The sequence below is a fragment of the Bradyrhizobium australiense genome (assembly GCF_013114825.1).
In the GTDB taxonomy this organism is placed as follows: Bacteria; Pseudomonadota; Alphaproteobacteria; order Rhizobiales; family Xanthobacteraceae; genus Bradyrhizobium; species Bradyrhizobium australiense.
This window is the reverse complement of the sequence record NZ_JAAVLX010000015.1, coordinates 1-111,663: the sequence shown is the minus strand read 5'-3', so window position 1 is coordinate 111,663 and position 111,663 is coordinate 1. Positions and strand designations below refer to the sequence as shown.

Annotated in this window: 110 protein-coding genes, 2 tRNA genes, 1 pseudogene and 2 riboswitches (1 of these 115 only partly in view); of the genes and pseudogenes, 53 read left to right on the top strand and 60 right to left on the bottom strand. The window is 62.8% G+C overall.

Annotation, left to right across the window (positions count from 1 at the left end):
- A protein-coding gene (locus HCN58_RS33015) for a GatB/YqeY domain-containing protein (protein ID WP_171583524.1) crosses the window boundary here: on the bottom strand, positions 1-88 show its 5' end (the start). Its footprint begins 368 nt before the window's first position; the window shows 88 of its 456 coding nt (coding positions 1-88); its start codon is at positions 86-88; its stop codon lies off the left edge, out of view.
- Positions 89-384: 296 nt separating this feature from the next.
- Here HCN58_RS33015 and carA point away from each other — a divergent pair, with 296 nt between their 5' ends.
- The 3 genes from carA (at position 385) to HCN58_RS33000 (ending at position 4,062) form a co-directional block, all read left to right on the top strand.
- Positions 385-1,575: a glutamine-hydrolyzing carbamoyl-phosphate synthase small subunit gene (carA, locus tag HCN58_RS33010; RefSeq protein ID WP_171583523.1), complete on the top strand. Its 1,191-nt coding sequence runs from the start codon at positions 385-387 to the stop codon at positions 1,573-1,575.
- A gap of 440 nt (positions 1,576-2,015) precedes the next feature.
- Positions 2,016-2,543, top strand: a complete 528-nt coding sequence (locus HCN58_RS33005; RefSeq protein ID WP_171583522.1) for a cupin domain-containing protein — start codon at positions 2,016-2,018, stop codon at positions 2,541-2,543.
- Between the two features lie 157 nt (positions 2,544-2,700).
- Positions 2,701-4,062, top strand: coding sequence for an MFS transporter (locus HCN58_RS33000; protein WP_171583521.1), 1,362 nt, complete (start codon positions 2,701-2,703; stop codon positions 4,060-4,062).
- Between the two features lie 39 nt (positions 4,063-4,101).
- Here HCN58_RS33000 and HCN58_RS32995 read toward each other — a convergent pair whose 3' ends face one another.
- Complete coding sequence (locus HCN58_RS32995; RefSeq protein ID WP_311966928.1) at positions 4,102-4,635, bottom strand: ferritin-like domain-containing protein; 534 nt, start codon at positions 4,633-4,635, stop codon at positions 4,102-4,104.
- 121 nt (positions 4,636-4,756) lie between these two features.
- Here HCN58_RS32995 and HCN58_RS32990 point away from each other — a divergent pair, with 121 nt between their 5' ends.
- The 5 genes from HCN58_RS32990 (at position 4,757) to HCN58_RS32970 (ending at position 10,917) form a co-directional block, all read left to right on the top strand.
- Positions 4,757-5,503 carry a class I SAM-dependent methyltransferase gene (locus HCN58_RS32990; RefSeq protein WP_171583551.1) on the top strand — a complete coding sequence of 249 codons (747 nt, stop codon included), beginning with the start codon at positions 4,757-4,759 and terminating at the stop codon, positions 5,501-5,503.
- A 38-nt stretch (positions 5,504-5,541) separates the two neighbouring features.
- A tRNA-OTHER gene (locus tag HCN58_RS32985) sits at positions 5,542-5,614 on the top strand.
- 263 nt (positions 5,615-5,877) lie between these two features.
- Positions 5,878-9,342 (top strand): carbamoyl-phosphate synthase large subunit, encoded by a 3,465-nt coding sequence (carB, locus tag HCN58_RS32980; RefSeq protein ID WP_171583519.1) that lies wholly within the window; start codon positions 5,878-5,880, stop codon positions 9,340-9,342.
- 218 nt (positions 9,343-9,560) lie between these two features.
- Positions 9,561-10,034 carry a transcription elongation factor GreA gene (gene greA, locus HCN58_RS32975; protein WP_171583518.1) on the top strand — a complete coding sequence of 158 codons (474 nt, stop codon included), beginning with the start codon at positions 9,561-9,563 and terminating at the stop codon, positions 10,032-10,034.
- A 472-nt stretch (positions 10,035-10,506) separates the two neighbouring features.
- Positions 10,507-10,917: a DoxX family protein gene (locus tag HCN58_RS32970; RefSeq protein ID WP_171583517.1), complete on the top strand. Its 411-nt coding sequence runs from the start codon at positions 10,507-10,509 to the stop codon at positions 10,915-10,917.
- A gap of 99 nt (positions 10,918-11,016) precedes the next feature.
- Here the strand turns inward: HCN58_RS32970 and HCN58_RS32965 are convergent, their stop codons facing one another.
- Positions 11,017-11,499, bottom strand: a complete 483-nt coding sequence (locus HCN58_RS32965) for an Lrp/AsnC family transcriptional regulator (RefSeq protein WP_171583516.1) — start codon at positions 11,497-11,499, stop codon at positions 11,017-11,019.
- A 281-nt stretch (positions 11,500-11,780) separates the two neighbouring features.
- On the opposite strand from HCN58_RS32965, the gene trxB reads away from it, so the two are divergent.
- The 3 genes from trxB (at position 11,781) to dapA (ending at position 15,093) form a co-directional block, all read left to right on the top strand.
- The gene (gene trxB / locus HCN58_RS32960; RefSeq protein ID WP_171583515.1) at positions 11,781-12,746 is read left to right on the top strand and encodes a thioredoxin-disulfide reductase; all 966 of its coding nucleotides are present in this window, start codon (positions 11,781-11,783) and stop codon (positions 12,744-12,746) included.
- Between the two features lie 2 nt (positions 12,747-12,748).
- Positions 12,749-13,669, top strand: coding sequence for a LysR family transcriptional regulator (locus tag HCN58_RS32955; RefSeq protein WP_028350191.1), 921 nt, complete (start codon positions 12,749-12,751; stop codon positions 13,667-13,669).
- Positions 13,670-14,160: 491 nt separating this feature from the next.
- Positions 14,161-15,093: a 4-hydroxy-tetrahydrodipicolinate synthase gene (dapA, locus tag HCN58_RS32950; RefSeq protein ID WP_171583514.1), complete on the top strand. Its 933-nt coding sequence runs from the start codon at positions 14,161-14,163 to the stop codon at positions 15,091-15,093.
- 49 nt (positions 15,094-15,142) lie between these two features.
- Here dapA and HCN58_RS32945 read toward each other — a convergent pair whose 3' ends face one another.
- Positions 15,143-15,283, bottom strand: coding sequence for a hypothetical protein (locus HCN58_RS32945; protein WP_171583513.1), 141 nt, complete (start codon positions 15,281-15,283; stop codon positions 15,143-15,145).
- A 231-nt stretch (positions 15,284-15,514) separates the two neighbouring features.
- On the opposite strand from HCN58_RS32945, the gene HCN58_RS36880 reads away from it, so the two are divergent.
- On the top strand, positions 15,515-15,646 hold the full coding sequence (locus HCN58_RS36880) for a hypothetical protein (protein WP_256470245.1): 132 nt from the start codon (positions 15,515-15,517) through the stop codon (positions 15,644-15,646).
- Positions 15,647-15,837: 191 nt separating this feature from the next.
- Here the strand turns inward: HCN58_RS36880 and HCN58_RS32940 are convergent, their stop codons facing one another.
- The 6 genes from HCN58_RS32940 to HCN58_RS32915 form a co-directional block, all read right to left on the bottom strand.
- Positions 15,838-16,518, bottom strand: coding sequence for an AAA family ATPase (locus HCN58_RS32940; RefSeq protein WP_171583512.1), 681 nt, complete (start codon positions 16,516-16,518; stop codon positions 15,838-15,840).
- Positions 16,519-16,693: 175 nt separating this feature from the next.
- Positions 16,694-17,023 carry a hypothetical protein gene (locus HCN58_RS32935; RefSeq protein WP_171583511.1) on the bottom strand — a complete coding sequence of 110 codons (330 nt, stop codon included), beginning with the start codon at positions 17,021-17,023 and terminating at the stop codon, positions 16,694-16,696.
- 95 nt (positions 17,024-17,118) lie between these two features.
- Positions 17,119-17,475 carry a hypothetical protein gene (locus HCN58_RS32930; RefSeq protein ID WP_171583510.1) on the bottom strand — a complete coding sequence of 119 codons (357 nt, stop codon included), beginning with the start codon at positions 17,473-17,475 and terminating at the stop codon, positions 17,119-17,121.
- Positions 17,476-17,602: 127 nt separating this feature from the next.
- Positions 17,603-17,679 (bottom strand) — tRNA-His (locus tag HCN58_RS32925).
- 213 nt (positions 17,680-17,892) lie between these two features.
- Positions 17,893-18,327: a phasin gene (locus HCN58_RS32920; RefSeq protein WP_171583509.1), complete on the bottom strand. Its 435-nt coding sequence runs from the start codon at positions 18,325-18,327 to the stop codon at positions 17,893-17,895.
- Positions 18,328-18,583: 256 nt separating this feature from the next.
- Positions 18,584-18,967 (bottom strand): phasin family protein, encoded by a 384-nt coding sequence (locus HCN58_RS32915; protein WP_171583508.1) that lies wholly within the window; start codon positions 18,965-18,967, stop codon positions 18,584-18,586.
- A 301-nt stretch (positions 18,968-19,268) separates the two neighbouring features.
- Between HCN58_RS32915 and HCN58_RS32910 the strand changes: the two genes are divergently transcribed.
- Positions 19,269-22,289 carry a sensor histidine kinase gene (locus HCN58_RS32910; protein ID WP_171583507.1) on the top strand — a complete coding sequence of 1,007 codons (3,021 nt, stop codon included), beginning with the start codon at positions 19,269-19,271 and terminating at the stop codon, positions 22,287-22,289.
- A gap of 117 nt (positions 22,290-22,406) precedes the next feature.
- On the opposite strand, the gene HCN58_RS32905 is transcribed toward HCN58_RS32910, so the two are convergent.
- Positions 22,407-23,123, bottom strand: coding sequence for a glutathione S-transferase family protein (locus HCN58_RS32905; protein WP_210266266.1), 717 nt, complete (start codon positions 23,121-23,123; stop codon positions 22,407-22,409).
- Between the two features lie 100 nt (positions 23,124-23,223).
- Between HCN58_RS32905 and HCN58_RS32900 the strand changes: the two genes are divergently transcribed.
- The 5 genes from HCN58_RS32900 to HCN58_RS32880 all read left to right on the top strand — a co-directional run bounded on the left by HCN58_RS32900 (position 23,224) and on the right by HCN58_RS32880 (position 28,047).
- Positions 23,224-23,868, top strand: coding sequence for a TetR/AcrR family transcriptional regulator (locus tag HCN58_RS32900; protein WP_171583506.1), 645 nt, complete (start codon positions 23,224-23,226; stop codon positions 23,866-23,868).
- Positions 23,869-23,986: 118 nt separating this feature from the next.
- Positions 23,987-24,955, top strand: a complete 969-nt coding sequence (locus HCN58_RS32895) for a Bug family tripartite tricarboxylate transporter substrate binding protein (protein WP_171583505.1) — start codon at positions 23,987-23,989, stop codon at positions 24,953-24,955.
- Positions 24,952-25,437, top strand: a complete 486-nt coding sequence (locus HCN58_RS32890) for a tripartite tricarboxylate transporter TctB family protein (protein ID WP_171583504.1) — start codon at positions 24,952-24,954, stop codon at positions 25,435-25,437. Before HCN58_RS32895 ends, HCN58_RS32890 begins: the two co-directional genes overlap by 4 nt.
- The gene (locus tag HCN58_RS32885; RefSeq protein ID WP_171583503.1) at positions 25,437-26,936 is read left to right on the top strand and encodes a tripartite tricarboxylate transporter permease; all 1,500 of its coding nucleotides are present in this window, start codon (positions 25,437-25,439) and stop codon (positions 26,934-26,936) included. Before HCN58_RS32890 ends, HCN58_RS32885 begins: the two co-directional genes overlap by 1 nt.
- A gap of 283 nt (positions 26,937-27,219) precedes the next feature.
- Complete coding sequence (locus HCN58_RS32880; RefSeq protein WP_171583502.1) at positions 27,220-28,047, top strand: metallophosphoesterase family protein; 828 nt, start codon at positions 27,220-27,222, stop codon at positions 28,045-28,047.
- Here the strand turns inward: HCN58_RS32880 and HCN58_RS32875 are convergent.
- Both HCN58_RS32875 and HCN58_RS32870 read right to left on the bottom strand, forming a co-directional pair.
- Positions 27,986-28,471, bottom strand: a complete 486-nt coding sequence (locus HCN58_RS32875; protein ID WP_171583501.1) for a Crp/Fnr family transcriptional regulator — start codon at positions 28,469-28,471, stop codon at positions 27,986-27,988. The genes HCN58_RS32880 and HCN58_RS32875 overlap by 62 nt on opposite strands.
- Before the next feature lie 133 nt (positions 28,472-28,604).
- Complete coding sequence (locus tag HCN58_RS32870) at positions 28,605-28,922, bottom strand: ArsR/SmtB family transcription factor (RefSeq protein WP_171583500.1); 318 nt, start codon at positions 28,920-28,922, stop codon at positions 28,605-28,607.
- Between the two features lie 56 nt (positions 28,923-28,978).
- On the opposite strand from HCN58_RS32870, the gene HCN58_RS32865 reads away from it, so the two are divergent.
- From HCN58_RS32865 to HCN58_RS32855, 3 genes are all read left to right on the top strand, one after another.
- Positions 28,979-29,944 (top strand): threonine/serine dehydratase, encoded by a 966-nt coding sequence (locus HCN58_RS32865; RefSeq protein ID WP_171583499.1) that lies wholly within the window; start codon positions 28,979-28,981, stop codon positions 29,942-29,944.
- A 176-nt stretch (positions 29,945-30,120) separates the two neighbouring features.
- Positions 30,121-31,146 (top strand): Fe(3+) ABC transporter substrate-binding protein, encoded by a 1,026-nt coding sequence (locus HCN58_RS32860; protein ID WP_171583498.1) that lies wholly within the window; start codon positions 30,121-30,123, stop codon positions 31,144-31,146.
- A 213-nt stretch (positions 31,147-31,359) separates the two neighbouring features.
- Complete coding sequence (locus HCN58_RS32855; protein WP_171583497.1) at positions 31,360-33,006, top strand: ABC transporter permease; 1,647 nt, start codon at positions 31,360-31,362, stop codon at positions 33,004-33,006.
- A 155-nt stretch (positions 33,007-33,161) separates the two neighbouring features.
- Here the strand turns inward: HCN58_RS32855 and HCN58_RS32850 are convergent, their stop codons facing one another.
- From HCN58_RS32850 to HCN58_RS32830, 5 genes are all read right to left on the bottom strand, one after another.
- A complete protein-coding gene (locus HCN58_RS32850) occupies positions 33,162-33,809 on the bottom strand; it encodes a GNAT family N-acetyltransferase (protein WP_171583496.1) in 648 nt (215 codons plus the stop codon).
- 2 nt (positions 33,810-33,811) lie between these two features.
- A complete protein-coding gene (locus HCN58_RS32845) occupies positions 33,812-34,462 on the bottom strand; it encodes a CoA transferase subunit B (protein ID WP_171583495.1) in 651 nt (216 codons plus the stop codon).
- On the bottom strand, positions 34,462-35,199 hold the full coding sequence (locus HCN58_RS32840; protein WP_171583494.1) for a CoA transferase subunit A: 738 nt from the start codon (positions 35,197-35,199) through the stop codon (positions 34,462-34,464). Before HCN58_RS32840 ends, HCN58_RS32845 begins: the two co-directional genes overlap by 1 nt.
- Before the next feature lie 84 nt (positions 35,200-35,283).
- Complete coding sequence (locus HCN58_RS32835; RefSeq protein ID WP_171583493.1) at positions 35,284-35,523, bottom strand: hypothetical protein; 240 nt, start codon at positions 35,521-35,523, stop codon at positions 35,284-35,286.
- Entirely contained in the window at positions 35,490-35,681 is a 192-nt protein-coding gene (locus HCN58_RS32830) for a hypothetical protein (protein ID WP_171583492.1), read from the bottom strand. Before HCN58_RS32830 ends, HCN58_RS32835 begins: the two co-directional genes overlap by 34 nt.
- Before the next feature lie 221 nt (positions 35,682-35,902).
- Here HCN58_RS32830 and HCN58_RS32825 point away from each other — a divergent pair, with 221 nt between their 5' ends.
- Complete coding sequence (locus tag HCN58_RS32825; protein WP_171583491.1) at positions 35,903-37,828, top strand: AsmA family protein; 1,926 nt, start codon at positions 35,903-35,905, stop codon at positions 37,826-37,828.
- A 64-nt stretch (positions 37,829-37,892) separates the two neighbouring features.
- On the opposite strand, the gene HCN58_RS32820 is transcribed toward HCN58_RS32825, so the two are convergent.
- The 3 genes from HCN58_RS32820 to HCN58_RS32810 all read right to left on the bottom strand — a co-directional run bounded on the left by HCN58_RS32820 (position 37,893) and on the right by HCN58_RS32810 (position 39,115).
- Entirely contained in the window at positions 37,893-38,378 is a 486-nt protein-coding gene (locus HCN58_RS32820; RefSeq protein ID WP_171583490.1) for a hypothetical protein, read from the bottom strand.
- A 250-nt stretch (positions 38,379-38,628) separates the two neighbouring features.
- Positions 38,629-38,841: a hypothetical protein gene (locus tag HCN58_RS32815; protein WP_171583489.1), complete on the bottom strand. Its 213-nt coding sequence runs from the start codon at positions 38,839-38,841 to the stop codon at positions 38,629-38,631.
- Positions 38,831-39,115 carry a hypothetical protein gene (locus HCN58_RS32810; protein ID WP_171583488.1) on the bottom strand — a complete coding sequence of 95 codons (285 nt, stop codon included), beginning with the start codon at positions 39,113-39,115 and terminating at the stop codon, positions 38,831-38,833. Before HCN58_RS32810 ends, HCN58_RS32815 begins: the two co-directional genes overlap by 11 nt.
- Before the next feature lie 97 nt (positions 39,116-39,212).
- On the opposite strand from HCN58_RS32810, the gene HCN58_RS32805 reads away from it, so the two are divergent.
- From HCN58_RS32805 to HCN58_RS32775, 7 genes are all read left to right on the top strand, one after another.
- Complete coding sequence (locus HCN58_RS32805) at positions 39,213-39,392, top strand: DUF3072 domain-containing protein (RefSeq protein WP_235984094.1); 180 nt, start codon at positions 39,213-39,215, stop codon at positions 39,390-39,392.
- 314 nt (positions 39,393-39,706) lie between these two features.
- Positions 39,707-39,868 (top strand): DUF2934 domain-containing protein, encoded by a 162-nt coding sequence (locus HCN58_RS32800; protein ID WP_171583487.1) that lies wholly within the window; start codon positions 39,707-39,709, stop codon positions 39,866-39,868.
- A 123-nt stretch (positions 39,869-39,991) separates the two neighbouring features.
- Positions 39,992-41,266 (top strand): SDR family oxidoreductase, encoded by a 1,275-nt coding sequence (locus HCN58_RS32795; RefSeq protein ID WP_171583486.1) that lies wholly within the window; start codon positions 39,992-39,994, stop codon positions 41,264-41,266.
- On the top strand, positions 41,266-41,742 hold the full coding sequence (locus HCN58_RS32790) for a DUF2269 family protein (RefSeq protein WP_171583485.1): 477 nt from the start codon (positions 41,266-41,268) through the stop codon (positions 41,740-41,742). The genes HCN58_RS32795 and HCN58_RS32790 overlap by 1 nt, the downstream gene beginning before the upstream one ends.
- A gap of 369 nt (positions 41,743-42,111) precedes the next feature.
- Positions 42,112-43,491, top strand: coding sequence for an ABC transporter substrate-binding protein (locus HCN58_RS32785; protein WP_171583484.1), 1,380 nt, complete (start codon positions 42,112-42,114; stop codon positions 43,489-43,491).
- A 213-nt stretch (positions 43,492-43,704) separates the two neighbouring features.
- The gene (locus tag HCN58_RS32780; RefSeq protein ID WP_171583483.1) at positions 43,705-44,577 is read left to right on the top strand and encodes a carbohydrate ABC transporter permease; all 873 of its coding nucleotides are present in this window, start codon (positions 43,705-43,707) and stop codon (positions 44,575-44,577) included.
- Entirely contained in the window at positions 44,574-45,425 is an 852-nt protein-coding gene (locus HCN58_RS32775; protein ID WP_171583482.1) for a carbohydrate ABC transporter permease, read from the top strand. The genes HCN58_RS32780 and HCN58_RS32775 overlap by 4 nt, the downstream gene beginning before the upstream one ends.
- A 30-nt stretch (positions 45,426-45,455) precedes the next feature.
- Here HCN58_RS32775 and HCN58_RS32770 read toward each other — a convergent pair whose 3' ends face one another.
- Genes HCN58_RS32770 through HCN58_RS32760 form a run of 3 tightly spaced genes read right to left on the bottom strand, consistent with a single transcriptional unit; the run spans position 45,456 to position 48,282 of the window.
- The gene (locus tag HCN58_RS32770; RefSeq protein ID WP_171583481.1) at positions 45,456-46,271 is read right to left on the bottom strand and encodes an ABC transporter permease; all 816 of its coding nucleotides are present in this window, start codon (positions 46,269-46,271) and stop codon (positions 45,456-45,458) included.
- Complete coding sequence (locus HCN58_RS32765; RefSeq protein ID WP_171583480.1) at positions 46,271-47,185, bottom strand: ABC transporter permease; 915 nt, start codon at positions 47,183-47,185, stop codon at positions 46,271-46,273. The genes HCN58_RS32770 and HCN58_RS32765 overlap by 1 nt, the downstream gene beginning before the upstream one ends.
- Positions 47,182-48,282, bottom strand: a complete 1,101-nt coding sequence (locus tag HCN58_RS32760; RefSeq protein ID WP_376701249.1) for an ABC transporter ATP-binding protein — start codon at positions 48,280-48,282, stop codon at positions 47,182-47,184. Before HCN58_RS32760 ends, HCN58_RS32765 begins: the two co-directional genes overlap by 4 nt.
- A 247-nt stretch (positions 48,283-48,529) precedes the next feature.
- Here HCN58_RS32760 and HCN58_RS32755 point away from each other — a divergent pair, with 247 nt between their 5' ends.
- Positions 48,530-49,030 (top strand): GlcG/HbpS family heme-binding protein, encoded by a 501-nt coding sequence (locus HCN58_RS32755; RefSeq protein WP_171583478.1) that lies wholly within the window; start codon positions 48,530-48,532, stop codon positions 49,028-49,030.
- A 37-nt stretch (positions 49,031-49,067) separates the two neighbouring features.
- Positions 49,068-50,372: a tetratricopeptide repeat protein gene (locus HCN58_RS32750; protein WP_235984093.1), complete on the top strand. Its 1,305-nt coding sequence runs from the start codon at positions 49,068-49,070 to the stop codon at positions 50,370-50,372.
- Positions 50,373-50,400: 28 nt separating this feature from the next.
- Here HCN58_RS32750 and HCN58_RS32745 read toward each other — a convergent pair whose 3' ends face one another.
- The 3 genes from HCN58_RS32745 to HCN58_RS32735 all read right to left on the bottom strand — a co-directional run bounded on the left by HCN58_RS32745 (position 50,401) and on the right by HCN58_RS32735 (position 55,675).
- Positions 50,401-51,417, bottom strand: coding sequence for an adenylate/guanylate cyclase domain-containing protein (locus HCN58_RS32745; RefSeq protein WP_171583477.1), 1,017 nt, complete (start codon positions 51,415-51,417; stop codon positions 50,401-50,403).
- A 14-nt stretch (positions 51,418-51,431) separates the two neighbouring features.
- Entirely contained in the window at positions 51,432-52,892 is a 1,461-nt protein-coding gene (locus HCN58_RS32740) for a glycerol-3-phosphate dehydrogenase (protein ID WP_171583476.1), read from the bottom strand.
- 77 nt (positions 52,893-52,969) lie between these two features.
- Complete coding sequence (locus HCN58_RS32735) at positions 52,970-55,675, bottom strand: sensor domain-containing protein (protein WP_171583475.1); 2,706 nt, start codon at positions 55,673-55,675, stop codon at positions 52,970-52,972.
- A 258-nt stretch (positions 55,676-55,933) separates the two neighbouring features.
- Here HCN58_RS32735 and HCN58_RS32730 point away from each other — a divergent pair, with 258 nt between their 5' ends.
- A complete protein-coding gene (locus HCN58_RS32730; RefSeq protein WP_171583474.1) occupies positions 55,934-57,037 on the top strand; it encodes an NAD(P)/FAD-dependent oxidoreductase in 1,104 nt (367 codons plus the stop codon).
- Positions 57,038-57,120: 83 nt separating this feature from the next.
- Here the strand turns inward: HCN58_RS32730 and HCN58_RS32725 are convergent, their stop codons facing one another.
- Positions 57,121-57,306 (bottom strand): YdcH family protein, encoded by a 186-nt coding sequence (locus HCN58_RS32725; protein WP_171583473.1) that lies wholly within the window; start codon positions 57,304-57,306, stop codon positions 57,121-57,123.
- Positions 57,307-57,547: 241 nt separating this feature from the next.
- Between HCN58_RS32725 and HCN58_RS32720 the strand changes: the two genes are divergently transcribed.
- The 3 genes from HCN58_RS32720 to HCN58_RS32710 all read left to right on the top strand — a co-directional run bounded on the left by HCN58_RS32720 (position 57,548) and on the right by HCN58_RS32710 (position 58,446).
- Positions 57,548-57,754, top strand: coding sequence for a YdcH family protein (locus tag HCN58_RS32720; protein ID WP_057851906.1), 207 nt, complete (start codon positions 57,548-57,550; stop codon positions 57,752-57,754).
- Positions 57,755-57,959: 205 nt separating this feature from the next.
- Complete coding sequence (locus HCN58_RS32715) at positions 57,960-58,166, top strand: hypothetical protein (protein ID WP_171583472.1); 207 nt, start codon at positions 57,960-57,962, stop codon at positions 58,164-58,166.
- A gap of 28 nt (positions 58,167-58,194) precedes the next feature.
- A complete protein-coding gene (locus HCN58_RS32710) occupies positions 58,195-58,446 on the top strand; it encodes a hypothetical protein (RefSeq protein WP_171583471.1) in 252 nt (83 codons plus the stop codon).
- Positions 58,447-58,571: 125 nt separating this feature from the next.
- On the opposite strand, the gene HCN58_RS32705 is transcribed toward HCN58_RS32710, so the two are convergent.
- Entirely contained in the window at positions 58,572-59,255 is a 684-nt protein-coding gene (locus HCN58_RS32705; RefSeq protein WP_171583470.1) for a GGDEF domain-containing protein, read from the bottom strand.
- Between the two features lie 151 nt (positions 59,256-59,406).
- Between HCN58_RS32705 and purE the strand changes: the two genes are divergently transcribed.
- Entirely contained in the window at positions 59,407-59,895 is a 489-nt protein-coding gene (gene purE / locus HCN58_RS32700; protein ID WP_171583469.1) for a 5-(carboxyamino)imidazole ribonucleotide mutase, read from the top strand.
- Entirely contained in the window at positions 59,892-60,995 is a 1,104-nt protein-coding gene (locus HCN58_RS32695) for a 5-(carboxyamino)imidazole ribonucleotide synthase (protein ID WP_171583468.1), read from the top strand. The genes purE and HCN58_RS32695 overlap by 4 nt, the downstream gene beginning before the upstream one ends.
- 118 nt (positions 60,996-61,113) lie before the next feature.
- Here the strand turns inward: HCN58_RS32695 and aqpZ are convergent, their stop codons facing one another.
- On the bottom strand, positions 61,114-61,836 hold the full coding sequence (gene aqpZ, locus HCN58_RS32690; RefSeq protein WP_171583467.1) for an aquaporin Z: 723 nt from the start codon (positions 61,834-61,836) through the stop codon (positions 61,114-61,116).
- 253 nt (positions 61,837-62,089) lie between these two features.
- Between aqpZ and rpsU the strand changes: the two genes are divergently transcribed.
- Entirely contained in the window at positions 62,090-62,392 is a 303-nt protein-coding gene (rpsU, locus tag HCN58_RS32685; RefSeq protein WP_028350145.1) for a 30S ribosomal protein S21, read from the top strand.
- 263 nt (positions 62,393-62,655) lie between these two features.
- Positions 62,656-63,303, top strand: a complete 648-nt coding sequence (locus HCN58_RS32680; RefSeq protein ID WP_171583466.1) for a tetratricopeptide repeat protein — start codon at positions 62,656-62,658, stop codon at positions 63,301-63,303.
- A gap of 120 nt (positions 63,304-63,423) precedes the next feature.
- Here the strand turns inward: HCN58_RS32680 and HCN58_RS32675 are convergent, their stop codons facing one another.
- The 10 genes from HCN58_RS32675 to HCN58_RS32630 form a co-directional block, all read right to left on the bottom strand.
- Positions 63,424-64,500, bottom strand: a complete 1,077-nt coding sequence (locus HCN58_RS32675) for a hypothetical protein (protein WP_171583465.1) — start codon at positions 64,498-64,500, stop codon at positions 63,424-63,426.
- Positions 64,501-64,709: 209 nt separating this feature from the next.
- On the bottom strand, positions 64,710-64,994 hold the full coding sequence (locus HCN58_RS32670; RefSeq protein ID WP_171583464.1) for a cupin domain-containing protein: 285 nt from the start codon (positions 64,992-64,994) through the stop codon (positions 64,710-64,712).
- A gap of 15 nt (positions 64,995-65,009) precedes the next feature.
- Positions 65,010-66,104: a calcium:cation antiporter gene (locus tag HCN58_RS32665; RefSeq protein ID WP_171583463.1), complete on the bottom strand. Its 1,095-nt coding sequence runs from the start codon at positions 66,102-66,104 to the stop codon at positions 65,010-65,012.
- Between the two features lie 4 nt (positions 66,105-66,108).
- Positions 66,109-66,966 (bottom strand): alpha/beta hydrolase, encoded by an 858-nt coding sequence (locus HCN58_RS32660; RefSeq protein ID WP_171583462.1) that lies wholly within the window; start codon positions 66,964-66,966, stop codon positions 66,109-66,111.
- A gap of 18 nt (positions 66,967-66,984) precedes the next feature.
- Entirely contained in the window at positions 66,985-68,382 is a 1,398-nt protein-coding gene (locus tag HCN58_RS32655; protein WP_171583461.1) for an NAD(P)(+) transhydrogenase (Re/Si-specific) subunit beta, read from the bottom strand.
- Between the two features lie 43 nt (positions 68,383-68,425).
- Entirely contained in the window at positions 68,426-68,743 is a 318-nt protein-coding gene (locus HCN58_RS32650) for a proton-translocating transhydrogenase family protein (protein ID WP_171583460.1), read from the bottom strand.
- 11 nt (positions 68,744-68,754) lie between these two features.
- A complete protein-coding gene (locus tag HCN58_RS32645) occupies positions 68,755-69,882 on the bottom strand; it encodes a Re/Si-specific NAD(P)(+) transhydrogenase subunit alpha (protein WP_171583459.1) in 1,128 nt (375 codons plus the stop codon).
- A 134-nt stretch (positions 69,883-70,016) separates the two neighbouring features.
- Positions 70,017-70,169 (bottom strand): aa3-type cytochrome c oxidase subunit IV, encoded by a 153-nt coding sequence (locus HCN58_RS32640; RefSeq protein WP_057858656.1) that lies wholly within the window; start codon positions 70,167-70,169, stop codon positions 70,017-70,019.
- A gap of 83 nt (positions 70,170-70,252) precedes the next feature.
- Complete coding sequence (locus HCN58_RS32635; protein ID WP_171583458.1) at positions 70,253-70,639, bottom strand: type II toxin-antitoxin system death-on-curing family toxin; 387 nt, start codon at positions 70,637-70,639, stop codon at positions 70,253-70,255.
- The gene (locus tag HCN58_RS32630; RefSeq protein WP_171583548.1) at positions 70,636-70,896 is read right to left on the bottom strand and encodes an AbrB/MazE/SpoVT family DNA-binding domain-containing protein; all 261 of its coding nucleotides are present in this window, start codon (positions 70,894-70,896) and stop codon (positions 70,636-70,638) included. The genes HCN58_RS32635 and HCN58_RS32630 overlap by 4 nt, the downstream gene beginning before the upstream one ends.
- Positions 70,897-71,029: 133 nt before the next feature.
- Between HCN58_RS32630 and HCN58_RS32625 the strand changes: the two genes are divergently transcribed.
- On the top strand, positions 71,030-71,179 hold the full coding sequence (locus HCN58_RS32625; protein WP_171583457.1) for a hypothetical protein: 150 nt from the start codon (positions 71,030-71,032) through the stop codon (positions 71,177-71,179).
- Between the two features lie 66 nt (positions 71,180-71,245).
- Here HCN58_RS32625 and HCN58_RS32620 read toward each other — a convergent pair whose 3' ends face one another.
- From HCN58_RS32620 to HCN58_RS32610, 3 genes are read right to left on the bottom strand one after another with little or no spacing between them, the layout of a single operon-like run.
- Positions 71,246-73,108: a M3 family oligoendopeptidase gene (locus HCN58_RS32620; RefSeq protein WP_171583456.1), complete on the bottom strand. Its 1,863-nt coding sequence runs from the start codon at positions 73,106-73,108 to the stop codon at positions 71,246-71,248.
- A 45-nt stretch (positions 73,109-73,153) separates the two neighbouring features.
- Positions 73,154-73,591 carry a hypothetical protein gene (locus tag HCN58_RS32615; protein ID WP_171583455.1) on the bottom strand — a complete coding sequence of 146 codons (438 nt, stop codon included), beginning with the start codon at positions 73,589-73,591 and terminating at the stop codon, positions 73,154-73,156.
- 2 nt (positions 73,592-73,593) lie between these two features.
- Positions 73,594-73,926 carry a helix-turn-helix domain-containing protein gene (locus HCN58_RS32610; RefSeq protein ID WP_171583454.1) on the bottom strand — a complete coding sequence of 111 codons (333 nt, stop codon included), beginning with the start codon at positions 73,924-73,926 and terminating at the stop codon, positions 73,594-73,596.
- Positions 73,927-74,004: 78 nt separating this feature from the next.
- Between HCN58_RS32610 and HCN58_RS32605 the strand changes: the two genes are divergently transcribed.
- The 5 genes from HCN58_RS32605 to HCN58_RS32585 all read left to right on the top strand — a co-directional run bounded on the left by HCN58_RS32605 (position 74,005) and on the right by HCN58_RS32585 (position 81,078).
- On the top strand, positions 74,005-74,346 hold the full coding sequence (locus HCN58_RS32605) for a hypothetical protein (RefSeq protein ID WP_171583453.1): 342 nt from the start codon (positions 74,005-74,007) through the stop codon (positions 74,344-74,346).
- 116 nt (positions 74,347-74,462) lie between these two features.
- Positions 74,463-75,107: a TerC family protein gene (locus HCN58_RS32600; protein WP_171583452.1), complete on the top strand. Its 645-nt coding sequence runs from the start codon at positions 74,463-74,465 to the stop codon at positions 75,105-75,107.
- A gap of 87 nt (positions 75,108-75,194) precedes the next feature.
- Complete coding sequence (locus tag HCN58_RS32595; RefSeq protein WP_171583451.1) at positions 75,195-76,694, top strand: sigma-54-dependent transcriptional regulator; 1,500 nt, start codon at positions 75,195-75,197, stop codon at positions 76,692-76,694.
- Positions 76,695-77,061: 367 nt separating this feature from the next.
- Positions 77,062-79,194, top strand: coding sequence for a L,D-transpeptidase family protein (locus HCN58_RS32590; protein ID WP_171583450.1), 2,133 nt, complete (start codon positions 77,062-77,064; stop codon positions 79,192-79,194).
- A 252-nt stretch (positions 79,195-79,446) separates the two neighbouring features.
- Positions 79,447-81,078 (top strand): peptidoglycan L,D-endopeptidase MepK, encoded by a 1,632-nt coding sequence (locus tag HCN58_RS32585; protein ID WP_171583449.1) that lies wholly within the window; start codon positions 79,447-79,449, stop codon positions 81,076-81,078.
- A gap of 156 nt (positions 81,079-81,234) precedes the next feature.
- Here the strand turns inward: HCN58_RS32585 and HCN58_RS32580 are convergent, their stop codons facing one another.
- Positions 81,235-81,507, bottom strand: a complete 273-nt coding sequence (locus HCN58_RS32580; RefSeq protein ID WP_057847308.1) for a DUF2312 domain-containing protein — start codon at positions 81,505-81,507, stop codon at positions 81,235-81,237.
- 321 nt (positions 81,508-81,828) lie between these two features.
- On the bottom strand, positions 81,829-82,131 hold the full coding sequence (locus tag HCN58_RS32575; protein ID WP_171583448.1) for a DUF1244 domain-containing protein: 303 nt from the start codon (positions 82,129-82,131) through the stop codon (positions 81,829-81,831).
- A 200-nt stretch (positions 82,132-82,331) separates the two neighbouring features.
- Between HCN58_RS32575 and HCN58_RS32570 the strand changes: the two genes are divergently transcribed.
- Both HCN58_RS32570 and pyk read left to right on the top strand, forming a co-directional pair.
- Complete coding sequence (locus HCN58_RS32570) at positions 82,332-82,916, top strand: DUF1036 domain-containing protein (RefSeq protein WP_376701247.1); 585 nt, start codon at positions 82,332-82,334, stop codon at positions 82,914-82,916.
- Positions 82,913-84,349 (top strand): pyruvate kinase, encoded by a 1,437-nt coding sequence (gene pyk, locus HCN58_RS32565; RefSeq protein ID WP_171583447.1) that lies wholly within the window; start codon positions 82,913-82,915, stop codon positions 84,347-84,349. The genes HCN58_RS32570 and pyk overlap by 4 nt, the downstream gene beginning before the upstream one ends.
- A 116-nt stretch (positions 84,350-84,465) precedes the next feature.
- Here pyk and HCN58_RS32560 read toward each other — a convergent pair whose 3' ends face one another.
- Positions 84,466-84,891 (bottom strand): OsmC family protein, encoded by a 426-nt coding sequence (locus tag HCN58_RS32560; protein WP_171583446.1) that lies wholly within the window; start codon positions 84,889-84,891, stop codon positions 84,466-84,468.
- A gap of 86 nt (positions 84,892-84,977) precedes the next feature.
- On the bottom strand, positions 84,978-85,652 hold the full coding sequence (locus HCN58_RS32555; RefSeq protein WP_065743132.1) for a TetR/AcrR family transcriptional regulator: 675 nt from the start codon (positions 85,650-85,652) through the stop codon (positions 84,978-84,980).
- Between the two features lie 348 nt (positions 85,653-86,000).
- On the opposite strand from HCN58_RS32555, the gene HCN58_RS32550 reads away from it, so the two are divergent.
- Positions 86,001-86,813: a sialate O-acetylesterase gene (locus HCN58_RS32550; RefSeq protein WP_171583445.1), complete on the top strand. Its 813-nt coding sequence runs from the start codon at positions 86,001-86,003 to the stop codon at positions 86,811-86,813.
- 54 nt (positions 86,814-86,867) lie between these two features.
- On the opposite strand, the gene HCN58_RS32545 is transcribed toward HCN58_RS32550, so the two are convergent.
- The 3 genes from HCN58_RS32545 to HCN58_RS32535 all read right to left on the bottom strand — a co-directional run bounded on the left by HCN58_RS32545 (position 86,868) and on the right by HCN58_RS32535 (position 92,402).
- Positions 86,868-88,091: a glycosyltransferase family 87 protein gene (locus tag HCN58_RS32545; protein WP_235984092.1), complete on the bottom strand. Its 1,224-nt coding sequence runs from the start codon at positions 88,089-88,091 to the stop codon at positions 86,868-86,870.
- Between the two features lie 249 nt (positions 88,092-88,340).
- Positions 88,341-89,471, bottom strand: coding sequence for a ribonucleotide-diphosphate reductase subunit beta (locus HCN58_RS32540; RefSeq protein WP_171583443.1), 1,131 nt, complete (start codon positions 89,469-89,471; stop codon positions 88,341-88,343).
- A gap of 24 nt (positions 89,472-89,495) precedes the next feature.
- Positions 89,496-92,402: a ribonucleoside-diphosphate reductase subunit alpha gene (locus HCN58_RS32535; protein ID WP_171583442.1), complete on the bottom strand. Its 2,907-nt coding sequence runs from the start codon at positions 92,400-92,402 to the stop codon at positions 89,496-89,498.
- A gap of 113 nt (positions 92,403-92,515) precedes the next feature.
- A riboswitch (cobalamin riboswitch) is annotated at positions 92,516-92,735 on the bottom strand.
- 214 nt (positions 92,736-92,949) lie between these two features.
- A riboswitch (cobalamin riboswitch) is annotated at positions 92,950-93,164 on the top strand.
- A 113-nt stretch (positions 93,165-93,277) separates the two neighbouring features.
- Between HCN58_RS32535 and HCN58_RS37590 the strand changes: the two are divergent.
- The 3 genes and pseudogenes from HCN58_RS37590 to HCN58_RS32525 form a co-directional block, all read left to right on the top strand.
- Positions 93,278-93,427 (top strand): annotated as a pseudogene (locus HCN58_RS37590) (hypothetical protein); the annotation flags it as partial.
- Entirely contained in the window at positions 93,408-95,636 is a 2,229-nt protein-coding gene (metE, locus tag HCN58_RS32530) for a 5-methyltetrahydropteroyltriglutamate--homocysteine S-methyltransferase (protein ID WP_376701248.1), read from the top strand. The pseudogene HCN58_RS37590 and the gene metE, both read left to right, overlap by 20 nt.
- Before the next feature lie 44 nt (positions 95,637-95,680).
- Positions 95,681-95,881, top strand: a complete 201-nt coding sequence (locus tag HCN58_RS32525) for a hypothetical protein (RefSeq protein WP_171583441.1) — start codon at positions 95,681-95,683, stop codon at positions 95,879-95,881.
- 213 nt (positions 95,882-96,094) lie between these two features.
- Here the strand turns inward: HCN58_RS32525 and ftsH are convergent, their stop codons facing one another.
- A complete protein-coding gene (ftsH, locus tag HCN58_RS32520) occupies positions 96,095-98,011 on the bottom strand; it encodes an ATP-dependent zinc metalloprotease FtsH (RefSeq protein WP_171583440.1) in 1,917 nt (638 codons plus the stop codon).
- Between the two features lie 265 nt (positions 98,012-98,276).
- Positions 98,277-99,311 carry a tRNA lysidine(34) synthetase TilS gene (gene tilS / locus HCN58_RS32515; RefSeq protein WP_171583439.1) on the bottom strand — a complete coding sequence of 345 codons (1,035 nt, stop codon included), beginning with the start codon at positions 99,309-99,311 and terminating at the stop codon, positions 98,277-98,279.
- A 213-nt stretch (positions 99,312-99,524) separates the two neighbouring features.
- Here tilS and HCN58_RS32510 point away from each other — a divergent pair, with 213 nt between their 5' ends.
- Positions 99,525-100,790, top strand: a complete 1,266-nt coding sequence (locus HCN58_RS32510; protein ID WP_171583438.1) for a DUF892 family protein — start codon at positions 99,525-99,527, stop codon at positions 100,788-100,790.
- A 58-nt stretch (positions 100,791-100,848) separates the two neighbouring features.
- Here HCN58_RS32510 and ybgF read toward each other — a convergent pair whose 3' ends face one another.
- Complete coding sequence (ybgF, locus tag HCN58_RS32505; protein ID WP_171583437.1) at positions 100,849-101,991, bottom strand: tol-pal system protein YbgF; 1,143 nt, start codon at positions 101,989-101,991, stop codon at positions 100,849-100,851.
- A 203-nt stretch (positions 101,992-102,194) separates the two neighbouring features.
- Here ybgF and HCN58_RS32500 point away from each other — a divergent pair, with 203 nt between their 5' ends.
- The gene (locus HCN58_RS32500) at positions 102,195-103,049 is read left to right on the top strand and encodes an alpha/beta fold hydrolase (RefSeq protein ID WP_210266264.1); all 855 of its coding nucleotides are present in this window, start codon (positions 102,195-102,197) and stop codon (positions 103,047-103,049) included.
- A gap of 45 nt (positions 103,050-103,094) precedes the next feature.
- Here the strand turns inward: HCN58_RS32500 and pal are convergent, their stop codons facing one another.
- The 7 genes from pal to tolQ all read right to left on the bottom strand — a co-directional run bounded on the left by pal (position 103,095) and on the right by tolQ (position 110,909).
- Positions 103,095-103,586 (bottom strand): peptidoglycan-associated lipoprotein Pal, encoded by a 492-nt coding sequence (pal, locus tag HCN58_RS32495; RefSeq protein WP_057838504.1) that lies wholly within the window; start codon positions 103,584-103,586, stop codon positions 103,095-103,097.
- A 261-nt stretch (positions 103,587-103,847) separates the two neighbouring features.
- Positions 103,848-104,621: an N-acyl amino acid synthase FeeM domain-containing protein gene (locus tag HCN58_RS32490; RefSeq protein ID WP_171583435.1), complete on the bottom strand. Its 774-nt coding sequence runs from the start codon at positions 104,619-104,621 to the stop codon at positions 103,848-103,850.
- 164 nt (positions 104,622-104,785) lie between these two features.
- Entirely contained in the window at positions 104,786-107,116 is a 2,331-nt protein-coding gene (locus HCN58_RS32485; protein ID WP_171583434.1) for a putative bifunctional diguanylate cyclase/phosphodiesterase, read from the bottom strand.
- 181 nt (positions 107,117-107,297) lie between these two features.
- A complete protein-coding gene (gene tolB / locus HCN58_RS32480) occupies positions 107,298-108,629 on the bottom strand; it encodes a Tol-Pal system beta propeller repeat protein TolB (protein WP_171583546.1) in 1,332 nt (443 codons plus the stop codon).
- A gap of 71 nt (positions 108,630-108,700) precedes the next feature.
- Positions 108,701-109,627: a cell envelope integrity protein TolA gene (gene tolA / locus HCN58_RS32475; RefSeq protein ID WP_171583545.1), complete on the bottom strand. Its 927-nt coding sequence runs from the start codon at positions 109,625-109,627 to the stop codon at positions 108,701-108,703.
- 53 nt (positions 109,628-109,680) lie between these two features.
- Positions 109,681-110,157, bottom strand: coding sequence for a biopolymer transporter ExbD (locus HCN58_RS32470; protein ID WP_171583433.1), 477 nt, complete (start codon positions 110,155-110,157; stop codon positions 109,681-109,683).
- A 38-nt stretch (positions 110,158-110,195) separates the two neighbouring features.
- A complete protein-coding gene (tolQ, locus tag HCN58_RS32465) occupies positions 110,196-110,909 on the bottom strand; it encodes a protein TolQ (RefSeq protein WP_171583432.1) in 714 nt (237 codons plus the stop codon).
- Positions 110,910-111,663: the final 754 nt, after the last annotated feature.

Here is a 111,663-nt window from a genome sequence, read left to right as displayed (position 1 = left end):
AATTGACCATGCGCAGCGTGGAGAGCTTGCGCTCGTCCTTCGCCCTCATGGCGTCCTTGACCGCGTTGTTGATGTCGTCGCGCAGCATGGTTGCCTCACTGAGAATGGTGCCGCCGGAAGGCCCTTGGTCTATCGGAAGATTCCGCGTCTATATAGGGGCTGCGCGGCCCACGCTATTGGCCTTCCGGTGCGATCCGCCAGGGGCCGACGAGGCAGAACGGGGAGTCTCGGCACCGAACTGTCCTCCCGTTTCGGCCGGATTTGGCCGAAAACCGCAGAACCAGCGGATATGGCTGTCAAATATGCGTAAATGATGTGAATCTCCGGCTTTCTTGGCCTTCCGGCTTTGACGCGCGGGGGCGCTTGCGACTATGAAGTGCGCTCATGACAACATCTGATAACGCCTCAGCCTGGCCGGACCATAAACCGACCGCGCTCCTCGTGCTTGCCGATGGTACCGTGCTGGAGGGCTTTGGCCTCGGCGCGGAAGGCCATGCCGTCGGCGAGGTCTGCTTCAACACCGCAATGACCGGATATGAGGAGATCCTCACCGATCCCTCCTATGCCGGGCAGCTCATCACCTTCACCTTCCCGCATATCGGCAATGTCGGCACCAACGAGGAAGACATCGAGACGGTGAACATGGCGGCAACGCCCGGCGCGCGCGGCGTGATCCTGCGCTCGGCGATTACCGATCCCTCGAACTACCGCGCCACCAAGCATCTCGACCGTTGGCTGCGCGCCCGCGGCATCATCGGGCTGTCCGGCATCGATACCCGCGCACTGACGGCGCTGATCCGCTCAAAGGGCATGCCGAACGCGGTAATTGCGCATGCCAAGAACGGCGAGTTCGACCTGCATGGCCTGAAGGAAGAGGCGCGTGAATGGCCCGGCCTCGAAGGCATGGATTTGGTGCCGATGGTGACCTCGGGCCAGCGCTTCACCTGGGACGAGACGCCGTGGACCTGGCAGCAGGGTTTTGGCCGGCAGAACGGGCCTGAATTCAACGTGGTCGCGATCGACTACGGCATCAAGCGCAACATCCTGCGCCTGCTCGCCGGCGAAGGCTGCAAGGTCACCGTGGTGCCGGCGACGACCTCGGCCGAAGACATTCTGGCGATGAAGCCGGACGGCGTGTTTCTTTCCAACGGCCCAGGCGATCCGGCCGCGACCGGCAAATACGCCGTGCCCGTGATCCAGCAGGTGATTGAATCGGGCACGCCGACCTTCGGCATCTGCTTGGGTCACCAGATGCTGGGGCTCGCCGTCGGCGCCAAGACCAAGAAGATGCATCAGGGCCATCACGGCGCCAACCATCCGGTCAAGGACGAGACCACCGGCAAGGTGGAGATCACCTCCATGAACCACGGCTTTGCGGTGGACCAGGACACGCTGCCCGAGGGCGCGACGCAGACCCACATCTCGCTGTTCGACGGCTCCAATTGCGGCATCGAACTCAAGGGCAAGCCGGTATTCTCCGTGCAGTATCACCCCGAAGCCTCCCCGGGCCCGCGCGACTCGCACTATCTGTTCAAGCGGTTTGCGGATCTGATGCGGGCGAACAAGCGGGCGTAGTAGAATTCTCGTGCCCCCGATGCTGCGCAGCGCCGTAAGCGCGTTTACGCGCGTCTTCGACGCGCTATGGCGGTGCGCTGCTAATCCAGGGCCCAAGTTCTCCATCCCGGAAAATAGGTCCCGGCTCTGCGGAGCAGCGTTGCCGGACGATGCTTCGCATCGCCTGGGCTGCACCGCGTCCGGGACACGACGCGGGCGTCGGCGCCACGGGCCGGCTGCTCGCGCATGCGACGGCGACGTGTCCGGTTTTCGAGATTTCAAAGGGAACGTGACGCGCTGAACGCGGTTTGAAGGTGTAAATTGTCAGACCTCATCCCTGAGAAGCCGCGTAGCGGCGTCTCGAAGGATGAAGCCACCAGCCGGGCCTCATGGTTCGAGGCGCGCTACGCGCTCCTCACCATGAGGGTCTGGCGGTTGCTGCCCTTTGCGGAGAGCAAGCCATGCCCGTCGTCAGCGCTGATATCGAGCCGCTCACTTTCGTCTTCGAGGACGATGGCCTCGTTCCCAACAATCCCCTGCCGTTCCTGGTCTACAAAGGGGCGGTCGACGTCGCCAACGATCACCCGGAAAAGACCATCGAGGGGCTGTTCGGCGCCAATGGCTGGGGCGCGATGTGGCGCAACGGCGTCTACGACTACGTGCACTACCACGCTACGGTGCATGAGGCGCTCGGCGTCGCCCGCGGCCGCGCGCGGGTTCGCTTCGGCGGCAACCGCGGCAAGGAACTCGAGATCACGCCCGGCGATGTGGCCATCCTGCCCGCGGGCACCGGGCATCAATGCGTGTTCGCGAGCCCCGATTTCTGCGTGATCGGCGCCTATCCGCCGGGACCGCCGATGCAGATCACGCGGCCGACGCCGGAGAACCATGCCAAGGCCTTGAAGACGATCCCGGAAGTGAAGCTGCCGAAGAGCGATCCGGTGCGGGGCGAAGATGGACCGCTGGTGAGATTGTGGCAGCGCCGTTGATACGGTGCATTGACGAAACGCCAGTGCGTTCGCGCATTACCAACATTTAATCGGATCGAGCCAGAACCCGCCGTAACCAATCACGCGCGTTCGAGTTTCCTCACAAATAATATTTGATTGTTTCGGCGCCTAAAAGCGCCGCGGCCGGAGGTTGGCCATGACCGATACCACGATCCCCGCAAACCAGCTCTCTCCTTCCGAGCATCTCGTCCAGCTTCGTCGCGCCGTTCTCGCGTCCACGATCGGCACGGCAATCGAGTGGTACGACTTCTTTCTCTACAGCACCGTCACGGGGCTGGTTTTCGCGAAACTCTTCTTTCCGCAATCGGATGCATGGGTCGGCACGCTTGAAGCCTTCGCAATCTATGCCGTTGGCTTCGTGGCGCGGCCGGTTGGCGCGGCGATCTTCGGGCATTACGGCGACCGCATCGGCCGCAAGTCGACGCTGATTGCGACCCTGCTGCTGATGGGGCTGGCCACCTTCGCCGTGGCGCTGGTTCCGACTTACGAGAAGATCGGAATTTGGGGCGCCGTGCTGCTGACGATCCTCCGTTTCATCCAGGGCGTCGGCGTCGGCGGGGAATGGGGCGGCTCGGTATTGATGTCCATGGAATGGGCGCGCAGCGACAGGTCGCGCGGCTTCATCGCCTCCTGGCCGCAATTCGGCGTGCCGTGTGGACTGTTTCTCGCCAACCTGGCGGTCCTGGCCTTCAGTCAAATGTCCGGCGACCAGTTCCTCAGTTGGGGCTGGCGGGTGCCATTCCTGCTGAGTCTGATTCTAGTGGGCGTAGGACTGTATATCCGGCTCGGCATTCTGGAGACGCCGATATTCGCCAAGCTCGTGGCCGAGCAACGGGTTGAGAAGACGCCCATTTTGGAAGTCATCAGGCGCCAGCCGAAGGAGATATTATTGTCTGCCTTCGCGCGGATGGCCGAACAAGCCCCCTTCTACATCTTCACCGCCTTCATCTTCTCGTACGGGACCGGCACGCTGCACGTGTCCCGCGACTTCCTCTTGACCGCGGTGCTGTCGGCCTCGGTGGTCTCGTTCTTCTCGATCCCGTATTTCGGGCATCTCTCCGACCGGATCGGCCGCAAGAACATGTATATGATCGGCGCCGTCGTGACCGGCATATTCGGCTTCATCTATTTCGGCATGGTCAACACCGGCGTCACGGCCATCATCTTTCTGGCCATCGTGCTGTCGCTCATTCCCCACGACATGATGTATGGGCCGCAGGCTGCGTTGATCGCCGAAAGTTTTACGGGCCGCCTGCGCTACAGCGGCGCCTCGCTCGGATACCAGCTTGCGTCCGTGATCGCCGGCGGCCCCGCTCCCCTGATCGCTGCCTGGCTGTTCGGGACCTACCACACGTCCTACGCCATCGCGGGCTACATCGCGGCCTGCGCGGTGATCTCCCTGATTGCGACCGCCCTCATGACTGATCGCACCGGCGCGAGCATTACACGCGAATATGACGAGACTGGTGCAACAGACGGGCAGCGGCTCGCCCACTGAGCCGCTGCCCATTCGCCAATCCAATCCGACGACGGCCACTCACGCTACGTTGGCGCTTTCCTGGCGGCTGGCCTCGAACAGGAACCAGGTGCGACGCTCGGTCTCGTCGATGAAGGTCTCGAGCAGGCCCGCCGTGCCGGAATCCTCGTGCTCGTCGGCGAGCTTGTGTGCCTTGCGCATCGCCGCCGCCACATGCTTGTTGTCTTCCATCAGTTCGCGCAGCATTTCGCGGGGCGGCACGTAGGCCTCGTTATTGTCCTTGATGGTCTGCAGCTTGGCGACCTGCCCGATCGAGCGCAGCGTGGTACCGCCAAGCTTGCGCACCCGTTCAGCGAGTTGGTCAGTGGTGGCGAAGATCGCTTCCGACTGCTCATCCAGCATAAGGTGATAGTCGTGGAAATGCCGGCCGCTGACGTGCCAGTGGAAGTTCTTGGTCTTCAGATAGAGCGCAAACGCGTCCGCCAGCAGCGTATTGAGCGAGGCCGAGATCTTGTCCACGGCGGCCGGCGGCAGGTCGGTCGGCGTATCGAGGTCGGGAGATACCTTATCGGATTTTTGGCTGGTTTTGCTCACGTTGAACCTTCCTGTTAGGAATTGGGCAGACGGCATTGGCAGGGAGCGCCGAGCCGTCTAACGCCCCACCTACGTACCGGTTCCGTTGCCGGAACCCCCAGTTTTGCCGGACCTGACTGCGATGGACGAATGGATCGACTATTACGATTCCACGCATACGATTTATGCGAGCAAGCTGCATCGCGACCTGCATTTTCAGATCATCGCGCGCGATATCATCGGCTATATCGCTTCGACCGACTCGGTCGTGCTGGACTATGCCTGCGGCGAGGCGCTCTCGGCCGCCAAGGTGGCAGATGCCTGCGCAAAACTCTATCTGGCCGAACCGGCGCCCGGCGTTCGCGGCCGGCTGATCGCGCGCTTTGCGCCGAACACCAAGATCCGGGTCCGCTCGCTCGAGGATCTCACGCGAATGCCGGAGAATTCGGTCGATCTCGTCGTCATGAATTCGGTCGCGCAATACATGACGCCGAATGAACTGGATTCGGCGCTTGCCGTCATTCGCCGGCTGTTGAAAAACAATGGCCACCTCGTGCTGGGCGACATCCTGCGGCCGGAAGTCGGCATGGCCAGAGACGTGTTGGCGCTCTTGAAATTCGCAAGCGCTCACGGTTTCCTCAAAGACGCGCTGTACGGCCTCGCGAGCACGGCGCTGTCGGACTACAGGCAACTGCGCACCCGCGTCGGGCTGCAGCGCTACAGCGAAGACGAGATGATCGAAAAACTCGCCGCCGCGGGCTTCACTGCCTCGCGCGCGCATCAGAATATCGGGCATAACCAGTGGCGGATGACGTTTGTGGCGCGGCACGCATTCCAATTGCCCTTGAGTGCGACGCGCGTTGAGGTTGTTAACCCTAAAACGCGGTAAGGATGGTTCACCACGCCGTGATGGGCGATGATTGCCGCGGCCCGGTGGCGGAAGCGACGCGGGAGCAGTGCAATGCTCTTTATCCTGGTTCAAATCCAGGCCGGGCCTCCAGCCGTCGCTGCTAACGCAGCTTCGGCTCGGCAAGCCCTGTCGTAGCGAAGGCTGCCGCGGCGTAGCCCGAAGGGCGAAGCCGGGCCTCGGCAAACAACTCTGATTTCCTCCAACTTCACCGTTGATGGCCTGTTTTTGGGGGTTTCGCGGGTGCGGAATCTGGTCTAAAGACCACCCGCGCGCGAGGGTGACCCGCGCTCTTGGCTTAGGGGACGCGCGGCTGCGCGCCCTTTTTTTGTGCCCAAAATCCAGTCTGAGAGCTGATGCCCAAAAGAACAGATATCTCTACCATCCTGATCATCGGCGCCGGTCCAATCGTGATCGGCCAGGCCTGCGAATTCGATTATTCCGGCACCCAGGCGGTGAAGACGTTGAAGGAAGAGGGCTACCGGATCGTCCTCGTCAATTCCAATCCGGCCACCATCATGACCGATCCGGAACTGGCTGATGCCACCTATATCGAGCCGATCACCCCCGAAATCGTCGCCAAGATCATCGAGAAGGAACGCTATGTCATCCCCGGCGGCTTTGCGCTATTGCCGACCATGGGCGGCCAGACCGCGTTGAACTGTGCACTGTCGCTGCGCCGCCAGGGTACGCTCGACAAATTCGACGTCGAGATGATCGGCGCCACCGCCGACGCCATCGACAAGGCCGAAGACCGCCAGCTCTTCCGCAACGCCATGGAGAAGATCGGCCTGCAGACGCCGAAATCGCGGCTCGCCAATGCCTCGGCGCTGAAGAAGTCCTATCGCGACAAATACCTCGCCGAACGCGAGAAACTATCCGGCGACGCGCTGGATGAGCTCGAGCGGCAATGGACGCTCGGCGAGAACGAGCGCCGCAAGCGCTACCAGGAGCATGCGCTCGGCGAGGCGCTGATGGCGCTATCCGAAATCGGTCTGCCCGCGATCATCCGCCCCTCCTTCACCATGGGCGGTACCGGCGGCGGCATCGCCTACAACAAGGAAGAGTTCCTCGACATCATCGAACGCGGCCTCGACGCCTCCCCGACCAATGAAGTGCTGATCGAGGAATCCGTGCTCGGCTGGAAAGAGTTCGAGATGGAGGTGGTGCGCGACAAGAAGGACAATTGCATCATCGTCTGCTCGATCGAGAACCTCGATCCGATGGGCGTGCACACCGGCGATTCCATCACCGTGGCGCCGGCGCTGACGCTGACCGATAAGGAATACCAGATCATGCGCGACGCCTCGATCGCGGTGCTGCGCGAGATCGGGGTGGAGACCGGCGGCTCCAACGTGCAGTTCGGCGTCAACCCCGACGACGGCCGCATGGTGGTGATTGAGATGAACCCACGCGTGTCGCGTTCCTCGGCGCTGGCATCGAAAGCCACGGGCTTTCCGATCGCAAAAGTCGCCGCCAAGCTCGCGGTCGGCTACACGCTCGATGAAATCGCCAACGACATCACCGGCGGCGCGACGCCGGCCTCGTTCGAGCCGACCATCGACTATGTCGTGACGAAGGTTCCGCGCTTTGCGTTCGAGAAATTTCCGGGCGCCTCGACCACGCTGACGACCTCGATGAAATCGGTCGGCGAAGTCATGGCGATCGGTCGCACTTTCCAGGAAAGCCTGCAGAAAGCGTTGCGCGGGCTTGAGACCGGACTGACCGGGCTCGACGAGATCGAGATCGAGGGGTTGGGCCGCGGCGACGACAAGAACGCGATCCGTGCCGCGTTGGGCACGCCGACGCCCAACCGCATCCTGCAGGTGGCGCAGGCGATGCGGCTCGGCTGGTCGAACGAGGACATCTTCAATTCCTGCAAGATCGATCCCTGGTTCCTCGCCGAGATGCGCGGTATCATCGACATGGAAACGAAGATCAGGACGCACGGCCTGCCGCCGAACGGCTATGGCATGCGCATGCTGAAGGCGATGGGATTTTCCGACGCACGGCTTGCCGTGCTGTCCGAGTCCACCGAAGCCGAGATCACCGCGAAGCGTCACGCGCTTGGCGTACGCCCCGTTTTCAAGCGCATCGACACCTGCGCCGCCGAATTCGCCTCCCCCACCGCCTATATGTATTCGAGCTATGAAGCGCCGTTTGCGGGCTCGCTCGCCGACGAAAGCGCGCCATCCGACCGCAAGAAGGTGATCATTCTCGGCGGCGGCCCGAACCGGATCGGCCAGGGCATCGAATTCGACTATTGCTGTTGCCACGCCTGCTTCGCGCTCGACGATGCCGGGTATGAGACCATCATGATCAACTGCAATCCGGAGACGGTGTCGACCGACTACGACACCGCCGACCGGCTGTATTTCGAACCGCTCACGGCCGAGGACGTGCTGGAAATCGTCGACACCGAGCGGCAAAACGGCACCCTGCATGGCGTGATCGTGCAGTTCGGCGGCCAGACCCCGCTAAAACTCGCACGCGCGCTGGAAGCGGCCGAGGTGCCGATCCTCGGCACTTCGCCCGACGCCATCGACCTCGCCGAGGACCGCGACCGCTTCAAGCGCGTCCTCGACAAATTGCGCCTGAAGCAGCCGAAGAACGGCATCGCCTATTCGGTCGAGCAGGCGCGGCTGGTATCGGCCGATCTCGGACTGCCGCTGGTGGTGCGCCCGTCCTACGTACTGGGCGGCCGCGCGATGCAGATCATCCGCGAGGAAACCCAGCTCGACGATTACCTGCTCGGGACACTACCCGAGCTGGTGCCGGCCGACGTCAAGGCGCGCTACCCGAACGACAAGACCGGGCAGATCAACACCGTGCTCGGCAAGAACCCGCTGCTCTTTGACCGTTATCTGTCCGACGCCACCGAGATCGACGTTGATTGCCTCTGTGACGGCAGGGACACCTTCATCGTCGGCATCATGGAGCATATCGAGGAAGCCGGCATTCACTCCGGCGATTCCGCCTGTTCGCTGCCGCCGCATTCGCTGGATGCGAAGATGATCGAGGAGCTCGAGCGGCAAACCCGCGAGCTCGCGCTCGGCCTCGACGTGGTCGGGCTGATGAACGTGCAATATGCGATCAAGGACGGCGAGATCTATGTGCTCGAGGTCAATCCGCGGGCGTCGCGCACCGTGCCGTTCGTCGCCAAGGTGGTCGGCACGCCAGTGGCGAAGATCGCGGCGCGGATCATGGCCGGCGAGAAGCTCGCCGACTTCAAGCTGAAGAAGAAACAGCTCGGCCATGTCGGCGTGAAAGAGTCCGTCTTCCCCTTCGCGCGCTTCCCCGGCGTCGATACCGTGCTCGGCCCGGAGATGCGCTCGACCGGCGAGGTAATGGGCATCGACCGCTCGTTCGAGGTGGCGTTCGCAAAAAGCCAACTCGGCGGCGGCACCCGCGTGCCGCGCAAGGGCACGGTGTTCGTCTCGGTCCGCGAGATCGACAAGAACCGCATCGCCGAAGCGGTCCGGCTCTTGCACTCGCTCGGCTTCAAGGTGATGGGCACCTCGGGTACCCAGCGCTTCCTCACCGACAAGGGCATTCCGACCGAGAAGGTCAACAAGGTGCTGGAAGGACGGCCGCACATCGTCGACGCCATCACCAATGGCGACATTCAGCTCGTTTTCAACACTACCGAAGGGCCGCAGGCGCTGGCCGACAGCCGTTCGCTGCGGCGGGCTGCCCTCTTGCATAAAGTGCCGTATTACACCACTCTTTCGGGTGCTGTAGCGGCCGCCCAGGGCATCCGCGCCTATCTGGGCGGGGATCTTGAGGTCCGCACGCTACAGAGCTATTTTTCCGAAAACTGATCGTTCGGCGGGCGAAAATGCCCGCGAAACGATCGGCAACAAAGCCGGCATGGCTGGAACCCACCGCCCGTTTGGATGTTGTAAGGCCCCTGACGGGGCCTAAAATCAATAGGCGGGCGGGTTCGCATGTCGAGTTCAAGGGCCTGATCGAAATCGAAAGCGTGGCTCGTGCGCGCAATTTTCTGGCGGCTCGCGCGAGGGAAGGACGGAAAGAGATGATGGAAAAGGTTCCGATGACTGCTAGCGGGTATGCCGCCCTGGAGGTCGAATTGAAGCAGCGCCAGTCGGTGGAGCGTCCGCGCATCATCGAGCATATCGCCGAGGCGCGCTCGCATGGCGACCTCTCCGAGAACGCGGAATATCACGCGGCCAAGGAAGAGCAGTCCCACAACGAAGGCCGCATTGCCGAGCTCGAGGACAAGCTCGCGCGCGCCGACATCATCGACATCTCGAAGCTGTCGGGCGACACTGTCAAGTTCGGCGCGACCGTCACGCTGGTCGACGAGGATACTGAGAAGAAGGCGGTGTGGCAGATCGTGGGCGAGCCGGAAGCCGACGCCAAGAAGGGCCGCATCTCGATCACCTCGCCGCTGGCCCGCGCGCTGATCGGCAAAAAGAAGGGCTCGACCGTGGAAGTCGTGGCTCCCGGCGGCGCCAAGGCCTACGAGATCACCAAGGTCGAGTGGCGCTAGAGCCCGATGACTTTTCTTCGCATCGTCATCCCGCTCTATCCCTTATTGAGCATGATCTCTTCGGAAAACCGGTATCCACTTTTCCGGATCATGCGCTAGTCACCTGCAAGTTACTGTTGCGACAAAGCCGCGTGTCCCACGCGGCTTTTTTGTTGGCGCGGTACTGACAGGATTGTGAGTGGTGGTGCGGCGGATTTCAGAATATCCGAATCCGGGACTATGCTTATAGATTATAACTAACTGAATCGGCGCCGGCGCGGCGAAATCTCGTTGTTCGCGACGATAGACTGCAGGCTGCCGTCTGCCGGAGCGGCATCTTGTTGCGCTGCAATCGCGACAATGTCGCGAAGCGGCGACTTGAAGGGGAATGATTCAATTTCAGAGGTGTTGTGTCGGCATCACACGTGATCCGACAACACCGTGTAATCTCATGACGCTAAGTTCTAGCGTGCCAAAAAAGGGGGACTATGACATGGACCAATTCGACAAGATGCTCGCGAAATGGCAGCCGATGGCGCTGAGCCTGTTTCGCTTCATCACCGGGCTATTGCTGTTTCAGTACGGCGTCGCCAAGATTCTCGGTTTTCCGGCTGTACCTATGTTCGCCAAGATACCGCCGTTGATCGTGGTCGCGGGCTCGATCGAGCTTGTGCTTGGCGCGCTCTTGATGATCGGCCTGTTCACGCGCATCAGCGCTTTCATCCTGTCCGGTGAAATGGCCGCGGCCTATTTCCTCGGCCACATGTTCAAGGATCCCGCCAAGCCGGTGTTCCTGCCGCTGCTCAATGGCGGCACGGCCGCGATCCTGTTCTGCTTCGCCTGTCTGTATCTGGCGACCGCGGGCGGCGGGCCGATCAGCGTCGACGAGATGCGGAAGAAGTAAGCTGCCCACGAACACTGTCATTCCGGGATGGTGGTTAAGCACCAGACCCGGAATCTCGAGATTCCGGGTTTGCGTCTTCGACGCGTCCCGGAATGACTCTCAACCTCCCACAACCTTCACATCGAGCGGCACCGCCGCTTCATATTTCGAATTGTGCAGCACCAGCGACGTCCTGACGTTGCGCACATGCGGCGCGGCGGTCAGGTGCGTGACGAAATCCTGGAACGTCGCCATATCGGGCGCGACGCATTTGAGGATGAAGTCGACCTCGCCCGACAGCATCCAGCATTCCCGCACCAGCGGCTCGGCGCGGACGAAATCCTCGAACGCGCGCAAATCCGCATCCGCTTGGCTGGACAGATGGACGGAAGCGAACACGGTGACGTCGAAGCCTAACCGACGCGGATCCAATAGCCCGCGATAGCCCTGGATGTAGCCTTCTTCCTCCAACGTGCGGACCCGGCGCAGGCAAGGCGGCGGCGAAATACCGACGCGTTTGGCCAGTTCCACGTTGGTGATTCGGCCATCGGCCTGGATTTCGGCAAGAATTCGGAGGTCGATTTCGTCAAGATTCTTCGACACGCGCGTCGGGTTCCCTGATTCTGGCCGCGCTGGGCCGGCCTTACTGGCAACTCTCTTAGCGCAGGCTGTGCGGCTTGCGCAATTTTATTGCGCGTGCAACGCCATATTTCGCGATTGTTACTTCAGTTCCGGGGAAAATTCGCTGGGATGAATTGCAATTCTTGCATAGCTACCCAGATATCATAGACTTGGATTTGACACTTTTGGCGCCGCCGCGCTGCCGGCCCGGGCGCTTTCCGCACAAGTCCTCATCAAAATCCTCCAAAGAGAGGGAATCGCCGATGCCCGCGCCTATCCATGCCAAGGTCGTCATTATCGGGTCCGGCCCCGCCGGTTACACCGCGGCGATCTACGCGGCGCGCGCGATGCTGGAGCCGGTGCTGATCCAGGGCATCCAACCCGGCGGACAACTCACCATCACCACCGACGTGGAAAATTATCCGGGCTTTGCCGACGTCATCCAGGGCCCCTGGCTGATGGAGCAGATGGAGAAGCAGGCGGCCCATGTCGGCACCAAGATCGTCACCGACCTCGTCAACAAGCTCGAACTGGCGCAGCGGCCGTTCCGCCTGACCTGCGATAGCGGCGACGTCTATCTGGCCGAAACCGTGGTCCTCGCCACCGGCGCGCAGGCGCGCTGGCTCGGCATTCCCTCGGAAGAAAGGTTCAAGGGTTTTGGCGTCTCGGCCTGCGCGACCTGCGACGGCTTCTTCTACCGCGGCAAGGAAGTGATCGTGGTCGGCGGCGGCAACACCGCGGTTGAGGAAGCGCTGTTCCTGACCAATTTTGCATCGACCGTGACGATCGTGCATCGCCGCGATCATTTCCGCGCCGAGCGCATCCTGCAGGACCGCCTGTTCAAGAATCCGAAGATCAAGGTGGTGTGGGACTCGGCGATCGACGAGATCTGCGGCGCCGAGAACCCAAGCAAGGTCACCCATGTGCGCCTCAAGAACGTCAAGACCGGCGCCCTCAGGGACATTGCGGCCGACGGCGTCTTCATCGCCATCGGGCATGCGCCGGCAACCGACCTCGTCAAAGGCCAGATCAAGCTGAGATCATCAGGCTATGTCGAGGTGGCGCCGAACTCGACCGCGACCTCGATCCCCGGCCTGTTCGCCGCCGGCGACGTCGCCGACGAAACCTATCGCCAGGCGGTCACGGCTGCCGGCCTCGGCTGCATGGCGGCGCTTGAGGCCGAACGCTTCCTGGCTTTGCGCGCGAGCGATCGCGCGGCGGCTGAATAGTCATGCCTAGAACACGAGACGGATTTGACATGGACTGGGACAAGCTGAAGGTGTTTCACGCGGCGGCGGAAGCGGGAAGCTTTACCCACGCCGGCGAGCAATTAGGGCTCTCGCAGTCCGCGGTATCGCGGCAGGTCAGCGCGCTGGAGCAGGAGCTCGCGGTCTCGCTGTTCCACCGCCACGCGCGCGGACTCATCCTCACCGAGCAGGGCGATCTGCTGTTTCGAACCGCGCATGACGTGTTCATGCAGTTGCAGGCGGCGCGCGCCAAGCTCACGGACAGCCGCGAGCGGCCGAGCGGCGACCTCAAGATCACGACGCCGCCAGCGCTCGGCATCAACTGGCTGATCCCGCGGCTCGACGAATTCACCGCGCTCTATCCGGACATCCGCATTTCGCTGATCGTCACCGACGAGGATCTCGACCTCTCGATGCGCGAGGCCGACGTCGCGATCCGGACTCGCAAGCCGACCCAGCCCGACCTGATCCAGCGCAAGCTGTTCTCGATCGGCTTCCACGCCTATTGCTCGCCCGAATATATCAAGCGCTTCGGTACGCCGCGGACGCTGGACGACCTCGACTCGCACCGCATCATCATGCTCGGCGACGCGCAGGTGCCGCCGCATCTGCAGAACCGGAGCTGGCTGATCGACGCCGGCCGCAACGGCTCAGGTCCGCGTGAAGCCTACTTCAAGGTCAACAACATCTTAGGGCTGGTCCGCGCCTGCCAGCAGGGGCTCGGCATCGCCGCCCTGCCCGACTATCTGGTCGAGGAGAACAATCGCCTGGTGCAGTTGTTCGGCGAAACCGATTCGATCGCGGTGGACACGTACTTCGTTTACCCAGAGGAACTGAAGACGGTCGCACGCGTGCAGGTGTTCCGCGACTTCGTAGTGAGCAAGGCGCAGCGCTGGCCCTCCTAGCGGTGGCGCTCCGTCTCCCGCGTCTGGATTAGCCTATTTTATAGAGGGCCCGCTCTCCGCATGACTGACATGCGGCTCGGACGGTTGCTGCAAGGCGCTGATGAGGATCATAGTGCTCAAACGCTGAGCGGTCGCGTCGCGCATATGTCCCCCTCCTCCAGTGACGCGGCGGTTCAGTAATCCCTCTTGGAAGGTGATTGTGTCGGCCTCACGTGGCCAATACCTCAAGCCGGGCTCTTTTGGGCCCGGCTTTTTTTCATCGGCACGTCATGTTCCCGCGCAGATTGACATTGAGGTTCTCGCCCTCCATCATCGGCACATGATCACGAGTTCGTGCGCAGCCCTGTCGTCGAAAAAAGGTCTCCATCCGGGGACCCGAGATCGACGCGCGCGCTAGACTGCCGCAACTTAGCGATCCCGAAAGCCCCGCCGTCAGGACGGGGTTTTTTATTTGGTCCCGTCTCCGGCTCACCCCAAGAGGAGATGGAACGATGACTGCCCCTTCGACTAACGACCTGACAAGCCGGCTGCACGGCCTGTGGCTGCCGCTGATCACGCCGTTTCGCGACGGCGAACTCGACGAGGCGTCGTTACGACGGCTCGTCCGGCACTATTCGGCCGGCCCAATCGACGGCTTCATTCTGGCGGCGACGTCGGGCGAAGGCATGTCGCTCCGCGCGGGCGAACTCGAGCGGCTGGTGACACTGACGCACAGCGAGCTCTCCGCCAGCCGGCGCCACCTGCCGATCCTGTTGGGCCTGTCCGGCGCCTCCACCGCGAAGATGCTCGATGCGCTGGATGAGACCGCGACCTGGCCGATCGACGGCTATCTGATCGCGAGCCCCTATTACATCCGGCCGTCGCAGCGCGGGCTCGTGCAGCACTTCACCGCGCTCGCCAATCACGCCTCGTGGCCGATCGTGCTCTACAACATTCCCTACCGGACGGGAGTCAGCCTCACCAATGAGACGCTGCTGCAGCTCGCCTTGCATCCAAACATCGTCGGCATGAAGGATTGCGGCGCCGACCGCGCGCAGTCGATCGACTTTCTGGCGAGACGGCCATCGGGCTTTCGCGTGCTGACCGGCGAAGACGCGGAGTATCATGACGCGCTCGCTGACGGCGCCGATGGCGCAATCCTGTTGTCGGCGCATCTGGAGACCGAGACCTTCGCATCGCTGCGGACGCTGCTCGCGCAGGGCGACCGCGACGGCGCGCGGGCGTGCTGGAAGGAGCTCTCCCGGCTGGCCCGGTTGTTGTTTGCCGAGCCGAGCCCGGCGCCCGCAAAATACTGCCTGGCGCGCAACGGACTGATCGACAGCGCCGAGGTTCGCCTGCCGATGGTCGAGATAAGCGCGGAGTTGGCGGCGTTGCTCGACGAGGAGGTCGAGCAGCGCAGGCCACAGCTTTTGCGGCAGGCTTAAGGATGGCATCGGCTCCCTCTCGCGCCGATGGCGGGAGGGAGAAATCGAATCAGCTCACCAGCAGGCGATAGGTCATCACGGGCGCGAAGCCGAGCAGCATCGCCCAGACGGCGAATGACGACACCAGAAGAACGTCGTGCATGCTCTGGGCGTACTCGCCGATCGGCAATTTCTTGTCGTGAACGCTCATCGCTATCCCCGTCGTTTTTCTTGGAAGGATATCCATACGCGTAAAATTCTAATGTTGCGGGCGAGGCTTCGCTCGACTTTGACGCCGTGCGGTCACGGAATGTTAACCAGGCGCGACGGTGGTTAATCGGCGGTAGCAGGTGCGGTCAAATGCAAGCGAAATCGCAACCGGGTTTTTAAAACCGTTCGCGTATCAAGATCCCCGTACAACAGAAAAACGTTGGGGCGCGTCGTGCATTTCGAGAACAACAACATTCCTGAACAGGGCTTTTCGACCGAGGACATTCTGTGGGCTGTCGGCATCTGGTCGGTGATCCTGACGCTGTCGCCGGTCGTCGTGTTCTACGTGCTGATGGTGGCGTAAGGCGGCTATCGCCGCTCTGTCCGTCATTGCGAGCGAAGCGAAGCAATCCATCTCTCCGCTCGGGGATAGATGGATTGCTTCGTCGCTGCGCTCCTCGCAATGACGGGGAACCAATTCTGCACGCCCATAAAAAGAAAAACGCGCGGAGCCCGCGCGCTCTTTATCAGTCCGGCAGATCGAAAGCGGCGTTGTTACGCCGCCTGCTTGTGCATGGCGCCCGATGCCGACGCCGTTCCGCGGATCGCCTTGATCGAACGTTCGATCGCGCCCCACAGCCTGGTGATCTCCGCAGCCGCCCGGCCTTCGGCGTAATATTCGCGGGCGCCTTCGCCCTGGCTCAGCGCCATGATCAGATCGGCGCGGTTGGTGATCTGGCCGCTCCACACCGGCGCACGGAATTTCGCCAGCGCTTCACGCGCGATGCTGACGATGCGGCTCTCGGCGCCGTCGCGTTCGGCAGGCGCGCCGTTGATCACGACCGCGTAGGGCTTGCGCGCCGAGCGGCAGGTCTGAATGGTTTCCTGCACCGCATTGACGTCGAACACGCCGGGCCGCGCCGGAATGATCACCATGGTAGCGTTACGAATCGCGTCGTCGACGACGGCCGACAAGTTCGGCGGCGTGTCGATGAACACCCATTCGATGCCGTCGCGCTTGGCGGCAGCGACGATGCCGCTGACGGAATTCACTGCGGCCTTGATCGGCGGCTCGTTGGTGCCGCGCAATTTGTGCCAGAGCGTAAGCGAGCCCTGCGGATCGGCATCGACGAGCAGGATGGGCTTCGTTGCCTTGTGAACATGGGCAGCGAGGTGAGCAGCCAGGGTACTCTTTCCCGAGCCCCCCTTACGTGATGCGAAAACAATTACGTTCATACCTTGGCCTCCAGTTGACCCCAGAAGCCGAAAATGAATCAGCACGCTGATTCGTGAAAGAAAAATTTATCGGCCGCCGCGATGAAGCCACTTAATTGCCGATAAGGCTGGTTTTTGAGTCACACCGTGCAACCGGTGACCCCAAAAGGAATCGGAAAAGTCCGCCTGGCCTGGCTCATTGCGCGCTTTTTGCGCGCTCGCGTTCGAGTTTTGCGCGCTGACGTTCGAGCCATTTGCGCTCAATCCATCCAAGCCCCAGCGCCAACGGCTTCTGCAGCGGCGGCACGTCCTGCGCGAACAAAAGGAGTCCGAGCGGCAGCATCCAGAGTCCGAGCACCGGCAGGAAGCTGAGAAAGCCGCCGGCGATCAGCAGTATGGCAAGCGGTACTCGGACGTAGATCGACGACGGTTTGCGCACCCAGCCGACGAACCTCGCCGGCCCCGGCGGCAGCTTCTTCTCGAACCAGGCAAAATGCCGGTCGAGCTCTTTCTGGTGCTTACTCAACGAACCCTCTCCTCTTCCGAGGAGATGTTCATTGGAGGGACTGCTGACAAGCCTCAGTCTATCGCGAGAAGAGCTCTTGAAATGATGCGCGGCCGTCAGGTCGCGGGCTTTTTCGCCTTTTTGGCCTTGCGCGGCTTGGCGGCAGCCGATTTGCGCGGGGCTGCCGGTCGGATGTCCGTCGGCCGGCCCACCGGCCTCGCCACAACCTCTTCGGGTTCGGGACGGAAGTGCGCCCGGCAGGCCGGCGAGAGCTGCGACTTGTTGCGGACCATGCAGGCGGTGACGCGGCCGATGTCGGGAATTTCCGAACTGCAGAGCCGGAAGGCGTCGCCAGTGCAGGCCTGCTCCTGTTCGGGGCTGTAGGTCTGACTGGCGGCTGGCGCGATCGAAACCGCAAGTGCGGTGGCCAGCATCAAACCAAGCTGAAAGCTTCTTGCTCGAAAAATCGTCATAAATCCCCCAGCCCAATGATTTGCCGAAATAGTGGGTGAACAGGTGGGGATTCGCAAGCAGCGGTGGACAACGCGCCACAGCGCAAGTGTCGCGGCAGTTCGCGAGATAATTCTGCGGAGTGAAGGCTGGTACAGTTGGGTGGGCTCGAACCACCGACCTCCTGTTCCACAGACAGGCGCTCTAACCAACTGAGCTACAACTGCATCCTGCGCGAGCCCTCAATACGGGGTCGCGAATGGGCCGGAAACTAGGTGCAACGCCTGCCTTTGGCAAGGCCGGGAAGCGTCAGATTATGGTCGTTTTCGACCCGTGTTGCGTTCAAGCGCGGGTCGCGCCGGAGCCCGGCAAAATGGTCTCCGTGACAGCAAAAAGCCCGGGCCGCTTCGCCCGGGCTTTTCTTTGGCGATAGGGCCCGATCAGGCGGCGGGCTTGTAGAATTTCGAGGCGGAGGCCTTGATCGGCTCGACGGTCTCGGTCGCAACCTTCTGGCCGAGCTCGGCGAGCTCCTTGGCCTGGGCGGTGAAGGTCTCGTACTGCTTCTTGGCCTGCGAAGTCCACAGCTCCAGCGCCGCCGCCGGGGTCTTCACGCCGAGCAGCTCCTGCGCGAAATCGAGCGAGGACGAGGTGTTGGCCTTAAAGAACTCGATCAGCTTGGCGTTGTACTCGCTGGCGCCCTTGCTGGCCGAGGTGAACACGGCCTCGATGGTGCCGTTGTGGGTTTCGGCGGCATCCTTGAACTTGGCGTAGCTGTCGCGGGCCTGCGAGACGCCCTTTTCAGCGAGCGCGCGCATCTGTTCGGGAACTTCGAAGGGAATGATGGCGGCGGAGAACGGATCGGTGGAGCTGGTCACGGCTTGCATCCTTCACAATGGGTTTAAACGATGTTCCCCCTTGCGGACGCCTGGCGGGAAAAGCGGCCGGAACGCCGAAGGGATCACGTACACACACATTCACGGAAGTGCCCATCCACGGGCTCGCCTAATCAGCACCCTTATCATGTCAAATTTGTGCAACGCACTGCAATTTCTGGTGCGACGCCGCATGGGCAACCCGCACCGGATGAACCGGCCGGCCTCCCCAGGTCGCCCTCTACTAACGGACGGCAGGTCAGGCTTTCGGCTTCGCAACGTCCCGGGCGGCCTTGGTAACGATCTGGCCCATCTCGCTCGCCTGCTCCGCCAGCGACCGCATCAAGCCTTGCACATATTCGCTGTGCAGGCGCGTCACTTCGGCCACGTCCTTGGCTTTCAGCAGCGATTGCGCGTGGTCGAGGGAGGTCTGCACGTTCTTTTCGGCATGGGCGATCGCCTTGCTACTGATGTCCTTGGCGCCGGCGCGAACAGTCGCATTGCGCTCCTCGATCGAGCCTGCGGCGGATCTCGCCGAGGCGACGAACTTCTCGAACGTCTTGCGAGCCTGCTCGACACTTGCCTCGGCCATCGCGCGCATTTCCTTGGGTATCTCGAAACGGTCTCGCACTTCATCGCTCATGGTGCGCTCCTTTGTATGGGCAGGGATTGCGTCCGGATCCCGCCAGGGGTCGCAGGGCTCGCGGCCGGACAGATGCGGCGCCCCGGGAGGTTCCTCATGGTGAACCCCTGGCGGCCGCTTGCAACCACCCAACGCGGCTGGCGGCCCAAGAGTTCAGCCGGGTTAAGGTTATCCGCCGCTTAAACCAGCCCCGGCCCGCCGGGCCGTGGACCTGCCGCCGCCGGCTTGCGATAGTAACGATCCCTTAACGCGTTCGGCATCCTGGCTGCCGATCTCGACGCCGGACGGTCATGTAGTTGCGATGAAGGACGCTGAATTTCAGTGGCGGGCGCAGAGCGATCCGCGATTGGCGGCCTACGCGGCGAGCCGCCTGCCCGCATGGCTGTGGACGGCCGACGGCAGGCGGATCCTGTGGGCCAATCCGGCCGGCGCCCGCATGTTCGGCGCCGCCAGCGCCGAAGCCCTTACTGAGAAGACCTTCGGACCGGCCGACCGGCACCGGCGGCAGATCGCGCGGCTCGCAGGACGGCTGCTCGCCAACGGCGCCATCCGCCTGGAGCGGTTACAGGGATTTGGCGCGGCGCCCGGTATGCTTGCGACCTGCGGCTGTTCGCGGTTCGACTTTGCCGACGGCAGCCACGGTGTCCTGATCGCCGCCGGCGATATCGCGTTGATCGCGCCGCGGCCGGCGCAGGCGTATGAGCCTCCTGAAAACGAGATGCAGCAAGACACCACAGCGGCGTCAACGCCAGCCCCGCGGCCGAGCGCGCCCGCCATGGAGCAAGCGGTCGCGCGGCAGCCGGCTCCCGATTATGAACAGCCGGCGCAATCGGGCGAAGCGCTCGCCGAGCTTGCATTGTTCGATGCGTTTGCCGAGCCGGCCGCCGCGGAGGAGCCGGCCGCGACGGACGCCGCTCCACGCACGCCATCGCCTGCGCTCGAAGCATTTGCCGGCCAGCCGACGCGCCGCCTGCCGCTGCGCTTCACCTGGCAGATGGATCGGGAAGGCCGCTTCACGCTCGGCACGGACGAATTCACCGGCCTGATCGGCCCGCGCACCACGGCCGGCTTCGGCCGGCCATGGCGCGAGATCGCCGAGAAATTTGCGCTCGATCCCAACGGCCGCGTGATGAAGGCGTTCGCCACATGCGCGACCTGGAACGGCATCGTGCTGAACTGGCCGGTCGATGGCGGCGGCACTCTCCCGGTTGAACTGTCCGGCTTGCCGATCTTCGACGGGCAGCGGAATTTCGTCGGCTATCGCGGCTTTGGCGTCTGTCGCGATTTCGACGCCCTCGCCCGGCTCGCCGCCCTGCGCCTGGCAGAATTGTCCGGCGAAATGGCAATGCCGCAAGAACCGCCCGCCCCGGAATTTCCCGACCCGACAGGCGTTGCACCGCCTTTGGTCGACGAATTGCCCGAACCGATTGCTGCCGCAACTTCACATCCAAACGATTTGGAAACGACCGTGGAACCTCCCAAGGAAACCGCCAACGACAGCGCCAATGGAGCCTTGAAGGACACCGTGACGGAATTGCCTGCGGACGCTCCCAACGTCGTGCCTTTCCGCACCCCCGGCGAGGCAAAACCGCTGTCGCTGACGCCTGTCGAAAACAGCGCCTTCGACGAACTCGCGCGGCAATTGTCGGCGCGGCTCGACACCGAGAATGGCAACGAGGCGGTGCCGAACGTCACCGGCGAAACGATCTTCGAACCAACCATCGCATCGTTCGCGCGCGAGCCGGCCGGTGAGCCGCCGGAATGGCTGGCGCCGCCCGAACCACCCGCGCGTGGCGAAATCGCGCGTGACAAGGCGCTGCTCGATCTCTTACCCGTCGGCATCCTGATCTACCGGCTCGACCGCCTGCTATATGCCAACCCCGCCTTCCTGACGCAGATGGGCTATGCCAGCCTGCATGCGCTGGAAGATGCCGGCGGCCTCGACGCGCTCTATGTCGAACCCGGCACGTCGAATGCGTCCTCGACGTCGGATACCGGCAGGCCAGTGACGATTTCCGCAAGCGGACCTGCGGACGCCGACGCGCCACCATCGGCCGCTGAGGCCCGGCTCTACACGATTTCGTGGGACGGCGATTCGGCGCTGGCCCTGATCTTCTCGACCACGCGCCACGAAGGCACGGCGATCGCGGCCGCGATCTCGCGAGCCGAGCCGGTAGCGGAGCTGGACATCTCCGAACCGTCCGATGTCGGCCATGCCAATGCCGAAGAACTCGCCGCCATCCTCGACACCACGGCCGAAGGCGTCCTGATGTTCGATGCCGAGGGCAACATCAACGCGGCGAACCGCAGCGCCGAAGCGTTGTTCGGCCATGACGGCGACGAACTCGTCCAACGTAATCTTGCCGACCTCTTTGCGCCGGAAAGCCAGCACGGCGTGTTCGAATATCTCGCCGCCATCAAGGCTTCCGGCGTCGAGAGCCTGCTCGATCACGGCCGCGAGGTGCTGGGCCGCGAAAGCAAGGGCGGCATCATCCCGCTGTCGATGACCATCGGCCGCACCCGCCCCGACGGCCCGAATTTCTTCGCGGTGTTCCGCGATCTGTCGCAAGCCGAGAAGACCGAGAGCGAATTGCGCGAGGCGCGGCGGCTGGCGGAACGCGCCGCCAACGCCAAGGCCGACGTGCTGGCCCGGATCAGCCACGAGGTGCGCACGCCGCTGAATGCCATCATAGGCTTTGCCGAAGTGATGATAGGCGAGCGTTTCGGCGCACTCGGCAACGAGCGTTACCGCGAATACATGAAGGACATCCGCGCCGCCGGCGAACACGTGATCGCGATCGTCGACGACCTGCTCGACCTCTCGCGGATCGAAACCGGCAAACTCGATCTCGCGTTCACCAATCAGAATCTCAACGAGCTGGTCGAGAGCTGCGTAGCGGTGATGCAGCCGCAGGCCAATCGCGAGCGCATCATCATCCGCACGTCGCTCGCGCACACGCTGCCGCCCGTGATCGCGGACGCGCGGGCGTTGCGCCAGATCACGCTAAACCTGATCGGCAATTCGATCCATCTCGCCAACGCCGGCGGCCAGGTCATCGTCTCGACTGCGCTGTCCGATTTCGGGGAGGTGATGCTGCGGGTCCGCGACACCGGCCACGGCCTCAATGACAACGAGGTTGCCGCAGCTCTCGAGCCGTTCCGCACGCGGGCGCCGTCGGATCAGGCCGAGAGTGCGGCCGTCAGCCTGTCGCTGACAAAGGCGCTGGTCGAAGCCAACCGCGCCAAATTCCAGATCAAGACCGGCGGCCGCTCCGGCACGCTGATCGAGATCGTGTTTCCGCACGTGGTAGCACGGGCTTAATCTTACTGCGTCATTGCTGCTCGAAGTATGTAGGCCACAGACGGGGGCCTCATGGTTTGAGACGCGCTTCGCGCTCCTCACCATGAGGGCTACAGGCATGCGCACCGGCAGCGTTGATCACGTCGCTTTTGGGGAAAGAAACGCTGGTACGCTGAGGCCTTGGCTGCGCAAGTAATCCGCCATAGGCCCGGCGACCTTGATGACGGCCGGTCTTGCCGTCATACGCTGCCGCCATTGCAAGAGTCTCGGCGTTTCGCCGGTCATGTCGGCACCCATGCGGGCGCCGAAGAGCTGGGCCATATAGAACGCGATATCGGCAAAGGAATAGGCGCCGCCGAGATGCTCGCGGTCGCCTAACACGCTCTCCATTGTTCGATAGTAGGCGGCAGCGCTCTCGCGCGCGAGCTCCGCGGCGGGATCGCGCGGCGTCTTCCAGAGCTGCATCAATTTAATGATATCAGGGAAATAGACCTCGTCCGATTCATGCTCGAGCCGGCGACACCAGGCTCGCGCTGCAGGAGCAGCGGGCCACAGCGCAGGATCCGGTTTGATGTCCTCCAAATACTCGAAGATTTGTGTGGAATCGAAAATCTCGAGATCACCGTCGATCAGCACCGGGACCTGGCGCTTCGGATTGATGCGCAGGACCGGATGCTTTGGCGCGTAACCCTCCTTCATGGTGAAGGAGACCATGACTAGTTCGAAATCGATGTTCTTCTCGTGCAGAGCGATCTGAACCTTTGCGCCGAACATGCTCAGGGGACCGGAGAACAGCCACATTTTGCGGTCGCTGCTTCGAGCCGGTTCTCGATCGGATTGAGCGTCTTCGTGCATCGCTTCTTGCCCTCGATTGTCACAACAAAACAAACAGGTTGTCCTGTTTTTGTCAATCCGATAGAACCTCGCGGTGCCGGCCCACCGCGGGAGTCGTTTCATGATCAAAAAGCCAGCCAACGGCCGAACGCGAACGAACGATCCCGCCGGCGTCAGAAAACGCATCCTCGATGCAGCGGCGGCCGCCTTCCAGAAGCGTGGCTATCATTCGACCAGCACGCACGACATTATTCGAGCGGCCGGCGTGACGGCGGGCGCCCTCCACCATCATTTCTCGACCAAGAAAGTCCTTGCGCTCAGCGTCATCCAGGAGCGCGTTGCGCAAGCGGTCGAGAAGCAGTGGCTCGAGCCGGTCAGGTCAGCACGCGGCGCGGAGGAAGGAATAGGCACGGCATTCGAGCAGATCGCGTCGACCCTGGACCGCTCCAAGATCATTCTGGGATGCCCGCTCAACAATCTCGCGCTCGAGCTTTGCGCTGCAGATTCCGAATTTCGAGAGGCGATCGAAAAGATCTATGATCGTTGGCGCAAGGTCATCGCGGACAAATTGCGAGCGGATTTGGCCGGCGCTTTCGACCCTGAGGCCTTGGCTACCTTCGTCATCGCATCTTATTCAGGCGCGGTAGCCCAGGCCAAGGCGACGCAAAGCACGGCTCCGCTTCGGTTGTGTGCCGAGCAATTGGCACTTCACTTTCGATCAAGACAAATGCCGAAGGCCAAGGGCGCGCGCGCTGCAAAGCCGTAGCGCAATCTCAAAGATCCGGTCCGGGCACGCAAAGGTCCTTCTGGACAGCGGCGGGTTTTCCGGCTGATATGCGACCAATTGACACACAGCGGCTCCGCGTGAGCCTGGAGGAAATCCCATGATGCCGTTTCATACGCGCCTGTTCGGCGCGGTCGTCGCGTTGACGCTTGCAGCCACAGCACCTGCCCTCTCGCAGCAGCTCGAGCTCAAGATCATGGCGCCCGCGGCCCCCGGCGGCGGATGGGATCAGACCGCCCGCGCGATGCAGCAGGCGCTCGTCGCCGCCAAGATCGCCCGCAGCATCCAGGTCACCAACGTGGCTGGCGCCGGCGGCAGCGTCGGCATCGCGCAGTTCGTCAACGGCGCCAAGGGCGATGGCAACCAGATGATGGTGAACGGCTTCGTCATGGTCGGCGCGCTGGCCATGAACAAGTCGCCCGTGACGCTCGAACAGGTGACGCCGATCGCGCGCCTCACCGAGGAAATCCAGGTGATCGTGGTGCCGGCAAATTCACCGCTGAAGACGGCGCAGGATCTGGCCGCTGCCGTGAAAGCCGACATCGCCAAGGTGACCTTTGCCGGCGGCTCGGCCGGCGGCGTCGACCACGTGATGGCGGCGTTGTTTGCCGGAACGATCGGCGCCGATGCCAAGAAGATCAACTACATTCCGTTCTCCGGCGGCGGTGAGTCGCTGGCGGCCATCCTTGGCGGCAAAGTCACCGCAGGCATTTCGGGCATGAGCGAATACGAAGGACAGATCAAATCCGGCAAATTGCGCGCGCTTGGCGTGACCTCGGAGAAGCGCATTCCGGGCGTCGATATTCCGACCTTCAAGGAACAAGGGATTGATCTCGTGCTCGCCAACTGGCGCTCGGTGGTCGCGCCTCCCGGCATCACGCCGGAACAGCGCAAGACGTTGAGCGACGCGGTCGAGAAGATGGTCAAGTCCGACGCCTGGAAGGATATCCTCAAGCAGAAGGGCTGGGATGACGCCTATCTTTCCGGCGATGCGTTCGCCGATTTCCTGAAGAAGGAAACGATACGCGTCACCGACGTGCTGAAGTCCGTCGGCCTCGTCAAATCATGACGGACCTTCCGCAGGGTGAAGCGTCGCGGCGCATCGATCGCGCTGGCCTGGTCATTGCCGCGGCGCTTGCGGTGCTGGCTGGCGTGCTGGTGTGGGACGCAAGGCAACTCGCAACCACCACGATGTACGGCATGGGGCCGGAGGCGATGCCGGTCGTCGTCGCGGTCGGGCTCGGCATTCTCGCGATCGCCAACCTGATCGATGCCTTGCGCGGCAACCTGCCGCCGCGCGAGAGCGCCGATCCCAGGGCGGTGCTTTTAATCCTCGGCGGACTTGTGCTGCTGATCGCCATCATCGGCCTCGGCGGCGGCTTCATCCTTGCGACGTCGGCGCTGTTCGTCACCACCTCCGCAGCGTTTGGACGCCGCGCCATTCTCGCCGACTCCGCCATCGCACTCGTGATGAGCACCCTGATCTATCTCGCTTTCGATCGGCTGCTGACGTTGAGCCTCCCGACCGGGCCTCTGGAAAGACTGCTGTAATGGAAACCTTCGCTGCGCTTGCGCATGGCATGGCCGTCGCCGTCCAGCCGATGAACCTGCTGTATGCGCTGATCGGCGTATTTCTCGGCACCGCCGTGGGCGTGCTGCCCGGCATCGGGCCTGCACTCACGGTCGCATTGCTGCTGCCCGTGACCTACAAGCTCGATCCCGGCGGCTCGCTGATCATGTTCGCCGGAATCTATTACGGCGGCATGTATGGCGGATCGACCACCGCCATTCTTATCAACACACCCGGCGAGAGCGCGTCCATGGCGACCGCGCTCGAGGGCAACAAGATGGCCAAGGCCGGTCGCGGCGGTCCGGCGCTGGCGACCTCGGCGATCGGCTCATTCGTTGCGGGCACGATTGCCACGATCGGCCTGGCTTTTCTCGCACCGTGGCTGGTGGATTTTGCGGTGCGCTTTGGGCCTGAGGATTACTTCGCGCTGATGTGCGTGGCTTTCGTCACGGTGTCCGCGACCTTCGGCGATTCGCCGATCCGCGGGCTGACCAGCCTGTTTGTCGGGCTGACGCTCGGGCTAATCGGCATCGACAAGCTCACCGGTCAGGCCCGTCTCGCGTTCGGCATTCCCGAACTGCTCGACGGCGTCGAAGTGACGACGCTGGCGGTCGGTCTGTTCGCCCTGGGCGAAGCGCTCTACGTCGCCTCGCGCCGCCATCACGCCGAGGAGAAGATCGAGCCGGTGCGCGGCTCGCTGTGGATGACGAAAGAGGACTGGAAGCGGTCATGGAAACCGTGGCTGCGCGGGACGATGTTCGGCTTTCCAATCGGCGCGCTGCCGGCCGGCGGCGCGGAAATTCCGACATTCCTGTCCTATTCCACCGAGAAGCGGCTGACCAAACATCCCGAGGAATTCGGCAAGGGCGCGATCGAAGGCGTTGCCGGGCCGGAAGCCGCCAACAACGCTTCCGCCGCCGGCACGCTCGTGCCTCTGCTGACGCTGGGCCTGCCTACCTCGGCAACGGCTGCGATGATGCTGGCGGGCTTTCAGCAATACGGGCTGAACCCGGGACCGCTGCTGTTTGCCGAGCGGCCCGATCTCGTATGGGGCCTGATCGCCAGCCTGTTCATCGCCAACGTCATGCTGCTGGTGCTAAACCTGCCACTGGTCGGGCTGTGGGTAAAACTGCTCGCGATCCCGCAGCCATGGCTGTACGCCGGGATTCTCGTCTTCGCGACGATGGGCACCATCGCGGCAAAGCCCTCGGTGGTCGAGCTGTCGATGCTGGCGGGTTTTGGCGTGCTGGGCTTTCTGATGCGCCGGTTCGATTTTCCGATCGCGCCTGTCGTCGTCGGTCTCATCCTCGGGCCGATCGCCGAAAGCCAGTTGCGCCGCGCGCTCGCCATCAGCCTCGGCGATCCTCTGGTGCTGCTGCAAAGTTCGATGTCGGCTACGCTGCTCGGCATTGCCCTGATCGCGCTATTGGCGCCGTTCGTGCTGAAGGGACTCGGCCGGTTCAAGGCGAGCGAGGACTAACCCTTCTGCGTCATAAGCCCCTCATGGTGAGGCGCGCCAACGGGTCCGCGCGTAGCAGGCTCTGCGCGTCTCGAACCATGCGGCCCGTCTGTGGCCTACATCCTTCGAGACGCCGCTACGCGGCTCCTCAGGATAAGCTGTGCGAGCGGCTATGACGCAGTAGAACTACCCCGGAATACCGCTTTAACGATCACGACCGGCACAATTCTTGCTCGAATTCTGTCTGCCTGAACACATCCCCCGGCGCGCGCCTGTTCCTTCGCATTTTGGACTTTGATTTTTTATGCGCTGTCTTGTCGTTGCCGATTTGCATTATTCGTTGCCGCAGTTCGACTGGCTGCTCGCGGCAGCTCCTGAGTTCGACGTCGTCATTTTCGCCGGCGATGCGCTCGACATCGGATCATCAGTCGATTTCCGCGCGCAGATCCTGGTGGTGAAAAAATACCTGTCGCGGCTGTCAGGCATGACGCGCGTCATTCTCTGCTCCGGCAATCACGATCTCGACGAGCGCAGCACGGAAGGCGAGAAGATCGCGCGCTGGATCGGCGAGGTTCGCGAGCTCGGCATCGCCTGCGACGGCGATAGCCTGACCGTCGGCGATGTCGGCTTCACGGTATGTCCGTGGTGGGACGGGCCGCTGGTCAAGAGCCGCATCGAATCCCAGCTTCGCGACGCCGCGGCAGCGCGGGCGTCACGCTGGATCTGGGTGCACCACGCGCCGCCGGCGAATTCGCCGACGAGCTGGGGCGGCAAGCGGTTCTTCGGCGACGTCGAACTGGTGCAATGGATCGCGCAGTATCAGCCGTCGATAGTGATCTCGGGCCACGTGCATCAGTCGCCATTCATTTCGGATGGTTCGTGGTTCGACCGCCTGGGCCCAACCTGGGTGTTCAATGCCGGGTTACAGCCTGGTCGCCCGCCGGTTTATATCGTGCTCGATCTTGATGAGGGTACGGCGTTCTGGCTGCCGGCAGGCGAGGCTCATTGCATCGATCTCAAGGCGCCCTTGCAGCGGCCCGCCGCGCCGGTCACGATCGTTCCAGCGTGGCTCAAATCCTTGGGTCGGATTGCCGATCCGAGCCTGGCGAGACCTGCGTCGGTGGCAGGTTGATCATGCTCTGCAGGAGTTCGCCGACCATCGAGAGATGATTACCCTGACCGGCATATTGGTGCATCAGGTCGGCCAGATAGGTGTTGGCGACGTTGAGGCGTTGCGCCAGCAAGCGCGCGATCAACAGCGCCACCGCCGGCTCGTCGCGCAGGAACGCGGCGGCGTCGTCGAACTCGTAGACGACGGAATCGACGGCGGCACGCACGGTCGCGGTATGCGGCTGCTCGAGCAGCACCGACATCTCGCCCAGCATCGCCCCGGGCTCGGTTAGGACGGCGACGACGCTGTCGCCCTTGATGACCTCCAGCCGTCCTTCCAGCAGCACGAACAGATGTCCGGTCTTGCTGCCTTCATGGAGCACGAGCGTGCCGGCCGGCATTGTTCGTTTCGTCCCTCCGGTACAGTAGTCCAGCACCGCGCGCATCGGCATTCATCTCCTTGTTGGCCAAGACTAGGCACGGATGATGCCAAGGTCGAACGGATAAGGTGCGCCGCGCTGCTCAAAATATCGGCAATGCCGGCGTTCGCAGACGGCGGCGCCCGAGCAAGACCGAACCTCAGATCTTCGCGAGCATGGCCGCCTTCAGCTTCGTGATGTGCGCTTCGTCGCGCTTGTAGAACGTCCACTGCTTGACGCGCTTGGCGCTCACCAATCCTGCCTGCGATAGAATTTTCATATGCTCGCTCACGGTGGGCTGGCTGACGCCGAGCTTCTCGGCGATCAACACCCCGCAGACCCCGTCCTTGACGAGATCGCCATCGACCTGCTCGGGAAAATGTGCCCGGGGGCGTTTCAGCCACTCCAGGATCAAGAGCCGCCGATCGCTGGCGAGCGCGCGAAAAGCTGACTCGACGTCGTCTTCCAGAAAGGGCATATTGCTAATTAGCTAAATGGCTAATCTATGTCAATGCGTCGCGGGAGTGCCTTGCAATGGATGCGCCGGTAGATGCCGTAACCCCGGAAACGATCGCGCAATGCGAGCGGCTCATTCGGCCCTTTATCCGGCGGACGCCGGTCGTCGAGGTCGATGGCGCCGAATTTGGGCTTCCCGATCATACTCTGACGCTCAAGCTGGAGCTGCTTCAGCACTCCGGCTCGTTCAAGGCGCGCGGCGCTTTTGCCAATCTATTGACCCGCGATGTACCGCAGGCCGGTGTCGTCGCGGCGTCGGGCGGCAACCATGGCGCGGCAGTCGCCTATGCCGCGATGAGGCTAGGAAAATGGGCCAAGATTTTCGTTCCGAGCGTCTCTTCGCCGGCGAAGGTGCAACGTATCCGCGACTATGGCGCCGATCTCGCGATCGAGGGCGATCGCTATGCCGACGCGCTTGCGGCCAGCGAGATATGGGCGCAACAAACCGGCGCACTGCCAGTGCCGGCCTTCGACCAGAAGGAAACCATCACGGGACAGGGAACGGTCGGCCTTGAGCTCTCGGAGCAGGCAGCGGATATCGACACTCTGCTCGTGTCGGTGGGCGGCGGCGGGCTGATCGCCGGGATTGCGGCCTGGTATGCCGGCCGCGTCAAGGTGGTTGGCGTCGAGCCACTCGCATCGCCCACGTTGACCAGGGCCTTTGAAGCCGGCCATCCGATCGATGCGGAGGCCGGCGGGCTGGCTGCAGATTCGCTGGCGCCGCGGCGCGTCGGCGAAAAGGTATTCCCGATCGTACAGAAATACGCGCGACAGACCGTACTGGTTTCCGACGCCGCCATCGCCGACGCACAGGCGACGCTTTGGCGCGCCTTGCGCATTGTTGCAGAACCGGGCGGCGCAGCAGCATTTTCCGCGATCCTGTCGGGGGCCTACAAGCCCGCCGCCGGCGAACGCATTGCCGTCATCATCAGCGGCGGCAACACAGCCGCCGTCAATTTCGATCGCCCCATTGAGCGCCGATAGATCGGGCCGCGGCCAAGCGCGAGCCGGTATCGCAGTTTGCGCATTCTGGAATCACTCTAAGTCAGGATGCTGGAATCGCTCTAAATCGAGGCATTCGCGACATAGCGTCGCTGACGGCACGGCAGCCACTGCGCTACTGAAACCGGCATCTTCACCAGCTTTGTCGGGCAGCTTCCATGATGAATATTCGCGCTACCTCCGCAACCGTAGCTTTGCTTTGTTTTACCGCGTTCGGAGCCTCGACGGCGTCCGCCGACGGCGAGGTCAATGTCTACACCTACCGCGAAACCAAGCTGATCCAGCCGCTGTTCGATGCGTTCAGCAAGGACACCGGCATCAAGGTCAATGTCGTCTCGGCGAGCTCTGGTCTCGAGCAGCGCATGAAGGCGGAAGGCGCCAACAGCCCCGCCGACGTGCTCTTGACGGTCGACATCGGCCGCATTGACGAGGCCGTGCAGGCCGGCGTCACCCAGCCGATCAAATCGGTGGTGATAGACGAGATCGTGCCGCCGCAATATCGCGATCCCGATGGACACTGGGCCGGCATTTCGATGCGCGCGCGCGTGATCTACGCCTCGAAGGACCGCGTCAAGCAGGACAAGATCACCTATGAAGAGCTCGCCGATCCCAAGTGGAAGGGCAAGATCTGCATCCGCTCCGGCCAGCACATCTACAATAACGGGCTGTTCGCGGCGTATACCGCCAAGTACGGCGAGGCCAAGGCCGAGGAATGGCTGCGCGGCGTAAAGGCCAATCTGGCGCAGAAGCCGTCCGGCGGCGACCGCGAGGCGGCGCGCGACGTAGCCGCCGGCAAGTGCGACATCGGCATCGGCAACACCTATTACTGGGCGCTGATGATGAACAACGATCCCGAGAAGAAGCCGTGGGCGGAAGCCACCAAGGTGATCCTGCCGACGTTCGAGGGCGGCGGCACCCATGTCAATCTCTCGGGTGTGCTGCTGGCAAAGCATGCGCCGAACAAGGCCAATGGCGTTAAGCTGATCGAATGGCTCGCCGGTGAGAAGGCGCAGCAGATCTACGCCGATTCCAACTACGAATATCCGGTTCGCGCCGGCGTCGCCGTCAACCCGACGATTGCGGGCTACGGCAAGCTCGTCGCCGACCCGCTGCCGATCGCCAAGATCGCCGGCAACCGCAAGGCGGCCTCGACCCTGGTGGACAAGGTCGGGTTCGATAATTGAACGGCGCCGTATTCTTCGACGAAATAGAGCTGTGATCGCGCGGCGCATACAACTGCATTCCCTCCCCCCTTGCGCGGGAGGGTTAGAGAGAGGGGTAAGCCACAAGCACTGCCGGTGCCGCCACCCCTCTCCCCAGCCCTCCCCCGCAAGGGGGGAGGGAGCCTACCTCGACAAGCGGATAGGTCTCGGCTCATTTCGCCGACGTGTGCGGACGTGAATCGCGCCACGCGCTCCGGCCGCATCGCGGCAGCGATTGCGGTTGCGACTGCCATTCTTGTCGCAGCCCCCGTCATCTCCATCATTGCGCTCGCGTTGCAGCCGGCGCCTGACGTCTGGCGGCATCTGATCGACTACGTGCTGCCGGCTACCATTCTCGACACGGCGCTTCTGCTCGGCGGCGTCGCCGTCTTGTCGCTTGCGATCGGCACTGGTGCGGCGTGGACGGTTTCGCTGCATGAATTCCGCGGCCGGAAAATGCTGCTATGGCTGCTGCCGCTGCCGCTTTCGATTCCGACCTACCTCGCAGCTTACGTCTATGTCGACCTGTTCGAGCCGCTGGGCCTGGTCCACAAGACGCTCGCGCTCTGGCTTCCGCTGCAGGACGCGGTGCACGTGCTTCCGAATTTGCGCTCGATGCCCGGCGCGATCGTCGTCATCGCGCTGGTGCTCTACCCTTACGTCTATCTGTCGGCGCGCACGATGTTTCAGTTCCAGAGCGCGGAGTTCGCCGAAGCCGCCAAGACGCTCGGCGCCGGCCGCTGGACCGTCTTCTGGCGCATCTCGCTGCCGATGGCACGTCCCGCGCTGGCGGTTGGCGTCGCGCTGGTGTCGCTGGAAACGCTGAACGACATCGGCGCCAGCGAATACCTGGGTGTCCGTACCCTCACGGTATCGGTGTTCACGACCTGGCTCAACCGGGGCAGCCTTGCCGGTGCCGCGCAGTTGTCCTGCTTCATGCTGGCGATCGTGGCCGGCCTGATCGCAATCGAGCGTTACGGACGGCGCAACGTCACGACGGAGTTTTCCGCCGAAAGCCCGCGGCTCACGCCGCGGACCACCCTCACCGGCATCAAGGGCGGATGTGCATTCGCGGCCTGTTTGCTGCCCGTCGTGCTGGGATTTCTCGTGCCGCTCTTGTGTCTCGCACAGCAGAGCTTCAAGCGCGGGCTTTTCGCCAATTTCGACGTAGCGCTGTGGCGCGACGCCTTCAACTCGGTAGCCTTCGCAAGCCTGGCCACGCTGACCGCGCTGCTGCTCGGCTTTGCGACCATTTTGGCCTGGCGCTGGCGGCCGAGTACGCTGCGCTTCGTCGCAATGAACATGGCGCAGACCGGCTACGCCCTGCCGGGGCTGGTGCTGGCGCTCGGCCTGCTCGCGCCGGTGCTCGCGATCGACAATGCGCTGAACGCGCTCGCCGGATGGCTCGGACGATCGCTGCCGGGACTGATCGTAATCGGCTCGGGTGCTGCCGTGGTGATCGCCTATGTGATCCGGTTTCTGGCGGTGCCGACCGGATTCATCAAGGCGGGGTTTGAGCGGATCCCGCGCGATTACGACGACAGTGCGCGCGCCGTCGGCGCCGGCCAGACCACAACGATGCGGCTGGTCCATCTGCCGCTCTTGCGTCCCGCCATGCTCGGCGCGGTCATCGTCGTGTTTGTAGACTGCCTGAAAGAATTGCCGGCAACGCTGCTATTGCGGCCGCTCAATGTCGAAACGCTGGCGACCTCGATCTACCAGTACGCCAGCCGTGGCAGTTTCGAGGAAGGCGCGCTCGCAGCGCTTCTGATCGTCGCCGCCAGCATTGGCCCGGTGGCGTGGCTGACACGGTTTTCGGATATGCCAAGCAGGCCGGCGTAGGTCGGGCACACCTCGTCCCTGCGAACGCAGGAACCCATAGCCACCGGCCGTTATCGTTACGAAGGCAACTGGCCCCGGCGCCAAAACGAGAGGCCGCGGAGTATGGGTCCCTGCGTTCGCGGGGACGACAACAACGGCGGTAAGTCTCACGCGTTCTAGATCGCCCGCGCGAAACAGCGAAAGCCCGGCGAACCGGTCAGCCTTTCGAATTCGGGATCGCGTTTTTCTTCAGCGAACGCAAAACCCGCCTTCGCGTAACATCGTTCAGCCGCGTCATTGCCGATGACAAAGGTGATAGAGGCGCGCGCAAAGCCGGCAGCCCTGCCCGCCGACAGAGCCCGCGCGATCAGCGCCTGGACCAGCCCGCGGCCACGCGCAGATGGCTGCGATGCCACGTGCTCGATCAGCCAATCCTGTGCGCCGCCCTGTACCCAACAGGGACGCGCATAGGCGCCGCGCGCGAAGATATCGGCGCCGCTCACGCCGGCAGCGAGCGCTACCTCCTCGATCGCAGATCGCATGGTGTCGCGTGTCTCGCGCGAAGGCATGGCGCAGAGCGCGGCCGCCGGCTTGCCGTCAACCTCGGCGATCAGGAATTGCGAGACGTGATACCAGGACCGCGGCTTCGCTACTGCCAGCTTGCCGATGAAATCAAGCACCTGCGGCTCGGCTTGCGCGAGCGCGAAGTCGAACCAGCCGAACGGTCTCGGACCGCGCTGCGCCAGCAGGATGATGCGGGCGATGAAATCGGCGTCGTCAGCGCGTCCTTGGCGAATCACCGGTGCCACGGCCGCGACCGCCATCGTTATGCGTTCTTCAGCGCGACGCGGAACTCGGCTTCGGTCTTGGCCTTCACCTCGTCCAGCGTGACGCCGTCGGCGAGTTCAATCAGCGCCATGCCGTCCTTGCCGTGCTTGTCGATGGTGAAGACCGCGAGATCGGTCACCACCATGTCGACGACCTTTTCGCCGGTCAGCGGCAGCGTGCACTTCTTCAACAGCTTCGGGCCGTCCTTGGCGGAATGCTCCATCACGACGACGACGCGCTTGACGCCGGCGACGAGGTCCATCGCGCCGCCCATGCCCTTCACCATCTTGCCCGGGATCATCCAGTTGGCGAGATCGCCGTTCTGCGCCACCTGCATCGCGCCGAGGATCGACAGATCAATGTGCCCGCCGCGTACCATGCCGAATGAGTCCGCCGAGGAGAAATAGCTGGTCGACGGCAATTCGCTGACCGTCTGCTTGCCGGCATTGATGAGGTCGGCATCGACCTCGTCCTCGTAGGGAAACGGGCCCATGCCGAGCATGCCGTTCTCGCTCTGCAGGCTGACGTCGATACCCTCGGGGATGTAGTTCGAGACCAGCGTCGGGATGCCGATGCCGAGATTGACGTAATAGCCGTCGCGCAGTTCCTTTGCGGCGCGCGCAGCCATCTGTTCGCGGGTCCAGGCCATCAGATTTCTACTCCCGTTGCCGCCGCCGACGCGCTCGACGGGCGCGGGCGGGTGTTGCGGAACTCGATGCGCTTCTTATCCGTCCCGACTTCGATGATGCGTTTGACGAAAATGCCGGGCGTATGGATGTGGTCGGGATTGAGTTCGCCGGCCGGAACCAGATGCTCGACCTCGGCCACCGTGATCTTGGCGGCGGTCGCCATCATCGGATTAAAATTGCGCGCGGTCTTGCGGTAGATCAGGTTACCGGCGGTGTCGCCTTTCCAGGCGTGAACGATGGCGAGATCGGCGAACAGGCCGCGCTCCATGATGTATTTCTCGCCGTCGAATTCCTTCACTTCCTTGCCTTCGGCAATCAGCGTGCCGACGCCGGTCTTGGTGTAGAAGGCCGGAATGCCGGCGCCGCCGGCGCGGATGCGCTCGGCCAGCGTGCCCTGCGGATTGAATTCGAGCTCCAATTCGCCCGCGAGGTATTGCTGCGCGAACAGCTTGTTCTCGCCGACATAGGACGAGATCATCTTTTTGATCTGCCGGGTTTCCAGGAGCCGGCTCAGCCCGATGCCGTCGACGCCGGCATTGTTGGAGACCACGGTCAGATTCTTGACGCCGGAATCGCGGATCGCGTCCGACAAGGTCTCGGCAATACCGCATAGACCAAAACCGCCGGACATGATCATCATGCCGTCCTTGAGAACGCCGTCGAGTGCCGATTTGGCGTCGGGGTAAACCTTGTTCATGGATAGTTGACCTGATGGAGGGAACGGCCGAAGGCTGGCATTGTCGGGATTATTAGGCGAATTTTTCGCGGTGCGTCAATGCGCTCAGCCGCCAATAACGCCCTTCAAACCGGTCCCCACGTTACCCACCATGGGACCGGCCGCCGTCATCAGATCCTGGATGATGCGCGCGCGGCGGCGCAGGTGCTCCGCGCCGACATGCCGACCGACGAGCAGGCCCGCGGCCTTGTAGGCGAGCGGGTTGGGCTTGCCACCGCCCTGTGTCACCGTTTTCGGCAGCACATCGACAATCAGGAAGCCGAGGATGCAATGGCACCGCGCCACCCGACTTTCAAATGCGCATGGATCAGGAAGCCGAACGGCAGCGGAATGACTACCGAGGCAAGCCGGAGGTAGAGCGGGGTAATGTTCAAGATGACGGTGATGAGGATGTGGGCGGCCACCAGTTTCCCCAAGCGCGTCATGAAATTCTCGGCCAGCATCCGGGATCTCTGGTACCGGGACGGCGGAAGGCCGGCAACCGACCCGCATTGACTGTAATCTCACACCGGAACCAGCTACGTCGGCCTTGAAAGCGTCAAGAAAACCCTTCAAGTTGCGCGGGTTGGCACGGGCTTACCAGCGCACCGCCCGGCCCGATCAGCATAGATTTTAAAGCATCAACCCGAGTTCGGTTTAGCCAGATCCGGATATGTCATTGACGATGGCCCAGGGAATTAAGTGCCTCGGGATGCCCATTGCGGCGCTGTTCGGCGTGGCCGTGCTCGCCCTGATCGGAACCTCCTGGTTCATCAACCGCGACGCGCTGCGGCAGGCTGTCGAGGCGCAGATCCGTGCGGTCACCGGGCTCGATCTGGTCGTCGCCGGCGCGATCGACGTTTCGGTGTTTCCGGGCAGCTACGTCTCCTTTCATAATGTCGGGCTGAAGGGCGGCGGAACCACCGACCCCGCGCTGCAGGTCGATGTGCTGACGGCGAACCTGCGTCTGTTGCCGTTGCTGCTGCGCCGCTTCGAAATCGCGGACGTCATGATGTTGCGGCCGCATATCCGCGTCGTCAGGGAGGCCGGCGGCGAGAGCAACTGGACGCCGTTCGTCGAACGGATCGCGCGCACGATGAAGCCCGGCGCCGAAAACCAGGTGTCGTTCTCGGAAATCAGGATTCAGGACGGCGTGCTGAAATACGAGGACGCTGCCAACGGCGTCAAGGAACAGCTCGGCGACATCGATCTGTCGCTGGCCTGGCCGTCGATCTCGCGCTCGTTCGCAGCGACCGGACAATTCGACTGGCGCGGCGAACGCGTCGACGGCTCGATCTCGGCCAGCGACTTCGTCGCGATGCTCTCAGGCGATCGCTCGGGGTTGAAGGCGCGGCTCGTCAGTGCGCCGCTGAAGCTCGCCTTCGACGGTTCGGTCGCCAACCGCACCAGCCTGATGATGGAAGGCACGGTGACCGTCGACAGCGTATCGTTACGCAACGCATTGCGCTGGATGGGACAGCCGGTGCCTGGCAGCGGCGGGTTCGGCCGCTTCGCGCTAAGGGCCCGCGCCAATGTCGTCGGCGCCTCAATTGCGCTGACGAATGTGAATGTCGAACTCGATGGCAATGTCGCCGAAGGCGTGATGACGGTCGCCAATAACGGCCGCCAGACGCTGCAGGCGACGCTGGCCGCAGGCAACCTGGATTTCACCCCCTATATCTCGACCGTCCGCCTGCTCGCCAGCGGCGCGCGCGACTGGAACCGGCAGTTGTTCGACCTGAGCTCGCTCTCCGCGACCGACCTCGACATGCGCCTGTCGGCGGCGCGGGTGACGGTCGGCCCCACGCGACTCGGCCGCACCGCGTTCGGCGCCAATTTGCGCGGCGGCGCGCTGGCGCTTTCGGTCGGGGAAGCCCAGATGTATGGCGGTATCGCCAAAGGCTCGTTTGGCATTGCGCGTTCGGATGCGATCGCCGACGTCAAGGCGCAATTCCAGTTCACCGACGTCGACCTGCAGGCCTGCGCCAGCGAATTGTTCGGCATCACCAAGCTCTCCGGCCGCGGCAATCTCGGCGTCTCGCTGATGGCATCCGGTTCGAGCCCGTTCGGCCTCGCCTCCTCGCTCGACGGCACCGCCACGCTCACCGGCCATGACGGCGCGATCGCTGGCTTCAATGTCGAGCAGCTCCTGAAGCGGTTGGAGCGCCGGCCATTGTCCGGCGGCGGCAATTTCCGCTCGGGCACGACGCCCTACGACAATCTCAACGTTTCGGTGCGCTTCAACGATGGCATCGCCACCGTCGAGGACATCCGCGTCGACGGCCCGACGACGCGCCTGACGCTGACCGGCACCGCCTCGGTGCCTTCACGCGAATACGACCTCAAGGGTGTCGCCAGCCTGACCTCAGGGGCGGCTGGCGGCGACAAGGGCTTTGAGCTACCCTTCGTCGTGCAGGGCCCGTGGGATGATCCGCTGGTATTTCCCGATCCGGAAAGCCTGATCCGCCGGTCGCCTGGCGCAGCGCCCTTGCTCGATGCGGTGAAGGATCGCAAGACGCGCGATGCGGTGCGCTCGGTGATCGAGCGGTTCACCGGTGGTGGACGGCAACCGGCGGCACCGGAAACTGCGGACGGGGCGAAGGCGAACTAAGCAAGGTCGGAATCGTCGGCGTAATCCGACACGAATTGGCGCATCACGCCTCGGCTCATCCGCCCTACCGGCCTTGCCAGCTGGAAAACAAAGTGACGACATCGATCAATGCGGCAGTTCCCGCCGCAACGACGACCACCAACGTGAATGCGTGAAGGAGATACTTCTTATACGCAGGTCGCTTTTCGCGCTCGGCCGCAAATTCTCTTGCGAATGGTTTTGAGAAAATGAGGATCCATGCGGCAGCCAGACTCAGAACTCCTATTGTCGCGCCCCAGATGACGCCGGCATGCACCGGGCCAGCAAAGCCCCAAAATGCAAAGGCGGTAGATCCCGCAGCAAGAAAATAAAATGCCGCACCTGCATATCGCGCAATTTTGCTGAACAGCCAGAGGCCCAGCAAGATGACCAGCGCCGCCACCGCGTGAATCGCAAGGCCATCACTAAGGCGCGGCAGATACCACTGCGAATAGATGAAAAGGCTGCAATTCACGGCGGCGATCAAAGCTAAAAGGTAAAGCGCCGCTCTGTAGCCGCATCGCTCAAGCATGCAAGATCCTCTAAATTATTACGTTCAATTCCATTGAGTAGAATCGCAAGCAAGCGTCTGCTGCTTGGCCGCCGCCTTCATGGAATGTTGTCATTGCGGCGATCACCTATGCTGTGCGGCCTGTTCAGAAAGTAATCCCGATTGCCAAGCGCCGCCTCGGCATACTGATCGATCGCGACAACGATCGCCTGGACGTGGGCGTGGCACCATCCTTCCCGCGTCGCCCTGATCCGAACCTCCGCCAGGGCTTTTAGCCACGGCGGGTTATCTGCGCTGGGATCATACCATCTGAGCGGTCCTGACATTGCCGGCCTCTGTTGATGAAGTCTTCCAGCTCCGCCCGCTTGCGCGCGAGCAGGAGCTGCGCCCGCGCGTTATCCAGGCCGGATTGATTGAGCTGACGAGCAAGCTGGTCCAGTTCGGCAATCCGCCGGCGCAGCGCCTCAATTGGATCATCGCTCACGGCGGCCGGGCGCCCCGATCGCAGGCTTCCTGCCGACCGCACGGACATCCAGCTTCAGCCGCTCATCGACATTGAGCAGCCGCTCTTCGCCGCCGAGCGTGTTCCGCTCGCCGATGAGGCCGACCATGGTGGCCCGCATGGCCATCAGACGCATTGCGGCTTCCGAACAGTCCTCGTCCCGGTTGACCTGTTTGCGGATGTTATCCTCCGCGCTCAGCATCTCCGACCGTAAGAACTTGATTTTTCTACGAATTTCATTCAATTTGTTGTCCATGGGCCACCTCGCTGCAGTAGAACCCTATAAGAACAAATAAAGAACAAATTTCAAGTTAAGAGTTCGGATCGAATCAAAGATTCTTTTGGGGTTTCAGATGTCCCGTCTCCCGGACCAGGTGGACGCGCCGATGACGCCGCGCCAATTGGCGACGCTCCGCACGCTCAGCGCCGAGGCCTATCAGCCAAAACTGTTCGAGAAGAACCTGACGGCACGGGAAGCCGAGCGGCGAATCGCGGCGCTGAAGGCGGAGATCGAGCTGGCGAATTCGTTTTGAGGAGGCTGCCCGGTCCCTGGCCGGGACAATGGGAAACCGGAGCGCTGCCACAGCCCAAATCAACGCGTCACCTTCAGTCCAAAACCGACCTTAGCCTGGTTTGATCCAGGAACATTGCTCTTCGCTGCGTGCTTATCCCTGAATGAAGGAAAGCCGTCACGCGGTGCTGGCTGCAGGCGCGATGTCCCGCCTCTACGCGCGAGGAGGAGGAGGAATCGCAGCCTCGCGACAGCCGCAAGCTCCGACGCGACATTCAGCCGCCGAGAGCGGCGATGACACGGCTACCGTACAGAGATTGACGGAGGAGACCTGAAATGACCGAGCCGACCGAACAGGAAATCAAGAACCGTGCCTATGAGATCTGGGAGCGCAATGGCAGACCGGAAGGCAAAGAGGAGGAATTCTGGCGGCTTGCGGAGCAAGAGTTGCGAAATGAGGACAAGTCATCGCCCGTCCGCACGCCCGATACCCTGTAGACGGAAGCGAACGTCGCGGGCTCTTGTCGGCCACGTTGTTTGAAGCGCTTCCCACTTCTGGCGGAATTCGTTCTGAGCGTACGTTCTCGGAAGCAGGCGTGACTTCTCAACGAGGAGCCAGTCATGAAAATTGCCGTTGTAGGAGGGACCGGACTGATCGGATCGGCAATCGTGGCTCACCTGTTCGCGCGTGGTCATGTCGTCGTTTCGATGAGCAGAAGCGGCCATTCCGGCCCAGGAGCTCACAGGGTCGATATCTCCAAAGCGACATCGCCCTCCTACTGGGTGCCGCATCTCGATGGCGTCGAGGCGGTCGTGAATTGCGCAGGGGTGCTGCAGGACAGCCCAGGCGAGTCCACCTCGATGGTGCATCATCACGGCATTGCAAATCTCTTTGCCGCTTGCGAGCAGCTCCAGATCCGTCGCGTCATCCATTTTTCCGCCATCGGGGTTGACCGCGAAACCCCGAGCGATTTTTCCCGATCGAAATTGGCCGGCGACAAAGCCTTGATGGAGCGCGATCTCGATTGGGTCATCTTGCGGCCGTCCGTGGTAATCGGCCGCGCCGCCTACGGCGCCAGCGCATTGATGCGAGGCCTGGCCGCGCTGCCCGCCATTCCGGTGATGCCGAACACCGGGCAGCTCCAGATCGTGCTGCTTGAGGACGTGGTGCGGGCCGTGGAGCATTTTCTTGATCCCGCCGCGCCCGCACGGCAGGTCGTCGAACTGGTCGGCCCGCAGCGCTACTCGTTCGGCGAGGTCGTTGCGCTGATCCGCCGCTGGTGCCGTTGGCCGCCGGCGCGGGAGATTCACCTGCCGCAGTTCACTTCAAGCCTCATGTACAAGCTCGGCGACCTGGTTTCGTATCTCGGCTGGCGGCCTCCTGTACGCAGCACCGCCGAACGGGAGATCGGGCGCGGCGCCGTCGGCAATCTCGAAGATATGCAGCGGCTCGGGCTCCATCCCAAAAGCCTTCCGGAATTCTTCGCCGCTGAGCAGGCTTCCGTGCAGGAACGCTGGTTTGCCGGCATGTACCTCGTCAAGCCCGCGATTTTTGTCGTCCTATCCCTGTTCTGGATCTCGACCGGTTTTATCTCGCTGGGGCCGGGCTGGGGTTATGGCATGGGCCTGATGGGCGAAGGCGGCGTGGAAGGCACGGCTGCCGCGCTTACGGTCATCGCTGGCGCCTTGGCCGATCTGGTGATTGGAATTGCGATCGCCTACAGGCCGACCAGCCGCTACGGCCTCTATGCGGCCATCGTGATCTCCTTCACTTATGCGATCATCGGCACCATCCTGGTGCCGCGGCTCTGGGCCGATCCTTTGGGGCCGATGCTGAAGATCTGGCCGATCATCGTGCTGCATTTCGCAGCGCTAGCCGTGCTCGAGGACCGGTAGTGCTGTATTTCGTCCTCAAATATCTCCATGTTGTCGGCGCCGCCGTGCTGCTCGGCACGGGCGCGGGCATCGCTTTCTTCATGCTGGCGGCCCACCTCGGCGGCAAGCCGGCCGTGATCGCAGGTGTAGCCCGCATCGTCGTGATTGCCGACTTCATCTTCACCGCGACCGCCGTCGTCGTGCAGCCCATCACCGGCACGTTGCTTGTGCTAAACGTCGGCTATTCGTTCTGGGACGGATGGGTCGTCTGGTCGATCGTGCTGTACGTCATCACCGGCGCGCTGTGGCTGCCGGTCGTCTTTATGCAAATGCGCCTGCGCGATTTCGCTGCCGTCGCAGCGGCTGAAGGCAAGCCGCTGCCCAAAGAATATCACCGGATATTCTGGCTGTGGTTTGCGTTTGGCATTCCGGCGTTCACTGCGGTCGCCGTGATATTGTGGTTGATGATCGCGAAACCGCAGATCGGGTTTTTCTAGACGCATCGGCAATCGTTAAGGATAAAGCAGGCATACTCCGGATGAGCGAAGCGATCTGCAGGGCTTTAACTGCCCCCGTCGCTGCGCTCATGCGGGCTACTCGCCGCTGCACCCACCCAGCGTCTCGATGCCGAGTGGCGCTGAGCCAAACCGTCGGTCAGCCATGCTCTTCCGGTATCTGAGGACGCAAAAATGATCGAACCAAAATGGTAGAACCAAAACGCCCGGGCATACGCGAACGCTTTGCCGTATTTGCGCCCCACATATCCCCCTACAGAAGTTTGCCCCGACCCATCTGGATCACGCCGCGCGCATGGGCTAGTGTTTTATCCAACCGGTTAACAAGCCGGCGTTTTCAGGGAGAACAACGTGATATCCAGGAGATCAGTTTCACTCGCGGTCGCAGCCGTCGGGCTGTTTTACGCCACGGCGCCCGCGCTCGCCCAGCAGAAGACCATCACGGTCTGGTTCGGCAAGGGTTTTTACAAATCCGAGGACGATGCGCTCTTAGAGGCGATCAAGAAATTCGAGGCCAAGACCGGCATCAAGGTCGAACTGTCGCAATACGCCATTCAGGACATGATCCCGAAGACGGTGGCGGCGCTGGATTCGGGCACAGTGCCCGACGTCGCCTATTCCGACAGCTATGACGTGCAGGCGCAGGGCAAATGGGCGTTCGAGGGCAAGCTCGAGGACCTCGGCGACATCCTGATGCCGATGAAATCGGCGTTCGCGCCGAACACGCTGGAAACCGCGCTGCTCTATAACGACGTCGCCAAGAAGAAGGCCTATTACGGCTTCCCGCTGAAGCAGCAGAGCATGCACGTGCAGATCTGGCAGGACATGCTGGAGCAGGCCGGCTTCAAGCAGAGCGACATCCCGACCAAGTGGGAAGATTACTGGTCGTTCTGGTGCAACAAGGTGCAGCCGGCGATCCGCAAGGCCACCGGCCAGCGCGTCTATGCCGTCGGCCAGCCGATGGGCGTGGAATCCACCGACTCGTTCCAGTCGTTCTACACCTTCATGGACGCCTACAACGTCAAGCTGGTCGATGACGACGGCAAGCTCCTGGTCGACGATCCCAAGGTGCGGGAAAACCTGATGAAGGCGATGAAGGATTACACCGACACCTATATCAAGGGCTGCACGCCGCCGTCCTCCACCACCTGGAAGGATCCGGACAACAACGTCGCCTTTCACAACAAGACGATCGTGATGACACATAATTTCACGATCTCGATCGCCGCGAAATGGCTTGACGACGCCAACAACCCGGCGCTGACGCCGGAACAGCGGGCGCTCGGCAAGAAAAACTACGACGAGACCATCATCACCGCCTCCTTCCCCAATAAGCCGGACGGCACGCCGATCAAGTACCGCTCTGACGTCAAGACCGGGCTGATGTTCACGGTCGCCAAGAACAAGGCGGAGGGCAAGGAGTTCATCAAGTTCCTGCTGCAGGAAGAGAACGTCCGGCCCTATATCGAAGGCGCGCTCGGCCGCTGGTTCCCGGTGACGACGGCCAGCCAGCAGAGCCCGTTCTGGCAGGCTGACCGCCATCGCAAGGCGGTGTACAATCAGTTCACCGGCGGCACCACGCCGTTCGACTTCACCAAGAACTGGAAGTTCACGATTTTGAACAACGAGAACGTCTGGGCCAAGGCGATGAACCGCGTGGTGAGCGAAAAGGTGCCGGTCGACAAGGCCGTCGACGAACTGATCGCCCGCATCAAGCAGGTCGCGGGCTAGACGTAAAAGATGCCGGCCGCCGCGAAAGTATGTGCGTCGTCCCTGCCTGGTGCGCGGTTGCGCACAGAGCAGGGAGCCATACCCCGCGGCGGCCGTTTTGAAAAATGCCGGTCGACGACCTTGCGCAACAGCAACCGCCTGTGATTATGGGTCCCTGCGTTCGCAGGGACGACGGCGTAGTCGCGGCCAGCATATCGTTCTGAGAGTAAATCTATGGCAATCACGCTTTCGGGCGATCACGCAATACCAAGCCCGCCGCTGTCGGCCCGGCTGACGACGCCGCAGGTCTGGGGCATCGTGCTGCTCGCACCCTATCTGCTGGTGTTCCTGGCCTTCGTGGTCTACCCCGTGGGCTACGGCCTATGGCTGGCACGGCATCCGGCGAGCTATGTCGCGCTCTGGCACGATCCGATCTTCGCGCGCGCCGCCGTCAATACGCTGATCTTCCTTTTGATCGGCATCAACGTCAAAATGCTGATCGCGCTGTTTTTGTCTGGCTTCTTCGCGCAGCAGCGCACCTGGATCAAATGGCTGTCGGTGCTGTTCATCCTGCCCTGGGCGGTGCCGTCGATCCCGACCATTCTCTCCGTGCGCTTCATGCTCAATCCGGAATGGGGCGTGATCAACCAGTTGATCTTCAAGTTCACCGCCGAGGACGGCCCGAACTGGCTGAACGATCCGAGCGTCGCGCTTGGCATGGCGATCGGCGTGCACATCTGGAAATCGCTGCCGTTCTGGACGCTGATCCTGATGACCGGGCGGCTGGCGATCTCGCACGATCTCTATGAAGCCGCCGAGGTCGACGGCGCGAGCTGGTCACAGAAATTCCGCTATATCACCTGGCCGTCGATGCAGACGCTCTACATCACCTGCACGCTTCTCTCGATGATCTGGACGCTCGGCGATTTCAACAGCGTCTATCTGTTGACCGGCGGCGGCCCCGCCGACCTCACCCATGTGCTGGCCACGCTTGGTATACGCTATCTCCGGCTCGACCAGCTCTCGCTCGCGATGGCTTCCATTGTCTGCGCGCTGCCGTTCGTGCTGCCGCTGGTCTATTTCATGATGAAACGGTTGTCGCGATGAAGCTGCCCACACTCCGCGAAGTCGGCACCGAAGCAAAACTGCTGTTGATCGGCATTCCCGTGTTCATCTGGACCATGGTGCCGATCTATCACATGTTCCTGTTCGCGATCTCGCCGAAGGAGGATGCATTTTCCGGAAAGCTGTGGCCTGATCATCCGACGCTGAACAATTTCAGCATCGTGTTCCATCAGCAGCACTACTTCCTGCGCGACTTCTGGATCCAGTTCTGGAATTCGGTGGTGATCGCGCTTTCCGCCGGCGCGCTGACGCTGTTGATCGCGACCGCCGCGGCCTTCTCGATCTCGCGGCTGCGCGTCCCCGGCGGGCGCTGGGTGATGAATCTGGCGCTGTTCACCTACTTTATCCCGGCGGCGTTCCTCGCCGTGCCGATGTACCGCACCATGGGCAATTACGGCCTCCTGAACAATCACTGGTCGTTGATTCTCGCGATGGTGACGATTGCCTCCCCTTACGCGATCTGGGTCTTGAAGCAGGCGTCCGACAAGCTGCCGGTCGAACTGGATGAAGCCGCCACCATGGACGGCGCCACCACGCTGCAATTGTTCCGCCTGGTCTATGTGCCACTGATGATGCCCTCGCTGGTAGCGATCGGCACCTACGCGATCCTGCTCGCCTGGAACGAATATCTCTACGCATTCCTGCTGCTGTCGAAGGATACTGAGATCACGCTCCCCGTGGCACTCGGCAACTTCCTTGCCGCCGACGATTCGCCCTGGGAACTCTTGATGACCACCGGCTTCATCTACGCGCTGCCGCCGGCCGCGATTTACTACGCGTTCAAGCGCTACATGGTGGGCGGGCTCACGGCGGGCGCCGTGAAGTCGTGAGGCTTACGGCGTTGCGAGAAGCGCCAGCGCCTATGGCGGCGCCGCGCTCTCGCCTTGCGAGCTCGACAGCTTCGAGGCGAGCGAAGCGATCACGATCAGCACCGCGATCAGCGCAATCACCATGGTGCAGATCGCGTTGATCTCCGGCTTCACCCCAAGCCGCACTTCGGAATAGATCCGGATCGGCAGCGTTGCCGAGCCGGGGCCGGTGGTGAAGCTCGCGATCACGACGTCGTCGAGCGAGAGCGTGAAGGCCAGCATCCAGCCTGCGGCAATTGCAGGCAGAATCAGCGGTAGCGTCACGCGAAGAAACGCCTGCACCGGGTTGCAGCCGAGATCCATCGCGGCTTCCTCGAGGCTGCGGTCGAGCGAGGCGAGACGCGACTGCACCACCACGGTGACGAAGCACATCGTCAGCGTGGTGTGGGCGATCGTTACCGTCCAGAAGCCGCGCTCGGCGTTCAGCGCCACGAACAGCAGCAGCAGCGACAGCCCAGAGATCACCTCGGGCATCACCAGCGGCGCATACAGCATGCCGGAAAACAGCGCCCGCCCCTTGAAGCGTTCGCCGCGAACCAGCCCCACCGCCGCCAGCGTGCCGAGCAGCGTTGCAATCGTGGCCGATACCGCGGCAACCCGCAGGCTCATCCAGGCGGCATCCAGCATGGCGCGATCGTTGAAGAACTCATGGTACCAGCGCAGCGACCAGCCACCCCACACCGTGACCAGCCGCGAGGCGTTGAACGAATAGATGATGAGAATCACGATCGGCAGGTACAGAAACGCCATCCCCAGCGCGAGCGCCGTGATGTTGAATGGCGATATCCTGCCGACCCGTTGCGCCATCAGCGGCCGCCCTCTAACGTGCGGCGCTGCAGCCGGTCGTAGAGCAGTAGCGGCGGTACCAGCAGCACCAGTAACGCAACCGCGGCAGCGGCCGCGACCGGCCAGTCCTTGTTTGTGAAGAATTCCAGCCACAGCGTCTGGCCAATCATCATCGAGCCGGAGCCGGCCAAAAGATCCGGGATCACGAACTCGCCGACGATCGGGATGAAACAAAGCAGCGCGCCGGCGCCGACCCCTGGTAACGACAGCGGAAATGTAACCAGCCAGAACGCCTGCCGCGGCGACGAACCGAGATCGGCTGCCGCTTCCAGGAGCGAGGGATCCATCTTCGAAAGCGTCGCATAGAGCGGCAGGATCATGAACGGCAGGTAGGAATAGACGATCCCGAGATACATCGCGGTGTCGGTCGACAGCCACACCACCGGCGACGAGACCAGATGCAGCGCGAGCAGGATTTTATTGAGCAGGCCGTCATGCTGCAAAATATTGATCCAGGCATAGATGCGGATCAGGAACGAGGTCCAGAACGGCACGATCACCAGCATCATCGCAATCGCCTGCCAGCGCTGCGGCAGCCGCGCCATGCCATAGGCAATGGGATAGCCGATCAACAGCAAGATCAATGTCGAGGTTATGGCAACGGCGAGGCTGCGCAGATAGGAGCTGATGTAGAGGCTGTCCGAGATCAGCAGCCTGAAATTGTCGGCGGACAACTGCGCGAAGGCCGCCTTGATCGCGGTCCAGCCTTCGGAGAAATCGAACACCGGCAGATAGGGCGGCTGCGCGATCGCGGTCTGCGACAGGCTGATCTTCAGCACGAAGCCGAACGGCACCAGGAAGAACAGCACCATCCACAGATATGGGGCGATGGCGCCATACCGCGCCGGCTGCGCGAAGATGCGGCGCGCGCTCATCGTTCCAGCACCACGCAATCGTCAGGCGCGAACCACGCCACCACGCGCTGGCCGGCGCTCAAGACGTCGATATCGAGCCGTGCGGCATTGGCCATCGAAGAGCGCACCACCGCGCCGGAATCCAGCTTGAGCTTGTAGACCGTCGAGCCGCCGAGATAGCTGACATCGGTGACGACGCCTTCGAACCGGTTGATCGCTTGCGAACTGCCCGCGTCCGACGCCGGGCCGTGGCGCGACAGCTTGACCTTCTCGGGTCGGATTGCGACCGAGACCGCCGTCTCGGTGACGGGCTGACTTGGCTCGGCGACCACAATGGCTCCGCCGTCGCCGGTCGCAATCGTCAGGTGACGTTGTTCGCGCGAGGTGACCTCACCGTCAAACAGATTGACGTCGCCGACGAACTGGGCAACCCAGCGCGAGGCGGGCGCTTCGTAGAGATCGCGCGGGGTGGCGACCTGTTCGAGCCGGCCGGCATCCATCACGCCGATCCGGTTCGCCATCGTCATCGCCTCTTCCTGGTCGTGCGTGACGACGATGAAGGTCATGCCGAGACGGCGCTGCAGTTCCATCAGTTCGAGCTGCGTGCTTTCACGCAGCTTCTTGTCGAGCGCGGCCAGGGGTTCATCAAGCAGCAGAACCTTGGGCCGCCGCGCCAGCGAGCGCGCCAGCGCCACGCGCTGCTTCTGGCCGCCGGAGAGTTGATCCGGCCTGCGCTTCTCCATGCCCTCGAGTTTGACCAGCGCGACCATCTCGCCCACGCGGGTATCGATGGCAGCGCGCGCCATCCCGGCCCGCTTCAGGCCGAACGCGATGTTGTCCCGGACCGAGAGATGCGGGAATAACGCGTAGTTCTGGAACATCATGTTGACGGGACGCTCATGCGGCAGCACCGGCGCGATATCGCGGCCACCGAGCAGGATCCGGCCCTCGTCCGGGGTCTCGAAGCCGGCAAGCATCCTGAGCAGCGTGGTCTTGCCGCAGCCGCTCGGGCCCAATAGCGCAAAGAACTCGCCCGCCTTGATGTCGAGCGAGAGCCGGTCCACCGCACGGAAACTGCCGAATTTCTTGGACACCCCTTCGATGCGGAGTAGCGGCATGGCGGCCGCCGCGGCCGGCGCCACGGGCGTTGCCGTATCGATTTTCGCTATGTCGATCTCAGGCGATTGCCTGCTCATGCCATTTGCCTGCGCGTCATGGCCGCACGCTAGCGGCGGATTGCCATCCGCTCAACCGGGCCGCGACAAGCAGCCACAATATTCTGGATGCAGCTCCGGTCTCTGGTAAGGTTTGAAGCTTGCAAAAAGCCGGCCACCGCGCGTGCTAGGAATGATCGGGAGGGATGTGATGAACGTTCGGAATCTGCTGGCCGCGATGGTGATGTCTTCCCTGCTCGCCAGCTCGGCCACCGCCCAGGAAGCCCTCGTCACCTACAAGTCGTTAAGCCCCGAGCTGGCGCTCGATCTGGCGCGCGCCACAATGGCGGATTGCCGAAATCACGGCTTTCAGGTGACGGTCGCCGTCGTCGACCGTTTTGGCGTCACGCAAGTGCTGCTCCGTGACCGCTTTGCAGGCGCACATACTGTTTCAACCGCTTCGGGCAAGGCATGGACGGCGGTCAGCTTTCGCACCAGCACGACCGAACTCAATACCATGAGCCAGCCCGGAACGATGCAGGCCGGAATCCGCAACCTGCCCGGCGCCGTCATCATCGGCGGCGGGCTGACGATCGAAGCGGCAGGTTCGCTGGTGGGCGCTGTCGGCGTCTCCGGAGCTCCCGGCGGCGATGCGGACGAAGCCTGCGCCAAAGCGGGTATCGATGCAATACGCGACAAGCTCGATTTCTAGACGTGACGATGCCATCGCGCGCCCAAGGACAAGAACAATGAACCGGGACAGGTACGATCTTCCACTGACAACCGCCTCGGACCGCGCCGCGGCGCATTATCGCGAGGGCGTCGACCGCATGCTGTCGGCCTGGCATGGCGCGGAGGATGCGTTCGACAAAGCGATTGCGGAAGATCCCGGCTTTGCGCTGGCGCATATCGGCCGTGCCCGGCTGCATCAGCTCAACATGGAAGGCGGCAAGGCGCGCGCTCTTGCCGCCCAGGCCCGTGAACTGGCCGGCGGCGCCAGCCCGCGCGAAAAAAGTCATATCGAGATCATCGCCGCCGTGATCGAGAGCAAGCCGAAGGTCGCGGTGACCGCCGCCGAAGCGCATCTCGAAGAATATCCGCGCGACGCGCAGGTGCTGTCGATCCTGCTCGGCGCGTTCGGTCTCTACGCGTTCTCGGGCCGTCCCGATCACGACGCGGCCAAGCTCGCGATCTGCGAACGCCACGCACGGCATTATGGCGAGGACTGGTGGTTTGTCAGCTACCTCGGCTGGTCGCACACCGAGGCGGGAAATCTCTCCACCGGCCGGGCCTTATCCGAACGCGCGATGGAGCTCCGATCGGCCAATGCCAATGCCGCGCATGGCCTCTCGCATGCGATGTTCGAGCAGGGTGACATGGAGGCCGGCCGCAGCTTCCTTTCGCAATGGATGCCCGCGCATGACCGCCAGAGCTTTCTGCATGGGCACCTGGCCTGGCATGTCGCGCTGACATTGCTCGACGCCGGCGATCTCGACGGTGCGCTCGCGATTTACGAGCAGCATATCAAGCCGGCGGGCCGGCCGTATCCGCCGCTGAACATTTTTACCGACGGCGCCTCGCTGCTGTGGCGGCTGGCGCTGGCCGGCCAGACCGGGCTGGAGGCGCATTGGCGGGATATCGCCGCCTACGGAGAAAAGTACTTTCCGCAAGCCGGCGCGCATTTTGCCGACGTGCATTTTGCGCTGGCGGCGGCGGTGACCGGCAGCGACGCGCTGGATGCGCGCTTGGCGCAACTCGAAGCGCGCGCAGCCGACGGCAAGCTGTTGCCGGGCCAGGCTGCCATCGACCTCTGCCGCGGAATCCGCGCGTTTGCGCAAGGCGACAATGCGGACGCGATCCGCCTGCTCGAACCGGCCCTTGCGGAATTGACGCGGATCGGCGGCAGCCACGCCCAGCGCGAATTGTGGGAGGACACGCTGATCGTGGCGTACCTGCGCGCTGGCCAGGGCGAAAAGGCGGCCGGTCGCATCACGGCCCGGCTCGACCGCCGGCCTTCGGCGCGCGACGAGGCCTGGTCGCGGCAAGCGCAGTAAAACTAGGCGAGATCAAGCGTCGCGACGATCAGGTACGTCGCTCGACGGAAAACACCTCGATTGCCGCAGCCCTTCCCCGCAAGCGAACCTTTCCAAGCGCTTCGGCGGTGAAGACGGGCTTGAGTTTCATGTGGCGCAGGAGATCGGCAGATACCAATAAATTCCGTCCGACCTCCTTGCAGTGCTCCTGCAGTCGCGCCGTCACGTTCACGGTATCGCCGAAATAGGCAAGTTGGCGGCGTGAATCGCCGCACTCGCTGATGACCACGTGACCGGCGTGCAGCCCGGCGCGGAAACTCGGCACCATGCCGAACTCCTGCCTGTAGGCATCAGCTCTTTCCGCTATGCTGTCGGCAATCGCGAAGAAGCAGTCGATGCAGCGTGCCCCCGACATCCTGTCATCGAGCGGCCAGGTCACGATGACCTCATCGCCGACATAGGCGTGAACCTCGCCGCCATGCGCGACGATCGCACCATCGATGTCGAAGAAGAACCGGGTGAGCAGGCCTTGCACGCGCAACTCTCCCATCGTCTCGGCGAGCGAGGTCGAACCTGCGAGATCGAGAAACATCAGCACGCGCGCTTCCCGCACCGGGTTTCGGTATCGCCCGAGCGCTACGTTGAACAGCACGCGGCTGCCGACCAGTCGCGTCAATTCAAAAATCGTTCCAACGAGCAGGGCCCCGAAAAACGCAGTCGCAGCAATCGTGGGAAATTTTTCAACCAGCCAGTAGGCCTCGATTCGATGCCAATAAAGCAGCGGCTCCAGACTCAGAACGGCTAAAGCAATGACAACGGCCGTGGCTGCGGAACGTACTGCCAGATCCATCAGCAGCGGCCATCTGCTGATCCAGTCACTTCGCCGCGACGCAAAATAGAGGTGGGTCGCCCAGCCGGCAAGTGCTACGCCCATACCGTGGAGGCCGCTTCGCAGATAGTTCGCCACGGTCGCTTCCAGCGGACTGTCCAGGAGGTAGCGAAGGGTCATCCCAAACAGCATGCCGAACGCGGCGACGACTGCAGTCGGGATAATGGAGCGATGCATATGCGATTCATTGCTCACGTGGCCGCCGCCATGAATGCTGCCAAGGCCTCGCGGTCCGCGGACGACATGGTGAGGCCGAGCTTCGAGCGCCGCCACAGGATATCATCAGGAAAGCGCGCCCATTCCTTTTGCATGAGATAGCGCACTTCAGCACCCGTCAATTCTGGCCCGAAGGCCGGGCCGAGATCGCTGCGCTCCTTGGCGTCGCCAAGGATTGCCTTGGCGTTTGTTCCGTAGGCGCCGACCAGACGCCTCGCCTGATCGTCGCCGAGAAACCGCCAGCGTTCGCGCAACTCCTCGACTTCGTTGTCGAAACGGTCCCAGGCAAAATCACCGCCGGGCAGCGGCGCCTTCGCGGTCCAGCGCGGCGACATCGGATAGAACGGCGTCAGTTTCGAGACCGCCCGCTCGGCACGCAGCCGCGAGGTGGTGACGTCGCCACCGAACATCGTGAGCAGCGGCGCCTCGGCGCGCTCGTGGTCGAGCGTCATCGCCCCGTCGCGGCCGCTGGCCGCGTTCCGCACCATGTTGGCTCCGGACAGCGTACGCACCACGTCGACCGTCTCGATCCGCTCGCGGAAATAACGGTTCGCCGCATCGCAGAGATAGGCGACGTCGTTCGCCGCCATCGCAACGATGGCAGGATCGCCCTTGAAGGCATGGCTGGCGGTGCCGATCAGGGTAAAATCGCGTTCATAGGGACTGGCGAAAATCAGCCGTCCATCGCTGTTCTGAAAGACATAGATGTTGTCGCTGTCGAACAGGCGGCGGACGACGATCTGGTCCATCTGCACGGCTGCAACCTTCGGCGGCGGCACGCGCAACACGGTCTCGGCGACGGACGACGTCCAGGCGCCGCTGGCGTTGGCGATCGCCCTTGCCGTGATCACCTGGCGAAAGCCGCGATCGATCGTCACCAGCCGCCATTCCTTGCCCCGTTCGGCCCGGGTGCAGCGCGCGCCGGTACGAATCACCGCGCCGCGCACCGCGGCATCGACCGCGGTGAGCACCACCAGCCGGGAATCGTCCACGACACAGTCGGAATATTCAAAGGCGGTGCCGAACGGCCGCTTCAGCGCATTGCCGATGGGGTGATGCGTGACGTCGACAGTCGCCGAGGCCGGCAGGCCGCTGCGCGAGGCCAGCCGGTCGTATAGCAGAAGCCATGAGCGCAACTGCCAGTCCGGGCGCTCATCCGAATGAGCGGGGATAGCAAAGCGCATCGGGCGCACCAGATGCGGCGCGATCCGGAGCCAGATGTCGCGCTCGGCGAGCGCCCTGCGAACCCGCAAGAAATGCCGGCGCTCGAGGCTCGCCAGATCGCCGTGGATCAGCCGCGGCGAGGCCGACGAGGCGCCCGCGCCGAGATCGCCCTGCTCCAGCAGGATCACGCGCAAGCCGCGCCCGGCGGCGTCGCGCGCGATGCTGACGCCGTTCAACCCGCCGCCAATGATCGCGAGATCGTAGTCCGCCATACGCCATGGGTGACTGGAGAGAAGTTGACTTCACTACACTAGGGCATGATGGCTAAAAGTGGATGCCGCCGCTGGAATCAGGCGCTGGCGAGCTTGCGCGTAGTCTCGATCTCATTGGCGGCACTGCGGCCGACCAGCACGGCGTAGTGCCCGATCGGCTGCGGCTTGCCGAGCAGATATCCCTGCACCGCGTCGCAGCCTTCGTCGGCGAGGAAGCCGAGTTGTTCCTGGGTCTCCACGCCTTCGGCAACGATCGACATTTCGAGGCCGTGGCCGAGATCGATGACGGCGCGAACGATCGCCGCCGATTGCGGATTGCGCCCGAGATTCATGACGAAGGCGCGGTCGATCTTGATCTTGTCGAACGGGAATGCCTGCAGATAGCTCAGCGAGGAATAGCCGGAACCGAAATCGTCCATCGAGATCCGCACGCCGAGCGCCTTCAGCCGCCGCAGCAACGCAAGACCGCGGTCAAAATCCTCGATCAGCACGCCTTCGGTGATTTCGAGCTCGAGCCGGTCGGGCGCGAGGCCAGTCTCGAGCAGGATCGAATGCACCAGGCTGACCACGTCGCCATGCATGAACTGCGCTGGCGACAGGTTGACGGCGATCTGCATCGGCACCGGCCAGGAGGCGGCCTCCCGGCAGGCTTCGCGCAGGATCCAGACGCCCATTTCGACGATCAGGCCGCTCTCTTCGGCAAGCGGAATGAAATCTCCGGGCGAAACGAAGCCGCGCACCGGATGTATCCAGCGCGCCAGCGCCTCGAACCCGATGACCTTGCTGGTAGCAATCGTCGGGCCCGCCGCGGCCTGCGGCTGATAGTACAGCGACAATTCGCCGTTCCTGATCGCCATCGAGAGGTCCTGGTGCAGCACGCGGCGATCGCGGATCTGCTGGTCCATCTCCGGCTCGAAAATGCTGATCGAGCCGCGCGACTTCGCCTTGGCGCGGAACAGCGCCGCGCCGGAATTGGCCAGCAACGAAGCCGCATCCGAACCATTATGCGGAAAGACCGAGATGCCGGTCGTTACCCCGGTCCGCACCGACTTGCCATCGATCACGAATTCGTCCGACAGCGTCTGCGCCAGTTTTTCGGCGAGCGCCTTGCCCGCCTCCGGCTGCTTGCCGTCGATGATCAGGCCGAACTCGTCGCCGGAGAGCCGGGCCACCACACCGCCCCGGGCGCAGGCCTGGACGCGGCCCGCAACCTCGATCAGAAGCTTGTCGCCCGTTGCATGGCCGAACACGTCGTTGATTTCCTTCAGGCCGTCGAGGTCGACGCACAGCACCGCGAATTCCTCGTCCGTGCCGGCGCAGGCCTCGATCATCTGGGCCAGCGCCTGCAGGAAGGCGGCGCGATTCGGCAGATCCGTCAGGCCGTCATGATAGGCCATGTGCGCCATCCGTGACTCCGTCTGGCGGCGATCGGTGACGTCCTCATGGGTCTTGATCAGATATTGCGGCTCGCCGGCCTCATCGAGCACCGTCATGCGGCGGGTCAGGAACAGCCGCAGCCCGTCCTTGGTGGAGATCGGGTGCTCTTCGGTGAGCAGGCCGCGCTTCTTGATCGCCGCTTCGTCGCGCGCAATGATCAATTTGGCTTCCCGCGGATTGAAGATGTCCGCGGCGGTCAGGCCCGTGGCATCCTCGCGGCGGCGATTGAGAATGGTCTCGGCGCTGCGGTTGGCGAGCAGGTACCGTCCATCGCTGACGCGCTCCACGATCAGCGACACCGGAATGTTGTCGACCACCAGTTCGAGGAATTTCTTGGTGTTTTCGAGTTCGCGCGACAGCGACCGTCGCTCGGTGACGTCGTCGAACAGCGTGATCAGGAATTCCGGCTTGTTGTTCTCGTTGCGCGCGACCACGCGGTTGGAGGAGAGAACGCGGTTGTCGTCGCCTCGTTCGACGATGTATTCGCTGCGGTGATAGCCTTCCGGCGCCATCAATGCCGCCTGGTCCGCCGCCTCGATGCTCTTCGCGGTTTCGGGCCGGAAGATTTCGTCGGCGCGTTTGCCGATGATATGGTCACGGGAGAAGCGCGAGAAGCGTTCGAAGGCGCGGTTGGCGAAGATATAACGGCCGTCCTCGATGTTCTTGGCGGCGACGCAGACCGGAACGTTGTCGAGCACCGACTCCAGAAACTTGGTGGTCGATGCCAATTTGCGTGACAGCTGGCGCTGCTCGGTGCAATCCTCATGCGTTCCGATCGTCCCGCCATTGGGCAGCCGGAAGATCTTCGACAACACCGATCGCCCACTCGGCAGTTCGGTGACGACGCCTTCCGGGCGGCGGGCAAACTTGCTGAACTCCTCGACAGTGAGATTGAGTAACCCTCTTGCGCGGCGCATTTCGAGCAGTTCGCGGCCGGTCATGCGGCTCGAAATCTCGGCGCGGCTGAGCCCGTAAATTTCGAGGAAACGGTCGTTGCAGAAGACCACGCGGTTCTGCGCGTTGGTCATCATCACGCCCTGGTTGAGATTGTTGAGCGCCGAACTGATGAATGCGCTGCGCTGCAATTGGGCGCTCTTCGCCCCGCGCAACGCCGACAAAATCCAGATGCCGGTTGCGGCCAGGAAGGAGGCGACGACGATCCCGCCGATCAGGAACTCCCATACCATAGTGGAATCGAATTGCCCGATATAGCTCGCCGGGGCAAAGCCGCTGGAGGGTGTGGCCCCCCACGCCAGTCCGCACGGCACAGCCGTGGCGAGCAGACAGACGAGGGCCCGTGCCGGAATCGAATTCTTCCGTCCTGCCTGCCGGTTGCTGTCAGCCATTACCCACCCAAGGTTTGCGGGCGGAGTGTCTGGCTTGACGGGTTTGGATCGGGTAAATGACTACCCGTGCAATTCTAAAATATGACCCAAATTACGGCAATTGGCCCGACATGATTAATGCTTCACTAACGGGACTGCGTTTACTGCGTATTTCGAGGCAAACCAACGGGTTGTTCGACGGCTTCACCGAACGGAACGATGATCGCCGAGCCGGGCAAACGCCGATACCCACGCCAGATTTTTGGGTCCGAAGCTGACATGGACAAGGTCGATTGCGTCGTCATCGGAGCGGGTGTGATCGGGCTCGCGGTCGCACGGCGCCTTGCCCAGGCGGGCCGCGAAGTGATCGTGCTCGAGGCCGCCGAGGGCATCGGTACCGTCACCTCCTCGCGCAACAGCGAGGTGATTCATGCCGGCATCTACTACCGCGCCGGCAGCCTGATGGCGCAGATGTGCGTCAGCGGCAAGCGCGCGCTGTACCAATATTGCAGCGACCACGGCATTCCGCATCGCAATTGCGGCAAGCTGATCGTGGCGACAATGCCGAAGGAAACCGAGAAGCTGCAATCGATCCGTGCGCATGCCGAGGCCAATGGCGTCGACGACATGCAGTTGCTGACGGGCGAAGCGGCGCGCGAACTGGAGCCGGCGCTGAATTGCGATGCGGCGCTATTGTCGCCGTCCACCGGCATCATCGACAGCCACGCTTACATGCTGGCGCTGCGGGGTGATGCGGAGGCGGCCGGCGCGGCTTTCGCGTTCCACACGCCGCTGCTGCACGCCCGAGCCAATGCCGGTCGTATCGAAATCGAGGCCGGCGGCGATGCGCCTATGACCCTTGCGTGCAACCTGCTCGTCAATTCGGCGGGCTTAAGCGCGCCTGCGGTGGCGCGCAGCATCGAGGGGATGCCGATCGAAATGATTCCCTGCGCCTATCTTGCCAAGGGCAATTACTTCAGCTGCAGCGCGCGGGCTCCGTTTTCACGCCTGATCTATCCGGTGCCGGAGCCGGGTGGGCTTGGCGTGCACCTCACCCTCGACATGGCCGGACAGGCGCGGTTCGGCCCCGACGTCGAATGGGTCGAGAGCATCGACTATGCGGTGGATCCCGCCCGCGCCGAGCGATTCTATCCCGCGATACGGCGCTATTGGCCGACGCTGCCGGACGGCGCGCTGATGCCGAGCTATTCCGGAATTCGGCCGAAAATCGTGCCGCCGGCCGTCGCCACACAGGATTTTCTGATCCAGGGTCCTTCCGATCACGGCGTCGCCGGACTGATCAACCTGTTCGGCATCGAATCGCCGGGACTGACGTCATCACTCGCAATCGCCGATCGTGTCGGCGCGCTGGCGGAGCTGTGACGGAGGCCGCAGCATAACGACGGGCGGACGAGCGCATCGGCGCCCATCCGGCCGCGTGGGGATTCGATACTCTGCTGGACTACCTAGTGGAGGGTTTCTTCGGCGGTTTGCTTCAACCGCTCGATCTGATCCTTGACCATCAACTTGCGGCGCTTCAACTCGACAATTTGCAGGTCGTCTGTGGAAAGGTGCACGAGCGCTTCGTGCAATTCATTCTCGAGAATCTTGTGTTTACGTTCAAGTTCAACAAGATGCGCCTGTAGTGCCATACGAAATCTCCTCGGTGGGTGAAACCTCAGATTCGATCCGGACAAATGAGTGTACACCAGCCGCCGAATCTGTCGATGGGTATCCCAGAATCGGGGCCTCTCATATTTTCGGATTTATCTGTAACCAATCGTGACTATGGAACCCGGTCAGCTTGCGGACCGGCCTCACAGGGACGATATTCACGGCCAGCTTTCGAAGAATCCGTTCGCAACCTGATCGCGCTTTCAGCTAACGTAGACCATGACCGACGATGATGAGCGCGAGCTTGAGAACGAGCTCGCCAGGCTGCAGCAGGAGCATCGCGATCTCGATGCGGCGATCGACGCGCTGCATCAGTCGCCGGCGCCGGACTTGTTGCGGCTGCAGCGGTTGAAGAAGCGCAAGCTGCAGTTGCGCGACCGCATCGCCTTCATCGAAGACCAGATCACGCCTGACATCATCGCCTGATCGTTGCGCTTGCCGCGCTCCGCTAATTCAAGCGCGCAAATCGTTCGCCTTTCGGCAGACCCTTTTCCCCGAAATCCACACACCACGGGGACACGATGGCCTTCCCGGCGGCCCGCGGAAAAACAGGCCTCCGGCAGCGGATGCGGCTTGACTTTTCGAGAACAAAAAGGGAACATATCTTTCTGCCAGCCTCGGGAGTCCAGCCATGTCCGCCACACCGCCCCTGTCCGACAACAGTCGTTACGAGCAGGCCTGCGATCAGGCCATCGCGATGTGCGACGGCAATCTGCGTTCGACCATCAAGGCGCTGATCATGGCGAACGAGTATCTGGAAATCGAACTGGAGGAGCTGCAGGCCGCGATATCAGCCGGCTGTGTGCCGGCGAAACGCGCAGGTAGTAACGCGGCCTGATCTGGAGCGATCACACTGGAGCGATACAATGGCCGATGTCACCTATTACGTCGCAATGCCATTCCTGCAGGACGATAGCGGCTCGCCGGTGGCGGGCGCCGCGGAAGAATGCCAGAGCCCGACCACCGCGTTGCGGCGAGCCGAGACGATGTCGCGGATGGCCGGCAGCATCGGCGCCGTCGCCTTCAGCCGCAGCGGCGACCCCATGATCGGCGAGTTCGGCGACGCGAAACTGCTGCGCAAGTTCGGCAACGTGCCAGACGATCTCAGCGGGTTGTAGATCGTTGAATTCGTGGGCGGGCAAAGCGCAAGCGTGCCCACATCTTCTAGGATGCTCGTCCGATGGCGGGCACAGCGCGAGGCGCGCCTTGCCCAGCTGCGGCGGCCGCTTCGGTCGCAATGAATTCACGATACCTCATGCCGCCGCAGCGCCTTGCGCACATACATGGCGCTGTCGGCCGCTTCCAGCGCGCGACCGGCTTCGGAGTGGATATCGAGAACGGAGACGCCTGCGGAAGCGCCCGCGCTGATGGTGCGGCCGTCGAACACGAAGCTGAGGCGATCGATCGCCTCCTCCAGCGCGGCCGCCTTGGCCCTGGCGTCGGTCTCGCTTAGATTCCACAGCAGCAGCGCGAACTCGTCGCCGCCGAGCCGGCCCACCACATCGGAAGAGCGCACCTGGGCCAGCAGCGCCGCGACAATGGCCTTGAGCACCTGGTCGCCCGCGGCATGTCCGAAGGCGTCGTTGATCGGCTTCAGCCGATCGACGTCGAGCACGACCAGGGCACCGGAGGCGCGATACCGCTTCATGTAGGCTATCGCGCGATTGAGCTCGCGCTCGAAACCGCGCCGGTTCGGGATGCCCAACAGGAAGTCGGTATCGGCCGAGGCCTGAAGTTCCTCGATCTGTGCTTGCGTCCGGGCCAGTTCCGCCTTCAGCCGGCGAACCGTCGCTTTGGTGCCGTTGGACGCTGCCGGCGGGCGGGATGCCGGTAATGTTGATCGCCGCGGTGCGGATTTTCGCCCGAAAGCCGCGCTTTTGGGGCGTTTTCCGGCCCTGGAGGCGGTCGCCCTGGTTTTCTTCTTCATGGCCTTCCCTGTGCAGGCTCGCTTATGAAGGCTTGCCGGGATTCACCAAGACAGGATAGTCCATTCCTGATCCCTTGCCACGCCTTGGATGAGTCCCGGGTCGACCCTATAATCGGCCTATGTTTCTGGATTCCCGAACAGAATTGACGAGATGACCGCACCGATCGCCATCATTATGGGCAGCCAGTCCGACTGGGAGACCATGCGCCACGCCGCCGAGACGCTGGCCGCGCTCGGGATCGATTGCGAAAAGCGCATCGTCTCGGCCCACCGGACCCCGGACCGGCTGTTCGCCTTCGCCAAGGGAGCCAAGGCTCAAGGTTTCAAGGTCATCATTGCCGGTGCCGGTGGCGCGGCGCACCTGCCCGGCATGGCGGCGGCGCTGACGGAACTACCCGTGTTCGGCGTTCCCATCGAATCCAAGGCCCTGTCGGGGGTCGATTCGCTGTATTCGATCGTGCAGATGCCGGCCGGCGTTCCCGTCGGCACGCTGGCGATCGGTAAGGCGGGCGCCATCAACGCCGCGCTGATCGCGGCCAGCGTGCTTGCGCTGAATGACGCACCGCTGGCAAACCGGCTCGCCGCCTGGCGCAAGCAGCAGACGGACGCGGTCAAGGAGCGCCCGGAGGGTTCGGCGTGACGGCTTTAGGTAATGTGAAGCTGAAGCCGGGCGACACCATCGGAATTCTCGGCGGCGGACAATTGGGCCGGATGCTGGCCATGGCGGCGGCGCGCCTCGGCCTCAAATGCCAGGTGTTTTCACCGGACCCGGACTCGCCCGCTTTCGACGTGGTGCTGAACGCAACCTGTGCAGAATATGCCGACGTCGAGGCGCTGGAGTTGTTCGCCAACGATGTCGACGTCATCACCTACGAATTCGAGAACGTGCCGGCCGCCACTGCCATGGTGCTGGCCGCGCGGCGCCCGGTATTGCCGGCGCAGAAGATCCTCGAAACCACGCAGGACCGCTTGATCGAGAAAAATTTCGTCAAGCGGCTCGGCATCGACACCGCCGACTTTGCCGACGTGTCGTCGGTAGAAACCCTGCAGAGCGCCATTGCCCGCATCGCCCTTCCCGCCGTGATCAAGACCCGCCGCTTCGGTTACGACGGCAAGGGCCAGGCGATCGTTCGCGAGGGCGACGACCCTAGCCGCATCTGGGAAGAACTCGGCACCAAATCCGCGATCCTCGAAGCCTTCGTTCCATTCGAGCGCGAGATCTCCGTGATCGCCGCGCGATCGGCGGATGGCCATGTCGAATGCTACGACGTCACCGAAAACGAGCATCGCGATCACATCCTGAAATTCTCGCGCGTGCCGGCCGCGATATCGGATGAGCTGGCGGGACAGGCGCGAGCCGTTGCCGAGAGGATCGCCCATGCGCTCGACTATGTCGGCGTGCTCGCGGTCGAGTTGTTCGTCGTTGCCGGAAACGGCGGACCGCGCGTGCTGGTCAACGAAATCGCGCCGCGCGTGCATAATTCCGGGCACTGGACGCTGGACGGCGCCTCGATCTCGCAGTTCGAGCAGCATATCAGGGCGATCGCCGGCTGGCCGCTCGGCAAGCCGGTTCGTCACGGCCAGGTCACCATGACCAATCTGATCGGCGACGATATCCTCGACTATGAGCAATGGCTCACGGTTCCCGGCGCCACGGTTCATCTCTACGGCAAAGGCGCACCGCGGCCGGGTCGCAAGATGGGCCATGTCACTGAGGTGACCCCGGCGAACAGCAAATAGTGCTCGTCGTGCTCGGGCCCGGACCGTAACGCAAGGTGAGGTGAGCACGCTCGTCAGGCTCCCTCCCCCCTGACTAATGGCGAGGAACAGCCGTACCGCCATTGAGCGAGACCGCAGATCAGGCCGTCTTCAAGCCTTCCACGACGCCGGCCGGCTCCTCGCTGAGCCAGCGATAGATCGCGCCGCCGAGCGCACCGCCGATCAAGGGCGCAACCCAGAACAGCCAAAGCTGCGCCAGTGCCCAGCCCCCTACGAACAGCGCAGGCCCGGTGCTGCGCGCCGGATTCACCGACGTGTTGGTGACGGGAATGCTCACGAGATGGATCATCACCAGCGCCAATCCGATCGCGAGCGGCGCAAACCCCGCAGGCGCCTTGCCGTGGGTGGCGCCCATGATGATGAACAGGAACATCATGGTCATCACCACCTCGGTGATGAAGCAGGCCACCATGCTGTACTGCCCGGGTGAATGGGACTCGTAGCCATTGGAGGCGAAGCCCTTGGCCAGATCGAAGCCGGGCGCGCCGCTTGCGATCACATAGAGCAGCGCCGCGGCAGCAACCGCGCCGATCACCTGCGCGATTACGTAAGGAACGATTTGCTGCGCCGGAAACCGTCCGCCGGCCGCGAGGCCGATCGTGACGGCGGGATTGAGATGGCAGCCGGAAATGTGGCCGATCGCATAGGCCATGGTCACGACGCTCAGGCCGAATGCCAGGGAGACACCGACCAGACCTATACCGACCTGCGGAAAGCCGGCGGCGATGACCGCGCTGCCGCATCCCGCAAAAGTGAGCCAAAACGTGCCGATCGCTTCAGCGGTATATTTTTTGGTGTTCATGCTCGCCTCCCGCATGTTTTTGCGCTGCTGGATGTTAGGGAGGGCCCGTGAAGGGCTCGTTATTTGAGAAAACGGGCGCGGGGCAGCCGAATCCAGCCGATTTTCGCAGCTTTCCGGGGCCGGAAACCGCCTTCTCAGGTGGACATCTGCGGTTTTGTCTGCTACATGCCCGCGCTCAGGGTTGAGGGCCAGGCCTTCGCCGGCCCTTCGCTTTACCAGAATTTCTATCCGATCAATTGAAAGAGGATGCCGCGTGCAGGTTCTCGTCCGCGATAACAATGTCGATCAAGCCCTCAAGGCGCTGAAGAAGAAGATGCAGCGCGAGGGTATCTTCCGCGAGATGAAGCTCCGCGGCCATTACGAAAAGCCGTCCGAGAAGAAGGCCCGTGAAAAGGCCGAAGCCGTGCGCCGCGCGCGCAAGTTGGCCCGCAAGAAGCTGCAGCGCGAAGGCTTGCTGCCGATGAAGCCCAAGCCGGTGTTCGGCGCCGGTCCCGGTGGCGATCGTGGTGGCGCTGGCGGCCGTGGCCCGGGTGCAGGTCCGCGCGGACCGCGCTGAGCGTCTACAGAGATTTGAATTGAAAACGCGGGCCTCGGGGTCCGCGTTTTTGTTTTTGAGTGCAGGCGAATTCGGCCGGAATATTGTCGTGCGTGGCCCGTCCGATCTTTCCGCATCACTTGCACAGGCCTTGGCGACCCGGCCGCGATCCGGAAAACATTGGACGACGATCGCCTGGGCGGCGTTGCGGCTATTTTGATCGATGCATTTTGCGGCCCGGCACGCTACCAATTATCGCATCGAACGTGAAAGTCGTCCGCCGCATGGCCGTTACGGATTGCAATGCTTTTCCCCGCGCTTCGCGCTTCGCGGCCGCCGCATCCATCGCGCTGCTGGCAACCGTTGTCACCTTTCCCCTCGGCGGCTGTTCGTTCGACCTGGGATCGTGGGGATCGGATAAAGAGAAGCCACAGGCCGTCGAGCAGAAACCGACCGGCACGATCAGCGGACAAAGCGTCAGCGATGCTCAGGGTTACGCCACGCGCGGCCAGGTCCTCGCCAAATCCGGCAAGACCGAGGAAGCGCTCGCGGAATTCGACCGCGCGCTCACACTCGATCCCTACAATGTGCAGGCCCTATACGGCCGCGGCCTCATCTATCAGGCCGACAAGCAGCATGAGCAGGCGATTGCGGATTTCACCGCGGCCAATGGCCTGACGCCGCAACGGGTCGAGCCGCTGCTGGCGCGGGCAACCAGCTATCTCGCCATCGACAAGGCAAAGGAAGCTGCTTCCGATCTCGACGAGGCGGTGCAAGCCGAGCCCAACAGCGCCCAAGCCTGGTCGGCGCGCGGCGTCACCTATGAGCGCCTAGGCGACAAGGCCAAGGCGTTCACATCCTACGGCCGTGCGCTCGCGCTCCGGCCCAAGGACGAAGCCGCGCGAAGCGGCCTTGCGCGTACCGGCGGCTAGAGGTTTTCCGGTTTTGATTGAATCCGGACCCGGCTGCAGCTTGACGCGCTTTCCTTACGCCAAGCGGAAGACCGCCGCGGACTTAGGTCCGACGGCATGCCTCTCTCGAAGGCCCGCAGACTATTTCGGCAGCACCGCGTGGAAGATCGACTTCGCGGTCGACAGCGCGTCCTCGGCGGCCGCCGTGGCGCGTTCGCGGACGGAAGGCTCCGCAGCTTCGGCACGCAGATCGAGCGGGCGCGAGACCGGAATTTCGGCGGGCGGGACTGGGCGGTTCGGGTCGCTGGCCTCTGCATAAGGCGGCCGCGCCTGCGGTGAAGCCTGACCAGACGAAGCTTGGCCAAAGGGTTCGCCCGCAGGTGAGCCCGAGACCATGATCGGCGGGGGCAGCGGACGAAGCGCAGGCGCACTTGCGGCGGCAGGCGCATTTGCAACCCTGGGTGCTTCGGGAGCGCGGGGTGCTTCAGGAGCGCGTGCTGACTCAGGGGCGCGCGGAGACGTTTCGCCGTTGGCGCGCAGGCGTTCGATTGCCGCGCGCGCCAGGTCGTTGGCATCGCGCCGTTCATCCGGCGCCACCGCCGTTTCGACCGGGGCGGCCGGAGCAGCCGCCACAACCGGAGCCGCCGAGGGCGCTGCGGGCTGTATGGGCGAGGGCAATACGACCCTGATCTTTTCCTTTTCGCGCGGCGCCGCTGCATGGCGGCGCTGGTCGGCGGGCGTGCTTGCAGCCTCGGCCGGGCTTTCAGCCGATTTCACGTCGGACTTGGTATCGGAAGCCTTGGCATCGGAAGCCTTGGTATCGGAAGCCTTGGTATCGGAAGCCTTGGTATCGGAAGCCTTGGTATCGGAGGCCTTGGCATCGGGTTTGAAATCCGCCTTCGCTTCGGCCTTCTCCTGAGCCTTTTCCACCGCCGCCGGCCGTTCGGCAGCAGTCTTCTCCATGATGGCTTTTTCGGAGACACCCCTCGCCTTGACACCTGCGGCCGGGAGATTGCTGACACTGGCCGTGGTCTCGGCCGCCTTGGCATCGGATTTGGCTTCAGCCTTGCCGGGATTGGCGGCCGACGCCGCCGCCGCGGCAGGAGCGTCCGCACTGGGCTTGGTCACGATGTAGTGGTTGACGATGTACGCCCCGATGACCGTCGCGGCCACCGAGGGAAAGATGTCCACCGCAAATTTCTTCACGTAATTCAGCATTCCGGCCACTCCCCGCGGTCCTCCAATTGCCGGAACTTTGAGGCACATTGAGGGATCAACTGCGACAGATCGGTGGCAATTCAGCAGTTCCCGTGCAGGCCGGGCGAAACCGGCTTGGGTCGATCAAAACTGCCCGCTTGTCCAGGCCGCAGCGCAGCACGTGTCGCTCCCGCCCCGGGGACGCAAACCTGGAAGCCGAGGTGGGGTGGTCAGGGCTTCAGCTCGACCTCCAGAAACACTATCTCGCTTGCGGTCTCGTTCAGCACGTCGTGCTGGACGCCGGCCTTCCGGAAATAGGATTTGCCGGCCCCGAGCTGCGCCTTGGTGCGCTCGCCGCTCGGCGCGACGATGGTCATCTCGCCCGAGGTCACCGGCACGATCACGTAATCCATTTCATGGGTGTGGTGGCCGGTGGCGCTGCCCGGCGCCAGCCGCCACTCGGTGACGCGGACTTCGGGGGTGTCGACCTGAACATCGGATTTGGCGGCAAGCATGTCATTCTTCTCCGATTACGGCACGAACACCATAAACACGAACACAGCAAACACCACCATATGCACCAGTCCGAACAGGATGTTGGTGCGGCCGGTACCGAAAGTGAGAATGCTCAGGAAGAACGTGAGCAGCAGCAACACCATGCCTTGACCGCTGAGCCCGAGCACGAGTTCCTTGTCGAGCGCGTAGGTGGCCAGGCCGACGGCCGGAATAGTCAGCCCGATGGTCGCCAGCGAGGATCCGAGCGCGAGATTGATGCTCTTCTGCAGATCGTTGTTGCGCGCAGCCGCAATAGCGGTGACTCCCTCCGGCAGCAGGATGAGGACCGCGACCAGCACGCCGGCGAATGCCGGTGGGGCGCCGATCATCGCCGTCACGACATCGACCACCAGCGAGAATTTCTTCGCCAGAAGCACCACGGCGAGTAGGGAGATAAGCAGCAGCGCGATGCTGAGCGCTAGCATCCGGTTCGACAGGGATGATGTTTCGGTGGCACCGGCGCCGCCCTTGATGAAATAATCACTGTGCCGGATCGTCTGCGTATAGAGGAACACGCCGTAGAGCATGAGCGTGACCAGGTCCACAAAGCCAAGCTGTGCCGCCGAATAGATCGGCCCCGGAGCCGTCAGCGTATAGTTGGGCATGACCAGCGTAATGGTCGACAGCACGAACAGCACGCTGAGATAAAGGTTGGCGCCGGAGACTTGGAAATCCTGCTCGCGGTAGCGCAAGCCCCCGATGAAGATACACAGGCCCACCAGGCCGTTGCACACGATCATCACCACGGCAAACACGGTGTCGCGCGCCAACGCGGGCTGCGGCTTGTCGCCGAGCATGATGGTCGCGATCAGCGCGACCTCGATGATGGTGACCGCGAGCGTCAACAGCAGCGTGCCGTAGGGCTCGCCGATTCGCTCGGCAATCACCTCGGCATGATGCACGGCTGCGAACACGGTGCCGAACAGGATCGCCAGCAGCGTGGCCGCGAACAAGAACCCGCCAACTGACGGAGTAAAGCTGAGCCCAAGCCCGGTGGCCGCGGCAAACAGCAGCATTGCCAGCGCCGGGAATATCCAGGCCGATTTCGGCATTGGTCCGTGTGCGCTCATGCGGTCACGTTCCTAACCGGTTCGTGGACGGAAGATATGCCCGTCCATGCTGCGACCAGCCCTGCGCAAGGTTGATAAAATTCCGCGCGATTTCAATCGCGCCGAAATTGTCGAGGTCGTTATGACCGCCGCGGGCCAGGCGGACGAACCGTTTCGGCTCGTTCGCCAGCGCAAACAGCCGTTCGCCAAAGGCAACGGGTACCGTGGGATCGAGCGCGCCATGCATCACGAGCAGCGGAACCCTGATTCGGGCAATGTGCAGGTCGGAGTGAAACCGATCGCGCATCAACAGCCGCACCGGCGCGAACCAGAACGCCGACGCGGCGACATCCACAATGGAAGTATAGGGCGATTCCAGGATCAGCTTGCCGACCGGCTGTTCGCCCGCCAACGCAACAGCGACGCCGGTGCCGAGCGAGAATCCCCACGCAACGATCTTGTCCGGGCTGTATCGCGCTGCCGTGAAGGCATAGGCCGCCGCAGCATCCTGCAGCAATCCCTGCTCGCTGGGTCGGCCGCTCGAGCCGGCATAGCCACGATAAGACAGCGCGACGATCCCTATCCCGTCGGCGATCAGGCCGCGAAAGCGGCCGAAGAAGCCGGCGAGATAATCGCCATTGCCGTGGAAATAGAGGACGACCGGACGCCCCGGCCTGGCCGGAACATGCCAGACGATGACCTTCTCGCCGTCCGCCGTAACGAGAACGTGTTCTTCAGCTTCCGGGAAACCCGCTGCTTGCGGCGGCGTGCGCGCGCTCGTCGGGGCAGGAAACAGCACGGCGCGCTGCGCGAAGAACAGCGCGAGCAGACCAAAGACATAACCGACTGAGACGATGATCAGCAGCCATTTCAGCGCGGTCATGAAGTTCCTGCGATCGCGTTACATCCCCTTGACGATGTTCTCGGTGACTTTCTTGGCGTCACCAAGGAGCATCATGGTGTTATCGCGATAGAACAGCGGATTGTCGATGCCGGCATAGCCCGATGCCAGCGAGCGCTTGATGAACATCACGGTGCCGGCCTTCCAGACCTGCAGCACCGGCATGCCGTAGATCGGCGAGGTTTTATCTTCCTCGGCGGCCGGATTGGTGACGTCGTTGGCGCCGATCACGAAGGCAATGTCGGCCTGGGCAAATTCGGAGTTGATGTCCTCGAGCTCGAACACCTCGTCATAGGGAACGTTGGCTTCGGCGAGCAGCACGTTCATGTGGCCGGGCATGCGGCCCGCAACGGGGTGAATCGCGTACTTCACCTCGACGCCTTCCTTCTTCAGCAAGTCGGCCATTTCGCGCAGCGCGTGCTGGGCCTGCGCCACCGCCATGCCGTAGCCCGGCACGATGATGACCTTGGAGGCGTTCTTCATGATGAAGGCGGCGTCGTCGGCCGAGCCGAGTTTTGCAGGCTTCTGCTCGCCGGAGCCGCCGGCAGCCGCCGCCGTCTCGCCGCCGAAGCCGCCGAGGATAACCGAGATGAACGAGCGGTTCATCGCGTGGCACATGATGTAGGACAGGATCGCGCCGGAGGAGCCGACCAGCGCGCCGGTGATGATCAGCGCAGAATTGCCGAGCGTGAAGCCGATGCCGGCCGCGGCCCAGCCGGAATAGGAGTTCAGCATCGAAATCACGACCGGCATGTCGGCGCCGCCGATCGGGATGATCATGAGAACGCCGAGCACCAGCGCGATGATGGTGATCAGCCAGAAGTAGATCGCGTTCCCGGTTAGAACGAGGCCGACGATGCAAGCCACCAGCGCAATAGCGAGCGCGATGTTGACGAGGTGACGCGCCGGCAGGATGATCGGCGCGCCACTCATGCGGGCCGAGAGTTTCAGGAAGGCGATCACCGAGCCGGTGAAGGTCAGCGCGCCGATGGCCACGCCAAGCGACATTTCAACGAGGCTTTGCGTATGAATGTCGCCGGGCTTGCCGATATCAAAAGCTTCCGGCGCATAGAACGCACCGGCTGCCACCAGCACCGCGGCCATACCAACGAGAGAGTGGAAGGCCGCGACAAGCTCGGGCATCGACGTCATCGGAACGCGGCGCGCGATCACCGCGCCAACCGAGCCGCCGATGGCCACGCCAAGCACGACCAGGAGCCAGGCGATCCCGTCCGCGGGCGGATGGCTGGCGAGCGTGGTCACGATCGCGATCGCCATGCCGATCATGCCGAGGAAATTGCCCTGGCGGGACGAAGCGGGACTGGATAGCCCGCGCAGAGACAGGATGAACAGCACACCCGCGACAAGATAAAGAACTGCTGCCAGATTGGCGTTCATCTCAGGTCCCCATTTGACTTTGTCACCACGAGGTGCACGCCGCTCACTTCACCTTCTTCTTGTACATCGCCAGCATGCGCTGGGTGACAAGAAAGCCGCCGAAAATGTTCACGCAGGCGAAGATCAGGGCGATGAAGCCGAAGCCGCGCGCCCAGCCCGAGCCGCTCGAGATCATGCCGACGCCGACCGCGAGCAGCGCGCCGACCACGATCACCGAGGAGATCGCGTTGGTCACCGACATCAGCGGCGTATGCAGCGCTGGGGTCACCGACCAGACCACGAAATAGCCGACGAAAACGGCGAGGACGAAAATCGACAGCCGGAACACGAAGGGATCGACGGCTTGAGCGATGTGCTCCATGGCTTCTCTCCTTAGGCTTTCGGCTGGAAATTCGGATGGATGACGGCGCCGTCCTTGGTCAGCGCGGTGGATTTCACCAGTTCGTCATCCCAATTGACCACGAGCGCCTTGTTGGCCTTGTCGATCATGGTCTCGATGAACGAAAACAGGTTGCGGGCATAAAGGCTCGAGGCCGATTGCGCGACACGGCCGGCAACATTGGTGTAGCCGACAATCTTGATGCCATCGACATCGACGATCTCGCCCGCCTTCGCGCCTTCGACATTACCGCCCCGCTCGACAGCGAGATCGACCAGAACCGAGCCCGGCTTCATCGATTTCACCATCTCGGCGCTGACGAGTTTCGGCGCCGGACGGCCGGGAATCAGCGCGGTCGTGATCACGATGTCCTGCTTCTTGACGTGCTCGGCAGTCAGCGCGGCCTGCTTGGCCTGATACTCTTTCGACATTTCCTTGGCGTAGCCGCCGGCGGTCTGGGCATTCTTGAACTCTTCGTCTTCGACCGCGAGGAATTTGGCGCCGAGCGATTCGACCTGCTCTTTCGTCGCCGGGCGCACGTCCGTTGCGGTGACGACGGCGCCCAAGCGCCGCGCAGTCGCAATCGCCTGCAGCCCGGCAACGCCGACGCCCATCACGAACACCTTGGCCGCCGGCACGGTGCCGGCCGCGGTCATCATCATCGGGAAGGCGCGGCCGAAGGCCTCGGCCGCTTCGATCACCGCGCGATAGCCGGCGAGGTTCGCCTGCGAGGACAGCACGTCCATGACTTGTGCGCGCGTAATGCGCGGCATCAATTCCATTGCAAACGCCGAGACACCGGCGTCCGCGATCGTCTTCAGCGCCGCTTCATTGCCGTAAGGATCCATGATCGCGATGACCAGCGCGCCGCGCTTGTATTTGGCGAGTTCTGAGGCCTCCGGCCGTTTCACCTTGATGATGATGTCGGCGTCCTTCAACGCCTCCGCGCTGACGGTGGCGCCCACCGCGGTGAATTCGGAATCGGGCAGGCCCGACTTGATGCCAGCACCCGGTTCGATCGCGATTTCGGCGCCCAGCGCCTTGAATTTCTTGACAGTATCAGGGGAAGCGGCAACCCGCGGTTCGGACGGATCGATTTCCTTGGCAACGGCAATCTTCATGAGGCCTCCCCGGCGCGGCGGGCGCGCGCAAGCAAACTAGCGTCTTTTCCGCTTAGTTGGATACCGGTTTCGGAACCGGCATGCGTGCGAATTTTCTGGCTACCGCCGGGGCCGGCGGTGCAGGCAGCGATGCGTCAGGTCAGGAAATAGCCCATCAGGGCGACAATGATCACGACGGCGGCCGTGCCGTATTTGACCAGCATGATGAACCCTTCATAGGTCTGCTCATGGGCCACATAGTCGTTGCCGTCAGCGGTCGTGTAGGCCACTTCGTTATGGTCTGCCATCGGTATCCCCAGTCAAAATCCGCGTTTCTCGCGTGCAATTACCGCAAAGCGTTTGGGAGGGCAACGGCCCCCTTCCTATCGGGTCATTCGGAAGGCCAATTGTCCCGGATCCAGCGGGCCAGGCTTTCCTCGCTGACCTCGCCTGCGGCAAGGGAGAGGATGATGGCAGTGGCGTGCGCCGGATCGGGCGCAAAGGGTATGCCGTTGGCGCGCAAAAAGACCATCATGGCGTGGAACGCGATACGCTTGTTGCCGTCCACGAAAGCGTGGTTGCGGGCGAGACCGAACGCATAGGCGGCAGCGAGTGCAGCCATATCCGTCTGCCCGTAACTCCATTGGTTGACCCGCCGCAATACCGTCGACTCGAGCAGGCCACGATCCCGAATGCCTTCCGGTCCACCGAATATCGCCAGTTGCTCCGCATGCATGTCGATGACTTCATCGAGGTCGAGCCAGATGGGCTCGCTCATTTTGCAAGCGCAGCGAACGTATCGCGATATTCGTGCATGATCTTGCGCGCGATTTCCATGTTCCGCGCGTGCTTGGGGTTGAATGGCGAAAGCCGCAGAATGCCATCCGGTTGCTCGACGGGATAGAACTTGTCCCCTTCCTTGAGATTGAGCCGGGCAAGAAGCTCTTTCGGCAGGATCACACCAACCGAATTGCCAATCTTCCGAATTTGAAGGGCGGTATCCTCCAGATTGTAGTCGCGAGAGGCCTCTTCCATTCCGCGCGGGGTTTTGCTCATGACGCCAGCTCCGTTATACATATGTATAACACGCCTTGGACGGCCCGTTCAACACATGTTTTACCCCCGAGCCCATGCGCCTGCCTGATCCCTGCAGCAGCATCGGCGCGACATGCACGCCTATAATTACGGCGACCCGCCGATCTGGGCCATCCTGTTCGGCACTTTCCGCAATCCGGCGAGTTTCGAAGGCGCTGTGGGATTTGACCAGCCCGCCAATCGCCTCGGGGCGATGCTCAACGAGCCCGCCGCCAGGCCCTGACGGCCTGGGGCGGAATGTCGGGCAGCGTGACTGACGCGTACGCGCTGCGTCGATTTCTGCCGCGCGCTAGCCCATCTCTTCCAGTTCGTCGATCATGCCTGCGATGACCGACAGCCCGCCGTCCCAGAATTTGGGATCTTTGGCATCGAGGCCAAAAGGCTTGAGCAGTTCGGAATAATGCTTGGTGCCGCCGGCCGCGAGCATGGCGAGATAGCGCTCGGCAAAGCCTTCCGAGGCGTTTTCGTAGACCGCATAAAGCGAATTCACCAGGCAGTCGCCGAACGCATAGGCGTAGACGTAGAACGGCGAATGGATGAAATGAGGAATGTACATCCAGAAATTCTCGTAGCCTGGACGGATATCGATGGCAGGTCCGAGGCTCTCGCGCTGCACGCTGAGCCAGATCTGGCCAATGCGCTCGGCGGTCAGTTCGCCGTTCTTGCGCTCGGTGTGCACGGCGCGCTCGAACGAATAGAACGCGATCTGCCGCACCACCGTGTTGATCATGTCCTCGACCTTGCCGGCGAGCAGCGCCTGGCGCTGTTTCGCGTTTTTGGTCTGCGACAGGAGCCGCTTGAAAGTCAGCATTTCGCCGAACACGCTTGCCGTCTCCGCAAGCGTCAGCGGCGTCGGCGCCATCAGCGCGCCGTTTTTGGCTGCCAGCACTTGGTGCACGCCATGGCCGAGCTCATGCGCCAGCGTCATCACATCGCGCGGCTTGCCCTGGTAGTTCATCAGCACATAGGGATGCGCCGAGGGCGTGGTCGGATGCGAGAACGCGCCCGGTGCCTTGCCGGGCCGCACCGGCGCATCGATCCAGCGGTCGGCGAAAAAGCGTTCCGCGATCATGGCCATCTCGGCGGAAAAGCCGCGATAGGCCGTCAGCACCATCTTCTGCGCCTCGGGCCAGGCGATGGTGCCGGTCGCCGCAAATGGCAGCGGCGCGTTGCGGTCCCAATGCGCGAGCTTCTTCTTTTTGAACCAGCCGGCTTTCAGATTGTAGTAGCGGTGCGACAGCCGCGGATAGGCCGCGCGAACCGAGCCGACCAAGGCATCGACGACCTCGCGCTCGACGCGATTGTTGAGGTGCCGGGAATCCGCAACGTCCTGGAAACCGCGCCAGCGATCGGAAATCTCCTTGTCCTTGGCAAGCGTGTTGGTGATCAGCGCAAAACTTCGCTCATTGTCCTTGAAGGTTTTGGCCAGCGCCTGCGCGGCGGCCTTGCGCTTTTGCGGCGCGCGATCCTGCAGCAGATTGAGCGTCGGCTCGATCGCGAGTTCCTTGGCGCCGACCCTGAAGCGCAAGCCCGAGATGGTCTGATCGAACAGCCGGTTCCACGCGGCATAGCCGCTCTGGGATTTTTCGTGAAACAACTGCTCGACGCGATCTTCGAGTTGATACGGCTTGTCCTTGCGCAGATCCTCGATCCACGGCCGGTAGTGCCCAAGCTCCGGCGTCTGCATCGCGCGCTCGATCACGGCATCTTCGATGCGGTTGAGTTCAAGCGCGAAGAACAGCAAATGCAGGGAGGCCGCTGTCAGCCGCTCGGAGACGTCGCCATAGAATTTGGAGATCACGGGATCGACGCTGTCACCGGCATGGACGAGGCCGGCATAGGATCCGAGCCGGCCGGCTAGATCATCAATCACCTCGTAGCGCCTGACCGCCTCCGCGAGCCAAAGACCGCCATCATCGCGGGCAACGCCTTCCGCCAGCTTGCCCTTGTAATCTGTTTCAAACGCGACGCAGTCGGTATCCATCTTCTGCAGATCACGCGCGATTTCAGGAGCGTCGATGCCGGAATAAAGATCGGCGAGGTTCCATTCCGGCAGTTTGCCGGTTTTGGGCTTGGCCGCGCTCGCCTTGCTGGCCTTGGCGGGCTTGCGGGACGTCTTGACGGCTCGGGATGTCGCAGATTTTGCGCTCATGACACTTTCAAAATTGGGAGGTGATCAGGAAATTTGGACGGGAGATCAGGCGAAAGCCGAAAGCTGCGGTACGAACTGGACAAGCAGCTCTTCGCCCTCGACCAGCAGCGGCTCGACCTTTTCATGAATCGTATTGCGGACAGCACACCACAACGTGATCGCACGCACCATCAGCCACGACGTCGACGGAATCGCGGCCTTTGCGTGCAATCCCACAAGATCGAGGTTGCGATGCTCGAATAGCAACCGGCCCGATCCGTCTTCCAGGATATAACGTCCGGCGATTCGGGATACGCACAACTCGCTGGCCTGATCAGGCAGTGGACCCAGCAGATAGAACTGGGGGTCGCCCTTCTCCGTCATGCCGGTTTCCCATGTGCGTCCGGTCCCCGGCGCAATCGCGGCGCCAAGCGCTGCAAGGAGAGTGCTGAGCTCCTTTTCGCTCCATTCGCCGTTGTTTTGTTTGCGCTCGAACGCAACCACGCTCATTTGCTTTCCGCTCCGAACAGCAGCCGATGCAGTTCCGGCTCATAGTACATTAACAGATGCCTAGCGAAGGCGGCTGGTTCAAGGCCCAGCTCGCGCGCCCACGCTCCCATGATTTCGGTTGGAACGCGGCTGAACCCGTTCTCGACCTGTGAAATGAACGTGTAATATTTCAAGCCGAGACGTGCCGCGAGATCGGCCTGCGACAATTCGGCATCCGCCCTGCGCTGCTTCAGCCAGTCTCCAGCCAATTTCCGCAATTGCTTGGCATCCGGCACGGCCTTGGCGGCCGCCCGTTCAGCGGAAACATCTTGATGTTTTCCTCGTTTCATGATTACTAAACTAGCCAAAATGAATTATTGGATAGGTCATGTTCCCTACCACAATTCCAGCTCGCGAATAAGAATCCAATGGCCTTCTTAGACCGCAGCCACATTGTCCGACCGACCGGCCGGGCGCCCTCGGCCCCAGGCAAGGAGTTGATGGCCGGCATCCTTCTGGTGACGCTGCTCGGGGCTCTCGGCGTCCGGAATCTGGTGTCGGCCGAAGCGCTCGCGCCGGCGATCGTCACGCTGCTTTTTGCGGTTGCCGCGGCGACGGCCGTAATCGCGTTGCTTTCTCAGGCTGAGCGAATGCGCATCACTTGGCTCGACCTTGCCGGGAGCCTGACGTTCATCGGCGTCGTCATTTCCGTTTTGATCGAGCCCGATCAACTGGTCAGGCTGTGCGGCATCTCGGATCAACCTGAATAAGGAACCATCTTTCCGCAGTTTGACTGCGTCTTCGACTGTGTGCGTCCAAGCCCGGGCCCCTCTGGCAGTTCAAGCGGACTGCGATGTCGGATTGGACCTTGAACGGAGTGGCCCACATGCTGGAATTTTTCTCCTCGCAATCCCTTACAGCACTGTTCCAGGTCGTAATGATCGATCTGGTGCTCGCCGGCGATAACGCGATCGTCATCGGACTTGCCGCCGCGGGTCTTCCTGAAGATCAACGCAAGAAGGCAATTCTGGTAGGCATCCTGGCCGCCACCGCCCTGCGCATCGGGTTTGCCAGCATCACGGTCCAGTTGCTGCAGATCATCGGACTGTTGCTCGCCGGCGGCATTCTCCTGCTTTGGGTGTGCTGGAAGATGTGGCGCGAGCTGCAGTCAGATAAGCACCATGGGCCGGCGTTTCAGAATCTGTCGGCCGCAAGGACGATGGATGCTACCGCCGCGCCCATTCCTCAGAAAACGTTAGGCCAGGCCGTGTGGCAGATCACGCTCGCCGACGTATCGATGTCACTCGACAACGTGCTGGCCGTCGCAGGTGCGGCGCGCGAGCACCCGATAATTCTGATATTCGGCCTTGGACTTTCCATTGCGCTGATGGGTTTCGCCGCAAGCTTCATCGCGCGCGTCCTCGAGAAGCACCGCTGGGTCGCCTATGTCGGCCTCCTGATCATCCTCTATGTGGCATTCGACATGTGCTATCGCGGCGCGATGGAGGTGTGGCAGGACGTCAAGGTTTAGCCGAGATGTGAACGTTTAAGAGGGCGTTAATCGGCATCGGCGAAAGTGCCCCGATTCGAGACAATGCAGTAGCGTGCGGGGAAAACCATGGCTGCCACCATTTTGATTGCCGACGACGATGCCGTTCAGCGCCGTTTGGTTGAAAACATGGTGCAGAAGTGCGGCTATGAGCCCCTCGTCGTCGATAGCGGCGATGCAGCCGTGGCCTTGCTGACCGCTCCGGATGCGCAGACGATCGACGCAGTCGTGCTCGACCTCGTGATGCCCGGCCTCGACGGGCTTGGCGTGCTTGCAAAAATGCGTGAAGCAGGCCTGAGCATCCCCGTCGTCGTGCAGACCGCCCACGGCGGCATCGACAATGTGGTTTCGGCCATGCGCGCCGGCGCGCAGGATTTCGTGGTCAAGCCGGTCGGTTTCGAACGGCTGCAGGTGTCGCTGCGCAACGCGCTCAACACCTCAGCACTCAAGGGCGAGTTGCAGCGCATCCGCCACAGCCGCGAGGGACGGCTGACCTTTGCCGACATCATCACCCGCAGCGAAACCATGGCGGCCGTGCTGCGCACCGCGCAGAAAGCGGCAGCTTCCAGCATTCCGGTGCTGATCGAGGGCGAGTCCGGCGTCGGCAAGGAATTGTTCGCGCGCGCCATCCACGGCTCCAGCGAGCGCAAGGCGAAGCCGTTTGTCGCGGTCAATTGCGGCGCCATTCCCGACAATCTCGTGGAGTCGATCCTGTTCGGCCATGAGAAGGGCGCCTTCACGGGCGCTACCGAACGGCACATGGGCAAGTTCGTCGAAGCTTCCGGCGGCACGCTGTTTCTCGACGAGGTCGGCGAGCTCCCGCTCGCGGCGCAAGTAAAGCTTTTGCGCGCGCTGCAGGAAGGCACAGTCGAGGCGGTCGGCGGCCGCAAGCCGGTGAAAGTCGATGTCCGCATCATTTCCGCGACCAACCGCAAGCTGCTCGACCTCGTGAAGAGCGGCGCGTTCCGCGAGGACCTATTCTACCGGCTGCACGTGCTGCCGCTGACGATCCCGCCGCTGCGGATGCGGCGCGAAGACATCCCGCATCTGTTGCGGCATTTCCTGGCGCGCTTTGCCGCCGAGGAGAACCGCACCATCACTGGCATCAGCGGCGAGGCCGTGGCCCATCTCGCGCAACTCGATTGGCCGGGCAACATCCGCCAGCTCGAAAACACGGTGTACCGCGCCGTGGTCATGAGCGAGAGCGATCAGCTCGGCCTGTCTGATTTTCCGCAGACCGTCGGCCAGGCCATACCGGACGGCCAGTTGGCACATAGCGAACCGTTGGTCGTCGCGCCGTCGACGGCGCCCGCCATGGTGTCGGGTAGTGATATACCGATTGCCCCGCTCGCCACCGCCGGCAGCCTTTCGATGCTGACCGCCACCGGCGAGGTGCGACCGCTCGAAGACATGGAGAACGAGATCATCCGTTTTGCGATCTCGCATTATCGCGGCCAGATGTCGGAAGTCGCGCGCCGGCTCAAGATCGGCCGCTCCACGCTCTATCGCAAGCTCGACGAGGCTGCCGCCAACGACCCGGCCGGAGGCGGCGCGCAGGACGCTAACTGAGACGCGAGGGGAGCGGATGGCGGCCTGCGCATTATGGCGCCCGCGTGGCAAAGATCGTGGCGAACCAACGACATCGGTCGTTCGGAAGCTTTTGAACCGTGGCTTGGCGGTGACAGACAAATGGTGGGGCGCGTGGCAAAAACGCGCGACCCGAGTGCAAACGGGTAGTTTGAGGTCAGTTTGTCGTGAGTTGTCCCGCATGGCGCTGGCTGCATGAAAGGGGCACATGTATCGTCTGCGTTTGAATCGTGGCGTGCAGGCGTACGACTGAGAAACCGATCGAGCCGGCGCTTCCCGCGCAAGCCGTGACGAATGATACCTAACGACTGTTCCATGCCGGGGCAGTTTCGTCCAAAGGGGTGTGACGATGCGTGACTGTCCGACGAATCGTGCAGGATTTGACCGCGTGCTGATGGCCGTCGCGGCAACTTTCCTCACGGTATCTGCGACCTCAGCGCTGGCGGCGCAGTCGACGACGCCGCGCACCAGCGCTGCCGAGCTCGCGATCGACGCAGCAGTCCCCCGTCCCGAACCGGCCAACGTCCCGCCTCCGACCATCGGCGACTTCAAGATGGACTCCACCGCCTCGGTGCCTGACGCAGCCAAGGCCATCGAAAAGCCGGCCGAGTCCAGCCCGGCCGCAACGGCAACCGAGCCCAAACCTGCCGAGACCGTCACTGCGCCTGCGGCCAGCGACGCCACAACCCCCACGCCTCCGGCTGCGACAGCCACGGCGCCCGCCGCCGAACCCGCCAAGGAGCCGGTGAAGGTAAGCACCGTCGCGCCGGCCGACCAGCCGGTCGCCGACCGGCTGCGCGACATGCTTGGCGCCAAGTCGCTGCGCTATTTCGACCGCAAGAGCGAGCGTGCTGCCGTCGAGAAGTTCTACTCGGCGCGGGACTATGCGCCGCAATGGACGCAGGCCGGCAAATTGACCGACAGCGGTAAGGGCGTGATCGCCCGCCTGAGGGACGCCGCCGCCGAGGGCCTCAATCCGACCGACTATCCGGTGCCGGATTTTGCCGCCGCCACTTCGCCGGACCAGCTCGCCGAGGCCGAACTGAAACTGACCGCGAGCATGCTCGACTACGCGCGACAGGCGCAGAGCGGCCGGATGCACTGGTCGCAGGTCTCTGCCGACATCTCCTATCCCGAGCATCCTACCGATCCGGCCGAAGTGCTTGCCAACATCTCGACCGCCAAGGACGCTTCCGCCGCGCTCGACGGCTACAATCCGCCGCACAAGCTCTACAAAGAACTGAAGGCCAAGCTCGCCGAGCTGCGCGGCCAGGGCGACGGACCTATGATCCACATCGCCGAAGGTCCGGCGCTGGCGTACAAGGCCGCGACCAAGAAGCAGGGTGAGGTCGCACCGGAAGATCCGCGCGTACCGCAACTGCGCGCCAAGCTCGGCGTCACTGAAAATCCCGACGGCACGCATTACGACGCCAAGGTTGCTGCCGCCGTGCGCAAATTCCAGGAGAGCGCCGATCTCAAGCCGACCGGCGTGCTCGACGACCGCACGGTGAAGGCGATCAACAGCCCGAAGCGCGACCGGCAGATCGACACCGTCATTGTCAACATGGAGCGCTGGCGCTGGCTGCCGCGCCAGCTTGGCGCGAGTTCGCTCGGCAACGCCTATGTCATCCTCAATGTGCCCGACTTTACCCTGAAGGTGATGCAGAACGGTCACCAGGTCTGGAACACCCGCGTGGTGACCGGAAAGCCGGGCAAGCACGCCACGCCGATGCTGACGGAAACGATGAAGTTCATCACCGTCAACCCGACTTGGAACGTGCCGCCGTCGATCATCTACAACGAATATCTGCCCGCCCTACAGCAGGATCCGACCGTGCTGCAGCGCATGGGCCTGAGGCTCGAGCGTAACCGTGACGGCAGCATCCACATTTCGCAGCCGCCCGGCGAAGCCAATGCGCTCGGCCGTATCCGCTTCAACTTCCCGAACAAGTTCCTGGTCTATCAGCACGATACCCCGGACAAGCACCTGTTCGCGAAGGAAGAACGCGCCTTCAGCCATGGCTGCATGCGGGTGCAGAATCCGGATCAATACGCCTCGACCCTGCTCAACATCGTGATGCCGAACGAGCGCTACACGCCGGAAAAGATCCGCAGCATGTACGGCCGCAGTGAGATCGACCTGAAATTCCCGACGCCGATTCCGGTCAACATCACCTACCAGACCGCTTTTGTGGACGACGCCGGCAAGCTGCAGATCCGCAAGGACATCTATGGCCGCGACGCCGCGATGATCGCCCTGCTCAAGAACGGCCGCAGCAGGGATTTGGAGGCCATGGTCGCCCATGCGCAGCCGAACTATTCGCGCCCGCCCGGCTCAAGCCTGCCGGCCGGCGTCAATTTCGCCAGCGACAACACCTATTCCTCCGGCCCGTCGTTCTTCGAGCGCCTGTTCGGCGGTCCGTCGCCCATGACGCCACCGGCACCGGTTGGCCGGCGGCCGCAACCCCGGTTCACCCGGTAATCTGGAGGACTACTGCCCGAGGGCAGAGTTTCCGAATGAAATCAACAATCTCTCCGCCCCGGAGAGGTTGTTTACGTTAACCCTTATCCACCCGGATTCGGCACTGGGCACTTTTTCGCCACAGTCCACGCGTTAGGTTAAAGCCAACTTGGGGGCGGGCGGTAAGCCTCGGTTAACCGTTCCGCTTTAAGAAAGCGTTCACCCTCTTTTGCCGGGGTCTGCAAAAGAACACCGTGAACGCTCGTCGATTGGGTGGGCTCATACGTGCTGGCTGGTTTCGCGCGCCAATTCAATCCGCTTGCTCTGCCAAAGGCCGGATCTCGGATCGGCTTGACCTCGCTTTTGCTGCTGGCCGGCGCCGGTACGGTGCATGATGCGACGGCGCTGAACGAAACCCGCACCCTCTCCTTCCACCACACCCATTCCGATGAAGACCTCACGGTCACCTTCAAGCGCGACGGCCGCTACGACGAAGAAGCGCTGAAGAAGCTCAATCATTTCCTCCGCGACTGGCGCAGCCAGGACTCCACCACGATGGATCGGCACCTGTTCGACATCATCTGGGAAGTCTACCGCGACGTCGACGGCAAGAAGCCGATCCAGATCATCTCCGCCTACCGCGCCCCCGCCACCAATGCCATGCTCCGCCGCCGCTCTTCCGGCGTGGCGCGCTTCAGCCAGCACATGCTCGGCCACGCGATGGACTTCTATATCCCGGACGTGCCGCTTGAGCAGATCCGCGCCGCCGGCCTTCGTTTGCAGCGTGGCGGCGTCGGCTTCTATCCTACCTCCGGATCGCCTTTCGTCCACCTCGATACCGGCAGCGTCCGTCACTGGCCGCGCATGACCCACGATCAGCTGGCCAGGATATTCCCGGACGGACGCACGGTGCACCTGCCGTCCAATGGCGGTCCAATGAAGGGCTATGAACTGGCCCGCGCCGACATCGAACGCCGGGGCAATGGCGACGGTACCGCAACCGTCAGCAAGATGCCGAATCTGTTCGCGGCGCTGTTCCGGGGCGGCAAGTCGACTGAAGAAGATGACGAGGGCGGCAGCGCTCCCGTCAAGAATGAGAAGCCCGCAGCGGCCAGTGTGGCCGCTGTGAAATCCGCCGAGCCGGTCCCAACTCCGCGCGCAAAGCCGGTCGGTGCGACCATCCAGCTCGCCGCAGCCGACGCCCAGATCGTGGCGGCCCCCAAAGCTAGGCCTGAGTCCAAGCCTGAGACGAAACAGGTTGCGCAGGCTTCCGCCGACAAGGCCGAGCCGAAGCCGCAAACGCCGGCCGATATCATTAATTCCCGCGGCTTCTGGGACGACGTGCCGGGCAAGGCAAATCAGGCCACTCCCGCCCAAGTCGCAGCCCTCCGCGCCCGCCAGGCGCTCGCCGCCGCCACCGATCCGCAGCCGACCGCCAGCGTCAGCGACGCGTTCAACAAGGCGATGGCCTATGCGCCGGCCGCTTCTTCGCCGGCCGACCGCTCCAATATCGTCGCGGCCTCCGCGGCGATCCCTCGCCCCGCCCGCCCGGTGCGCAATGCCGGCGCCGCCGCGACCGAAATCAACACCGTGGTCGCCAAGGGCACGCAGGGTCAGGACAGCGTGGTCGCCACCTCGACCCGCCTCGCCGCCGCGCAGGGCAACAATGTCTGGATGCGCGTGGTGATGTTGGCGCCGAGCGCAAGCAGCGCGATGTCGACGACGGTGCTCGGCGACACCGAGATGACCCAGATGCGCGCCCACTTCGTCAAGCCGCGGGCCGCGATCTCAATGACCTTCTCGGAAGATCCGATGATGGGCATGACCTGCGACCGCTTCACGGGATCGGCAACCGCGCAACTGCCGACGCAGTCGTTCGTGCTGCGCACCGCCGCGCTGCGCTAAGGCTCACCGTCTCTCTACGGACTAGCCGTCGTCCTCGCGAACACGAGGATCTGTAACCGCCGTAGCCCGGATGGCGCGCAGCGCGATCCGGGAAAACTTCACCCGCTACACGAAGGCCCCTGATCTCGCTTCGCTCCATCCGGGCTACGCGAAAACTCACAGCATCCCGAGTGCCTGCATGTAGGTTTCCAAAATGGTTTCCTGCTCGGCGCGCTCGTTGGCGTCCTGCTTGCGCATCCGCACGATGGTGCGCAGCGCCTTGGTGTCGAAGCCGTTGCCCTTCGCTTCGGCGTAGACGTCTCGGATGTCGTCAGAGATCGTTTTTTTCTCTTCTTCCAGACGCTCGATGCGCTCGATGATGGCCTTGAGCTGGTCTTTTGCGAATCTTGTCGCGGGCTCGTCCTGGACGGCGGCGGCGGAGGTGGCCATCGGGTACTCCTGAGTGGAACTGACGGTGATGCTGAAAGATCAAGCGCCGCACGCGTTACCGCACGGCGCTTATGTCAGAATTGACCCTTAAGATCGGGGGGCCTCGCGTCAAGGCAGCATCGCGCTCATCCACAGCGCGCCCACAGGAGATCGAAGCTGTCATTCCGGGGCGATGCGAAGCATCGAACTATGGGATGCAATTTCGCACCCGAGAATCTCGAGATTCCCCGATGCGCAATTGCGCATCTGAGGTCTGGTTCTAACGCACCATCCCGGAATGACTAGCTCAGTCGACCAGTCGCCATGTCAGTAGAGTGCCGCTCAATGCCCGCTGTGGGCTTTTTTCATCGCCGCGAGCTGTTCCGGCGTGGCAGCGCCCTGATATTTCGCCTTCCACTCCTCATAGGGCATGCCGTAGACCGCCTCACGGCTCTCGTCCTTGCTGACGGCGATGCCCTTGGCGTCGGCTTCTTCCTTCATCCAGTTGGAAAGACAGTTGCGGCAGAAGCCCGCCAGATTCATCAGATCGATGTTCTGGACGTCGGTACGGGCACGCAGGTGGCCGACCATGCGCCGGAAAACGGCGGCTTCCAGTTCTGTTCTGGTTTTGTCGTCGATCGTCATGGTCTTGGATCCCGCGTCACATGTGCCGAGCATATTGATATCAGGTGGGAATTGTCACAGATTTTGCCATGTCTGCGCGCAAAATTGGCAACCTCACGAGGCGTCCCGGTTTCCCATAGCGCGGGAAAGGCGTTCCCCGGCCGTTGACAGGCCCCGCCGGGTCACGCGAAATCGTCAGTGATTTGATATAGCTTCGCTGCATGACTGGAAAAGATTCGCGCTGCTTGTCTCCCTTCCCCGCTCGCGTGACCGCCGCCGGCCTTGCGCCGGCGCTTGCACTGGCGGCGGCGTGTCTGTGGAGCAGTCCAGCGGCGGCCGATTTCCGGCTCTGCAACAACACTTCCAGCCGGGTCGGCATCGCGCTGGGTTACAAGGATGCCGAGGGCTGGACCACCGAAGGCTGGTGGAACGTGTCGTCGCGCAGTTGCGAGACACTGCTGCGCGGAACTCTTGTTGCGCGCTACTATTACATCTACGCGCTCGACTATGACCGCGGCGGCGAGTGGTCGGGGCAGGCCTTCATGTGTTCGCGTGACAAGGAATTCACCATCAAGGGTACCGAGAACTGCCTGGCTCGCGGCTACGACCGTACCGGGTTCTTCGAGGTCGACACAGGCGAACAGCGGGCGTGGACAGTGCAACTGACAGAAGCCAACGAGCAGCCCGCGCAGCGCGTGCCGGGCATTCCAGGCACGATGGGACCGGGCGGTCCGGGCGGGGTTCCGGGGCTATCCAATCCGCCGGGCGGACCGGGTCTGCCGCCAGCCCCGGCGCCCAAGCAATGAGACGGCTCCGTCGCATCAAGATTCTCGCAACGCTCGGCCCGGCATCATCAGACAGCGCGATGATCCGGAAACTGTTCGAGGCCGGTGCGGACGTGTTCCGCATCAATATGAGCCATACGCCGCACGACAAGATGCGCGAGCTGGTCAATACCATCCGCAATGTCGAGAGCAGCTACGGCCGTCCGATCGGCATCCTCGTCGACCTGCAAGGACCGAAGCTGCGGCTCGGCGCGTTCGCCGAAGGTTCGACCCAACTCAAGAACGGCCAGAGTTTTGTGCTCGATTCCGACAAGGCGCCGGGCGACAACAGCCGCGTGCAGTTGCCGCATCCGGAAATCCTCGCCGCACTTCGGCCGGGCCACGCGCTGCTGCTCGACGACGGCAAGGTGCGCCTGATCGCCGAGGAAACCTCGTCCGATCGCGCGGTAACGCGGGTCGTGATCGGCGGCAAGATGTCAGACCGCAAGGGCGTCAGTCTGCCCGATACCGACCTGCCGGTATCGGCGATGACTCCGAAGGATCGCGCCGATCTCGAGGCTGCGCTGGTGACCGGGGTCGACTGGATCGCGCTCTCCTTCGTGCAGCGCGCCGAGGACGTCCACGAAGCCAAGCGGATGATCCGCGGCCGCGCCGCCGTGATGGCCAAAATCGAGAAGCCGCAGGCGATCGACCGGCTCGCCGAAATCATCGACGCTTCCGACGCGCTGATGGTGGCGCGCGGCGACCTCGGCGTCGAACTGCCGCTGGAGCGGGTACCCAGCCTGCAGAAACAGATGACGCGGATGGCGCGCCGCGCCGGCAAGCCGGTGGTGATCGCAACCCAGATGCTGGAATCGATGATCCAGGCGCCGGTGCCGACGCGCGCCGAAGTCTCCGACGTCGCAACCGCCGTCTATGAAGGCGCCGACGCCATCATGCTGTCGGCGGAGTCGGCCGCCGGCAAATTCCCGGTCGAAGCGGTCTCGACGATGAACCGCATCGGCGAGGAAGTGGAGCGCGACCCGACCTATCGCTCGGTGTTGTCAGCGCAGCGGCCCGACCCGGAAAATACGGTCGGCGACGCCATTGCCGACGCCGCGCGGCAGATCGCCGAGACGCTGGAACTGTCGGCGATCATCTGCTGGACCTCATCCGGCTCAACCGGTATCCGCGTCGCACGCGAGCGGCCGAAACTGCCGGTGGTGGCGATCACGCCAAACCTTGCAACGGGCCGCAAATTGTCCGTCGTCTGGGGCGTGCATTGCGTGGTGGCCGAAGACGCCCACGACCAGGACGACATGGTCGACCGCGCCGGCTCCATTGCCTTCCGCGACGGCTTCGCCAAGGCCGGCCAGCGCGTGATCATCGTCGCCGGCGTGCCGCTCGGCATCCCCGGCACGACCAACATGGTGCGCATCGCCAAGGTCGAAGCGGAGGGTGCCGCGGAGAAGTGACGATACGGGTGATTCCGGGGCGATGCGCGGCATCGAACCCGGAATCTCAAGATTCTCAGGTGCGCAATTGCGCACCATAGTTCGTCGCTTCGCGCCGCCCCGGAATGACTGGAGAGCTACTGCAGCGTCGCGTCCAGCGTGATCTTCGTGTTCAGAAGTTTCGACACCGGGCAGCCGGCCTTGGCCTTGTCCGCCAACTCCTGGAATTTCGCATTGTCGGCACCGGGGACCTTCGCATTCAGCGCGAGATGAACCGAGGTGATCGCAAAACCATCGCCTTGTTTTTCCAGCGTGACGTCGGCCTTGGTTTCCATCTGTTCGGCGATGAGCTTGGCTTCGCCTAATATCAGCGACAGCGCCATGGTGAAGCACGCAGCGTGGGCCGCGCCGATCAACTCTTCCGGATTCGAGCCAGGCTTACCCTCGAAGCGGCTCGAAAAGCCGTAAGGATAATCATTCAGCGCGCCGCTTTTGGTGGAGATCGCGCCCTTGCCGTCCTTGATACCGCCCTGCCATTTGGCAGATCCTGATGTCGTCGTCATGGCATGCTCCTGATCGCGGGTTGGACCGTCGATAAGCCGCAGCGTGGCAAATGGTTGCGACAAAGTCGTGTCGAGCAGCGGTGAGTTCAGGCGCCCACCAGCGCCTTCGCCGGCAGCACTGCCTGCACCACGAGGCCACGGGCGCGGGCATCCATCACGCCGACGGCGCGCAGCGCCAACAATGTGACCGTTTGCACGGCGTCGCGCAGCTTTGCGGGATCGTCCAGATTCTCGGGCGCCAACGGGCCGACCAGCGATTCATGCAGCGCGCCGAGCAGCGCCGTGGCGGCGAGAGCCGTATCCTGCGCCGGCAGATGGCCGGCGCGCACCGCGGCATCGATTCTGGCGGCGATCTCGCCTGAGATTTCCCGGCGGCTGGCGAGCCGCGACACCGAGACGTCGACATCGACGGGTTCGGCCAGAATGCCCCAGGCGAGCTTGCGCTGCGACAGCACATGCACGGCAACGGTGGTGACAGCGGCGGCGAGCGCCGAGGACGGCCCCGGCGCGGCATCTGCCGCACGGCGGATCGCGGCCAGTTCGTCGCGCGAGACCTCTGCAATCAGTTCGGAAATCAGCTCGGCCTTGGAGGGGAAGTAACGGTAGACGGTGCCGGCGGCGACATTGGCGCGGACCGCGACCGGGGCGATCTGCACCGCCGCCATGCCGCCTTCGGCCGCAGCGTCCCGCGCCGCTGCCAGGATGGCGCTACGCCGCGCCGCCAGCCGCTTTACGACCTGATGGGTTCGCCGATAGACCATGGCGCGGTCTTCCGTCCCCGGCGCGTCCGCGGAGCCTGCCAGAACGCGCGCACCTTCAATATCTTGAGCGACAAGCACGCTCATCGCTTTGAAGAAGTGAACAACTATTCACGGCTGATGACAAGACGGTTTTGCAACGCGGATCTGGAGAGGTTTTGCCGGCGGGGCTCGCGAACCGTTAATGGGCTCTCAACGCTGGCCGGTTAGCATGGGCCGAGTTGGCAGCCTCAGATCGGTCGCACTCGGCCCGGATCGGTAAACGCCGTCTGATGCACGTCCTCTTGCGGTAATCGGGCGAGAACTGCGCGCTCCCGCCATGAAGCGGAATTAGCTTGGAGAGCGTTTCCATTGTTGCGCCTTGTCGCGTTCCTGATTGTTGGCCTTCTGATCGGTACGGTTGCTGGCAAGCTACTGACGTCGAACGCCCACCAGATCGATTTGGCCGCGGTTGCGCCGCCGGCGCGGGTCGAACGGTCCTGTGCTCACGCATCCGGCAACACGGCAATCATCGTCGTGCACGGCCAGAGCAATGCGGGCAATTGGGGAAGCGCCCGACATACCGCGCGCGAAGCCGTCGACAATTTCGACCCGCTCACGGGCAAATGCTTCGCTGCCGCCGATCCCCTGCTGGGCGCCGACGGCATCGGCGGGAGCTTTGCAACACGGCTCGGCGACATCCTGATCCAGGCCGGGCGCTACGATCGCGTGATCGTCGTACCCCTTGCCATTGGCAGCGCCTCGCTTTCGGTTCTGAACAATGAGCGGGCCGATTGGATCACAAACGCCATCTTGAAGCTGAAGACAGCGGGCCTAACGCCGACGCATTTTCTGTTTCAGCAAGGTGAAACAGACGCGACGTCAACGATATCAGCGGAGCAATATGCCTCGCTGTTGCATCAGCTCGTGAAGCGATTTCGAGCGGCCGGCTTCGATGCGCCCTTTTATCTGTCACGCAGCACAAAATGCGACAGGGCCGAGCCGAAGAACACGGCTGCGGTACGTGCCGGCCAACTATCTGCTGTCGATGACGCGCTCAATATCCGCCAAGGACCCGACACCGACACGATCGGAAATGACGGCCGCAACCCTTCTGATGGTTGCCACATGAACGAAGTCGGAACGCTTGCCAACGCCGCCCTGTGGGCAGCGTTCATCAAATAGCAGCTGGCGTCCAACGTCCTGGCGCACGGCACGGGCGCCATTGCGTCGCGCCAGTCATGCGCCCACTGCAACGAACGTTTGCGCCGGCTCCCGCCGCCACCACAGGCCGGCGCGGCGCAGGATCAGCGCGGCCACGACCAGCGTGGCGGCAAGGCCCATTGGCGCGCCGGTGAACATGTAGCAGCCGATCAGGACGACGACGGTGCCCAGCGCCGGAAGCTCATAGGCGCGAAAACCGCTCTTCAGTCCGATGCGGACCAGGAAGCCTATCGGGATCGCCAGCACCATCATGTCGTACATGAAAAGATAGGGCGTGGTCAGCAGCGTACCGGCGGCAAGCGCTGCGGCCTTCAAGGTGTAGGGCACGCGACTTCGCCACATCAGCGTCAGCACCACGGCAACTGAGGCGGTAAGAACCCATTGGCATGCCCAGCCGAGCGGTTCGCTGCCACCGAAGTAGCGCACCATCGAGAAGATGCTCTGCAACTTCCACCATGGGGCTTTGCCTTCGGTCAGGAACGCCTGCGAGAATCTCGGCATCCAGTGGAAGAACGCCAGCCAGCTTTCGATTCCGAAGGCGAGCCAGGAGGCAACGGCCACCACCACCGCCGTGACGGCGGCGCTGATGAATACCCGCCAATGGCCGGCTGCGATCAGCACGACCGGGAAAAGCAGTCCGTATTGCGGCTTGTAAGTCAACAGCCCGAGGCAAATGCCTGCGAGAACCGGCCGTATCGGGATCAGGTAGACCGTGCCGCCGATCAGCGCCGCGGTGAGGAAGCCGTTCTGCCCAACCAGCGCATTGATGAACGCCATCGGAATCGCAAGCGCAAGCAGATAGCCGAAGGGGTGGCCGGCGATCGCACGTATTGCGACTAGGAAGGGCACAAAGCTGACCACGACCCAGCCGATAAAGGCGAGCTGATAAGGAAGCTGCGCCAGCAGCGATGCGACGAACAGAAACGGCGGCGGATAGTGCCAGGCAAAATAACCGACGAAATCCTGACCGAGCTTTGCGACCTCGACCTGCTTCTGGACATCCCAGTCATAGGCCTGCGCCGGAAGACCATCGAGCACCAGGCGGCCGGCCGCCCAGACGTTGATAAAGTCGGTCGGGATGCCGAGGCCGTTCCGATCGTAAACCCACCAATGCGAGAAATACGCCGCTCCGCAAAGGCTCACATTTGCAACCGCCAGCACTAAGCAGACCCTGACAAGCCATTCAGGAATTGGAGCCGACAGGCTTGCGGTCGTGGGGGCGGAAAGAGAGGCGGTCATGCGCGGTCCTTGCCTGGGCGCGCCCTGTCCGGACACGCACATCCTCAAGCAATAGGCTGGACTGAATTGAGGAAATCTTAAGTTTTAGGCAACAACGGCGATTTTCCCGTCGTCCCTGCGAAAGCAGGGACCCATAACCATCGGAGCCAATTTTTACAAAGAGCACCCACCTGTGTGCCTCATTGAGAAATCACGCGGTATGGGTCCCCGCGTTCGCGGGCACGACGTGTTGGGAGAGTACGACTTCCCCTATTCCCAGCTCAGCGCCCTGCCGTTCTGATATTCGATTACCCGGGTCTCGAAGAAATTTTTCTCCTTCTTCAGGTCCATCGCTTCCGACATCCAGGGAAACGGATTCTCGGTCTCCTCGAATACGCGGGCGAGCCCGAGCTGCGCGCAGCGGCGGTTGGCAATGAAATGCATGTAGCTCTCGCACAGCGCCGCGTTCAGGCCGAGAAAGCCGCGCGGCATGGTGTCCCGCCCGTAGGCCGCTTCCAGTTCGGCGGCCTCGTGCACCATGGCGCGGACTTCGTCCTGAAACGCCTTGGTCCACAGATGCGGATTTTCGATCTTGATCTGGTTGATGACGTCGATGCCGAAATTCAGGTGAATCGATTCATCGCGCAGGATGTACTGGTACTGCTCGGCGATGCCGACCATCTTGTTGCGCCGGCCGAGCGAGAGGATCTGCGCGAACCCCGTATAGAACCACATGCCTTCGAAGATCACATAGAAGGCGACGAGATCGCGCAGGAAGGTCTGGTCGGCTTCCGGCGTCCCGGTCTTAAAATCGGGATCGTCGAGGTGCTGGGTATGCTTCAGCGCCCATGCCGCCTTGTCCGTGATCGACGGCACCTCGCGATACATGTTGAACAGCTCGCCCTCATCCAGCCCCAAGCTCTCGACGATGTACTGGAAGGTATGGGTATGGACAGCTTCCTCGAAGGCTTGCCGCAGCAGATATTGCCGGCACTCCGGATTGGTCAGATGCCGGTAGATCGCCAGCACGATATTGTTGGCGACGAGGCTTTCGGAGGCCGCGAAGAAGCCGAGGTTGCGCTTGATGGCGCGGCGTTCGTCTTCCGTCAGCCCGTCGCGCGATTTCCACAGCGCGATGTCGGCCTGCATGGAAACTTCGGTCGGCATCCAGTGATTGTTGCAGCCGGCGAGATATTTCTCCCACGCCCATTTGTATTTCAATGGTAGCAATTGATTGACGTCGGCACGGCAGTTGATCATCCGCTTGTCGTCGACAGATACCCTTCCGCCGCTTCGGTCGATAGTGCGGAGGCCGGCGTGATCGGCCTGGGTAACGGATTGCGCCACGAAGGGCGGCGGCGCTTGACGCGGGGATGCGGATGGTTCGGACCAGTCGAGCATTGTCGTTCCTTTTCTTCTTGCCGCTTACTGGCAGGCTTCGCATTCGGGATTATCGATCGAGCACGCCACCGCACCGGTTAAATCCGGCGCGGTGGTGGCCGGCGCGACGATGATCGGGGCTGCAGACATCATCGTCACGGACGCGACGCTGTTGAGCTTGCCGTCGGTGCCCCGGAGCGTCGATTTTTCGACATGCGTCGCACTGCGCGAGCGCAAGTAGTACGTCGTCTTCAGCCCGCGCGCCCAGGCCAGCCGATAGAGCGCGTCGAGCCTCTTGCCGCTAGGGTTGGCGATATAGAGATTGAGCGACTGCGCTTGGTCGATCCATTTCTGCCGCCGCGACGCCGCCTCGATCAGCCAGGCACTGTCGATCTCGAACGCGGTGGCATAGAGCGCCTTGAGGTCATCGGGAATGCGGTCGATGCCTCCTAGGCTGCCATCGAAATATTTGAGATCGTTAACCATCACCGCGTCCCACAGCCCGCGCGCCTTGAGGTCGCGCACCAAAAACTCGTTCATCACGGTGAAGTCGCCGGACATGTTGGATTTGACGTAGAGGTTCTGGTAGGCGGGCTCGATCGACTGCGCCACGCCGCAGATGTTGGAAATCGTCGCGGTCGGCGCGATCGCCATCACGTTCGAATTGCGCATGCCGGTCGATCTGACGCGCTCGCGCAAGGTATCCCAGTCGAGCGTCGTGCCGCGGTCCATCGCGAGACCGCCGCGGGCTTCCGCCAGCAGTTCGATCGAATCGATCGGCAAAATGCCGCGGCTCCACAGCGAGCCGTCAAATGACGGATAGCGCCCGCGCTCAGCCGCCAGATCGACGGAGGCTGATATGGCGTAATATGAAATCATCTCCATGCTGGTATCGGCGAACGTCACCGCCGCGTCGGAAGCCATCGCGATCCGTAACGCCTGCAGCGCATCCTGGAATCCCATCAGCCCCAGCCCGACCGGGCGGTGCCGCAGGTTCGAACGCCGCGCTTCGGGAATGGTGTAGAAGTTGATGTCGATGACATTGTCGAGCATCCGCATCGCAATGGTCACGCTGCGCTTCAGCCGCGGCTCGTCCAGCCGGCCTTCCCGCACGTGATTGAGGAGATTGATCGAGCCGAGATTGCACACAGCCGTCTCCTCGTCGGAGGTATTGAGCGTGATTTCGGTGCAGAGGTTGGAAGAATGGACGACGCCGGCATGGCGCTGCGGCGAGCGCAGATTGCAGGGATCCTTGAACGTGATCCAGGGATGCCCGGTCTCGAACAGCATGGTCAGCATCCTGCGCCAGAGATCCGTGGCGCGGATCTGCTTGAACACGCGGATCTCGCCCCGCTCCGCCTTGGCTTCGTAAGCCGCGTAGCGCTCGGCGAACGCCTTGCCGTAGAGGTCGTGCAGATCGGGCGCCTCGTCCGGCGAGAACAGCGTCCATTCGCCATCGGCCTCGACGCGCTGCATGAACAGATCGGGTACCCAGTTCGCGGTGTTCATGTCATGGGTGCGGCGGCGATCGTCGCCGGTGTTCTTGCGCAGATCCAAAAACTCCTCGATATCGATATGCCAGGTCTCGAGATAGGCGCAGACCGCGCCCTTGCGCTTGCCGCCCTGGTTGACCGCGATCGCGGTGTCGTTGGCGACTTTCAGGAACGGCACCACGCCCTGGCTCTCGCCATTGGTGCCTTTGATATGCGCGCCGAGCCCGCGCACGCGGGTCCAGTCGTTGCCGAGCCCGCCGGAATATTTTGCGAGCAGCGCGTTGTCCTTGACCGACTTGAAGATGCCGTCGAGATCGTCGGCGATGGTGGTGAGAAAGCAGGACGACAGTTGCGGCCGCAGCGTGCCGGAATTGAACAGGGTCGGCGTCGAGGCCATGAAATCGAACGACGATAAGAGATCATAGAACTCGATCGCACGCGCCTCGCGGTCGATCTCGCGGATCGCCAGCCCCATGGCGACGCGCATGAAGAACGCCTGCGGCAGTTCGATGCGGTTGCCGCGCACATGCAGGAAATAGCGATCGTACAGCGTCTGCAGCCCCAGGAACTGGAACGCCAGATCGCGCTCCGGCTTCAGTGCCACGGCAAGCTTGTTCAGGTCGAAGCGCCCCAGATCGGGATCGAGCAGCTCCGCCTTGATGCCGGTCTTGATATAGGCGGGAAAGTATTCGCCATAGCGCACGGCCATCTCCGTCTGCGACGCGCTGGTCGGCGTATCGTGCACGAAAGACAGCACCTCGGTGCGCAGCTTGTCGAGCAACAGCCGCGCGCTGACATAGGCGTAGTTCGGCTCCTGCTCGATCAGCGTGCGCGCCGCCATCACCGACGCCAGCGCCAGTTCTTCCTCGCTGATGCCGTCATAGAGATTGCGCTGCGTTTCGGCGAGCACGGCAGCGGCGCCGACACCCTCGAGACCGGCGCAGGCCTCCGCGATGATCAGCATCAGGCGCGCGATATCGAGCGGGACCTGCACGCCGCTGGTCAGAGTGACACGCAGCGAAGGCCCGCCCGACGGTTGGGTGGCGATGGCCGCATCCTGCCCGGCGCGCTGGCGCGTGCGCTCCTCGCGATAGAGCACATAGGCGCGTGCGACTTTGTGGTGCTCGCTGCGCATCAAAGCCAGCTCGACCTGGTCCTGCACATCCTCGATATGAAAGGTGCGGCCCTCGCTCATCCGGCGCGATAGTGCGCCGACGACTTCCGAGGTCAGTTGCTCGACGATTTCATGCACACGGCGGGATGCGGCCGCGCCATGCCCCTCGACTGCGAGAAACGCCTTGGTCATCGCCACCGAAATCTTGCTGACGTCGAATTTCGAAACCGTGCCGTTGCGGCGAATCACCTGCATCGGCGGCTGCGCTGCCGACAAGACGAGCGATTCGGGGCGTAGCTGGATGAATGGAACGGCGTTGGCTTCGCGATCGAGAGAGAGTGACATCAAGAGACCCCGTGATGGTGTTGGGGCCGGATGTCGGAGAAGACGCTACAGCTTAGCCCGCGGGAAACGCAGGCATGCATCTGCAAGCGCCGCCGGGACACCCCGCCCGTGGACGTTTTTTCGGTGTCGCGGCAGGTCTCCTGGCTCGCAGGTCGCGGTTGTCCCCGTGTCTTCCCAATGCGATGCCGCATCAGTGACGCAAGATTCGGGAGCAACTCACTGCTTACAGTTGCGGGGGCAGCGCCGGATTTTCGCGGCTCTCGCGCGATACACCGGCTTCCCTCTTAGCCACCATTTGTTGGGCCATGGTGGACCGTGACAGCTATATCTCGTGTTATTCGCATGCGGCTGTCAATGGGGCTAGCGGACATTTTCAAAGATTTCGTAGCCCGGATGGAGCGCAGCGCAATCCGGGAGATCTATATCGCGTCACGCCTGTTCCCCGGATTTCTCTGAGCCTGTCATCGGGCGCGCGTTCGCGCGACCCGTTGTCTCCATCCGGGCTACGAAATGACACCACCCGAGTTGACGCACCTGCCGCGTTGCCGGTAAGTGGACCCGTCGTGGTTCTTCGGGAGACGTTCTTTCGAAGCTAAGAGGGAAGCCGGTGCGGCCGAAAAAGCCAAAGCCGGAGCTGCCCCCGCAACTGTAAGCGGCGAGCCGCTGTCCAACAAAGCCACTGAGACCTCTGGAGGTTTCGGGAAGGCCGGACAGCAGCATGGACCCGCGAGCCAGGAGACCTGCCTCGACAACATACACGTCCTCGGGCGGGGTGTCCCGGTGGTGCGGTTGCGATTTTTCGCGCGCGCTCTGCCGCTTCGCGAAAATCCAGACGTGTCACTTCGGCCTTTGCCCCCAACTTTGGGGTTAAGCCAATGTCTACTTCAACCATCTCCACTTCCTCACTTCCCGTTGCCTCCCTCGGCATGCCGCGCATCGGGCCGCGCCGCGAGCTGAAATTCGCGCTGGAGAGTTTCTGGTCCCGGCGCAACCGACGAGAAGGCACTGATCGAAACCGGCGTCGGACTTCGCGCCGCCAACTGGGCACGTCAGAAAAAGCTCGGCGTGACCGTGATCCCGTCAAACGATTTCTCGTTCTACGACCAGGTGCTCGACACATCCATCATGGTCGGCGCGATTCCGCAAATCTATCGCTGGAACAGCGGGCCGGTCCCCCTCGCGACTTACTTCGCGATGGCCCGCGGCGCGCAAGGCAAGGCGCATGAGGTGAGCTGTGGCCATGCCCTTCACGGGCACGACGCTGCGCACGGCGTGCCGGCGCTCGAAATGACAAAATGGTTCGATACCAATTACCACTATATGGTGCCCGAACTGACGAAGGATCAGCAGTTCACCCTCGGCTCGCGCAAGCCGATCGAGGAATACGAGGAGGCGAAAGCGCTGGGCTATCAGACCCGGCCCGTGCTGGTCGGGCCGGTCACGTTTCTCAAACTGGCCAAGAGCAAGGATGCCGGTTTCAATCCACTGTCCCTGCTTGATCGCTTGCTGCCGGTTTACATCGAGGTGCTGCGCGAACTCGCCTACCGGGGCGTGGAATGGGTGCAGATCGACGAGCCCTGCCTGGTGCTTGACCTCGATATCGTCGCGCAGCAGGCGCTGCATCATGCCTATACGGAGATCGCGCGCGCAGTGCCGCAACTCAAGATCATGCTGGCGACCTATTTTGGCGGGCTCGGCGCCAACCGCCATACCGCGCTGGCGCTGCCCGTCGCCGGCCTGCATCTCGACCTCGTGCGCGCGCCGGAGCAGATCGACGAGCTTAGCGGCTTTCCTGGTGACCGCGCGCTGTCGCTCGGAATCATCGATGGCCGTAACATCTGGCGCGCGGATTTGAGCCGGCTTCTCGACCAGCTCGAACCCGTGATCGCCAAACTCGGCGAGCACCGTGTGCAGATCGCCCCCTCCTGTTCGCTACTGCATGTCCCGATCGATCTGGCGCTGGAGACCGGGCTCGAGCCTGAAATCAAGAGCTGGCTGGCGTTTTCAGTGCAGAAGCTCGAGGAACTGACTACGCTCGGAGCGGCGCTTGCCCGTGGCCGCGGAGCGGTCGAAGTCAGCCTGAAAGCGTCAGACCAGGCGGCAGCCTCCCGCAGGGCGTCGCCGCGCATTCACGATGCGAAGGTAGCGGCACGCGTTGCCGGCATTGACGAAGCGATGCGCTTCCGCTCCAGCATCTTCGCAGAACGCGCCACCGTTCAGCGCGAGCGCTTCAACCTGCCGGCGTTCCCGACCACGACCATCGGCTCGTTTCCGCAAACCGCCGACGTCAGGAACGCCCGCTCCGCTCACGCCAGGGGCGCCCTGACGGACGAAGCCTATAAGCTCTATCTGCAGAACCAGACGGCCCGCGCTGTGCGCTGGCAGGAAAATATCGGGCTGGATGTGCTCGTGCATGGCGAATTCGAGCGCAACGACATGGTGCAGTATTTCGGCGAACAGCTCGCGGGCTTCGCCTTCACCTCGCACGGGTGGGTGCAATCCTACGGATCGCGCTACGTCCGTCCTCCGGTCCTGTTCGGCGACGTGTCGCGCCCGAAACCAATGACGGTCGAGTGGTGGCAATACGCCCAGTCGCTGACGAAAAAGCCGATGAAGGCGATGCTCACCGGCCCCGTCACCATCCTGAACTGGTCGTTTGTCCGCGACGATATCGCGCGTAGCGAAGCCTGCCGGCAGATCGCCCTCGCAATCCGCGACGAGGTCGCCGACCTCGAAGCGGCCGGCGCCGGCATGATCCAGATCGACGAGGCGGCGCTGCGGGAAGGCCTGCCGCTGCGCAAATCTGAATGGCAGGCGTATCTGGACTGGGCCGTCGAGGCCTTCCGCCTCTGTTCGTCCGGCGTGCGCGACGAGACGCAGATCCACACCCATATGTGCTACTCGGAGTTCAACGACATCATCGGCGCGATCGGCGCGATGGACGCCGACGTGATTTCGATCGAGACCTCACGCTCGAAGATGGAGCTGCTCGACGCGTTCAGGGATTATCGCTATCCGAACGAAATCGGCCCCGGCGTCTACGACATCCATTCGCCGCGCGTGCCTGATATCGAGGAGATGACTGCCCTGTTGAAGCTCGCTCGGATGCGGCTATCGGATACCCAGATCTGGATTAATCCGGATTGCGGACTGAAGACCCGCAAATGGGAGGAAGTCCGACCCGCGCTCGCCAACATGGTGGCCGCCGCCCGCGAATTGCGGGCGCTGGCGTAATCTACCCGTCCCGTCTCTCATCAAGGCAAATCAAGGAGAACGTCATGCGCTTCTGGATCGAATGCACGCGATTTGAGACGGGGCAACCTACCCACATCAACATTGCCCTCATCGGCAGCATGTGGCGCGAAGGCGAGCGCACCGTGCTCGCCTTCGTCGGCGGCGATGGGCAAAGGGTCGAAGTGGTCGAGACGCCGGAACACATTCTGGCTGTGCACCTCGGGGCGCCGGCCGCGGCGCCATGACGATTCGTTCTGCAATCACCAAAGCGCTCCCAGCTGTTGTCGTTGAAACATGAACCGGCAAGGCAGCGGCGTGAAAACGCGACGTTCCCTTCCCACCGCGCCCCAGATGCTATTTGTTCTAGGTCAGTGTCTATTCGCGACACGAGGACCGATCACAAGCATAAAAAACGCGGCGTCACCGCCGCGTTTGGTTTGTTCAGAACTGACCGTGCCTTACGCCTGCGGCTGCGGCTCCAAGCCCGGGTCGGGACGCGGGCGCGGTTTGCCTGCCGGCGGCACGGCGGAGGCGCGCGGCGTGCTCGGCTCCAGCACCGATTCGCGGTTGGGCTTCTTGCCCTTCAACAGATCGATGATCTCGTCGCCGCTCAGCGTCTCGAATTCGAGCAGACCCTTGGCCAGCGTCTCCAGATCCTCGCGTCTCTCGGTGAGGATTCGGGTGGCCTCGTTGTAACCTTCCTCGACCAGCCGCTTGATCTCCTTGTCGATCTTCTGGACGGTCGCTTCCGACGCGTTCTGTGTGCGCGACACCGACATGCCCAGAAATACCTCGTCCTGGTTTTCACCGTAGGACACGGTGCCGAGTTCTTCCGACAAGCCCCAGCGCGTCACCATCATGCGGGCCAGACGCGTCGCCTGCTCGATGTCGGAAGCTGCACCCGAGGTGACCTTCTCGCGGCCGAAGATCAACTCTTCCGCGACGCGGCCGCCCATCATGATGGCGAGACGCGAGGTCATCTGCTCGAGCGACATCGACAGCTTGTCGCGCTCGGGGAGCTGCATCACCATGCCGAGCGCACGGCCGCGCGGAATGATCGTGGCCTTGTGGATCGGATCGGTCGCGACGACGTTGAGGCCGACGATGGCGTGGCCGCCCTCGTGATAGGCCGTCAAGAGCTTCTCTTCCTCGGTCATGACGAGCGATTTGCGCTCGGCGCCCATCATCACCTTGTCTTTGGCTTCCTCGAACTCGGCCTGCGTCACCATGCGCTTGTTGCGCCGGGCAGCCGTCAGTGCGGCCTCGTTGACGAGGTTCATCAGGTCGGCGCCGGAGAAGCCCGGCGTGCCGCGCGCGATGGTCTTGAGGTTGATGTCTGGCGCCAGCGGCACCTTGCGCACGTGAACTTTCAGGATCTGCTCGCGGCCGACGACGTCAGGGTTCGGCACCACCACCTGGCGGTCGAAGCGGCCGGGACGCAGCAGCGCGGGATCCAGCACGTCGGGACGGTTAGTCGCGGCAATCAGGATAACGCCTTCATTGGCTTCAAAGCCGTCCATCTCGACCAGCAACTGGTTGAGCGTCTGTTCGCGCTCATCGTTGCCGCCGCCCAAGCCCGCGCCGCGATGACGGCCGACCGCATCGATTTCGTCGATGAAGATGATGCAGGGCGCATTCTTCTTTGCCTGCTCGAACATGTCACGAACGCGGGAAGCGCCGACGCCGACGAACATTTCGACGAAGTCCGAACCCGAGATGGTGAAGAACGGCACGTTGGCTTCGCCCGCGACCGCCCGCGCAATCAAGGTCTTGCCTGTGCCGGGAGGACCGACCAGCAGCACGCCGCGCGGAATTCGTCCGCCGAGGCGCTGGAATTTTCCGGGGTCGCGCAGGAATTCGACGATCTCCTGCAGGTCCTGTTTGGCTTCGTCGACACCCGCGACGTCCTCGAAGGTGACCCGGCCATGGGCCTCCGTCAGCATCTTGGCGCGCGACTTGCCAAAACCCATCGCCTTGCCGGCGCCGCCCTGCATCTGGCGGGACAGGAAGATCCACACGCCGATCAGCGCGATGAAGGGCAGCCAGGAAACCAGCAGCGAAACGAACCATGGCACGTTGTCGCCGGGTGGCTTCGCGGTGATCGAGACCTTGCCGTCATAGAGGCGCTTGACCAGCGTCGGGTCGTTCGGTGCATAGGTCTGGAACGAGGAGCCGTTGGTGAAGGTGCCGTGGATTTCCGGCCCCTGGATCACGACGTCGCGCACGCGGTTCTGATCGACCTCGCTCAGGAGCTGCGAAAACGTGATGTCCTGCGAGGACGTGCGCTGACCCGGATTCTGGAAAAGCGTGAACAATGCCAACAGCAGCAAGACAATGATGACCCAGAGGGCGAAGTTGCGCAGATTGGCGTTCATTGATCTTCCTTCGTGGTCGCGCGGATCGCGGGCCTATGTCCTTGGCAGTAACCCTAGAATATTCCTTGGGTAGTGAGGCGAGAATCCCCGGTCCACTGCACCCAATCTAGGTGGCGCCTGGGTCAATGCCAAGGGAACGACACGGGACTATTTAACGCATCTTAACGCGATTCCCGTTCAAAAAATGGCGCAAAAGCCGGGTTTTTCCGGGGTGGTTAAGGCTCTCCGTCCCGATATTGCGCATATCCCGACATGGGAACGTTTCTCAGGCCCGGTTGCCCCGGCGCGGCGGCGCCGGATCGACGTGAATTCGGCCTCCGGTCAGGCTGATCGCGGCCCCGGCCAGCGTCTGTTTCAGTCTTGTCTGCTTTTGGCCGTTCGCAATGGCGTTGTCCAGTACCGCCAGCAGCGCCTCGACCTTGCCGAGTTCCGCGGGTCCTTCGTGACCGGCCCGGTCGATCGCGCGCTTGAGCAGCCGAAGCCGGATTTCCTCGGGCAAGCCGGCAAACGCCTGGGCATCGAATCCGAAGCGCCAGGCATCATCGCGATTTCTCACGGCGAGATAGCGCTCGGCGCCGTCGGCCAGCACTTCAATCGCGGCATTCGCCCGCGCCAGCCTCGATGCCAGCCGCGCCAGGTTTCGGCTGTCGCCGCCCTCCTCGGCCAAAACCGGCATCAATGCACGCAGCCGCGGCCGCGTGAAGCTCATGTCGCGATTGGTGGGGTCGTCGGCAAAGGCGATCTTCGCCTTGCCCAGCGTCGCGACGAGCCGGGACTTCGGGATATCCAGCAGCGGCCGCGCCAGCCACACGCCGTCGCGCTCGGTCTCGCGCGCCATTGCCGCGAGACCGGCGATGCCGCTGCCGCGCAGCATGCGCATCAACAGCGTCTCGGCCTGGTCGTCGCGGGTATGCGCGGTGAAGATGTGCGTTGCGCCGCTCGCCCGTGCGGCCTGCACCAGCAGGCGGTAACGCGCTTCCCGCGCTGCAGCCGGCAAGCCGGTTTTCGGCTTGGCCCCGGTCCAGCGCAGCGTGCGATGAGGCAGATCAAGCGAGCCGGCGAGGCGCTTGACGTCGTGGGCCTCGCGCGCGGCCTCCGGCCGCAAGCCATGATCGACCGTCATGGCGATCAGTCGCGGCCCCCGCGTGAGCGAACGTCGCCATCGCGCGGCAAGCCACATCAGCGCCATCGAGTCGGGACCGCCGGACACTGCCAGCACGAGCGCGGGCGCAGCTCTCCACTCCGCGAACAGGCTTTTAGCCTCGCTCGCTGAAATGGGAGATCGGTCGAAATCAGACATAGCCCTGCCAACGCCGTGAAAACTCTATGTTTGGAGCGATCTGCCGATTACCGCAAGGCACTTGGCACTCCCATCAAACTGCTGCCAGGAAACTGCTGCCAAGCGAGGTTCCGATTGAGCCGGGGCGTCGCTGCGACCACACGCATTAGTTTAGGAACAAAGCGTAGAGACGTGCCGTTCGGGATTCTTCATCCTAACCGTCGAGGCTCTCCCATGTATCACCACGTCAAGAAACTGATGTTCACCGTTCGGGTGGACGAACCGGATCCCCGCTTTGGCAATATGCTCCTTGAGCAGTTCGGCGGCGCAAACGGCGAACTCGCGGCCGCGATGCAGTATTCGATACAGGGCCTCAATTGCGAAGATCCGGATCGCAAAGATCTGCTGATGGATATCGGCACCGAGGAACTCAGCCATCTTGAGGTGGTCGGCACCTTGGCGCGCATGCACCTGAAACCGACAAAATTCGACCGTCAGGCGGCTGAAGCCGACCCGCTGATCGCAATCGCGGGCGGCGGCGGGATCAACCTGTTCAATTCGCAAGGCAACGCGTGGACCGCCGACTACCTGAAGATAACAGGCGAGCTCGACGTCGACTTGCGTAACAATATCGCCGCCGAGGCGCGGGCCAAGATCGTCTACGAGCGGCTGATCAATTTCTGCGATGATGCCGGCACCAAGGACGCCCTGCAGTTCCTGATGACCCGCGAAATCACCCACATGAAAGCATTCTCGCTGGCGCTTGAAAGCATGCAGAAGCCGGCGTTCAGCGTCGGCCGCATTGCGCCAACGCCAGGATTGGTCGACCAGTACTTCAACGATTCCACCGGCACCGGCGAGCATGGCGAAATCGACACGCGCGGCCCCTGGAACGAGGGCAACGGCTGGGTATTCACGGAATCTCCGGCCATTCAGGCCGAACCGGGCACCGTCGTCGTCACGGAAAGCTCGCCGCCGGTCGATGAGGCCGGACTCGACGATCTCTTGATCGATGAGCTCCGCGACATCCTGCATGCTGAGAAACAGCTCACCAAGGCGCTTCCGAAGATGGCCGAAGTGGCGCGTTTCGATCAATTGCGTGAACTGTTCGAACAGCATCTCGCCGAGACCGAGAACCAGGTCGAACGTATCAACGAGTGCTTCGAACTGCTCGGCAAAACAGCCCGCGCCAAACCCTGCAAGGGGATGATGGGGCTGATCGAGGAAGGCCAGGAGGTCATGGCAGAGGGCGAGGAAAAGGAAGACGCCGCGGCCGATCTGGCGCTGATCGGTGCCGCCCAGCGCGTCGAGCACTACGAGATCTCAGCTTACACGACGGCGAAGAATCTCGCTCAGCAATTGCGCCACAGCGCGGTCGTCGCCCTGCTGTCCAAGTCGCTGGCCGAGGAAGAAAACTCAGATCAGCTTCTCAACCAGGTGGCGCGGTCGCTGATGTCAGTGGCGAAGATGCCGGCGGCAATCGAGCAAGCCGAACAATAAACAGCAAGCTGCAACTGGTCTCTGCTGCGGACCGCCGAGGCTGCAGCAGAGATCGCGATTAGCACTTAACCCGCTTTTGCTCACGATCGACGGCAGCCTTCACGCTGGCAGAGGCGCGCGGATATTTCCGCGTCACTTCGCCGAGCGCCGCACAGGCGGCTTCCTTTTCCTTCAGCGCCGCCAGCGACTGGCCGAGCCGCAGCAGCGCATCGGGCGCCTTGCCTGATTTGTCGAACTTGGTGGTCACGCCGAGAAACGCTTCGGCGGCATCGCGATATTGCTGGCGCTGGAAATAGCTTTCGCCAAGCCAGTATTGCGCATCCCCAATCAGCGGATCGCTCGGATATTTCTGCGCAAAGTTCTTCATGGTTTCTTCAGCCAGCGCATAATCCTTGCGCTGCATGTAGCCGATGCCGAGATCGAATTCGTCCTTGGACGTGGCCGAAGGCGGCAACGTGGTCAGCGCGGCGCTGGCGCCGGGCCCGGGGCCGCGCGGTGGCGGTGCTGCCGCCACGGGCGGCGGCAAGGCGCCGCCGGGATCGCGCGGACCGCCGAGATTGAGCGGCTCACCGGGTCCGCGGCCGCCGGGCGCGCCGACTGAAGCTTCGCTCGCTACCGGCAACTGGCCACCGCCGAGCGCGCGCGGCGCGCCGGGGGCATTGGGATTCTGGCTGGGGTCAAAGGCATCGCCGCGGCGGCGGCCGCCTGTCTGCGGGGCTGCCGGGTCCTGTGCGATCGGGGCGGGCGAAGCGATCTGCGGTTGCTGATCATAGCCGCGTTGGGCCTGCGGATAGCCCTGCGGCTGACGAGCCCCCTGCTGCGGATAGGCTTGTTGGGGATAGCCCTGCCCCTGCGGCGGGCCGGGCTGAACTGGAGGCGCTGCGGCCACGTTGGGCTGCGCAACCTGGGGCTGGCCACCCTGTGCGGGCGGCGCGGCACCGAGCTGCCGCAGCCGATCCTCAAGCTGCCGGTTACGGTACTGCAGTTCCTCGTTCTGGCCGGTCAGTTGCCGGAGCTGGTTTTCGAGCCGTTGGATCCGCATTTCCAGGTCGGCGTCATCGGACTGCGCCTGGACTTGCGGGGCGCCTTGCGGTGAACGCTCCCACGGGAACGATATCTGCGCGGATGAGGGCTGCGCAGACAAAGCCAGTATCGCGGCAATCGCCGCGGCGCCGGCAGCATTGAGGAATCTGGATGACATTTTGCCCTGACGACGAAAATCGCGTGTCAAACGAAAGCAGAACACATTGAGAGCGGGAGTACGCCAGAATTGTGACTGGCATTTCCGATTCGCCTCGCCGAATTCCGGTATGGTTTAGTATCCGCTTCAAGACAAGCCGCGCGGTCCGACGGACCATTCACAAACCGAGGGGGAGCCCGCTGATGCACGTATCCGTGAACGGAGTGCGGCTGTTCTTCGACGTCGAGGGCGCGAAATTCGTCCCCGACGGCCCCATGATGCGGGAAAAGCCGATGCTGCTGATGCTTCACGGCGGTCCCGGCTTCGACCACTCGATCTATCGGCCCGCCTACTCTGCTTTGGCCGACATTGCCCAAATCATCTACCTCGACCATCGCGGCAACGGCCGCAGCGAGGACGGTCCGCGAGAGCGCTGGACGCTGGCGCAATGGGGCGACGACGTGCACGCGTTCTGCGAGGCCCTTGGCATCGTCGATCCGATCGTCTTGGGCGCGTCGTTCGGCGGCATGGTCGCGTTAAGTTATACCACGCGCCATCCGGATCACCCTTCCAGACTGATCCTCATCAGCACCGAGGCTGCCGGTGGTTCCTATCGGGAACGGCGCGTAGCGCTGTTCGAGCGCTTCGGCGGTCCGGAAGTCGGCGTGCTGGCGCGCCGCCGGTTTTTGGAGCCTAAAGGCCCCCTGGATCAGACAGAGCGCGACGCCTGGCTGCGGCTTGCCATGCCTGTCTATACGCGCATGCCGCGTGATCCGGACATGGCGCGGCGCGCGGTCAATCGTCGAGAGGTGGCGCTGCACTGGTTCGCAAGACCCGACGGCGAGAGCGACAGGTTCAACATGTTTCCGGATCTCGGTCGCATCCGCTGCCCGACCCTGGTGCTCGGCGGCGAGGACGACCCGATGCATCCGATCGAGAGCCAGGCGGATATCGCCGCCGCGCTGCCGCCGCACCTCGTGCAGTTCGAGCGCTTTGCCGGTTGCGGACACGGCGTGATCAACGATGCACCCGAACGCGCGCTGGCCGTGATCCGCCATTTCATCACCGGCCCAAAATGAAACCGGCGCCCGAAGGCGCCGGCAAACTCTGCGAGATCGAATTCGTCAGGCGCCGGCGTTCAGCACCGTGACGGCGCGGCGGTTCTGCGACCAGCAAGAGATGTCGTTACAAACCGCCACCGGACGCTCTTTGCCGTAGGAGATCGTGCGCATGCGGTTCGGGTCGATGCCGCGGGAGGCGAGATAGCTGCGCACCGACTGGGCGCGGCGCGCGCCGAGTGCAATGTTGTACTCGCGGGTGCCGCGCTCGTCGGCATGGCCTTCGATAGTGAAGGAATAGCGGTTGTAGGTCTGCAACCACTGCGCCTGCTTCTCCAGCGTGGCGATCGCCTGCGGGCTCAGATCGGTCTGGTCGCTCTCGAAGAACACGCGGTCGCCGACGTTAACCACGAAATCCTGCTGGCTGCCCGGGGTGGCCGCACTGGCCATCGCGCCGTCGGCACCGACGTTGTTCTTGGCGCAGGCGCCCATCGACAGCGCCACAGCGACCACAGCCGCCAGCTTCCATCCCTGGAGGATACGCATCTGGTATTTCATTCCGGAGCCTCCAACGCTCACGTTTTTCGACTGTTATCCGGTCTACAGGTCGATGGTTAAGCGAACGTTCCGTCAACCTTGATGGAACCTTGCCAGACCCGATCAAATGCCGACAAACCGTGAAAAGCGACTGCGATAGTTAATGGTTTGTAAATGTGGCGCGAGGGTGAAGGCAAGTACGCACGGGCCGAAATCACCGGATTTGCGGCGTTTCGGCAACGGTGGTCCAGGAATGACGAGTCGCGGAATTCGGCTAGGAGCTTATGGGCCGGACGGTCTGGTCCGGCGTTGTCCAGCCGTTTCAGGAAGTCGGAAGGCGCGCTCGAAAGATGTGACGACCCCGCGCGGCGAGGAAGGGCGCTCGCCGGCGCGCTGGAACAGCATCCGCCGCTCGACAGACGTCGAACGCATGATGGGAAAACGGGTCATGACCTTTTCCCGTACGGTCCGGTAATCGGACGCCAGCAATGACACCTTTGGCAAAAAGCCCGGAAACGAACGCGGTTCAGCGATGACCTCGGACATGAAGACCCGACGATAGAACGCCTGGTGCTCGGCACGAACGAGCGCGAGCCCGGTATCGGCGTTGAAATGCTCGCATGCCAGATAGGCCAGCCGCACCGTCAGATAGGGAAGGTCAGGGAACCGCCTCGTTTTTTCGGGGTCCGCAGCCAAACGAAGCGGATCGATGAAAACTTCGCCTTGATCGAGGCGCGGGTGAAGAACATCGCCGAACAAGTCGGTCGAACCGGAAATCCGACATTCTGACGTCACGACGTTGAGGCGGATAGAACTACAGAGTTCTCCGTCAACATAGATTCCGAAAATCCAGGCGTTGGGCGCATCGTCGTAACGATCGCTGACGCGCTGAGACTCTGACGGCGAGGTTACTCCGCCATGCAGATAGGCTTTGTAACGCATCAAATAGATGCAATCTTTTTCCTCGGGAGTTTCCATGAGTCGGTAATCGACCCGATCAGACAACCCTGACTCCGGCCCAAAGAGCGAAGTGCGCGGTTCGGCTCCGGCCTTCATTGATACTCCTAACCTTCCACAACAACTTCCACGAGTGCGAAAGATTAACGGCTCCTTAACAAAATTGCAAAGGCTTAGACACGTTAGGGTTAACCTTGCAGCCCGCAAAAACCCGGGGTAGCTGTGTCGACAGCACGAACACAGTGGGACTGATTACGTTGAAGTCAGGCGATCGATCGCGAAGAAACAGCGATGAGCTGATCGTCAGGCATGCGGCGACCGTGCGACGCGTTAAGCAACTGCCGGACGCGTATGGCGGGGACCGGTGGGCTGAACAGATAGCCCTGCGCCTCGGTTACCGCACCATCGGCGCTGATCAATTCGAGTTGCTCGTTGGTCTCGATGCCCTCGACCACGACCGACATCCCAAGATCGGCTGACAGCCGCGCCACGCCGCGCAGCAGCGTCAGCGGACGGTCGCTGTCGATCCCTTCCAGGAAGGAGCGGTCGATCTTCACCTTCTGCAATGGGAAGTTGTGCAGATAGCTGAGGCTCGAATAGCCGGTGCCGAAATCGTCGAGCGATATCCGCACGCCGAGCGAATGCAATTGCGACAGCACGTCGTGGGTCAACTGCGTGTTACGCAGCAGCGAGGATTCGGTGATCTCGATTTCGAGCCGATTCGCCGGCAGGCCGGAGACCTCGAGTGCATAGCGGACTTCGCTCAGTACGTCCCGCTGATGAAACTGCTGCGGCGAGAAGTTAACGGCAACGCTGACGGCCTCTGGCCATTTCATGCATTCCATGCAGGACTTACGCAAAATCCAGCGGCCGAGATCGACAATCAGCCCCATGTCTTCGGCGATTGGAATGATGTCGGTCGGCGACACCGTGCCGCGAACCGGATGATTCCAGCGTATCAGCGCTTCGCAGGTCGATATCCGGCCCGACTTGAGATTGACGAGCGGCTGGAAGAACAGCTCGAACTCCTCGTTGGCCAACGCCTTGCGGAGGTCCAGTTCGAGGATGCGGCGGGATTCGACGATTTGCGCCATTTCCTCCCGGAAGAAGCAGAAGGTGCCGCGGCCGTCAGCCTTGGCGCGATACAGCGCCATGTCGGCATTTTTCAACAGCGTGTCGGCGCTGACGCCGCGCGAGGTCATGGCGATGCCGACGCTGGCGCCGATCTCGACCAGATGGTTGTCGATCTTGTAGCGCTCGCTCAGGCGATCGACGATGCGCCGCGCGAGACCGGCGGCGTCGTCGGGGGATTGGATGTTCTGCTGGAACACCACGAACTCGTCGCCGCCGAAGCGAGCGACGAAATCCTCGGGCCGCAGCATCTCACGCAGGCGACCGGCCACCGCGCACAACAACTGGTCGCCGCAGGGATGGCCGAGCGTGTCGTTGACCTGCTTGAACTGGTCGAGGTCCACGAACAGCAATGCCGATAGGTGCTCGGCGCCCTGCTCGACCGCCAGAAGATGTCCGATCTCGTCGCGGAAATTGACCCGGTTGGGGAGCTCGGTGAGCTCGTCATAGCGTGCCAGATGGCTGATCCTGGCTTCCGCATCCTTGCGCTCGGTGATGTCCTCCACCAGCATGACGGTGCCGCCGTGGGCCATCGGCTGGAACGTCCAGGACAACGACCGGTTCTTGCTGAAGTCCGGATCGGCCGTGATGATATCAGTGGCCCGGGAGTCCTCGACTTCCTGCAGAATGAGGCTGGCGCTCGCCGCCGAGATCGCGCCGGAGGCAACGCAGGCGGAGACGATGTCGAGCGCGCTGGCACCGCCTTGCAAGAATTCATCGGACAAGTTCATGATCTCGGCGAAACGATGATTCATCACCGCAAGCCGGCCATCGGCGCGAAACATGCACAGCCCGTGTGGCATGTTGTTGAGCGCGGCATCGAACTGGCCGGCCAGCGCCGCCTCGCGCTCGCGTGCCACAAGCGCCTGCATAAATATTCTGTGCAAATTGATCGAAATTTGCAGAACAGCCACGAGAAATGCGGCGCACACGACCGACATGGCCATGTAATAGGGCGTGCCACGCAACGCCAGCGCGATCACAGTTGGACCGAAGATGAGTGCAGCCTGCAGCTGGAATATCCACTGCCGTCCATAGGCCCTGCCCGCACCTAACGCCAGGATCCCGGTGGTGACGGATAAGCAAATCATATGGGCCAGGGAATCGTCACTGACCAACAGCGTGGCGGAGCACCATATGCCGAGCGCAGCGGCCTGGATCATCGCTCCAATCTGATGGCGCTTCTTCCACAGCGCAGCTTCCTCAACGGTCGGGGTCGATTTGCGCGCGTGGTAAAGCTGCAGGACGAACGCGCGGACAACGCCAGCAACGACGAGAAGCGCGACACACGCCCAGATGAGAGTTTCTCCCGTCTTCAGCGCGGTCATCGCTGCCGCACCGGCTCCGAAGACGAGGCCCGCAAGCATCGGAGCGGAAGTTTCAAAGAGCGAATCGATCAATGCCGCGCGAAGATACGGCGACGTTTGTTGATCCGGCTCTCCGCTCTGATTTGCGAGCTGCATATCGGGGGCACGCGTCCTGTTAGGGTAGGTAGTTCTACCCCTCTCAGGTGAAGTCTTTCTGAGGGAACGTCGTTACCGAGACGTTGCTGTTGCTTGGTGAACGAAAAAATTTGCCTGAAAAATCAGCAGGGTAGGCAATGTTTGCCGATTAACGGCGGGCCCACCGTGCGGGCGGGTTCCATTATGATAACAGCGGCGACCACGCCGGATCGGAAGCGAAACCGGGCGTTGGTACCCGCAATTCGTTACGACCGGAGATATCGACCGTGTACAGCGACGGCCCGCCGCTGCCGCCGGGATCGCGGAAGAACATGACGACCCGACCGTTCGGCGCAAAGGTCGGCCCTTCATTATGGAAGCCGGAGGTGAGGATGCGTTCGCCCGAACCGTCGGTTTTCATGATGCCGATGGCGAACGCGCCGCCGCCCTGCTTGGTGAAGGCAATGTAGTCGCCGCGCGGCGACCACACCGGCGTCGAATAGCTGCCCTCGCCGAACGAAATGCGCTGCGCGCCGCCGCCGGTGGCCGGCATCACGTAGATCTGCGGCTTGCCGCCACGGTCGGACTCGAAACAGATCCGGCTGCCGTCGGGCGAATAGGACGGCGAGGTGTCGATCGCCGGCGTGTCGGTCAGCCGCGTCGTCGATTTCGAACGCAAATCCATTACGAACAGGTTCGAGTTGCCGCCCTGCTGCAGGCTCATGATGATGCGCTGGCCGTCCGGCGAGAACCGCGGCGAGAACGACATGCCAGGGAAATTGCCGACGATCTCGCGCTGCCCGGTCTCGACGTTGAACAGATAGACGCGCGGATCGCCCTGCCCGAATTCCATGTAGGTGATCTCTTGCGTCGAGGGGGAGAACCGCGGCGTCAGCACCAGGTCGGAGCCCTTGGTCAGATACCGGACGTTGGCGCCGTCCTGGTCCATCAGCGCCAATCGCTTGACGCGGCGCTCCTTGGAGCCCGTCTCGTCGACGAACACGACGCGGCTATCGAAATAGCCCTTCTCTCCGGTCAGCCGCTCGTAGATCTGGTCGGAGATGATATGGGCGATCCGCCGCCAGTATTCCGGCGAGGTGAAATATTGCTGCCCGGTGAGTTGCTGCTGCTGATTGACGTCCCAGAGACGGAATTCCGCTTTCAGGCGGCCGTCGCCCTGCCGGGTCATCCGTCCCGTCACCAGCGCCTGCGCGTTGATCTGCTTCCAGCTCTGGAATTGCGGCGCGGTGTCGATATTGGTGATGCGCTCGATATGAGCAGCCTGGTCAATCGGCGCGAACAGCCCGCTACGCTTGAGGTTGTTGGTGATGACCTGCGACACGCCGACGCCGACCTCGGCATCCCCAGGCGTGCCCGCGACGAAATTCGGGACCGCGATCGGGAGCGGGGTGAATTCGCCCTCGGGAATGACGACGCGCTTCTGGCCGAAGGCGCTGCCGATATGACTGCCCATCAGAAGGCCTGTCGAAGCCATTCCGGTAATGATCTGCCGGCGGTTCAGGCGGAACGACATGTTGGGCAATCCATCTTTGTCAGTCATCGCTTCAATCTTGCTCATGTGTGATCGCCAAAGGGCGAGCGCAATCAGGCTTTTTCCTTGAACACCGGCGCGAAATATTTCCATTCCTCGTAAAAGGCCGCGGGCAGCTTGTACGGCTGGCATTCGATGATCGCGCGTAACGCGCTCTCCTGATAGACCCGAAGGAACGGCGTCGCCGGAGTTCCTTCCGGAACCGGCGTGCCTTCGAGCGTGCCGTCGCGCTTCAGACGAATAGCAAACGCCACTTCAGGCTTCTGTGATTCTATCCCGCCATAAGGTTTCTTCCAGCATCGCTCGACCTGCCGCTGGAACATCGAACCCCATGTCGCGGAATTATCCGCGGCCGCGCCCTTGGCCGTGCCGAGAGCGGCATTGGAATTCAGCGTGTCGCCGGTCGTGGCCTGGCGCGACGGATCGCGCTTGTCGAGAAGCGCGGCGATCTGGTTTTGATCGAAGTGCCGCTCGACAATCTTCGGCTTTGCCGGCTCTGGCGGCTTGGCGGCCTGCACCGGCGGCTTCGGCGGCGGCTTCTTCTCTTCCTTCTTGAGGGTCTCGCCGATCGGATCAACCTTCGGAGGGTCGGGCTTTTTCTCGACCTGCTTCAGCTCTTCCTTCGGCTTCTCGACGACCTTTGGCGGATCGGGTTTCTTCTCGACCGGCTTCTCCTCGACCTTCGGCTGGGGTGCCGGCGCGGTCTCGGTCACGACAGGCGCTTTCTCGGTGATCTTGCCGACGGCATCATCGACCGGCTTGGCTTCGGCAACTTTCTCGACCAGCGGCTTTGGATTTTCCTTCTTGCCGGTCTTCATGCCGGCCATCACTTTGGCAAGCTGGTCCGACGAAACGACATCGACCGCCACCGACTCTTCCGGCGGCATTTCGAGCGCCTTGGTCGAGAACGACAGCATCACCCACCCCAGCACGAGAACGTGCAGGGCAACCGACGCCATCACCGTCTTGTCGACCTTGATCTTCACCTGAGCTTTTCCGCTCCGCCGTCAGTCATCGCGCGCCGCTGCATGGCTCAGGAGCCCTGCTCCGGCACGATGACGATATTCGCCTTGAACCCCGCCGTCCGAATATACCCCAAAAGTTTCATCATATCCGTGTAGCAAACGTCTTTGTCGCCCCGCAGGTATACCACGCTCTCCGCCTCCGACCGGGTCTCCCGGATCGCTTTGATCTTGGGCAGCAAATCATTGGCCGAAATCAGCGTGTCCCCGAGATAGAGCTCGATGTTGGAGTTGCAGGCCCCGCCGGTGCGCTTCACCGACAGCGTCAGCGGCGGCGCGTTGGCTTGCAGTTGCTTGCCGCCGCCGGCGACCGGAAGATCGATATCGATCGTCGAGGTCATCAAAGGCGCCGCCACCATGAAGATGATGAGCAGCACCAGCATCACGTCGACCATCGGCGTGACATTGATCTCCGCCATCACGGCGGCGCGACGCCGGCCGCGGCGTCCGCCGCCACCGCCCGCCGAACCTGCCATGTTCATCGCCATGATCTTGATCTCACGATGCGCTCGTCATTTGCCAGGGCTCACGCCCGCTCGTCGATCTGGCGGGACAGGATGGCGGAAAATTCGTCGGCAAAACCTTCCAGCCGCTGTGCCTGCCGGTTCACCTCGGACGTGAATTTATTGTAGAAAATGGTCGCGGGGATGGCGGCGATAAGACCGATAGCGGTCGCAAACAGCGCTTCCGCAATGCCGGGCGCCACGACCGCAAGCGAGGTGTTTTTCGAGGCCGCGATCGACTGGAAGCTCGACATGATGCCCCAGACAGTTCCGAACAGGCCGACAAACGGCCCGGCAGAACCTACGGTCGCCAGCACCAGGAGTCGCCGTTCCAGCCGCTCGACCTCGCGGGCGATGGAGACGTTCATCACCTTCTCGATCCGCATCTGCAATCCTGCAAAGGACCGCGTCTGGCTCTCGAACGAGCGCTTCCACTCGCGCATGGCCGCAACGAAGCACGCCGCCATCGATTGCGTCGGCTTGGCCGAAAGCGCGCGGTAGAGTTCCTCGATCGACTGGCCGGACCAGAACGCCTGCTCGAAGCGGTCCATGGCCCGCTTGGTGCGCGAATAGAGGAAAATCTTGTCGATCGCGATCGCCCAGACCCAGACCGAGCAGGCGAGCAGGCCCAGCATGACCGTCTTCACCACCCAATGGGCCTGCAGGAACAGCGCTATCAGCGACACATCGGCGGAGACCATCGGCAAGGCTGCCGGAGTCACGTCGGCCGGATTCATGAGCGGTATCCTCTCAACGCAAGTGTCCCTATTTCCTCCGGGAGCAAATGGCTGCCGGTTTCACAGCCGCGCGTCGGGCGCGGCGATTTGCGCCAGCGCGAGAGCCTCTTTCCTGTCACATGGGGGGCCCGCCGAAAGCCAGGCCTTGCTTCCCCTGCCAACATGTCAAAACGAGGGCTGCCAGCGCGTCATTCCGTCCCTAACCAGACGCTAAGCTTGGTTAACTTTAGGTTACCAATAGGGAATTTCACTGCCGGAAGTCCAGTCAGGCCGGGCGGTTACGGGGGCAGGAGCCGGGTTCCATGGGCTCCGGGAAGTTGCGGCATGGCCGGCGGCGTCGGCCTTCGGGATCCCGAGGGCATGGGTGAGCAGCGGAGCGACCGCCGGCTCTCTCCACCGTCATTGCAATGACGGCTAGATGCAGTTTCGCGTTCTCGCGGCCTGGTTCGCCCGAGCTTTGCTCTCAACTTCCCGCCCTCTTGTTCAGAGGGCGCAGGGAAGACCGGGTGCGCGCCGCACCCGCGGTCTCGTGTGCCGTTGCGCATAAAAAGAACGCACACGAGCATACAGGTACAGCGGGAGCATCCCGGCCTTCCCTGCGCAATGGCTTTACGGCTTACTTCGTGCTCTTCCCGGTGAACGGCTTTCTTGCCACCGTCGCCTCCGAGAAGCTTCGCTTCTCTCGGACTTAACGCCAGCACCGCGGCGCCAGAACCACACGATTTCACCGTACGCTTTCGGCGCGTACATCTTT

Excerpts from the sequence above, each read along its gene's own strand:
- carA (WP_171583523.1), top strand. The coding sequence starts at position 385 with ATGACAACATCTGATAACGCCTCAGCCTGGCCGGACCATAAACCGACC.
- HCN58_RS33005 (WP_171583522.1), top strand. The coding sequence starts at position 2,016 with ATGCCCGTCGTCAGCGCTGATATCGAGCCGCTCACTTTCGTCTTCGAG.
- HCN58_RS33000 (WP_171583521.1), top strand. The coding sequence starts at position 2,701 with ATGACCGATACCACGATCCCCGCAAACCAGCTCTCTCCTTCCGAGCAT.
- HCN58_RS32990 (WP_171583551.1), top strand. The coding sequence starts at position 4,757 with ATGGACGAATGGATCGACTATTACGATTCCACGCATACGATTTATGCG.
- carB (WP_171583519.1), top strand. The coding sequence starts at position 5,878 with ATGCCCAAAAGAACAGATATCTCTACCATCCTGATCATCGGCGCCGGT.
- greA (WP_171583518.1), top strand. The coding sequence starts at position 9,561 with ATGGAAAAGGTTCCGATGACTGCTAGCGGGTATGCCGCCCTGGAGGTC.
- HCN58_RS32970 (WP_171583517.1), top strand. The coding sequence starts at position 10,507 with ATGGACCAATTCGACAAGATGCTCGCGAAATGGCAGCCGATGGCGCTG.
- trxB (WP_171583515.1), top strand. The coding sequence starts at position 11,781 with ATGCCCGCGCCTATCCATGCCAAGGTCGTCATTATCGGGTCCGGCCCC.
- HCN58_RS32955 (WP_028350191.1), top strand. The coding sequence starts at position 12,749 with ATGCCTAGAACACGAGACGGATTTGACATGGACTGGGACAAGCTGAAG.
- dapA (WP_171583514.1), top strand. The coding sequence starts at position 14,161 with ATGACTGCCCCTTCGACTAACGACCTGACAAGCCGGCTGCACGGCCTG.
- HCN58_RS32945 (WP_171583513.1), bottom strand. The coding sequence starts at position 15,283 with ATGAGCGTTCACGACAAGAAATTGCCGATCGGCGAGTACGCCCAGAGC.
- HCN58_RS32940 (WP_171583512.1), bottom strand. The coding sequence starts at position 16,518 with ATGAACGTAATTGTTTTCGCATCACGTAAGGGGGGCTCGGGAAAGAGT.
- HCN58_RS32930 (WP_171583510.1), bottom strand. The coding sequence starts at position 17,475 with ATGACGATTTTTCGAGCAAGAAGCTTTCAGCTTGGTTTGATGCTGGCC.
- HCN58_RS32915 (WP_171583508.1), bottom strand. The coding sequence starts at position 18,967 with ATGAGCGATGAAGTGCGAGACCGTTTCGAGATACCCAAGGAAATGCGC.
- HCN58_RS32910 (WP_171583507.1), top strand. The coding sequence starts at position 19,269 with ATGAAGGACGCTGAATTTCAGTGGCGGGCGCAGAGCGATCCGCGATTG.
- HCN58_RS32905 (WP_210266266.1), bottom strand. The coding sequence starts at position 23,123 with ATGCACGAAGACGCTCAATCCGATCGAGAACCGGCTCGAAGCAGCGAC.
- HCN58_RS32900 (WP_171583506.1), top strand. The coding sequence starts at position 23,224 with ATGATCAAAAAGCCAGCCAACGGCCGAACGCGAACGAACGATCCCGCC.
- HCN58_RS32895 (WP_171583505.1), top strand. The coding sequence starts at position 23,987 with ATGATGCCGTTTCATACGCGCCTGTTCGGCGCGGTCGTCGCGTTGACG.
- HCN58_RS32890 (WP_171583504.1), top strand. The coding sequence starts at position 24,952 with ATGACGGACCTTCCGCAGGGTGAAGCGTCGCGGCGCATCGATCGCGCT.
- HCN58_RS32885 (WP_171583503.1), top strand. The coding sequence starts at position 25,437 with ATGGAAACCTTCGCTGCGCTTGCGCATGGCATGGCCGTCGCCGTCCAG.
- HCN58_RS32880 (WP_171583502.1), top strand. The coding sequence starts at position 27,220 with ATGCGCTGTCTTGTCGTTGCCGATTTGCATTATTCGTTGCCGCAGTTC.
- HCN58_RS32875 (WP_171583501.1), bottom strand. The coding sequence starts at position 28,471 with ATGCGCGCGGTGCTGGACTACTGTACCGGAGGGACGAAACGAACAATG.
- HCN58_RS32870 (WP_171583500.1), bottom strand. The coding sequence starts at position 28,922 with ATGCCCTTTCTGGAAGACGACGTCGAGTCAGCTTTTCGCGCGCTCGCC.
- HCN58_RS32865 (WP_171583499.1), top strand. The coding sequence starts at position 28,979 with ATGGATGCGCCGGTAGATGCCGTAACCCCGGAAACGATCGCGCAATGC.
- HCN58_RS32860 (WP_171583498.1), top strand. The coding sequence starts at position 30,121 with ATGATGAATATTCGCGCTACCTCCGCAACCGTAGCTTTGCTTTGTTTT.
- HCN58_RS32850 (WP_171583496.1), bottom strand. The coding sequence starts at position 33,809 with ATGGCGGTCGCGGCCGTGGCACCGGTGATTCGCCAAGGACGCGCTGAC.
- HCN58_RS32845 (WP_171583495.1), bottom strand. The coding sequence starts at position 34,462 with ATGGCCTGGACCCGCGAACAGATGGCTGCGCGCGCCGCAAAGGAACTG.
- HCN58_RS32840 (WP_171583494.1), bottom strand. The coding sequence starts at position 35,199 with ATGAACAAGGTTTACCCCGACGCCAAATCGGCACTCGACGGCGTTCTC.
- HCN58_RS32830 (WP_171583492.1), bottom strand. The coding sequence starts at position 35,681 with ATGCTGGCCGAGAATTTCATGACGCGCTTGGGGAAACTGGTGGCCGCC.
- HCN58_RS32825 (WP_171583491.1), top strand. The coding sequence starts at position 35,903 with ATGGCCCAGGGAATTAAGTGCCTCGGGATGCCCATTGCGGCGCTGTTC.
- HCN58_RS32820 (WP_171583490.1), bottom strand. The coding sequence starts at position 38,378 with ATGCTTGAGCGATGCGGCTACAGAGCGGCGCTTTACCTTTTAGCTTTG.
- HCN58_RS32810 (WP_171583488.1), bottom strand. The coding sequence starts at position 39,115 with ATGGACAACAAATTGAATGAAATTCGTAGAAAAATCAAGTTCTTACGG.
- HCN58_RS32805 (WP_235984094.1), top strand. The coding sequence starts at position 39,213 with ATGTCCCGTCTCCCGGACCAGGTGGACGCGCCGATGACGCCGCGCCAA.
- HCN58_RS32800 (WP_171583487.1), top strand. The coding sequence starts at position 39,707 with ATGACCGAGCCGACCGAACAGGAAATCAAGAACCGTGCCTATGAGATC.
- HCN58_RS32795 (WP_171583486.1), top strand. The coding sequence starts at position 39,992 with ATGAAAATTGCCGTTGTAGGAGGGACCGGACTGATCGGATCGGCAATC.
- HCN58_RS32780 (WP_171583483.1), top strand. The coding sequence starts at position 43,705 with ATGGCAATCACGCTTTCGGGCGATCACGCAATACCAAGCCCGCCGCTG.
- HCN58_RS32775 (WP_171583482.1), top strand. The coding sequence starts at position 44,574 with ATGAAGCTGCCCACACTCCGCGAAGTCGGCACCGAAGCAAAACTGCTG.
- HCN58_RS32770 (WP_171583481.1), bottom strand. The coding sequence starts at position 46,271 with ATGGCGCAACGGGTCGGCAGGATATCGCCATTCAACATCACGGCGCTC.
- HCN58_RS32765 (WP_171583480.1), bottom strand. The coding sequence starts at position 47,185 with ATGAGCGCGCGCCGCATCTTCGCGCAGCCGGCGCGGTATGGCGCCATC.
- HCN58_RS32760 (WP_376701249.1), bottom strand. The coding sequence starts at position 48,282 with ATGCCGCTACTCCGCATCGAAGGGGTGTCCAAGAAATTCGGCAGTTTC.
- HCN58_RS32755 (WP_171583478.1), top strand. The coding sequence starts at position 48,530 with ATGAACGTTCGGAATCTGCTGGCCGCGATGGTGATGTCTTCCCTGCTC.
- HCN58_RS32750 (WP_235984093.1), top strand. The coding sequence starts at position 49,068 with ATGAACCGGGACAGGTACGATCTTCCACTGACAACCGCCTCGGACCGC.
- HCN58_RS32745 (WP_171583477.1), bottom strand. The coding sequence starts at position 51,417 with ATGCATCGCTCCATTATCCCGACTGCAGTCGTCGCCGCGTTCGGCATG.
- HCN58_RS32740 (WP_171583476.1), bottom strand. The coding sequence starts at position 52,892 with ATGGCGGACTACGATCTCGCGATCATTGGCGGCGGGTTGAACGGCGTC.
- HCN58_RS32735 (WP_171583475.1), bottom strand. The coding sequence starts at position 55,675 with ATGGCTGACAGCAACCGGCAGGCAGGACGGAAGAATTCGATTCCGGCA.
- HCN58_RS32730 (WP_171583474.1), top strand. The coding sequence starts at position 55,934 with ATGGACAAGGTCGATTGCGTCGTCATCGGAGCGGGTGTGATCGGGCTC.
- HCN58_RS32725 (WP_171583473.1), bottom strand. The coding sequence starts at position 57,306 with ATGGCACTACAGGCGCATCTTGTTGAACTTGAACGTAAACACAAGATT.
- HCN58_RS32720 (WP_057851906.1), top strand. The coding sequence starts at position 57,548 with ATGACCGACGATGATGAGCGCGAGCTTGAGAACGAGCTCGCCAGGCTG.
- HCN58_RS32715 (WP_171583472.1), top strand. The coding sequence starts at position 57,960 with ATGTCCGCCACACCGCCCCTGTCCGACAACAGTCGTTACGAGCAGGCC.
- HCN58_RS32710 (WP_171583471.1), top strand. The coding sequence starts at position 58,195 with ATGGCCGATGTCACCTATTACGTCGCAATGCCATTCCTGCAGGACGAT.
- HCN58_RS32705 (WP_171583470.1), bottom strand. The coding sequence starts at position 59,255 with ATGAAGAAGAAAACCAGGGCGACCGCCTCCAGGGCCGGAAAACGCCCC.
- purE (WP_171583469.1), top strand. The coding sequence starts at position 59,407 with ATGACCGCACCGATCGCCATCATTATGGGCAGCCAGTCCGACTGGGAG.
- aqpZ (WP_171583467.1), bottom strand. The coding sequence starts at position 61,836 with ATGAACACCAAAAAATATACCGCTGAAGCGATCGGCACGTTTTGGCTC.
- HCN58_RS32680 (WP_171583466.1), top strand. The coding sequence starts at position 62,656 with ATGGCCGTTACGGATTGCAATGCTTTTCCCCGCGCTTCGCGCTTCGCG.
- HCN58_RS32675 (WP_171583465.1), bottom strand. The coding sequence starts at position 64,500 with ATGCTGAATTACGTGAAGAAATTTGCGGTGGACATCTTTCCCTCGGTG.
- HCN58_RS32670 (WP_171583464.1), bottom strand. The coding sequence starts at position 64,994 with ATGCTTGCCGCCAAATCCGATGTTCAGGTCGACACCCCCGAAGTCCGC.
- HCN58_RS32665 (WP_171583463.1), bottom strand. The coding sequence starts at position 66,104 with ATGAGCGCACACGGACCAATGCCGAAATCGGCCTGGATATTCCCGGCG.
- HCN58_RS32660 (WP_171583462.1), bottom strand. The coding sequence starts at position 66,966 with ATGACCGCGCTGAAATGGCTGCTGATCATCGTCTCAGTCGGTTATGTC.
- HCN58_RS32655 (WP_171583461.1), bottom strand. The coding sequence starts at position 68,382 with ATGAACGCCAATCTGGCAGCAGTTCTTTATCTTGTCGCGGGTGTGCTG.
- HCN58_RS32650 (WP_171583460.1), bottom strand. The coding sequence starts at position 68,743 with ATGGAGCACATCGCTCAAGCCGTCGATCCCTTCGTGTTCCGGCTGTCG.
- HCN58_RS32645 (WP_171583459.1), bottom strand. The coding sequence starts at position 69,882 with ATGAAGATTGCCGTTGCCAAGGAAATCGATCCGTCCGAACCGCGGGTT.
- HCN58_RS32640 (WP_057858656.1), bottom strand. The coding sequence starts at position 70,169 with ATGGCAGACCATAACGAAGTGGCCTACACGACCGCTGACGGCAACGAC.
- HCN58_RS32635 (WP_171583458.1), bottom strand. The coding sequence starts at position 70,639 with ATGAGCGAGCCCATCTGGCTCGACCTCGATGAAGTCATCGACATGCAT.
- HCN58_RS32630 (WP_171583548.1), bottom strand. The coding sequence starts at position 70,896 with ATGGAAGAGGCCTCTCGCGACTACAATCTGGAGGATACCGCCCTTCAA.
- HCN58_RS32625 (WP_171583457.1), top strand. The coding sequence starts at position 71,030 with ATGCACGCCTATAATTACGGCGACCCGCCGATCTGGGCCATCCTGTTC.
- HCN58_RS32620 (WP_171583456.1), bottom strand. The coding sequence starts at position 73,108 with ATGAGCGCAAAATCTGCGACATCCCGAGCCGTCAAGACGTCCCGCAAG.
- HCN58_RS32610 (WP_171583454.1), bottom strand. The coding sequence starts at position 73,926 with ATGAAACGAGGAAAACATCAAGATGTTTCCGCTGAACGGGCGGCCGCC.
- HCN58_RS32605 (WP_171583453.1), top strand. The coding sequence starts at position 74,005 with ATGGCCTTCTTAGACCGCAGCCACATTGTCCGACCGACCGGCCGGGCG.
- HCN58_RS32600 (WP_171583452.1), top strand. The coding sequence starts at position 74,463 with ATGCTGGAATTTTTCTCCTCGCAATCCCTTACAGCACTGTTCCAGGTC.
- HCN58_RS32595 (WP_171583451.1), top strand. The coding sequence starts at position 75,195 with ATGGCTGCCACCATTTTGATTGCCGACGACGATGCCGTTCAGCGCCGT.
- HCN58_RS32590 (WP_171583450.1), top strand. The coding sequence starts at position 77,062 with ATGCGTGACTGTCCGACGAATCGTGCAGGATTTGACCGCGTGCTGATG.
- HCN58_RS32580 (WP_057847308.1), bottom strand. The coding sequence starts at position 81,507 with ATGGCCACCTCCGCCGCCGCCGTCCAGGACGAGCCCGCGACAAGATTC.
- HCN58_RS32575 (WP_171583448.1), bottom strand. The coding sequence starts at position 82,131 with ATGACGATCGACGACAAAACCAGAACAGAACTGGAAGCCGCCGTTTTC.
- HCN58_RS32570 (WP_376701247.1), top strand. The coding sequence starts at position 82,332 with ATGACTGGAAAAGATTCGCGCTGCTTGTCTCCCTTCCCCGCTCGCGTG.
- pyk (WP_171583447.1), top strand. The coding sequence starts at position 82,913 with ATGAGACGGCTCCGTCGCATCAAGATTCTCGCAACGCTCGGCCCGGCA.
- HCN58_RS32560 (WP_171583446.1), bottom strand. The coding sequence starts at position 84,891 with ATGACGACGACATCAGGATCTGCCAAATGGCAGGGCGGTATCAAGGAC.
- HCN58_RS32555 (WP_065743132.1), bottom strand. The coding sequence starts at position 85,652 with ATGGTCTATCGGCGAACCCATCAGGTCGTAAAGCGGCTGGCGGCGCGG.
- HCN58_RS32545 (WP_235984092.1), bottom strand. The coding sequence starts at position 88,091 with ATGACCGCCTCTCTTTCCGCCCCCACGACCGCAAGCCTGTCGGCTCCA.
- HCN58_RS32540 (WP_171583443.1), bottom strand. The coding sequence starts at position 89,471 with ATGCTCGACTGGTCCGAACCATCCGCATCCCCGCGTCAAGCGCCGCCG.
- HCN58_RS32535 (WP_171583442.1), bottom strand. The coding sequence starts at position 92,402 with ATGTCACTCTCTCTCGATCGCGAAGCCAACGCCGTTCCATTCATCCAG.
- HCN58_RS32525 (WP_171583441.1), top strand. The coding sequence starts at position 95,681 with ATGCGCTTCTGGATCGAATGCACGCGATTTGAGACGGGGCAACCTACC.
- ftsH (WP_171583440.1), bottom strand. The coding sequence starts at position 98,011 with ATGAACGCCAATCTGCGCAACTTCGCCCTCTGGGTCATCATTGTCTTG.
- tilS (WP_171583439.1), bottom strand. The coding sequence starts at position 99,311 with ATGTCTGATTTCGACCGATCTCCCATTTCAGCGAGCGAGGCTAAAAGC.
- HCN58_RS32510 (WP_171583438.1), top strand. The coding sequence starts at position 99,525 with ATGTATCACCACGTCAAGAAACTGATGTTCACCGTTCGGGTGGACGAA.
- ybgF (WP_171583437.1), bottom strand. The coding sequence starts at position 101,991 with ATGTCATCCAGATTCCTCAATGCTGCCGGCGCCGCGGCGATTGCCGCG.
- pal (WP_057838504.1), bottom strand. The coding sequence starts at position 103,586 with ATGAAATACCAGATGCGTATCCTCCAGGGATGGAAGCTGGCGGCTGTG.
- HCN58_RS32490 (WP_171583435.1), bottom strand. The coding sequence starts at position 104,621 with ATGAAGGCCGGAGCCGAACCGCGCACTTCGCTCTTTGGGCCGGAGTCA.
- HCN58_RS32485 (WP_171583434.1), bottom strand. The coding sequence starts at position 107,116 with ATGCAGCTCGCAAATCAGAGCGGAGAGCCGGATCAACAAACGTCGCCG.
- tolB (WP_171583546.1), bottom strand. The coding sequence starts at position 108,629 with ATGTCGTTCCGCCTGAACCGCCGGCAGATCATTACCGGAATGGCTTCG.
- HCN58_RS32470 (WP_171583433.1), bottom strand. The coding sequence starts at position 110,157 with ATGGCGATGAACATGGCAGGTTCGGCGGGCGGTGGCGGCGGACGCCGC.
- tolQ (WP_171583432.1), bottom strand. The coding sequence starts at position 110,909 with ATGAATCCGGCCGACGTGACTCCGGCAGCCTTGCCGATGGTCTCCGCC.